Here is a 113870-nt window from a genome sequence, read left to right as displayed (position 1 = left end):
CGACCAGGATGTCGCCACGTGGCTGGTCGTAGCGGTCGATGGTGGTGCGGCGGTTCGCGGAGCTGGTGTTGAGACCGTCGGCCTCGAAGAGCTGGACACGGGCGGCGTTCGCCAGCAGGGCCAGGAGCAGGAGCAGGCAGAAACCGGCGGCACGCCGGATGTAGCGGGTCACCGTTCCTCCCCGGCCGGTGCGGTCCCGGTGGCGGGGACGGATCTGCGGGCCACGTCGCTGACACGGATGAGCAGCGCCACGATGATCCAGTTCGTGACCACGGACGAACCGCCCTGGGCCAGGAACGGCATCGCCATCCCGGTCAGCGGGATGAGTCCCGTCACCCCGCCCGCGATCACGAAGACCTGGAGCGCCAGGATCGAGGAGAGCCCGACCGACAGCAGCCGCCCGAACGGGTCCCGCAGGGCCAGACCCGCACGGAAGCCGCGGGCCACCAGCAGGGCGTACAGCAGGAAGACCGCGGTGAGCCCGGCCAGACCGAGTTCCTCGCCCGCGGTCGCCAGGATGAAGTCCGACTTGGCGGCGAAGCCGATCAGGACGGAGTGGCCGAGTCCGAGCCCCGTGCCGAGCATGCCTCCCGCGGCGAACGCGAAGAGGGACTGGGCGAGCTGGCTGGGGCCCCGGCCCGCGTCGATCGTGGCGTAGGGGTCCAGCCAGTCCTCCACCCTGCTGTGCACATGGGGTTCCAGCGAGCCGACCGCGAAGGCGCCCGCGGCGGCGAGGAGCAGTCCGACAGCGATCCACCCGGTCCTGCCGGTGGCCACGTAGAGCAGGATCACGAAGAGGCCGAAGAAGAGCAGCGAGGTGCCGAGGTCCCGTTCGAGGACGAGGACACCGACGCTGAGCAGCCAGATCGCGACGATGGGACCCAGCACCCGCCCGGTGGGGAACTGGAGCTTCCAGATCCTGCGGCCGGTGTACGCGAGTGCGTTGCGGTTCGCGGCGAGGTACGCGGCGAAGAAGACCGCGAGCAGGATTTTGGCGAACTCGCCCGGCTGGAAGGAGAACCCGCCGACCCTGATCCAGATCTTGGCCCCGTTCACCGCGGGGAAGAAGATCGGCACGACCAGCAGGACCAGTGCCGTGGCGACCGAGAGGTACGCGTAGCGCTGGAGCACCCGGTGGTCACGCAGCAGGACGACGACGGTGATGAAGAAGGCGGCCCCTAGCGTGGACCAGATCAGCTGGGTCGTCGCCGCCCGGTCGCTCGGGGTCTCCAGATCGAGCCGGTAGATCAGCACCAGGCCCAGCCCGTTGAGCAGGACGGCGATGGGCAGCATCAGCGGGTCGGCGAACGGGGCGCGGAAGCGGACCGCGAGGTGGGCGAGCAGGGCGAGCAGGCCGAGACCGGCGCCGTACCCGGCGACGTCGGGGGGTACGGCGTCGTTCCGGGCGAGGCCGACGGCGGCGTAACCGCAGACGGAGATGAGCACGGCCCCGATCAGGAGCGAGAGCTCGACCCCGCGCCGCTTGGGCAGGCGTAGCGCGGGCGGGCGTGCGTCCGCCGTCGTTGCGGTCATGCTCCGCAACGTAGCAAGAGGCGGGTGTTATTTCCCTTATGCCAGCTTCGTGGCACCCCTGGTCGGGCGCGGCCCGAGCGGCTCAGTGCTGGTACGGGTTGCCGCCTCCGGGAGGCGCGTAGCCGGGCTGCTGCTGCGCCGTACCGTACGGATGGCCGTCCTGCCCGCCCTGGGCCTGCGCCAGCAGCTGGTCGGCCTGCTCCTTCGGTATCTGCCGCTCCCCGCCGCAGAACGTGCACTGCGTCGCGTACTTCGTGGAGAACGGGAACAGCGGGACGAAGAACAGCGTGAACTTGGTGACCCGCTTGCGCAGGGTGTGCGCCGCGGGGTTCCCGCACCAGCCGCACACCATCGTCAGGACCGCCAGCTGATGGAGATAACCCCGCGTACCAAAAATGATCATGATGTGGTTCCTTTCCCCGTGTTTCCCGTAAGTGCCCGCCGGCAGAGTGCCAGCAGTTTCTCGTCCTCATAAGTGTCGTGACTGCCGTATCCGCCGTCCAGCGCGTTGTGGCGGCGGACGGAGAGGAGCTCGGCCCGCAGCACCCGCGCCGCGTCCGGCCCTGCCCGGTCGATGCCCATCCGCGCCAGGCAGTCCGCGACCCGGACCCTGACGTGACGATTCCTCTCCCACGCGGCGAGAAGCACCGGCACGGCCTCGCCGGTCCGCCCCGAGACCTCCCAGAGGGCGACGGCGGAATCGACGCGGAGCCACAGCTCCTCGTGCGCCAGCAGGGCCCGCAGCCTCGGCGCCACCGCCGCGGCCCGTCCGCCCAGCCCGCCCAGCGCGCTCACCGCCGCCCGGCAGTCGTGCACCTGCTCAGACCGCAGCCCCTCGGTCAGCACCGGCAGCACGGTCTCGGCGTCACCCGTGACCGCCCACAGGGCCTCCGCCGCCTCCGTCGCCGCCGTCCCGGACCGCAGGACCAGCCGCCGCAGCTCCGGGACGGCACAGCGCGCGGCCGGCCCGAACGCCCCCAGCGCCCGCAGGGCCGCCGTGCGCAGCCACTCGCCCCGGTACTCGGGCGCCCCCCGCAGCACCCGCAGCACCTCCGGCGCGGCCTCGCCCGCGCGCAGCGCCGTCAGTCCGGCGAGCAGCGGGCTCGCCCGGTCGTACGCTCCCTCGTCCAGGCCGACCTCGCCGAGCCGGCGCCGCAGCGTCCCGGCGAGCGGGGCCGCCGCGTCACCGAGGCAGCGGATCGCGAACCCCACGTCGTGCGGGACCTCCGGCCGCTCCAGAGCCGCCGCCAGCGCGGGCAGTGCCCGGGCGTCGCCCAGCCTGGCCAGCGCCTTCACCGCCGAGCCCAGGCCGGGCGGACCGCTCTCCCACTCCCGCACCCACGCCCCGGGCTCCGCCGCCACCCGCCCGGCCAGGGCGTCGGCCGCCGGCGCCGCGAGACCGAACAGCTCCTCCAGCACGTGCGAGGCGGCCTCGGCGAGCCGCGGTTCCGGATCCGAGAGCTGTACGCCGATCAGCCGCACCAGGCCCTCGTACGAACCGCGCCAGGCCCGGATCAGCCCGCCACTCATCCGTACGGCGTCGATCCGCTGCCAGGGATCCGGGCTGCGCAGCTGGTCCGACAGCAGCGCCGTACGGTCCTCCACGCGGTCGTCGAGACCGCAGTGCAGCGTCCGCAGCAGGTCCGCGGCCCACGGGGTGCTGCGGCCCGCGGACTCCCCGGCCGACAGCTCCCGCAGCCGGCCCGCCCGCACCGGCGCGGTGGACGGCTCCGCTGCGGGGGCGTCGCCGCCCGGCACCTTCGCGGCGGGTGCCTCCGGCCGGGACGGCCGTGACCGCAGCTCCCGCAGCAGCCCCGAGACCACCCGCACGACATCGCCGGGCAGCGCGTCCGGGGCGCACCTGGCCAGCTGGGCGAGGGCGGCGAGCCGCAGCCCGGGCGGGTACGCCTGTGCGGCGAGCCGGCTCAGCCAGCCGGCCGCCTGCTTCGCCGGCGGCCGGTGGCGCAGGGCGATCCGGCCGGCGGCCTCGACGAGGGCGAGCCGCACCTCGTCGTCCGTCTCCACCGGCAGCCGTTCCCGCAGCAGGGCGAGCACCCTGTCCGGCCGGCCGTGCAGAGTGGCCAGCGCCAGCGGTGCGGCGAGCCGCACTCCCGGGTCCTCGTCGGCGACCAGTTCGAAGAACACCGAGGATCCGGCGGACACGGCGGTCGCGGCCATCGCGTAGTTCGCCACGCCCTCGATCTCGTCCTCGTCCAGCTCGTCCAGTTCGCTCTCGTCGTCCTCGTCCAGATCGATGCCGCCGATGCTGGTGAGCAGCTCGACGATGCCGCCCCGGTCCGGTATGCCCGGATCCACGGCCAGCTCGAAGAGGAAGGGGATGCACGCGAGCGTGCACGCGTACACATCGCCCTGGTGGTGCACCGCTCCGTACATCCCGTCGAGCGCGCTCTCCCGCTCCGCCGGATCGGCGGAAGCGAGTCCGTACAGGAGCCCCGGCACATCGTCGGCCGGGCCGTAGGCATGCTCCATCGAGGCCCAGTCGACCTCGTCGATCCCCGTGAACACGCCGCGCCCTCCCCGTTTCTTCCTCCGCCTCCCGGGCGCGGTGGAGAACCGTGCCCGCGAAGCAGCGTCTGCGCAGAGTGTGCACCACGGCCAGGACAATCCACCCTCCACTTGCGGCCTTTCCCCCACCGGGCCCGTCCGGTGCGGTGAAGGTGCTGTGCGGGACCTGCCCTCCCGGCTCCTCGAGCCTCTTCTCCCCGTTCCCGGGCAGGGGCGCGCCCCTGCCCGGGAACGGGCGGCGGAGCGAGCGGATCCCGGGCCGCTCCAGCCGCGCGGCCGTGTCATGCGTGAGGAGGGGGCCCAGGGCACCGCGGCTCACTTCCGCACGCCGAACCGGCGGCAGCCCGCGCCCCGCCCTGGCGCCGCGGGGTGCCCCGGCACCAGGACGGGCCGGTCGCGCGGTGGACCGGTCCTGTGGCCGATGCCGCTCGTACAGGTGAGGAAACGGCCGTTCCCGAGGCCGGGGACGAAGTGAGGACCATGATGGACGCCTGTCCGGCGCCAGGTCTCCCCTGGTCCCACCGGACCGCCCCGGAACGCCGGGGGTCCGACTCCGCGCGCCCGCTCTGCGCCCTGTGCGGGGGCCCGGCCGCCGTACAGGCTGGGGGACCGAGGATGCCGGAGAAGTGAACAGAGGGGGCACGATGCAGGATCTCAAGGTCACGTCATGGCAGCTCTTCGGGCACGACCGGCTCTATGTGAACCTGCCGGACGGGACCGCGATCGGATGGGCGGACCGGGGCAGCGGCACGATCACGGTCCTGCACCCGCGTTACCGCGACGCCGTGGCCGACGCGCTCGCGCGCCAGGTCCCGGACCTGCCGGCGCTCGTCGGGGAGGAGGCCCCGGCCGGGCCGCCCACGCCGCGTATCCCGCCGCCGGTCCCGAGGATCCCGCCGATGCGCGGGATGCGGAAGCGGAAGGCCGTGCCGGAGGCGGCACCCGTACCGCAGGCGCAGCCCGAGGAGCCGCCGCCCGGATCCGTACAGGAGCCGGTGCCCGGCCCCGCGGGGGAGGCGGTGACCGTGCCGCGGCCGGTCGCCGCGCCGAAGCCGGAGAAGCGGACGGAGAGGCGCAGGCGGCCGGACGTCCTGCCCGCTCTGACACCCGCGAGCGACCTCGCGTCGCGGCGGCCGGGGGCCGGGCTCCGTGAGCAGCTCGGTGAGACAGGGGCGGGGGCGCTCGTACGGGCGGCCACCGGGGCGCTGCGGCGGCACAAGGACGTGGACCCGCGGCGTGGCGCCCTCGCGGGGGAGCGGCGGGTCGGGGCCGAGCTCAGACGCCTGACCCGGCACGGCTGGCGGGTCCTGCACTCCGTGCCCCTGCCGGACGGCACGGAGATCGGGCACCTGCTCATCGGGCCCGGCGGGGTGTTCACCGTGAACACCGAACACCGTCCCGGTGTATCGGTGCGCATCGGGGACGGCACCCTGTGCGTCGACGACGGCGCCCCGCAGCCGTACGAGCCCGACGGGCGGCCCGGCACCAGGCGGGCCCGGGCGGCGCTCGAGGCGTACTGCGCCTTCGGCGTCCCCGTGGAGACGGTGCTGGTGTTCACCGGTGTCACCGCGCTGGAGGTGGTCGCCACCCCGGTCGGCGTCCGTGTCTACGGGGAGCGTCAGGTGTCCGCGCTCGCACCGCTGACGGGCGTGTTCACCGCCACCCAGGTGGAGCGCGTCTACGACGTGGCACGGAACGGGGAGGCCTGGCTGGACGCGTGAGCGCGGGACGCGAGCGGTAGATCTCCCGGGCGGTGGCAGCACAGGACCCGGGCCGCTGCCGGACGTGCCGTCGCCGTGCCGCAGTCGTGCCGCCGAAGGGGAAGAGCCATGAAACTCCGCTGTGCCGTGCTCGACGACGACCGGTCCGCGGCGGCCACCGCTGCCGACTGGTCGCCCGTCGCCGGCGGCATCGACGTGGTCAGCTTCGCCGGGCACCGTGCGACCGAGGACGAACTGGCCGCACGACTGGCTGAGTTCGGTCTGGTCGTCACCCTCCGGGAGCGCGTGCCGTTCCCGCGTTCCCTCGCGGGGCCCGGTTCACCGGTGGTCGATCGCGGAGCGAAGTAACCTGTGTGCGGGGGCACTTCGTCCCTCCGGACCGGGGAGGCCCCACGTGAGCACGCTCGACGACGAGACGGCCGCCGGTATGGTCCCGATCCCCGCCGGCACGGTCGGCCTCCGCGACGACCGCCGCGGAGCACACTGGCAGGAGGCCGTCGAGCCCTTCCTGCTCGCCCGCCTCCCCGTCACCGTCGGACAGTACGGGGCCCTCATGGGTGAGACCCCCGACCCCTCCGTGTCCCATGCACTGCCTGTGACGAACGTCAGCTGGCTCGACGCCGTCGACGTGTGCAACCGTTTCTCGGCCCGCGTCGGACTGGCCCCGGTCTACTCGCGCGACGCACGAAGCGGCGAGGTGATCCGCGACCCGGCCGCCGACGGCTACCGTCTGCCCACGGAGGCGGAGTGGCAGTACGCGTGCAAGGCGGGCACCACCGGCTACCGCTACGGCGAACTCGACCGCATCGCCTGGTACGAAGGGAACTCGGACGGCCGGGCCCACGACGTCGGCGGCAGGTCCCCGAACGCCTGGGGGCTGTACGACATGCTGGGCAACGTCTGGGAGTGGTGCTGGGACCTCTACGACGCGGAGGTCTACGGCTCCTACCGCACCTTCCGCGGCGGCGGCTGGGCCGAGCCGGAGCGCGGCTGCGGCGCCACCGTACGCCGCCGCAGCCACCCCACCTTCGCGATCGACGACCTCGGCCTCCGGCTGGCCCGCAGCGTGCGCTGACCGGCGTGGAGCCGCTGCGGTGCCGCGTGCGGCTCAGGGGCGGCGGGGTGCATCATGGCAGGGTGGGTGAGATCTGGACGATCGGGCACTGGACGTGTCCGGAGGAGGCGTTCATCGGCTTCCTGGACGCCCGGCGCATCGACGTACTGGCCGACGTCCGGGCCCACCCTGGCTCACGCCGCAGCCCGCAGTACTCCGCCGGGGCGATGCGCGGATGGCTGGAGCGGGCCGGGATCGAGTACGTCCGTCTGGACGAGCTCGGCGGCCGGCGGCGCAAGCAGGACGTGGACCCCGCCGTCAACGCGGGCTGGCGGAACACGAGCTTCAAGAACTACGCCGACCACACCCTCCTCCCCGCGTACGAGCACGGCATCACCCGCCTGACCTCCCTCGCGGAGCGCGGCCGTGTCGCCGTCATGTGCGGTGAGCCGATGCCGTGGCGCTGCCACCGCCTGCTGATCGCGAACACCCTCACCGCCCGCGGCTGGACGGTCCGGCACATCATGGGCGCCGACGGGACGCGCACCCACGAGCTGGGCGCCTGGGGCGCGGAGCCACGGGTCGACGGGCACGGCCGGGTGACGTACCCGGCGCCGTAGCCCGGGCCCCGGCGAAAACCGTACGGGTGATCGAGTGCTGGTGAGGTACGTTCCTGCCGCTCGAAGGGGGCGAAGTGACGAAGCTCAACCAGATCATCGCCGTGGAGAAGGGTGTCAAGAGCAAGTCGCTCCAGGACGTCACCGCGGCCCACCACGCGGTGCAGAAGCCGGCGTTGCTGGCAGGCATCTCGCGTACGTACCAGCCGAAGGACGAAGAGGGCGAGCAACTGCCGCCCGAGTCCGCAGCGGGGACGAGGAGATGGACCTCGTGGTCGATCAGCTCCGCGCCTGGCACGACGTGCCCCGCGAGTCGACGGCGATCCGCGTCCCCGCCGGCGGCATGGCCACCCAGCTCGCAGACCGTCTCGCCCGGCCCGGCATCACCCCGACGGGGATCGCACAGGACGGACCGCGGAACGACCGGGGCCGCGGAAACCGCAGGTGCTCAGGAGAAGCTGGCTCGCTGGTACCGGTGTGGAGTGTTCGGCGAGCTGTACGGAGGTACAACCGAGACCCGGTTCCCTCTCGACCTCCCCGGCGTCGCCGACTGGATTCACGGATCCACGCACGAACCTCGTACGGTCACACAGGCGCAGTTCGCGGCGAGCCGCCTGATGACCCTGCGGACCCGGCAGAGCGCCGCGTACAAGTGCATCTGCGCGCTGCTGCTCAAGGCGGGCGCCGCAGACCGGCGTACAGGGGAAAAGGCGGAGGTGGGCGTGTACTTCGACGAGGCGATGGACATCCGTCACATCGTTCCGCAGGCCTGGTGTCAGAAGGACGGTGATGAGCGCTCCGTCTGCAACTCCATTGTCAACAAGGCTCCGCTGCCAGCACGCACCGACCGCATCATCGGCGGTCACGCGCCGTCCGAGTATCTGCAGAGGCTCGCCAAGGCGGCCGAGACCAGCCCGGAGGGCGTCGAGCAGCGCGTCAGGACACACCTGGCAGATCCCCGGCTGATGCGAACCGACGACTTCGACGCCTTCTCCGCGGAACGGCGGAAGGTGCTGCGGGAACACAGTGCCAGGGCGAGGGGCAAGCCGGCGGTGGACGACCGCGTTCCGGGGCAGCGCCCTGCGGAGGCGATCCGGGCAGCGGAAAACGGTCTGCCAGCGGGCCCCCCGGTTCCCCCGGGGTCGCGACACCCGGTCCGTGGCCGAACACCAAGCACGTGCGTGGCCGTCCGTCATCAGCCGTTGTTGTCACCGCGGTCCGGTCGTCGCCGGCATGTCTGCCCCGGGAGCCGGACTCCAGCTCCCGGGGCAGAAGAAAGACCCCGCACTCAGCGTTTCCGCTGGTCACGGGGTCTTTTTCGGCACTTCCTGCGAAGTGCCCCCGGCAGGATTCGAACCTGCGCACCCGGCTCCGGAGGCCGATGCTCTATCCCCTGAGCTACGGGGGCGGTGTCGCTGCGCTCGGCGGCGACGAGTGAAACCCTACCAGCTCCGAGTGGGTGTCCGGGAACAGGTATTTCCGCGTCGTCGGCACCCGGGAGAGGCCGTCCCCGGGTGGGCGCCCGCCGTCCCTCCAGGGGCGGAAGTGGGCAAAACCCGGACGCAGCTCCTCCCCCGGACCTACCCTCGAAGGGTGCCAGGGGCGTACGGCCGCGTGCTTGTTGTCGACGACAACAAGGTCATCCGGCAGCTGATCAGGGTCAACCTCGAGCTGGAGGGCTTCGAGGTCGTGACCGCGGCCGACGGCGTCGAGTGTCTGGACCTGGTGCACGAGGTCCGCCCGGATGTGATCACTCTCGACGTCGTGATGCCCAGGCTCGACGGAATACAGACCGCGGCCCGGCTGCGCGCAGATCCCCGGACCGGGCATCTGCCGGTCGCCGTCATCAGCGCGTGCACGCCCCACGAGGTGGAGCCCGGGGTCGACGCGTTCCTGGCGAAGCCCTTCGAGCCGAGCGAGCTGGTGCGCATGGTGCGCAGGCTCGCACACCGGGACGGCTCCGCGCGGCCGGAGGGCCGGCACGGCGCCGGGACGGCCGGGAGCACCGCCGGCTGACCGCGTGGCCGAGGGGCCCGCCGGCGGGATCACTGCCCGCATGGCGAAACCGGTTGGCGAAGTGCCCCCCTTCCTCCCATACGCTTGTCCCGTGACCCCCGCAGATCTCTCCCGGACCGTGCTGCACGCTGTGCGCCGCGCGGTCGACGAGGACGCCCTGCGCGCGCCCGTGCCGGCGCGTGTGCGGGTGGAGCGGACACGCCCCGGCGGCAGCGGCGACTACGCCTGCGCCGTCGCCCTCCAGCTGGCCGGCCCCGCCGCGCTCCCGGCCCGGGAGGTCGCCGCGCTGCTGCGCGACCGGGTCGTCGGCGTGCCAGGGATCGGGCGGGTCGAGATCACCGGAGCGGGCTTCCTGAATTTCACGCTCGACGCCTCCGCCGGCGCCCAGACCCGCGCCGCCCGTGTGCGTGAGGTGCTCGCGCTGGGCCGCCGGTACGGGCGGGTGGCCACGGAGGCCGGGCGCCTCCACCGCCTCCACCACCCCCGCGAGGTCCGGGCGGCCGTCCTCGCCCGGAGCGTCGGGCGCCTGCTGCGCACCCAGGGCGGCCAGGTGCTCGTCTGCTGCACCGAGGAGCCCGACCCCGGCTGGCAGCGACTGCGCGTCGACGTCGGCCCGCGCTTCGCAACCGAGGGGAGCACCGAGATCCGTCCCGTCCCCGCGGGCACCACCGCAGAGGCGCTGGCGGACCGCCTCGGACGCGACGCCGCCCTCTGGGGGCTGCAGCGGCCCGCCGCCCACGATGGCGCGCCCCTGGGTGACGACCTCCTCGTACAAGGGGAGGGCAACCCCTTCTTCCTGGTCCGCTATGCCCACGCCCGTGCCCGTGCGCTCACCCGCGAGGCGGCGCGGCTCGGCTTCACCGCCGGATACGACGCCGACGTCGACGCCCCGGCGCTGCACGCCGCGCTCGCCGACTACCCCGGCGCACTCGCCTCGGCCGCGCGCCATCACGCGCCCGACCGGGTGGCCCGGTACCTCGAAGCCGTGGCGGACGCCTTCCTCGGCTTCCTCGCCACGACGCCGCCGCTCCCCGTCGGTGACGAGAAACCCTCGGCCGCCCACCGCTCCCGGCTGGCCCTTGCCGAGGCCGCCGGGAAGGTGCTGGCAGGCGGCCTGTTCGTGCTCGGCATCAGCGCGCCCGAACACCTCTGAGAACCGAGAGAGCAGAGCAGAACGATGAGCCGATCCGCACACCCCGCCGGACCCCGTCACGCAGACGTCCTCCCTGAGGGCCACTACACCGCCCCGGCCACCGATCTCAACGAGCTGGACGCGAAGGTCTGGTCCCGCACCGTCACCCGTGACGCGGACGGTGCGCTCACCGTCGGCGGGATCGAGGTCGCCCGTCTGGCCGAGGAGTTCGGCACGCCGGCGTACTTCCTGGACGAGTCCGACTTCCGGGCGCGCTGCCGCGCCTGGGCGGACGCCTTCGGGGCGGACGCGGATGTGTTCTACGCCGGGAAGGCCTTCCTCTCGCGCGCCGTGGTGCGCTGGCTCCAGGAGGAAGGGCTGAACCTGGACGTGTGCTCCGGTGGTGAGCTGGCCACCGCGCTGGACGCCGGGATGCCCGCCGAGCGCATCGCCTTCCACGGCAACAACAAGACGGTCGCCGAGATCGAGCGGGCCGTCGAAGCAGGTGTCGGGCGGATCGTGCTCGACTCCTTCCAGGAGATCGTCCGGGTCGCACACATCGCCCAGCGGCTCGGCACCCGCCAGCGCGTACAGATCCGCGTCACGGTCGGCGTCGAGGCCCACACCCACGAGTTCATCGCCACCGCGCACGAGGACCAGAAGTTCGGCATCGCGCTGGCGGACGGCCAGGCGGCCGAGGCGGTCCGCAGGGCGCTCGCCCTGGACGGCCTGGAACTCATCGGCATCCACTCGCACATCGGCTCGCAGATCTTCGACATGGCCGGCTTCGAGGTCTCCGCCCGGCGCGTCGTGCAGCTGCTCGCCGAGGTCCGGGACGAGCACGGCGTCGAACTCCCCGAGATCGACCTCGGCGGCGGTCTCGGGATCGCGTACACCTCCGAGGACGACCCCCGTGAGCCGCACGAGATCGCCAAGGCGCTCTCCGGCATCGTGACCCGGGAGTGCGAGTCGGCGGGCCTGCGGACCCCGCGCATCTCCGTCGAGCCCGGCCGCGCGATCGTCGGCCCCACCGCCTTCACGCTGTACGAGGTCGGCACCATCAAGCCCCTCGAAGGCCTGCGGACGTACGTGAGCGTCGACGGCGGCATGTCGGACAACATCCGCACCGCGCTGTACGACGCCGAGTACAGCGTCGCGCTCGTCTCGCGCAGCTCCGAGGCCGAGCCCATGCTCGTACGCGTCGTCGGCAAGCACTGCGAGAGCGGTGACATCGTGGTCAAGGACGCCTTCCTGCCCGCCGACCTCGCCCCGGGCGACCTGATCGCCGTGCCCGCCACCGGCGCGTACTGCCGCTCCATGGCGAGCAACTACAACCACGCCCTGCGCCCGCCCGTCGTCGCCGTGCGCGACGGACAGGCGCGGGTCATCGTCCGGCGTGAGACGGAGGAGGACCTCCTGCGTCTCGATGTCGGATGATGAAATTCACATCTCAGAATCCGGACGGCCGACAGGATCCCCCGTCCGGTGAGTGAGACTGGTCCACACATCAGAAGTATGAGAAACGAGGTCGGATGATGCGTACGCGTCCGCTGAAGGTGGCGCTGCTGGGCTGTGGAGTGGTCGGCTCAGAGGTGGCGCGCATCATGACGACGCACGCCGACGACCTCGCCGCACGCATCGGCGCGCCGGTCGAGCTCGCCGGCGTCGCCGTCCGCCGGCCCTCCAAGGTGCGGGAGGGCGTCGACCCCGCCCTGGTCACCACCGACGCCACCGCCCTGGTCGAACGGGGCGACATCGACGTCGTCGTCGAGGTCATCGGGGGCATCGAGCCCGCCCGCACGCTCATCACGACCGCCTTCGAGCACGGGGCGGGCGTCGTCTCGGCCAACAAGGCGCTGCTCGCCGAGGACGGTTCGGCGCTCCACGCCGCCGCCGAGAAACACGGCAGGGACCTGTACTACGAGGCGGCCGTGGCCGGCGCCATCCCGCTCGTACGGCCGCTGCGTGAATCCCTCGCGGGGGACAAGGTCAACCGGGTGCTCGGCATCGTCAACGGCACGACCAACTTCATCCTCGACAGGATGGACACGAGCGGCGCCGGATACTCCGAGGCGCTCGACGAGGCCACCGCCCTCGGGTACGCCGAGGCCGACCCGACCGCCGACGTCGAGGGCTTCGACGCCGCCGCGAAGGCCGCCATCCTCGCCGGTATCGCCTTCCACACCCGGGTGAGGATCGGGGAGGTGCACCGCGAGGGCATCACGGAGGTCACCGCCGCCGACATCGCCTCCGCCCGGCGCATGGGCTGCACCGTGAAACTCCTCGCCATCTGCGAGCGTGCCGCCGACGGCAGGTCCGTCACCGCCCGTGTGCATCCCGCGATGATCCCGCTCAGTCACCCGCTGGCCTCCGTGCGTGAGGCGTACAACGCGGTCTTCGTCGAGGCGGAGGCGGCCGGGCAGCTGATGTTCTACGGCCCCGGTGCCGGCGGCGCCCCGACCGCGTCCGCGGTGCTCGGTGACCTGGTCGCCGTGTGCCGCAACATCGTCGGAGGGACCACCGGTCCCGGTGAGTCCGCGTACACGCGTCTGCCGGTCAGCCCCATGGGCGATGTCGTCACGCGCTACCACATCAGTCTCGACGTGGCCGACAAGCCTGGCGTACTCGCCCAGGTCGCGACGGTCTTCGCCGAACAGGGCGTATCCATCGATACGGTCCGACAGCAGAGCCGACAATCGGGCAGCGGCGACGGAGTTGCCATCGAGCAGGGTGGCGGCGGGCGACGGGCGGGCGGAGACGGCGAGGCATCCCTCGTCGTCGTCACCCACCGCGCGCACGACGCCGCCCTCTCCGGGACCGTCGAAGCGCTGCGCAAGCTGGACACCGTGCGCGGTGTCGCCAGCATCATGCGTGTTGAAGGGGAGTAAGGACCCATGACCAGCAAGGGCACCCACCAATGGCGCGGCATCATCGAGGAGTACCGGGACCGGCTTCCGGTCACGAGCTCGACGCCGGTCGTCACACTCCGTGAGGGCGGTACGCCGCTCGTCCCGGCACAGGTCCTCTCCGAACGCACGGGCTGCGAGGTGCACCTCAAGGTCGAGGGCGCCAACCCCACCGGGTCGTTCAAGGACCGCGGTATGACCATGGCGATCACCCGGGCCAAGGAGGAGGGGGCGCAGGCCGTCATCTGCGCCTCCACCGGCAACACCTCCGCCTCCGCCGCCGCCTACGCCGTGCGCGCGGGCATGGTCTGCGCCGTCCTCGTGCCGCAGGGCAAGATCGCGCTCGGCAAGATGGGGCAGGCTCTCGTCCACGGCGCGAAGATCCTCCAGGTCGACGGCAACTTCGACGACTGCCTGACCCTGGCCTGCGGCCTCTCGGACAACTACCCGGTGGCATTGGTGAATTCGGTCAACCCGGTCCGTATCGAGGGCCAGAAGACCGCCGCGTTCGAGATCGTCGACGCGCTCGGCGACGCCCCCGACATCCATGTCCTGCCGGTGGGCAACGCGGGCAACATCACCGCTTACTGGAAGGGTTACAAGGAGTACGCGGGCGACGGTGTCTCCACGCGCGCTCCGCGCATGTGGGGCTTCCAGGCGTCCGGTTCCGCGCCGATCGTGCGCGGCGAGATCGTCAAGGACCCGGCGACGATCGCCACCGCGATCCGCATCGGCAACCCGGCGTCCTGGCAGTTCGCCCTGGACGCGCGGGACGAATCGGGCGGCTTCATCGACGATGTGACGGACCGTCAGATTCTGTCGGCGTACCGTCTGCTGGCCTCCCAGGAGGGCGTCTTCGTCGAGCCCGCGTCGGCGGCGTCCGTGGCAGGCCTGCTCAAGGCCGCCGAGGAGGGCAAGGTCGACCCCGGCCAGAAGATCGTCTGCACCGTCACCGGCAACGGCCTCAAGGACCCCGACTGGGCCGTCGCGGGAGCCCCGCAGCCGGTCACCGTCCCGGTCGACGCGGTGGCCGCCGCCGAGAAGCTGGGTCTCGCGTAACCGGCCCTCGCCGCAGCCCGGCCGCTCTTCCGGGGCAAAGAGCGCATGGGAGGTGCGCGACACGCATCGTGCGCCTCCCGTGCGCCCTGTGTCGCCGCGGAACCTTCCTTCGATAAGCTGTGACCGACCCGCTCCGCCGCATCCGCCGCGGCGCAGCGGCTGTCGTGAATGCCGGGCCCCCGGTCCCCCCGCACAACGGCATCCCGCGCACGTCGAAGTATCCTGCACAACATCCCCGCCGCCGTACAGGAAGAGTCGTCCAACCGATGGCCGGTCCCGCGTTCCGAGCCGCCGCCGTCCGGGTGCGCGTCCCCGCAACCAGCGCCAACCTGGGCCCGGGTTTCGACGCCCTCGGCCTCTCGCTGGGGCTCTACGACGACGTCGTCGTCCGGGTCGCCGATTCCGGGCTGCACATCGACATCGCGGGCGAGGGTGCCGAGACGCTGCCCCGTGACGAGAACCACCTGCTCGTACGCTCCCTGCGCACGGCCTTCGACCTGCTCGGCGGGCAGCCCCGCGGTCTGGAGATCGTCTGCGCCAACCGCATCCCGCACGGCCGCGGCCTCGGTTCCTCGTCCGCCGCCATCTGCGCCGGCATCGTCGCCGCCCGCGCCGTGACGACGGGCGGCGAGGCCCGTCTCGACGACGCCGCGCTGCTGGAGCTCGCGACCGAGATCGAGGGACACCCCGACAACGTCGCCGCCTGCCTCCTCGGCGGATTCACCCTCGCCTGGACGGACGGCGGATCCGCCAGGGCGATCCGGATGGATCCCGCCGGATCCGTCGTGCCGGTGGTCTTCGTCCCGGCCACCCCGGTGCTCACCGAGACCGCCCGGGGCCTGTTGCCGCGCACCGTCCCCCATGTGGACGCCGCGGCCAACGCCGGCCGTGCGGCGCTGCTCGTCGAGGCCCTGACCAGGCGTCCCGAGCTGCTCCTCGCCGCCACGGAGGACCGGATCCACCAGGAATACCGGGGACCCGCGATGCCGCAGAGCGTGGAGCTGGTGAACCGGTTGCGCGCCGACGGTGTTCCCGCCGTCATCTCCGGCGCGGGACCCACGGTGCTCGCGCTGACGGAGGAGGGTGCGGCGGACAAGGTCGCCCGGCTGGCGGGTGAGGGCTGGGCCGCGAACAGGCTCGCTCTCGACGCCACGGGCGCGAGCGTGCTGCCGCTCGCCGCGTAGTCCCACGTGATTGCCGGTGCATGAGAGGGGGAATGTTTGTTGGAGCCGGTAGTGTTAACCTCAAGTCAGCAATCGACGTCTTCGTGGCGCGTTGCTTCGTGTCCCCCTCCGGGACCACCACTCTTCCGGGAGCCTCCCCGACTGCCTGAGCAGCCTGCCTGAGCTTTCGAGCACGCTCCGGAACCGGCACGACACCCTCTTGCTCGTCCAGGAGTGGGCCGAGCAGGGGATCTCGCGCCGGAACCCCGCACATTCGTCTCTCCGCCGTACCCGGCGGACCACCGCCCCGGCAAGGTCCGCGATCGACACGATCAACAGACCGCAGTCGGACAGCACAACCGGTCGCCGAGCCAGAAGGCCGACGTCCGCTCCAGGGAAGGACCCTTCGTGAGCGACACCACCGATCTGATGGGCGTGACTGCCGACAAGAGCGTCGACAGCTCCGTGCCCGCCGAAGGTGCTGCCACTGGCACCACCGCACGGCGCCGCCGCTCCGGCACCGGCCTCGAGGGCATGGTCCTGGCCGAGCTGCAGCAGGTCGCGTCCGGCCTCGGCATCAGGGGGACTGCGCGGATGCGCAAGAGCCAGCTGATCGAGGTCATCAAGGAGGCGCAGGCCGGGGCATCCTCCGCGCCCGCCCCCAAGGCTGCCGCCTCCGCCGGCACGGATGCCGGGAGCAAGCCGAAGCGGCGTGCCACGTCCAAGACACGCACCGGTGACGAGACCGCCGCCGCGCCGGCCGCCGACAAGGACGCCGCCCAGCAGCAGATCGACATCCCGGGGCAGCCGGCCAGCGACGACCAGCCCACGGGCGAGCGTCGCCGCCGCCGGGCGACCGCGCAGGCGGGCAGCCCCGACACCAAGGCCGAGCCCAAGGCCGGGTCCAAGGCGGAGGCCGAGCCGAAGGCCGAGGGCCGCCAGGACCGCGCCGACGAGCGCGGCGAGGCGAAGACCGACGCGAAGGCCGAGTCCGCCGCGGACACCGCCGAGGGCCGCCGGGGCGACCGTCAGGACGGCCGTCGCGGCGACCGCCAGGACCGCGACCGGGGCGACCGCCAGGACCGCGACCGCGGTGACCGCCGGGACCGCCAGCGCGACCGCCGCGGCAAGGGCGACGACCAGGGCCAGCAGGGCGGCGGGCGCCGTCAGGGCCAGCAGGGCGGCGGCCAGGGCCAGAGCCAGGGCCAGCAGGGCGGCGGCCAGCAGGACGACGGCTACGACGACGAGGGCGGCCGGCGTGGCCGTCGGGGCCGTTACCGCGACCGCCGTGGCCGCCGGGGCCGCGAGGACTTCGCGACCGACGTCCAGGTGGCCGACGACGACGTCCTGATCCCCGTCGCGGGCATCCTCGACATCCTCGACAACTACGCGTTCATCCGGACCTCCGGCTATCTGCCCGGCCCGAACGACGTGTACGTCTCGCTCGCCCAGGTCCGCAAGAACGGCCTGCGCAAGGGCGACCACGTCACCGGCGCGGTGCGCCAGCCCAAGGACGGCGAGCGCCGCGAGAAGTTCAACGCGCTGGTCCGTCTCGACTCCGTCAACGGCATGGCGCCGGAGAGCGGCCGCGGCCGTCCCGAGTTCCAGAAGCTGACCCCGCTGTACCCGCAGGACAGGCTCCGTCTGGAGACCGACTCCAACGTCCTGACCACCCGGATCATCGACCTGGTCGCACCGATCGGCAAGGGCCAGCGAGGCCTGATCGTGGCGCCGCCGAAGACCGGTAAGACCATGATCCTGCAGGCCATCGCCAACGCGATCACGGTCAACAGTCCCGAGTGCCACCTGATGGTCGTCCTCGTGGACGAGCGTCCGGAAGAGGTCACCGACATGCAGCGGTCGGTGAAGGGCGAGGTCATCTCCTCGACCTTCGACCGGCCCGCCGAGGACCACACCACGGTCGCCGAGCTCGCCATCGAGCGTGCCAAGCGTCTCGTGGAGCTGGGGCACGACGTGGTGGTCCTGCTGGACTCGATCACCCGTCTGGGCCGCGCCTACAACCTGGCGGCACCGGCCTCCGGCCGCATCCTGTCCGGTGGTGTCGACTCGACCGCGCTCTACCCGCCGAAGCGCTTCTTCGGCGCCGCGCGCAACATCGAGGACGGCGGCTCGCTGACCATCCTGGCCACCGCGCTCGTCGAGACCGGCTCGCGCATGGACGAGGTGATCTTCGAGGAGTTCAAGGGCACCGGCAACATGGAGCTCAAGCTCGACCGGAAGCTCTCGGACAAGCGCATCTTCCCGGCGGTGGACGTCGACGCGTCCAGCACCCGTAAGGAAGAGATCCTTCTCGGCACCGACGAACTGGCCGTCGTCTGGAAGCTGCGCCGGGTGCTGCACGCCCTCGACCAGCAGCAGGCCATCGAGCTTCTGCTGGACCGCATGAAGAAGACGCAGTCCAACGCGGAGTTCCTGCTCCAGATCCAGAAGACGACGCCGGGCAACGGTAACGGCAACGACTGACGTCGCATCAGGAGTCACACGAAACTGCCCTCGTCACACCGGTGACGAGGGCAGTTTCGCGTTGTAGTATCAGCAGGCTGTATGTGGGGGGGAACGTATTTTCTATACGCCCACTGTGTTGTGTTCCAGTGGGAGTTTCTCTCCCTTCGACACCAACTACCCGGCGCCGTAATCGTGTTGCGCCGTGTCGATCGAAGGGTTTTCTTGCGTGACATCTGGCAGACGGAAGGGCTCCATCGCCTTCTCCGCGGCAGTCACCGCGCTCGCTCTGGGTACCGCGGCCCTGGCCGCCGTACCCGCGCAGGCCGACACACCCCGGCCGTCAGGGAAGCAGAGCGTCCAGCAGCGCTCCACGGCCTCCCAGGCCGATCTCCTCGGTACCGTGGAGCGCTCCACCGCCGACCTGCTGAGCGGTGAGACCGCCGCACCCGCGGGGAAGCCGGACAGCGGTACGGACGCGGAAGCAAGTGGCGAGTCCGCACCGGACACCTCCAGGCCGTCCACCGATCCGAAGATCATCGGCGGCACCGCAGCCACGCTCGGCGAAGCCCCGTGGATGGTGCAGCTGCACTACTACGACGACAAGGGCACCGCCGACGACGCCGACGACGAGGGCTACTTCTGCGGTGGCACGCTCGTGGCTCCCGCGAAGGTCCTGACCGCCGCGCACTGCGTGGACGGGCTCGACTGGGAGACGAACGGAGCCGTCCTCGGCGGTACCACCCAGCTTCCGGAGGGCGATGACCTCCACGGGGGCACGGCGGCCGGCGTCTGGCGGCAGTGGATCCACCCCGACTACGACGACGCCGGATACGCCCACGACGTCGCCGTGCTGACGCTCGGCACCACCCTTCCGTACCAGACGCTGCAGCCCGCGGCGTCCGGCGACACCGCGCGCTACAGGACCGGAACCCCGGCGACCGTCTACGGCTGGGGCCGCACCAGCTCCACCAGTGACGACATCTCGCCGGTCCTGCTCAAGGCCTCCGTGCCGGTGCAGGCCGACTCCGCGTGCTCCGGATACTTCGGCAGCGACTACGTCCCGGGAGGGATGGTCTGCGCCGGCGAAGCGGCCAGCGGCCAGGACACCGGCACGGTCTCGCCCTGCAACGGCGACTCGGGCGGACCCCTCGTGGTCAACGGCCGGATCGCCGGTGTCGTCTCCTGGGGCGTCGCCGACTGTGTGGCGTCGGGGGCGTACAGCGTGTTCGCCAAGACCGCCACGTACGCGGGTCAGGTGAACCCGCGCATCGACGACGCCAACCTCAACTTCGACGACAAGGCGGACCTCTTCGCCCGCGCGTCGACGGGCGAGGGCTTCAACTACTACTCGCGGGGCACCTCGGTCGGTGACCGTGAGTCGGTGGGCGACTGGCAGGGCGTCGACCTGGTCCGTCAGGCCGACGTCAACCGCGACGACTACCAGGACTACGTCTACCGGAACTCGGCCGGCGAGCTGTACTGGTGGGGTTACGACAGTGCTGCCGAGGCGTACACGGACCACAGGATCGGGCCCGGCTGGGGCAGCCTGCGCAACATCACCCTCACGGGTGATGTGACGGGCGACGGCCTGGTGGATCTGACGGCGAACGACTCGGCGGGCACGCTGTGGATGTGGGCGGGCCGGGGCAACGGCACGTTCGCGGCCAAGGCGCAGATCGGCGTCGGCTGGAGCACCTACCAGGTGTACGGCAAGGGTGACTACAGCGGGGACGGCAAGCCGGACCTGATCGCCCGTGACGCGAGCGCGGTGCTCTGGATGTACAAGGGCACCGGCTCCGCCTCCGCGCCGTTCTCCGGACGGGTCAAGGTGGGCAGTGGCTGGAACTTCACCGCGTACGCCACCACCGGCGACGTGACGGGCGACGGCCGCGCCGACTTCATCGTCCGCGACACCGCGGGCGTGCTGTGGGCCTACAAGAGCACGGGCTCCGAGACGGTGCCCTTCGCCACCGCGGCGAGGATCAAGCTCGGTGTGGGCTGGGGGTCGTACAGCCTGCTCGGCTGATCCGGCTCGATGCCGCACCCGTGACCGGCCCCGGACCCTCGTGGTCCGGGGCCGGTCGCGGTCCCGGTGTCCCGTACGTCCCACGCGGCCGGCCGGCAACGGCCCCGGGGAGACCTTGCCCACAGTGGCAGGCCGGGACGAGCAGGAACACGCGACGTGACGGTGGCTCGCGAATCCGCAGGTGAGACGCATGATGTGCGCCTGGGCCCGGTGGGCTGCGCCCGCCCGCGCCCGCCGGGTGGCTCGTGTCGGGGGGTTTTCCGGTTGTGCCACTCTTTTCCCTGCTCCGGCTCCGGCGCAACGCCGGCCGGCCACGTACTGAATCTCCTGGCAGGGGACCGGGGAGCACCGCCGACCGAGGGAGCCGCATGAGCGAGCAGAGCAGGAGCACGGGCCGGATACGCGGCACCGGCACCCGCCGGAGGAAGCCGTCCCGCGCCCGCCGGGTGAAGAGGGCCGCCCTGTGGGGCGCCGCCGCCCTGGTGGCCGTCGGGGGATCCGGGCTCGGTTACGCCTACTTCACGCTCGACGGGAACCTGAAGGGCGTCGACATCGACGCCGCGCTGGGTGCCGGGCGCCCCGACGACGTGGACAACGGGTCGCAGGACATCCTGGTGCTGGGATCGGACTCCCGGTCCGGCGCCAACTCCGGATACGGGGCCGACGAGGGATCCGCGCGGGCGGACACCGCGATGGTCGTCCACGTCGACGAGGGGCACACCTCGGCGAGCGTGGTCTCGATCCCGCGCGACACCCTCGTGGACCGCCCCGCCTGCACGAGCGACACGACCGGGGAGCAGGTCGGCGGGGAACACGAGGCGATGTTCAACACCGCCTACGAGGTCGGTGGGCCGGCCTGCGCCGTGAAGACGGTCGAATCGATGTCGGGCATCCGCATGGACCATTACGTCGAGGTCGATTTCACCGGCTTCAAGAAGCTGATCGACGAGCTGGGCGGCGTCGGGATCACCACCTCGAAGACGATCGACGACCCCGACAGCCACCTCACGCTGAAGCCCGGCGCCCACACCCTGAGCGGTGAGCAGTCGCTCGGCCTCGTCCGCACGCGCCACAGCGTCGGTGACGGCAGCGACCTGGGCCGCATCCAGCTCCAGCAGGCGTTCGTGAAGGCGCTGATGGACCAGGCGAAGAACGCCGGGGTGTTCTCCGACCCGAAGACCCTCTTCGGCCTCGCCGACACCGCCACCAAGGCCGTCACCACCGACTCGCAGCTGGCCTCCGTCAAGGAACTCACCGGTTTCGCGAACGGGCTCAAGGGCCTCGACTCGAAGAACGTCGACATGGTCACCCTGCCCGTGGAGTACGACCCCGAGGACCCGAACCGGGTACTCCCCCAGGAGAAGGCCGGGCAGCGGGTGTGGGCGGCTCTCAAGCAGGACGAACCGATCCCGGCGTCCGCCACGGCGAAGTCGGCCGGTGACAAGGGAGCGGCGGGGGGCGTCGTGCGGTAGCGGCACCTTCCGTCACCGTCCGGTCGCGGAACGTTCCCCGTACGCACGGGAATACACACGGCCGGGTCCTCGTTTTGGGAGATACGGCCGGTCCTGGCAGACTGGTACGTCGGCCCCGGTTCACGGACGCGCAATCCGCGCGAACGACCCGGAGCCCTCCAGAACCTAGGAGACACCTTGAAGCGCGACATTCACCCCGAGTACGTCGAGACGCAGGTCAGCTGCACCTGCGGTGCCTCGTTCACCACCCGGAGCACCCTTGAGGGCGGCGCCATCCGCGCCGACGTCTGCTCCGAGTGCCACCCGTTCTACACGGGCAAGCAGAAGATCCTCGACACCGGCGGCCGTGTGGCCCGCTTCGAGGCCCGCTTCGGCAAGGCTGCCGCCGGCTCCGCCAGCAAGTAGCGAGCCACTGCGCCGGTTCCCGACGCCCTTCAGCGGGGCGCCGGGACCGGCGTTTTTCCGGCTGTGCGGCCGGTTCCGCACCGGGGGTGCGGCACCGGCGGCACACCGTCCAGCAGGCCCGCAGACGTATGACGCAGAAACCAGGAGCCCGAAGATGTTCGAGGCGGTCGAGGAACTGATCGGCGAACAGGCCGATCTCGAGAAGAAGCTCGCCGACCCGTCGGTCCACGCCGACCAGGCCAACGCGCGCAAGCTCAACAAGCGCTACGCGGAGCTGACCCCGATCGTCTCCACCTACCGGTCCTGGAAGCAGACCGGCGACGACATCGAGACCGCCCGCGAATTCGCCGCCGACGACCCGGACTTCGCCGCCGAGGTCAAGGTCCTGGAGAAGCAGCGCGAAGAGATCACCGAGAGGCTCCGCCTCCTCCTGGTCCCGCGCGACCCCAGTGACGACAAGGACGTGCTCCTGGAGATCAAGGCGGGTGCGGGCGGCGACGAGTCGGCCCTCTTCGCCGGTGACCTGCTCCGCATGTACCTGCGCTACGCCGAGCGCGTCGGCTGGAAGACCGAGATCATCGACTCCACGGAGTCCGAGCTCGGCGGCTACAAGGACGTCCAGGTCGCGGTGAAGACCAAGGGCGGCAACGGCGCGACCGAGCCCGGCCAGGGCGTCTGGGCGCGGATGAAGTACGAGGGCGGTGTGCACCGCGTGCAGCGCGTGCCCTCCACCGAGTCGCAGGGCCGCATCCACACCTCGGCCGCCGGTGTGCTCGTCACGCCCGAGGCGGAGGAGGTCGACGTCGAGATCCACGCCAACGACCTGCGCATCGACGTCTACCGCTCCTCGGGCCCCGGCGGCCAGTCCGTCAACACCACCGACTCCGCCGTGCGCATCACGCACCTGCCCACCGGCGTCGTCGCCTCCTGCCAGAACGAGAAGAGCCAGCTCCAGAACAAGGAGCAGGCCATGCGCATCCTGCGGTCCCGGCTGCTGGCCGCCGCCCAGGAAGCGGCCGAGCAGGAAGCCTCCGACGTACGCCGCAGCCAGGTGCGCACCGTGGACCGCTCCGAGAAGATCCGGACGTACAACTTCCCGGAGAACCGGATCTCGGACCACCGCGTCGGCTTCAAGGCGTACAACTTGGACCAGGTGCTCGACGGAGACCTCGACGCCGTGATCCAGGCCTGCGTGGACGCCGACTCCGCCGCCAAGCTCGCCGCCGCATAAGGCGTACGATCCGCCCCGTCCCGCTTGTGAACCCGTACGGAGAACCGCGATGAACCTGCTGCTCGCCGAGGTGGCCCAGGCCACCCAGCGGCTGGCCGACGCCGGTGTCCCCTCACCGCGATTCGACGCCGAGGAACTCGCCGCGTTCGTGCACGGAGTCAAGCGGGGCGAGCTGCACCATGTGGCGGACGCCGACTTCGACGCCCGTTACTGGGAGACGATCGCCCGCCGTGAGGCCCGTGAGCCGCTCCAGCACATCACCGGCCGCGCCTTCTTCCGCTACCTGGAGCTCCAGGTCGGCCCCGGTGTCTTCGTGCCCCGCCCGGAGACCGAGTCGGTCGTCGGCTGGGCGATAGACGCGGTCCGCGCGATGGACGTCGTCGAACCGCTGATCGTCGACCTCTGCACCGGATCGGGCGCGATCGCGCTCGCCATGGCGCAGGAGGTGCCGCGCTCGCGGGTGCACGCCGTGGAGCTGTCCGAGGACGCCCTGAGGTGGACCCGGAAGAACGCCGAGGGGTCCAGGGTCACGGTCCACCGGGGCGACGCCCTGAGCGCCCTCCCCGACCTCGACGGCCAGGTCGACCTGGTGATCTCCAACCCGCCCTACATCCCGCTCACCGAGTGGGAGTACGTGGCGCCGGAGGCCCGCGACCACGACCCGCAGATGGCGCTCTTCTCCGGCGAGGACGGGCTGGACACCATCCGCGGCATCGAACGCACCGCGCACCGTCTGCTCCGCCCCGGCGGGCTCGTCGTCATCGAGCACGCGGACACGCAGGGCGGCCAGGTGCCGTGGATCTTCACCGAGGAGCGGGGCTGGGCCGACGCGGCCGACCACCCCGACCTGAACAACCGGCCCCGGTTCGCGACGGCCCGCAAGGCCATGCCGTGAGCACCGGGACACCGGCGCCGCACGATCCCCGCCCGACAGACCCGTACATGCCCGAGGAGGCCGGCTGATGGCACGGCGATACGACTGCAACGACGCGACCGACCGTACGACCGGCCTGCGTGAGGCCGCGTCCGCCGTCCGCCGCGGCGAACTGGTCGTGCTGCCCACCGACACCGTGTACGGGATCGGTGCGGACGCCTTCAGCGCGGAGGGCGTCGCCGACCTGCTCGACGCCAAGGGCCGCGGCCGCAACATGCCGACCCCTGTCCTGATCGGCTCCCCGAACACCCTGCACGGCCTGGTCACCGACTTCTCCGAGCAGGCCTGGGAGCTCGTCGACGCGTTCTGGCCCGGCGCCCTCACACTCGTCGCCAGGCACCAGCCGTCGCTGCAGTGGGACCTCGGCGACACCCGCGGCACCGTCGCCGTCCGGATGCCCCTGCACCCGGTCGCCATCGAACTGCTCACGGAGGTCGGCCCGATGGCCGTCTCCAGCGCCAACCTCACCGGACACCCCTCGCCCGAGGACTGCGACGCGGCCCAGGGGATGCTCGGCGACAGCGTCTCCGTCTACCTCGACGGCGGTCCCACCCCGGGGATCGTCCCGTCCTCGATCGTCGACGTCACCGGCAAGGTCCCGGTGCTCCTGCGGGCAGGAGCGCTCTCGGTCGAGGAACTCCGCAAGGTGGTACCCGACCTCGAGGTGGCCAATTGACCGCCCCTGAGGGGCGTGGCATAGCGGGCCGGCACGACACCTTCCGCATCCTCCACGTCAGCACCGGCAACGTCTGCCGCTCGCCCATCACCGAGCGGCTGACCCGCCACGCCCTCGTGGACCGCCTCGGGGACCCGCTCAGCGGCGGCCTCATCGTGGAGAGTGCGGGCACCTGGGGGCATGAGGGCGCGCCCATGGAGGCCAACGCCGAGGTCGTCCTCGCCGACTTCGGCGCCGACGCCACCGGCTTCGTGGGCCGCGAGCTCCTCGACGAGCACGTGATCCGCGCCGACCTGGTGCTCACCGCCACCCGCGACCACCGCGCCCAGGTGATCTCCATGGGCCACTCGGCGGGCCTGCGGACCTTCACGCTCAAGGAGTTCACCCGGCTGGTGAGGGCCATAGACCCCGCCACCCTGCCCGACGCCCGGGAGGAAGGCGTCGTCGAGCGCGCCCGTGCCCTGGTGCGCGCGGCGGCGGCCCTGCGCGGCTGGCTGCTGGCCCCCACCGCCGAGGCGGACGAGGTCTACGACCCGTACGGCGCCCCGATCACGTTCTTCCGTTCGATCGGTGACGAGATCAGCCAGGCGCTCGATCCCGTCATGACGGCACTGACCGGAGTGCGCGCCCCGCACTGAGCCACTGACCGCTCACGCACCGGCGCCCGGGTGCGCCGACCGGCGTAGAGGCGCGCCCGGCAGCGGGCAGGCCGGCCGCGGCGGGCCTACATTGGATCTGTCGCCACCGCCTCCCTCCTCCAGGCCCGGAGCCCCCGATGCCGGTCACCACTCCAGCCGCCCGCGCGGCCGCGCCACCGCAGTCCCCGTCCACCGCCGCCGTGCCGCAGGACTTCGGTGCCCTGGCCCGCCAGGACCCGGAGATCGGCGGCATCCTGCTGGCCGAGGCCGGGCGGCAGTCGAGCACCCTCCAGCTCGTCGCCGCCGAGAACTTCACCTCACCCGCGGTCCTCGCCGCCCTCGGCTCGCCGCTCGCCAACAAGTACGCCGAGGGCTACCCCGGAGCCCGCCACCACGGCGGCTGCGAACAGGCCGACGCCGTGGAACGCGTCGCGGTCCGGCGGGCCATGTCGCTGTTCGGCGCCGAGCACGCCAACGTCCAGCCTCACTCCGGCTCGTCGGCCGTCCTCGCGGCCTACGCCGCACTGCTGCGGCCCGGCGACACGGTGCTGGCCATGGGGCTCCCGTACGGCGGACACCTCACCCACGGCGCCCCGGGGAACTTCTCCGGCCGCTGGTTCGAGTTCGTCGGTTACGGTGTCGACCCCGGCAGCGGGCTCGTCGACTACGCGCAGGTGCGTGCCCTGGCCAGGGCACGGCGCCCCAAGGCGATCGTCTGCGGGTCGATCTCGTACCCCCGGCATCTCGACTACGAGGAGTTCCGGGACATCGCCGACGAGGCCGGCGCCTATCTGATCGCGGACGCCGCCCACCCCATGGGGCTGATCGCCGGGGGAGCGGCACCCAGCCCGGTGCCGTACGCGGACGTGGTGTGCGCGACGACCCACAAGGTGCTGCGCGGGCCGCGCGGCGGCATGATCCTGTGCGGCGTCGAGCTGTCGGAGCGGATCGACCGCGCCGTGTTCCCCTTCACCCAGGGCGGCGCCCAGATGCACACCGTCGCGGCGAAGGCCGTCGCGTTCGGAGAGGCGGCGACCCCGGCCTACGCGGTCTACGCCCACCGGGTGGTCGCCCGTGCCCGCGCCCTCGCCACCGCCCTGGAGGACGAGGGCTTCGAGATCACCACGGGCGGTACGGACACCCACATCGTCGTCGCGGACCCCGGCCCGCTGGGTGTCGACGGCCGCACCGCCCGCGAGCGGCTCATGGCGGCCGGGATGGTCCTGGACACCTGTGCCCTGCCGTACGGGGACGCGCGTGGGATCAGGCTCGGCACCGCGGCGGTCACCACCCAGGGCATGGACGAGGACGACATGGCGCGGATCGCCGCCCTGTTCGGCGCGGCCGTGCGGGAGGAACGCGACCCGGCCGTGCTGCGCGCCGAGGTGCGCGGACTGGCGGAGCGCAATCCGCCGTATCCCGGGTAGGCGGTGTGGAGCAGGTATGTGGAACCGAACACCGGTGGCTCGGTGTCCTTGCCCAGGAGACTAGGGTGTGGGGCTGAGATGGCCGGCGAATTCTGTGGGGCAGCCCGTGCGTGATTACCTGCTGACGCTCTGTGTCACGGCAGCGGTTACCTATCTGCTGACCGGACCGGTGCGGAAGTTCGCCATCGCGATCGGGGCGATGCCCGCGATCCGTGCGCGTGACGTGCACCGGGAACCGACACCTCGGCTCGGTGGCATCGCCATGTTCGGCGGACTGTGCGCGGGGCTCATCGTCGCGGACCACCTGTTCAACCTGAACAGCGTCTTCGAACTCTCGAACGAGCCCAGGGCGCTGCTCTCCGGCGCCGCCCTGATCTGGCTGATCGGAGTCCTGGACGACAAGTTCGAGATCGACGCGCTGATCAAGCTCGGCGGCCAGATGATCGCCGCCGCGGTCATGGTCATCCAGGGGCTGACGATCCTGTGGCTCCCCATCCCCGGGGTGGGCACCGTCGCGCTCACCCAGTGGCAGGGCACGCTGCTCACGGTCGCGCTGGTCGTGATCACCATCAACGCGGTCAACTTCGTCGACGGCCTGGACGGCCTGGCGGCCGGCATGGTCTGCATCGCGTCCGCGGCGTTCTTCCTCTACACCTACCGGCTCTGGTACGGGTACGGGATCGAGGCGGCCGCGCCCGCGACCCTCTTCGCCGCGATCCTGATGGGCATGTGCCTGGGCTTCCTGCCGCACAACATGCACCCCGCCCGGATCTTCATGGGTGACTCGGGATCGATGCTGATCGGTCTGGTGCTGGCCGCCGGCGCGATCTCCGTCACCGGCCAGGTCGACCCGGACGCGATGAAGCTCTTCGAAGGCAGCGAGCGGCAGGCGACCCACGCGATGCTGCCGGTCTTCATCCCGCTGCTGCTGCCGCTGACGATCATCGCGATCCCGGCCGCCGACCTGGTGCTGGCCATCGTCCGCCGCACCTGGAACGGCCAGTCGCCGTTCGCCGCCGACCGCGGCCACCTGCACCACCGGCTGCTGGAGATCGGGCACTCGCACAGCAGGTCCGTGCTGATCATGTACTTCTGGTCCGCGTTGATCGCGTTCGGCGCCGTCGGCTACTCCGTGCACTCCGCGTCGCTCTGGATCGTGCTGGTGATCGTGGGACTCAGCGCCGTGGGTCTCGTCCTGCTGCTCATGCCGCGCTTCACCCCGCGCGCCCCGCGGTGGGCCGAGTCCTTCGTGCCGCCGCGCTACCGGCGGCGCCGGCACGTGGGCGACGAGGGGCACGCGGACGACGAGGAAGGGGCTCCAGGAGCCCCGTACGGCCAACACGGCCCCGAGGGCTCGCAGATGACCTCACCGGTGGCGGACCGGGCCCCTGTGTCCGTGGGTGTCTCCGGCGTCAACGGAGCGACGGCGATCGGCCCCCGTTCGCGCTTCACGGATCGGGACCACGCCGACTCACCGCGTTAGCGATGCAGGCGCAGAAACTCCTATACCAGACAATATGGCGTGAAGTTCTGCACACACGCGCGGGTTAACCCTCATGTGTGACAGCTGGCACACTTTCTGAGTAAAGACCTCATCAAATAGTTTGTGATACCGTTCACGAACCCGGTGACAGAGTCGAAGGACCTGAGTAGCACGGTCCCTCGGCCCGAGGCATCGACTCCGACCGGGCCTACGCTCGTCCCTGACGACCACTGACCACCCCCTGCAACGCGGAGTAACCGCCATGCCGTCCAACGACGCCCGGACTCTCCTCCACACCGCCGTGCCCACTGCTGCCGCCGGTGTCGTCACCGTGGCCGTCAGCGCTGTGCTCGCCGGCGGCAAGGGAGCGATCGGTGCAGCCGCCGGGACGCTGGTGGTGATCCTCTTCATGGGGATCGGACTCGGCGTTCTGCAGCGCACGGCCAAGTCCCTGCCGCACCTGTTCCAGGCCATGGGGCTGGTGCTCTACACGACCGAACTGCTGCTGCTCTTCGTCTTCGTGGCTGCGTTCAAGAACACGACGCTGTTCAATCCGAGGGCCTTCGCCGCCGCGGTGATGGTCGCGACGCTCGTGTGGGTCGCCGCGCAGATCCGTGTACACATGAAGACCAAGATCCTTTACGTCGAGCCGGACTCGTCCGCGGGTAAGAAGCCCGAGAACATGGGGTCTTCGACGTGAGGGGTAGGGCCGGGATAAGCGCGCGTTCGAGACCCTGCTATCGTCCGGTGCCAACTGCGGCACTGCGGGCGCGGGCATCAGATACGGCGCCTGCTTCATCGCGAGGCGTAATGCCTGAGCCGCCCCCCATCCGTAACACCAGTCCAGTGCCGACCAGCGGCTGCTTGCCGCGCCGACACAACGAGGTTGCCGTACCTATGCGCCACGCTGAAGGAGCCCGCGGTGAGTGCTGACCCGACGACGGTGCTCGCCTTCGAGACCGACTGCCACATCTTCGACGGATGCGGCTTCCCGGCTCCTGGCCTGCACTCCTTTGTTTTCGAGCCGATGTTCACCCTCGGCGGCATCGAGATCAACAAGCCGATGCTGCTGGCGGTCCTGAGCACCGTTGTCGTCGTCGGCTTCTTCTGGGCGGCTTTCAACAAGCCGAAGCTGGTGCCCGGAAAGCTCCAGATGGTCGCCGAGGCGGGTTACGACTTCATCCGCACCGGTGTGGTGTACGAGACGCTCGGCAAGCGCGAGGGCAAGAAGTACGTGCCCCTCATGGTCTCGCTGTTCTTCTTCATCTGGATCATGAACCTCTGGGCGATCATTCCCTTCGCCCAGTTCCCGGTGGTCTCGGTCATCGGGTTCCCGGTGGCGCTGGCCGCGATCGTGTACGTGCTCTGGGTCGGCGTGACCTTCAAGCGGCACGGGTTCGTCGGCGGCTGGAAGAACATCTCCGGCTACGACCCGTCGATCGGCCCGGCCCTCCCGTTCGTCATGGTCATCGAGATCATGTCGAACCTGCTGATCCGGCCCTTCACCCACGCCGTGCGACTCTTCGCCAACATGTTCGCCGGTCACGTGCTGCTGCTGATCTTCACGATCGCCAGCTGGTACCTGCTGAACGGCATCGGCATCGCCTACGCCGGTGTCTCCTTCGTGATGGTCATCCTGATGACCGCCTTCGAACTGTTCATCCAGGCGCTGCAGGCCTACGTGTTCGTCCTCCTGGCCTGCAACTACCTCCAGGGCGCTCTCGCCGAGCACCACTGAGCAGCCCAGCCCCACCCCGATAGTCGTCCGGTGGCCAACCCCCACCGGTTCTGAAAGAGAAGGAAGAAACGGCATGTCCGCTCTTGAGACCCTCGCCGCCGTCAACATCACGGGCAACCTCGGTTCCATCGGCTACGGCCTCGCCGCGATCGGCCCCGGCGTCGGCGTCGGCATCATCTTCGGTAACGGCACCCAGGCGCTGGCCCGTCAGCCCGAGGCTGCCGGCCTGATCCGCTCGAACCAGATCCTCGGCTTCGTGCTCTGTGAGGCGCTCGCCCTGATCGGTCTCGTCATGCCCTTCGTCTACCCGGTCGACTAAGTCGCGGCATTCCGACTGCCCGATGCGACGAAAGGCATTGATGTGAACGCCCTACAGCTGGCGGCCGAGGAAGAGATCCAGAACCCGCTGCTTCCGGCGATCCCCGAGATCGTCATCGGCCTTATCGCCTTCGCCATCGTCTTCGGCTTCCTCGCCAAGAAGCTCCTCCCGAACATCGAGAAGGTTCTGGAAGAGCGCCGCGAGGCGATCGAAGGCGGAATCGAGAAGGCCGACGCGGCCCAGACCGAGGCCCAGAGCGTTCTTGAGCAGTACAAGGCTCAGCTCGCCGAGGCCCGGCACGAGGCCGCCCGCCTGCGCCAGGAGGCGCAGGAGCAGGGTGCCGTCATCATCCAGGAGATGAGGGCGGAAGGTCAGCGGCAGCGCGAGGAGATCATCGCGGCCGGCCACGCCCAGATCGAGGCCGACCGCAAGGCCGCGGCGTCCGCGCTGCGTCAGGACGTGGGTACCCTCGCCACCGCCCTGGCCGGCAAGCTCGTCGGCGAGTCCCTCGAGGACCACGCCCGGCAGAGCGGCACCGTCGACCGATTCCTCGACCAGCTCGAGGCGAAGGCCGAGGCCGTCCGATGAATGGAGCGAGCCGCGAGGCGCTGGCCGCCGCACGCGAGCGCCTCGACGCACTGACCGACTCCACGTCGGTCGACGCGGCGAAGCTCGCCGAGGAGCTGGCAGCCGTCACCGCGCTGCTCCACCGCGAGGTGTCGCTGCGCCGGGTCCTCACCGACCCGTCGCAGGGAAGCGAGGCCAAGGCCGAGCTGGCCGGACGGCTGCTGCGCGGTCAGGTGGGCGGCGAAGCCGTGGACCTGGTCTCCGGCATGGTCCGCTCCCGCTGGTCGCAGTCGCGTGACCTGGTCGACTCGGTCGAGGAGCTGGCGAACACCGCGGACCTCACCGCGGCCCAGCGCTCCGGCGCGCTCGACGACGTCGAGGACGAGCTGTTCCGGTTCGGCCGGATCGTCGGCTCCGACGTCGCGCTGCGCTCCGCCCTGACCGACCGGAAGGCCACGGCCTCCGCCAAGGGCGAGCTGCTCCGCAGCCTGCTCGGCGGAAAGGCCCAGCCCGTCACCGAGCGCGTGGTCACGCGTCTCGTGACGCAGCCCCGGGGACGTAGCCTGGAAGCGGGACTCGACTCCCTGTCCAGGCTCGCCGCGGAGCGCCGGAACCGGATGGTCGCCGTCGTCACCTCGGCGGTGCCGCTGTCCGATCGCCAGAAGCAGCGCCTCGGTGCAGCCCTGGCGAAGATCTACGGCCGGCAGATGCACCTGAACCTGGATGTGGACCCCGAGGTCCTCGGCGGGATCTCGGTGCGCGTCGGTGACGAGGTCATCAACGGCACGATCGCGGAGCGCCTCGAAGAGGTCACCCGCAGGATGGCCGGCTGACAGCGCGCAGCGCCACACCGCACCAACTGAACGAGCAAGAACAGCGGCCCGGTTGGGCCGTGCAGAAATTGCAGAAGATTCCTGGGGGTCGCCCCCAGACCCCTTTGAGAAACTTCGGGCCCAACAAGGAGAGCAGGGAACCCCAGATGGCGGAGCTTACGATCCGGCCGGAGGAGATCCGGGACGCACTGGATAGCTTTGTCCAGTCGTACCAGCCGGACGCGGCCTCGCGCGAGGAGGTCGGGACGGTCAGCGTTGCCGGCGACGGCATCGCGAAGGTGGAGGGTCTGCCCTCCGCCATGGCGAACGAGCTGCTGAAGTTCGAGGACGGCACCCTCGGTCTCGCCCTCAACCTCGAGGAGCGCGAGATCGGTGCGATCGTCCTCGGCGAGTTCAGCGGAATCGAGGAGGGCCAGCCGGTGCAGCGCACCGGTGAGGTGCTCTCCGTCGGCGTCGGCGAGGGTTACCTCGGCCGCGTCGTCGACCCGCTCGGCAACCCGATCGACGGTCTCGGCGAGATCGCGACCGAAGGCCGTCGCGCCCTCGAGCTGCAGGCCCCTGGCGTCATGGTCCGCAAGTCGGTGCACGAGCCGATGCAGACCGGCTACAAGGCCGTCGACGCCATGGTGCCGATCGGCCGCGGCCAGCGTCAGCTGATCATCGGCGACCGTCAGACGGGTAAGACCGCTCTGGCCGTCGACACGATCATCAACCAGCGCGACAACTGGCGCTCGGGCGACGTGAACAAGCAGGTGCGCTGCATCTACGTCGCCATCGGTCAGAAGGGCTCCACCATCGCCTCCGTGCGCGGTGCCCTCGAAGAGGCCGGCGCGCTCGAGTACACGACCATCGTCGCCGCCCCGGCGTCCGACCCGGCCGGCTTCAAGTACCTGGCGCCGTACACCGGCTCGGCCATCGGCCAGCACTGGATGTACGACGGCAAGCACGTCCTCATCATCTTCGACGACCTCTCGAAGCAGGCCGACGCCTACCGCGCCGTGTCGCTTCTGCTGCGCCGTCCGCCGGGCCGCGAGGCCTACCCGGGCGACGTCTTCTACCTGCACTCGCGTCTGCTGGAGCGCTGCGCCAAGCTCTCCGACGACCTGGGCGCCGGTTCGATGACGGGTCTTCCGATCGTCGAGACCAAGGCGAACGACGTGTCGGCGTTCATCCCGACCAACGTCATCTCCATCACCGACGGTCAGTGCTTCCTGGAGTCCGACCTGTTCAACGCGGGTCAGCGTCCGGCGCTCAACGTCGGTATCTCGGTCTCCCGAGTCGGTGGCTCCGCCCAGCACAAGGCCATGAAGCAGGTCTCCGGCCGTCTGCGCGTGGACCTCGCCCAGTACCGCGAGCTGGAGGCGTTCGCCGCCTTCGGTTCCGACCTGGACGCGGCCTCCAAGGCGTCGCTGGAGCGCGGTAAGCGCATGGTCGAGCTGCTGAAGCAGCCGCAGTACGCGCCGTTCCCGATGGAGGAGCAGGTCGTCTCCGTCTGGGCCGGCACCACGGGCAAGATGGACGACGTCCCGGTCGAGGACATCCGTCGCTTCGAGAGCGAGCTGCTGGAGTTCCTGCGCCGTGAGCGCAAGGACCTCCTGACCAGCATCGCCGAGGGCGGCAAGATGTCCGACGACACGCTGCAGTCGATCGCCGACGCGATCGCCTCCTTCAAGCAGCAGTTCGAGACCTCGGACGGCAAGCTCCTGGGCGAGGGCTGATCGATGGGCGCTCAGCTTCGCGTTTACAAGCGCCGCATCCAAGCCGTCACCGCGACCAAGAAGATCACCAAGGCGATGGAGATGATCGCCGCCTCGCGCATCGTCAAGGCGCAGCGTAAGGTGGCGGCGTCGATGCCGTACGCGACCGAGCTCACCCGTGCGGTGACCGCGGTGGCGACCGGCTCGAACACCAACCATCCGCTCACCACCGAGGCCGAGTCCCCGGCCCGGGCGGCGGTCCTGCTCCTCACGAGCGACCGCGGTCTGGCCGGCGGCTACTCCTCCAACGCCATCAAGGCGGCGGAGAAGCTGAGGGAGCGGCTGGCAGCCGAGGGCAAGGAGGTCGACACGTACATCGTCGGCCGCAAGGGTGTCGCGTACTACGGCTTCCGTGAGCGCAAGGTCTCGGAGTCGTGGACCGGCTTCACCGACAGCCCTGAGTACTCGGACGCCAAGAAGATCGCCGAGCCCCTCATCGCGTCCATCCAGAAGGACACGGCCGAGGGCGGCGTCGACGAGCTGCACATCGTCTTCACGGAGTTCGTGTCGATGATGACGCAGAACGCGGTCGACGGCCGGATGCTGCCGCTGTCGCTCGACCAGGTCGCGGAGGAGGACACGAAGAAGGACGAGATCCTTCCGCTGTTCGACTTCGAGCCGTCGGCGGAGGACGTCCTCGACGCCCTGCTGCCGCGCTACGTCGAGAGCCGTATCTACAACGCACTGCTGCAGGCCGCCGCTTCCGAGCACGCCGCCCGCCGTCGTGCGATGAAGTCGGCGACCGACAACGCCGGGGATCTGATCAAGAGCCTCTCCCGGCTTGCCAACGCGGCCCGCCAGGCCGAAATCACCCAGGAAATCAGCGAGATCGTCGGCGGTGCAGGTGCGCTGGCCGACGCGTCCGCGGGGAGTGACAAGTAATGACGACGACAGTTGAGACGGCCGCTGCCACGGGCCGCGTCGCCCGGGTCATCGGCCCGGTCGTCGACGTGGAGTTCCCCGTCGACGCGATGCCGGAGATCTACAACGCCCTGCACATCGAGGTCGACGACCCGGCCGAGGCCGGCGCTCGTAAGACGCTGACCCTGGAAGTCGCCCAGCACCTGGGTGACGGCATGGTCCGCGCGATCTCGATGCAGCCCACCGACGGTGTGGTCCGCCAGGCCCCGGTGATCAACACGGGTGAGGGCATCACCGTCCCGGTCGGTGACATCACCAAGGGCAAGGTGTTCAACACCCTCGGTCAGATCCTGAACGAGCCGGAGGCCGAGGCGCAGATCACCGAGCGCTGGCCCATCCACCGCAAGGCCCCGGCCTTCGACCAGCTCGAGTCCAAGACCGAGATGTTCGAGACCGGCCTGAAGGTCGTCGACCTGCTGACCCCGTACGTCAAGGGCGGCAAGATCGGTCTGTTCGGTGGTGCGGGCGTCGGCAAGACGGTCCTCATCCAGGAAATGATCATGCGTGTGGCGAAGCTGCACGACGGTGTGTCGGTGTTCGCCGGTGTCGGCGAGCGCACCCGTGAGGGCAACGACCTCATCGACGAGATGACCGACTCGGGCGTCCTGGAGAAGACCGCGCTGGTCTTCGGCCAGATGGACGAGCCGCCGGGCACCCGTCTGCGGGTCGCGCTGTCCGCCCTGACCATGGCGGAGTACTTCCGCGATGTGCAGAAGCAGGACGTGCTGCTCTTCATCGACAACATCTTCCGCTTCACGCAGGCCGGCTCCGAGGTCTCCACGCTGCTCGGCCGCATGCCGTCCGCAGTGGGTTACCAGCCGACCCTGGCCGACGAGATGGGTGTGCTCCAGGAGCGCATCACCTCGACGCGTGGTCACTCGATCACCTCGATGCAGGCGATCTACGTCCCCGCGGACGACCTGACCGACCCGGCCCCGGCCACCACGTTCGCCCACCTCGACGCGACGACGGTTCTCTCCCGTCCGATCTCCGAGAAGGGCATCTACCCGGCCGTGGACCCGCTGGACTCCACGTCCCGCATCCTGGACCCGCGCTACATCACGCAGGAGCACTACGACGCGGCCAGCCGTGTCAAGGGGATCCTGCAGAAGTACAAGGACCTCCAGGACATCATCGCGATCCTCGGTATCGACGAGCTGGGCGAGGAGGACAAGCTCGTCGTCCACCGTGCCCGTCGCGTCGAGCGCTTCCTGTCGCAGAACACCCACGCCGCCAAGCAGTTCACCGGCCTGGACGGTTCGGACGTCCCGCTCGACGAGTCGATCGCCGCGTTCAACGCGATCTGTGACGGTGAGTACGACCACTTCCCCGAGCAGGCGTTCTTCATGTGCGGTGGCATCGAGGACCTCAAGGCCAACGCCAAGGAGCTCGGCGTCTCCTGAGCCTCCGGCTCACCGAGGGGGGCGGGTGTGTCCCGCCCCCCTCACCACGCCCCGTAGAATTGAACCGACACCCGGCACGACCGCCGGGTGGTGACCCGAGGAGCCACCCTTGGCTGCTGAGCTGCATGTCGAGCTGGTCGCCGCGGACCGCAGTGTCTGGTCCGGCGAGGCCACCCTCGTTGTCGCACGTACCACGTCCGGCGACATCGGCGTCATGCCCGGTCACCAGCCGCTCCTGGGTGTGCTGGAATCGGGCCCCGTGACGATCCGTACGAGCGACGGCGGGACTGTTGTCGCCGCTGTGCACGGCGGTTTCATCTCGTTCGCGGACAACAAGCTCTCGCTGCTGGCGGAGATCGCCGAGCTTGCTGACGAGATCGACGTCCAGCGCGCCGAGCGTGCGCTGGAGCGCGCGAAGTCGGAGACGGATGCGGGCGCCGAGCGCCGTGCGGACGTACGACTGCGTGCGGTGGCGGCGCACTGAGCGTCCCCACGAGGAGTTTTTGACTCAGCCGCGGCCCGAGCTGGAGAGATCCAGACCGTGTCGCGGCTGAGGCGATGCAGGTGCAGTCCGGTTCGGCTCGGTGCGGTATCCGTTACTCGACGATGCGAGGAGGTCGGTGGAGATGGTCCTCGCGTTGTGGGTGGGCGGCCTGGTCGTCGTACTGGTCGCGGTGGGTCTGTTCGTCTTCGGCCTCCGCCGGCGGCTGATCCAGCGCTCCGGTGGAACCTTCGACTGCAGCCTGCGCTGGGACGTGTCCGAGGAGCCGGATCCGTCCGGCAAGGGCTGGGTGTACGGGGTCGCCCGCTACAGCGGTGACCGTGTCGACTGGTTCCGGGTCTTCTCCTACTCGCCCCGTCCGCGCCGCGGTCTGGAGCGCTCCGCCATCGAGGTGGTCGCGCGCCGGCTGCCCGAGGGCGAGGAGGAGCTCGCGCTCCTGTCCGATTCCGTCGTGCTCGGCTGTCTCCACCGGGAGACGCGCCTGGAGCTGGCGATGAGCGAGGACGCCCTGACCGGCTTCCTCGCCTGGCTGGAGGCAGCACCGCCCGGCCAGCGGGTCAACGTGGCTTGAGGCCTCTCCCCCGGACTCCGTCCGGGGGAGAGGCGATGGGGCCTGATGCCGTGCGGGCGTGCGAAGACCGGGGAGACAGGGGGCGGACCTGTCTCCCCGGCGTTTTTCCGGAGTGCGACTGCCTCGCAGGGGTTAGTTGAGGCCGCTGTCCATCGCACTCACGAGCTCACCGTTCGCGGTGTCGCCGCTGAACTCCCAGAAGAACGCCCCGCCCAGACCCTGGCTGTTCGCCCAGGCCATCTTGGACTTGATCGTCGCCGGGGTGTCGTAGCTCCACCAGTTGGTGCCGCAGTGCGCGTAGGCCGTGCCCGCGACGGTGCCGGTGGCGGGGCACGTGTTCTTGAGGACCTTGTAGTCCTCGTTGCCCGGCTCGTAGGTGCCCGGAGCCGCGCCGGTCGCCGTTCCGCCCGGGGCGGACTGGGTGACACCGGTCCAGCCGCGGCCGTAGAAGCCGATGCCGAGGAGCAGCTTCGAGGCCGGGACGCCCTGGGCCTTCAGCTTGGCGATGGCCGCGGCGGAGTTGAAGCCTTCCTGCGGGATGCCGGGGTACGAGGTCAGCGGCGAGTGAGGGGCCGTCGGGCCCTTCGGGGCGAAGGCGCCGAAGAAGTCGTACGTCATCACGTTGTACCAGTCCATGGACCGGGCGGCGCCCGCGTAGTCGGCGGCGTCGATCTTGCCGCCCGCCGAGGCGTCCGCGGTGATCGCCGCGGTGACCAGGTTGCCGGTGCCGAACTTCGTCCGCAGGGCGGAGGCGACGTTCTTCAGTGCCGCCGGGCCGCTGGTGTCACAGGTGAGACCGCAGGCGTTGGGGTACTCCCAGTCGATGTCGATGCCGTCGAAGACGTCGGCCCAGCGGGGGTCCTCGACCAGGTCGTAGCAGGACTGGGCGAATGCGGCCGGGTTCTGGGCGGCCTGCGGGAAGCCACCGGACCAGGTCCAGCCGCCGAAGGACCAGAGGACCTTGATGTGGGGGTACTTGGCCTTCAGCTTGCGGAGCTGGTTGAAGTTGCCGCGCAGCGGCTGGTCCCAGGTGTCGGCGACGCCGTCGACCGACTGGTCGGCGGTGTAGGCCTTGTCGTAGTCGGCGTAGCTGTCACCGATGGTGCACTTGCCGTTCTGGACGTTGCCGAAGGCGTAGTTGATGTGCGTGATCTTCTCGGCGGACCCGGAGGTCACGAGGTTCTTCACGTGGTAGTTGCGCCCGTAGACGCCCCACTCGGTGAAGTAGCCCAGGTTGATCTTGTCGCCGGTGCCGGGGTTGCCCGGGTCGGTGGTGCCGGTGGTGCGGACGGCGACCGGGGCGCTGACCGGACCGGTCTGGTCAGCGGTGTCGCGGGCCTGCACCGTGTAGGAGTAGTCCGTGCCCTTGGTGAGGGCGGTGTCGGTGTACGTCGTCGTGGTGACCGTCGCGACCTTGGCGCCGTCGCGCAGGACGTCGTAGTTCTTGACGCCCTTGTCGTCGGTGGCGGCGCTCCAGCTGAGCTTCGCCGAGGTGTCCGTCACGTTGCTCGCGGTCGGCGTGCCGGGCTTGGACGGCGGGTTGTCGCCGGGGACGCTGCCGCCGTCGCAGGAGGCGCCGTTCAGCTTGCAGCCGGTGGGGGAGCCGGAACCGGTGCCGTTGAAGCCGAAGCTGATGCTGGCACCAGGGGCGACCGTGCCGTTCCAGCCGAGGTTCTTGGCGGTCCAGTGGGTTCCGGAGTTCGTGACGGTGGCGTCCCAGGCGGAGCCGACCGTGGTGCCGGAGGGGAAGTCCCACTCGATCGTCCAGGAGGAGAGGGCGGTCGTGCCGGTGTTCTTGACCGTCCATCCGCCCTCGAACCCGGTGCCCCAGTCGGACTTCTTGACGTAGGTGGCGGTCGCGGAGGTGGCGGCCTCGGCGGGGGAGGCCAGGCCGACCATCGCGGCGAGGGGGAGCAGCAGCGCGGTGAGGCCCGCGACCGCTTTGGACCTGGTGGATGTGCCGGCTGCGCGTCTCCATCTGAGTCGGGAGAGGCGTACGGGGTTGTCAGTGCTCAACGGTGCTCCTCGGGTGAGGTCCGGCAGACGGGGATGATCCGTAACCTGCAAACCCTGCGTCGCCCTGAGCCCGCTTCTTCCTCGCGTACTCACCGCAGCGTGTCCGGTGAGATTAGGAAGGTCTGGACCAATCGTCAAGAGGTCCAGACCAAAGATCCATGTCTCAGATCAAAGGCCCAACTCCTGTGCGAGTACGGCAGCTTGCACCCTGCTCCGCAGCTCCAGCTTGCCGAGCAGCCTGCTGACGTGCGTCTTCACCGTCGCCTCCGCCATCGAGAGCCGTCCCGCGATCTCCGCGTTGGACAGCCCCTCGCCGAGACAGCCCAGCACCTCCCGCTCACGGCGCGTCAGGGTGTCGAGGGACTCCGGGACCGGGCCGCCCGGCCGGCGCGCGGAGGAGACCCCGGCGAACTCCTCGATCAGCCGCCGCGTCACGGCCGGGGCGATCATGCCCTCACCGCGGGCCACCGTGCGCACGGCGTCGAGCAGGTCGTGCGCGTCGGTGTTCTTCAGCAGGAAGCCCGACGCCCCCGCGCGCAGCGCGCCGAAGACGTATTCGTCCAGGTCGAACGTCGTCAGCACCAGCACGTCCGCCAGCCGCTCCGCCACGACCTGCCGCGTCGCGGACACCCCGTCGAGCCTGGGCATCTGTATGTCCATCAGCACCAGATCCGGACGGAGCTCGCGGGCCAGGCGCACGGCGGCCTCGCCGTCGGCCGCCTCGCCCACGACCTCGATGTCCGGCGCGCTGCCCAGGATCAGCACCAGTCCCGCGCGCACGGCCGACTGGTCCTCAGCGACCAGTACCCGGATCGTCATCTCCACTGCGTCCTCTCCTCGACGGGCAGTTCGGCCCGCACCAGCCAGATCCCGGCGCCGTCGCCCCGGGTCTCCGGCCCCACCTCGATCGTCCCGCCCAGCAGCGCCACCCGTTCCCGCACCCCCACCAGGCCGGCCCCCGAACCAGGTGCACGCGGCCCCGCCCGGTCGCCGAGCACGCTGCTCACCTCGACGGTGAGGACCCCGCGCGTCCGTCCCAGCCGGACCGACACCGGGCCGGGCGCCGCGTGCTTGAGCGCGTTCGTCAGTGATTCCTGGATGATCCGGTACGCCGCGAGCTCCACCGGCGCGGGCAGCGGGCCGGACTCCTCCCGGCCGTCGTCCAGGGTGACGGTGAGTCCGCTGGACGCGGAGTTCGCGCCGGCCTGTTCCACGAGAGCGTCCAGGGAGGCGAGGGTCGGAGCCGCACTCGGCGGGCCGGCGGCGCCGTTCTCCCGCAGCAGCCCGATCAGCCGCCGCATCTCGGCCAGCCCGTCGACGCTGTTCCGCCGGATCACCCCGAGGGCCTCCCGGGAGGTGCCCGGATCGTCGAGGGAGAGCGCGGCGGTGGAGTGGACGGCGATCGCGGAGAGATGGTTGGCGATCACGTCGTGCAGTTCGCGGGCCATCCGGGAACGCTCGGCGGTCACCGCCTGCACGCGGTCCGTCTCCGCCAGCAGCGCGGTCTGGTCCGCCCGGAGGCGCGCCGCCTCGGCGGCCTCCCGGTGATTGCGCACGCTGACACCGGTGAGGGACGGGGCGAACAGGACCAGCCCGGTCGCCACGGCGATCAGCAGGGCCTCGGGAACACGGACCCAGGCGAAGAACCCGATGGTGACGGCGACGGTGACCAGGAACGTGGCCACCGGGATCCGCCGGGCGGTGGCCGGAGACCCGTAGACCACCGCCGCGTACATGAGGTCGGTGTACATCAGGATCGTCACCAGGCTGCCCGTCGTGAACTGGTCGGCGAGCAGCGCGAGTGTTCCGAGGGCGACCGCGGTCCGCGGCAGGCTCCGGCGCAGCAGCTCCAGGCAGGCCGTCACCGTGAGCGGTACGAGCGCCACCCAGTGGGCGTCGAAGAGGCGCCCGGCCTGGGGGTGCAGCCCGGTGGCCCAGAGGGCCAGTCCGCCCGCCAGTCCGGTCACCGCGATCAGCAGGTCGTGGCGGTGCGGTCGCAGAGTGGTGGACACAGGTCCATCCAACACGCCGTGGACCCGCCCCACGTCCGTACGCGGGGTGAGGTGCGGCTACATCGAAGGATGCAGTCACCTCTCGTCACTGCCGACGACGATCCGGCTCCGCCCGGAGGGGATTCTTGAGGGGGACGGAAGGAGAAGCGCCGTGATCGTCACACTGATCGTGCTCTGCGAGGTCGGCTTCTGGGTCCTGCTGGCCGCCGGACTCGCGCTGCGGTACGTCGCGAGGAAACCCCGGCTGGGCGCGGCCGTGCTGCTGTGCGAGCCCCTGCTGGAGGTCGTCCTGCTGGTGGTGACGGCCATGGACCTGAAGAACGGCGCCGAGCCGGGCCTGAGGCACGGCATCGCCGCCGTCTACATCGGCTTCACGGTGGGACTCGGCCACTCCACCATCAAGTGGGTCGACGCCAGGGTCGCCCACCGCTTCGCGGGCGGTCCGCCGCCGGTGAAGCCCCCGAGGTACGGGATGGCGCGGGCCGCCCACGAGTGGCGCACCGCCGCCCGCTGGATCGTGGCCGCGGTGACGGCCACGGCCCTGCTCCAGGCGGCGATCTGGTACATCGGCGAGAGCGGTGACACCGGCTCGCTGCAGACGTGGCAGCAGAAGATGCTCTGGGTGATCGGGATCAACCTGGCCATCGCCGGCGGTTACACGGTGTTCCCCAAGCAGGAGCCCGGGGACCGGGCCGGGGCGGGCCGCTGATCAGCGGTCGCCGCCCGGTACCCACAGCACGTCGCCGACCTCCTTGTTCGCCGTCCTGGCCAGGATGAACAGGAGGTCGGAGAGGCGGTTGAGGTAGGTGGCCGCCAGTGCGTTCATCACGTCCCCGTGCACCTCCAGCGCCGCCCAGGTGGACCGCTCCGCCCGCCGGACGACCGTGCAGGCCTGGTGCAGCAGCGCCGCCCCCGGAGTGCCGCCCGGAAGGATGAAACTGCGGAGCTTCTCCAGCTCCTCCAGGAAGGTGTCGCAGTCCGCCTCCAGCTTGTCGACGTACGACTGCTCCACCCGCAGCGGCGGGTACTCCGGGTTCTCCACCACCGGCGTGGACAGGTCCGCGCCCACGTCGAACAGGTCGTTCTGCACGCGGACGAGTACTTTCACCACGTCCTCGGAGAGGTTGCCGAGCGCGATGGCCGTACCGATGACGGCATTGGCCTCGTTGGCGTCGGCGTAGGCCGCGATCCGCAGATCGGTTTTGGCGGTCCGGCTCATGTCGCCGAGGGCGGTGGTGCCCTTGTCGCCGGTACGGGTGTAGATGCGCGTCAGATTGACCATGGGCCCAGCGTAGTTACGCCCCGGCCCTGCGGAAGACGCGCGTGCCCACCGTCACAGCCAGAAGGGCGAACGTGAGCGCCACCAGGACTCCGTACAGCATGTGCGCCGTGGCGTACGAGCCGACGTACGCGTCCCGCACCGCGTCCACGAGGTAGCGGAACGGCGTGAAGTGCGACAGGACGTCCAGCCACGCGGGGCCGAGCGTCATCGGGAGCATCAGGCCGGAGAGCAGCACGGCCGGCGTGGTGAGCGAATTGATCACCGGCCCGAACTCCTGGGGCGTACGCACCTTCATCGCCAGCGCGTAGGACAGCGAGGCCAGCGACACGGTGAGCAGGCCGACGAACGCGAAGCCGATGAGGACCCCGGCCAGGGGCGCGCGCAGTCCCATGACCAGTGCGGCGAGGACCAGCAGGACGGCCTGGAACACGAACAGCAGGGCGTCACGCAGGACCCGCCCCAGCAGGAGGGCCAGGCGGCTGACGGGGGTCACCCGCATGCGCTCGATCACCCCCGTCGACTTCTCGATGATGATCGAGAAACCGGCGAACGAGGCTCCCAGAAGGCCCAGTTGGAGGAGCAGGCCGGGTACCAGGACCTGCCAGGAGTCACCGGAGGAGCCGAGCGGGAGGCTCGTGAGCAGCGGGCCGAAGAAGAGCAGGTGGAGCAGCGGCATCAGGATCCCGAAGAAGATCTGGAACCGGGAGCGCAGGGTCTGCCGGACGTACCGGCCGAAGATCAGCGAGGTGTCGTGGAGAAGCATGGCGGTCCTATACGGCGACGGGGGCGGCCTCGGCGGCGGCCGGGACCCGCCCGGTGATCGCGAGGAAGGTGTCGTGGAGCGAGGCGTCGGGCGACCCGGCGTGCTCGGTCTTGAGCGCGGCCGGCGCGCCCTCGGCGACGACCAGGCCGCCGTCGATGACGACCAGCCGGTCCGCGAGGGCGTCGGCCTCGTCGAGGTAGTGGGTGGTGAGCACCACCGTCGTGCCGGAGTCGTCCCGCAACCCCCGGACGAGGTCCCACAGGTCCTCCCGGCTGCCGGGGTCGAGTCCGGTGGTCGGCTCGTCGAGGAAGAGCACGGGCGGACGGTGGGTGAGGCCCATCGCGATGTCGAGACGACGGCGCTGGCCGCCGGAGAGCGCGGCCGTCTTCCGGTCGAGCAGGTCACCGAGGCCGAGTCGTCCGGCCAGCTCCGCCGCACGCGCGAGCGCGTCGGTCCTGCTCAGCCGGTACAGGCGCCCCTGGGTGACGAGCTCCTCCCGCACGGTGACGTGCGGGTCCACCCCGCCGGACTGGGCGACGTAACCGCACTTCTCGCGGACTCCCGCCGGATTCCCGGCGAGGTCGCAGCCCGCGACGGTGGCCGCACCGCCCGTGGGGGCGAGCAGCGTGGTGAGCATGCGCAGCGTGGTGGTCTTGCCCGCGCCGTTGGGGCCGAGGAGACCGACGATCTCGCCCGGCATGACGGTCAGGTCGACCGAACGCACGGCGTGTACCGGCCCCGCCTTGGCCGTGAAGGTCCGGGCCAGCCCGGAGGTGCTGATGATCGGCATGGGGAACAGGAAAACAGAATGACTTAAAAAATGCAATGTCCCCAAAATTTAAACGGCACCATGGGATCCGTAGGATGGGGCCATGGCTGAGGGACTGAGGGAGCGGAAGAAGCGCCGGACGAGACAGCACCTCTCGGACGTGGCCACCGGGCTCTTCGTGGAGCGGGGGTTCGACGCGGTCACGATCGCCGAGATCGCCCAGGCCGCCGACGTCTCGGTGAACACGGTGTACAACTACTTCCCGGCCAAGGAGGACCTCTTCCTGGACCGCAGCCGTGGCATCGTCGACCGGCTCTCGCGCTATGTCCGTGGCCGGGGCGAGGGGGAGTCCGCCGCCGAGGCCGTTCTGGGTGAGCTGCGGATCCAGGTGGAGGGCGTCTCGCCGACGGTCGGCCTCATGGACGGGTACGCGAGCTTCATGCGGGTCATCGAGGGCGCCGACAGCCTCAAGGCCCGCCTCTGGCACATCGGTCAGGAGGCGCAGCTGCACCTGGAGGAGACCCTGCGGGAGGAGTCCGGGGCGGACCGGGGTGACCGGACCCCGGTCCTGGTGGCCGGTCAGCTCTCCTGGGTCCACAGCACGCTCATGGCGTACATCGGCGGCGAGATGGTCGCGGGGCGCGGAACCGGCGAGGTCTCACGCGACGCGCTCGTCCTGCTCGACGACATGGAGGACCTCCTCGGTGAGAAGGTGCTCAACTACGCACGACGCGCCGTCGCGTGACACCGGCCGGTGTGATGTCCGTCATGTGAGACGTGACGCGCATCTCTTCGCGGCCTCCTGGCCCCTCACGGGTACTAATCTCCGCCGGAGAGCATGCGGACAACCGACAGGTATTGGGGTGCGAAACGTGGCCAGGAAGCTCGCCGTCATCGGCGCCGGACTCATGGGGTCCGGTATCGCGCAGGTCTCCGCCCAGGCGGGCTGGGACGTCGTGCTGCGTGATGTCACCGACGAGGCCCTGGCCCGTGGGCGCGGCGGCATCGAGGCCAGTTACGGCAAGTTCGTCGCCAAGGGCAAGCTGGAGGCGGCCGACGCCGAGGCCGCGCTCGCCCGGATCACCACGACCACCGACCTCGACGCGGTGGCCGACGCGGACGTCGTCGTCGAGGCCGTCTTCGAGAAGCTCGAGGTCAAGCACGAGATCTTCCGTACGCTCGACAAGCTCGTACGGCAGGACGCCGTCCTCGCCTCCAACACCTCCGCCATCCCGATCACCAAGATCGCGGCCGTGACGGAGCACCCGGAGCGGGTCGTCGGTGTGCACTTCTTCTCGCCGGTCCCGATGATGCAGCTCTGCGAGCTGGTGCGCGGATACAAGACCAGCGACGAAACCCTCGCCGCCGCACGGGAGTTCGCCGAGTCCGTGGGCAAGACCTGCATCGTCGTCAACCGCGACGTCGCGGGCTTCGTCACCACCCGGCTGATCTCGGCGCTGGTCGTCGAGGCGGCCAAGCTGTACGAGTCGGGCGTCGCCTCGGCCGAGGACATCGACACCGCCTGCAAGCTGGGCTTCGGCCACGCGATGGGTCCGCTCGCCACGGCCGACATGACCGGCGTGGACATCCTCCTGCACGCCACGGGCAACATCTACACCGAGTCCCAGGACGAGAAGTTCGCCGCTCCCGAACTGATGCGCCGGATGGTCGACGCGGGTGACATCGGGCGCAAGAGCGGGCAAGGCTTCTACACCTACTGATCACGACCGGGGCCCCGGGCCGTCTGATGTGCCGTCAATCAGGCCCGGGGAGCCGGGATCCGGTGCCGCCCGGCGCCCGGATCCAGTGGGGGGCCACCGGACCTGCTTCACTCCTCGGGGTGAATTCGGTATCGGTTCGCTCACAGACGGCAACTTCCCTGTCGCTGCGGCCGTCAGTTGTGGCAGAGACAGAGGGAAAACGAGACAGACCGACCACGCGGAGTACTTCCGGGGAGCGCATATGCACATCAGGGGCGACCACGCCGAGCTGGTCGTCGGGGGCCGCCTCGACGTCCGAAGCGCGGCGGACGCCCGTACGGTTCTGCACTCGGCCGTCGACGACGGGGCCGGCGACCTCGTGCTGAACCTGACCGAGCTGGACTCGTGGGACGCCACCGGACTCGGCGTCATCATGGGCGCGCACCGCAGAGCCGGCCGGGCCGGCCGGCGGCTGGTGCTGCGCGGTGTCCCGCCGCAGATGCAGCGTCTGCTGGTGGCGACGAGGCTGCACAGGATCCTGGCCATCGAGGGCGGGCTCGCCGCGGACTCCCTGCCGCGCGTCTGAACGCGGTGGCGGCCTACGCACAATCCTCACGAGAACGTGACGTGAGGGACGGCGCGGCCCCCCGCCGGTTCGTGGATACTGTGCGAAGGTTTAGGGTTCGGCCGTCCGCCGACCGACGAGGACCCGCTGGCGGACACCGGACCGGGAGCGGCATCGGGCGTGCGAGGCCGGAGGGACTACCGCGCGCTGCGCGTCTGGGGGACTTTGACGATGGACCCGACCAATCGGGGACCGGAAGAGCACGGTCACGGCAACGGTCCTTCCGGTGAGGACGGCGGGCGGCGACGGCAGTCCCGCGATCCGCTGACGCCCGACTTCGGGCACCAGACACCCCAGCAGTCCCGCACGGTACAGCTGACGACGGGCGACTTCCTGCTCACCGTCAATCCGGTCGACGGCAGCGAGATCGAGCCCTGCCGGCCGGGGGAGCGGCCCGGCACGCCCGTACGCCACACCGCCGCCCAGCGTGCGGAGCGTGAGCGCGCCGCCGCGCCGCCCGTGCCTCCCGGGCCGCCCGCACCGCAGATGCCCCTCCTCGAACGCCAGGAGGAGCGCGAGCGGTTGGTACGCCTGCTCGCCCGGGGGCGCTCGGTGTGCCTCACCGGCCAGGCCGGGTCCGGCCGCACGGCCCTCCTGGACGCCGTGGCCGCCGACTGCGCGGACCTGGCACCTGACGGGGTCGTGCGGCTCTCCGGGTACAAGCGGAGCGCTCCCGAACTGCTCCACGCGCTGTTCGAGGCCGTCTACCGGGCTCCGCTGCACCGGCCCGACCGCGAAGGGCTCCTCGCGCTCGTCAGCGCCATCGGTGCCGTCGTCGTCGTCGACGACCTGGAGCTCGGTGGTGCCGCGCTCCAGGAGCTGCTCGACGCCACCCCGGAGTGCGCCTTCCTCTTCGCCACCGCCCCCGACGCGTCCGCGCCCGCGGCCGACGCGAACCTCGAGGAGGTCCTCCTCGCCGGCCTCGGCCGCAGTGCCTCGATCGAGCTGATGGAACACGTCGTGGAGCGCCCCCTCACCGAGGAGGAGGCGAACTGGGCGGGAGACCTCTGGTTCGAGTCCGAGGGGCTGCCGCTGCGCTTCGTCCAGGCCGGTGCCCTGCTGCGCCAGCGCGACGACCTGCGCCCCGGCCAGGAGGCGTTCGAGGGTTACGGCGACGACCCGGCCGACGCGCCCTTCGGCCGGGTCGAGCCGGCTCGCCTCCCGCTGCCCAGCCTCGGCGAGGGCGCGGCGCCCGCCGCCCTGCTCGCCTCCCGGCTGAGCGAGGCCGCCCGTGAGACCCTGCGCTTCGCCGTCGCGCTCGGTGGCGAGGTGCCCCACCAGGCGCATCTGCCCGCCCTCGTGGGGGACACCCACGCGGATGCCGCACTGGGCGAGCTGGCTCTCGTCGGTCTCCTCTCCCCGGCGGGCCCCCGTTACCGGCTGGCCGCCGGCGTCCTGGCCCAGCTGGAGGCGAGCGGATACGGCGAGAGCGCGGACGCACACGCCCGCAGCGCCGCCCAGCACTACACCTGGTGGGCAGGACACCCCTCCGTCACCCCGGAACGCGCGGTCGCCGAGGCGGATGCCCTCCTCGCCTCGATGACCCGCCTCGTCCCCGGCGAGGCGCCGGGACAGGCGAGTGTGGCCGTCCTGCTCGCCCGCAGCGCCGCTCCCGCCTTCGCGGCCGGGATGCAGTGGGGCGCCTGGGAGAAGGCGCTCCGGGCCGGCCAGGAGGCCGCACGGCTCGCCGGTGAGGTGGCCGAAGAGGCGTATTTCCACCATGAGCTGGGTGTCCTCGCGCTCTGCACCGGTCATCTGGACCGGGCCAGAGCCGAGCTCGAGGCGTCCATCGGCATGCGCGGGGCGCTCGCCGACAAGGCGGGCGCGGTGGCGGGACGCCGGGCGCTCGCGCTCGTCGCGGACCGCTCGGGCGAACCGCTGCACAGCACCCCGGCGGGCGAGGAGACGACGGCCCCGCGTCACGCCGCGCCGGTGGCCTCACCCCCCGCCGGCGTCCCGGCGGCCACGCCCCTCTTCCCCCGGCAGACCGAGACGGCCGCGACCCTGGTCGCCCGCCGGAGCCCGCCGCCCGCCGGCGCGGCCGACGGGCGCACGGGGGTGCTCAGGGGCGCCCGGCGCAACCTCGTCGCGGTGGGCGCGGGCGCGCTGCTGGCGGCCGTGCTCGGCACGGTGGTGACACTGGGCGCCACCTCGGGAGGCGAGGAACCGGAGGGGCAGAACGTCACGACGGAGCAGTCGGCGAGCGAGGACGACGGCGGGAACGGCTTCTCCGCGGACGAGCCGGCCGACGACCCGGCCACGGGCGAGGGCACGGCCGGTGGCGGCTCCGAGTCCCCCGCCGCCCCGTCCGGCACCGCCGCCCCCTCCGCGAGCGCCACCCCGTCCCCGGGTACCTCGGGGCCCGTGACGAGCCCGGGCACGGGCACCCCGTCGAGCGGCAGCCCCAGCGGCTCGCCGTCACAGGGCAGTCCTTCGCCGACGAGGACGAAGCCGACGCCCCCGACTCCCAGCGAGTCCGAGTCCGGGACCCCGACCGGGACCCCGACCGACACGCCCACCGAGGAGCCGACCCCGACGGACACTCCGACGGAGCCGGAGACCTCCGGCTCGGCGAGCGGACCGGTCGAGACCGTCACGGCTTCGGCGACGGAGAGCGGTACCGCCTCACCGGCCATGGCCTGAAAAAGAAATCGCCGTACGGGTCCGGAGAACGGGCCCGTACGGCGTCACAAGGGGGCGACAGCCCCGGGTCAGAACAGCCGCAGCTTGTCGTCCTCGATGCCGCGCATCGCGTCGTAGTCGAGGACCAGGCACCCGATCCCACGGTCCGTCGCCAGCACCCGCGCCTGCGGCTTGATCTCCTGTGCCGCGAACACGCCCCGCACCGGCGCCAGATGCGGATCGCGGTTCAGCAGTTCCAGATAGCGCGTCAGCTGCTCCACGCCGTCGATGTCGCCCCGCCGCTTCAGCTCCACGGCCACCGTCGCGCCGTCCGCGTCCCGGCACAGGATGTCGACCGGGCCGATCGCGGTCGGGTACTCGCGGCGGATCAGGGTGTAGCCCTCGCCGATCGTCTCGATGCGGTCGGCGAGCAGCTCCTGGAGGTGCGCCTCCACACCGTCCTTGATGAGCCCCGGGTCGACACCCAGCTCATGGGACGAGTCGTGAAGGATCTCCTCCATCGTGATGATCAGTTTCTCGCCCGCTTTGTTCACCACGGTCCAGACGCCCTCGCTGTCGTCGGCGCCCTCCTTCAGGGTGCACGGCGGGGACATCCAGTTGAGAGGTTTGTATGCCCGGTCGTCGGCGTGGATCGAGACGCTGCCGTCCGCCTTCACCAGGATCAGACGGGGGGCGGAGGGCAGGTGGGCGGTGAGCCGGCCCGCGTAGTCGACGGAGCAACGGGCGATGACGAGACGCATGGTCGGCAACGCTACTCGACCACCCGGGCTCCACGCGATTCCCGCACGTCCCCCGTGCACCACTTCACGGGTGCCGATCTGGCTTGCCCCTCTTTGCGACCGTTCGATACTGGCCGGTTGTGTTCCCAATCTCCTGGTGCGGCCCGGACTGCGCCCTTACCGTGGAAGCAGGAGGTCGCCGTCTGTGTACGCAGCGTCGCCATCCTGTCTTGCCCGTAAGGCCCCGGCCACCTGTCGGGGTCGCGAGAGGAGAACCCATGTCGCTCGACGTCTCACCGGCGCTGTTGGAACAGGCCGAGCGAGGCGAGGTCGACGAAGCCGACTTCGTCGACTGCGTCCGGACCTCCCTGCCCTACGCGTGGGAGATGATCAGCTCCCTGGTGGCCCAGCTGAAGGTCGACGGCGGAGAGTTCGCCGACAACCAGACGCCCCCGCCGGACGAGCAGGCACGCGGTCAGCTGCTGCGTGCGCTCGCGAGTGATGCGATACGCGGCGCGCTGCAGCGCCACTTCGGAGTGCGCCTGGCATTCCAGAACTGCCACCGCGTGGCGGTGTTCCCACTGGACACCTCGGTCGACGAGAGGCTGGCCCGGTTCACATCGGTGAGAGGCCAGCTGCTCAACCAGTCGCCCGAACTACGGGACTGCTGAACGCTTCTGCTGCCGCTTCGGGCCGCAGGAGGTGCAACTGGCTCCGGGGCGGCAGCTCCCGCACCACCGCACCACCGGCGTGAACGGGTCACTCCAGCAACGGCAGCACTTCCGTGCCCAGCCGCTGCACATTCGTCTCCGTCGCCGCGAGATCGCCCGACCCCTCGGCCATGAGGGCGAAGCGGGTGATGCCCGTACGCTCCGCCGTGGCCGCCAGCCGGTCCGCGGCGAGACGGGGCGGGCCGATCGGATGCAGGCCGCAGAGGAACTCCGTGTACGCCACGGGGTCGCGCATCACCCGGTGACGGCCGTCGACCGTCACATGGGCGTCGAGTCCCTGCCGCAGCCAGCCGGGCATCGCCTTCACGAGCGTCTCCACGGCGTCCGCGGGGCGGTCGGCGATCTGCGCCACCCCTGCGGACACATGTGCTACTCGCTCCACGACCTCCGCCGGCTGACCGGCCTCCCGGGCGGCCGAGCGCCACAGAGCGACCATGCCGGCCTTCTCCTCGTCACCGCAATGCATCCCGAGGAGCATCGGCAAACCCTTTTCGGCGGCGAGTTCCACGCTTTTCGGCGACGTGCACGCGACGATCACCTCGGGCCCCGGCGGCCCGTCCCCGAGGAGCTCGTCGGCCCGGGGCACGACGGCCACCTCACGGAAGCCGAAACGCTCCCCGCGGCCCGCCACCCGGGGCTTGCCGAGCCAGTCGAGCAACAGCTCCAGTGCCTCGGGGAAGCCCGTCTCGTACGCTTCGAGACCTCCGCCGAACACCTCCAGGTCGACCCACGGGCCACCACGCCCCACCCCGAGGGAGAAGCGCCCCTCACTCGTCAGATGCAGCAGCGCGGCCTGTTCGCCGAGCATGACCGGATGCTGGTTCGGCAGTACGCTCACCGCTGTGCCCACGCGGATCCTGCGGGTGCGGCCGAGCAGCAGGGCAGCCAGTGTCGTGGCGGACGGACACACCCCGTACGGCACGAAGTGGTGTTCTGCCAGCCAGACGGAATCGAGACCCGACTCCTCCGCGACCTCTGCGGATCTGACGGCCCGGTGCAGGGCCTCACCCTGTCCCTGGCCCGGGAACTGGGCTGCCAGTACGAACGTTCCTACGCGCATCGCCTACTGCCTCCTTACGGCCACGCGGCTGTCCCCCTCCACCGGCAACAACGTCCGACACGTGCCAAAGGCACGGTCCACGGCGAAGCTGTTGCGATTTTCCGGTAACCCACTCACTCCTCCCCGCTCACGCGTCACACCCGGCGCCTGCCCCCGGACGATGCCTCTAGGCTGGACGGAACGATCTGCCCGTACCGCCACCCCGTGAGGTGTCCCGTGTCCCCGCGCCGCAACCGCCCCCGAGGCGGAGAGAGCCCCTTCGGCAACGCACGAGAGCAGACCGGGCGGTACGGCGGGGGAGGCGCCACCGAGAGCTGGCAGGGCGAGGAGTGGTCGGTGCGCCCGGTGAGCGGCGCGAGCGCGGCGGGCAAGCGCTACCGCTGCCCCGGCTGCGACCAGGAGATCCCGTCCGGGGTCCCGCACCTCGTCACCTGGCCCGAGTTCGGGGGGATCGACGACCGCAGGCACTGGCACAAGGCCTGCTGGAACGCGAAGGACCGCCGCACCACACGGGTGCAGCGGTCCAGGAACGCTCCGCGCTACTGAGTGTCAGACGTCCCGCCGGTCCAGCGACACGAAGGCCCCGGCCATGGCCACCGCGGTCACGCCGAGGAGGATCCACAGCGGCTCCCAGCCCGACGACCCCGAGATGGTCACCGAGGCGTCGTACATCGCTCCGAGCTGGGCGGGGATCGAGTACTGGAAGAACGCCTCCTGCACACCGGACAGCGACGGCGAGAACATGAACATCGCCAGCACGAGCGGGAGCAGCACCACCGCGATCATGATCGTGATCGCCCCCGCCGAATGCCGGACGATCGCACCGAGCGCCAGCGAGAGCAGCCCGAGCGTGGCCACGTAGAGGCCCACCCCGACCGTGGAGCGCACCCAGAAGCCGGTGTCGGGAGTGGCACCGTCCAGCATGGCCGTCTGCAGGACACCGACGATCCCGGTGGTCACCGTGGTGATCGTGAAGGCGAGCAGGAAGAAGACCACCGACTTCGCGATCAGCATCCGGGCCCGGCTCGGGCACGCGGTCAGCGTCGTACGGATCATCCCGGTGCTGTACTCGGACGCGATGGTCAGCACGCCGAGAGTGATCACGCAGATCGACCCGAGCAGCACCCCGAAGAACCCGAGGCTGAGTACGGGGGTCCTGCCCATGGAGGCGTCCGACAGGCTCACGACGAAGGCGGTGAGCAGTCCGATACCGATCAGCAGCACGATCATCACCCCGAGGGTCCACACCGTGGAGCGCACGGAGCGGATCTTCGTCCACTCGGAGGCGATCGCGTCACCGAGGCCGGGGGTGCGTACGGGGATCGGTGAGGCGTACAGGCCGGACGGGCCGGACGGCCCCTGCTGCGGGTGCCGGGGGGCCTGGTGCGCCTGCGGGGGAGTCGCCGGCATCGTCATCGGGGGTCCTCGCTGGTCTTGCGTTCGGTCGTGCCCGCGGTGGCTGCGGATGCCGGGGCCGGGGCGCCGGCGTACGGGTTCTGTCCCGGGGGCGGCGGGGCGTACCAGCCCTGCTGCGGGACCTCCGGCGGGGGCTGGGGCGTCCAGCCGGGCTGTGCGTACCCCCCCTGCCCGGGCTGTCCGTAGCCGGGCGGCGGCTGGAGCCCTTCCTTGGCGTCCACCGTCGAGCGGTAGTCCACGGCGCCCTGTGTCATCCGCATGTACGCCTCCTCGAGCGACGCCCGGTGCGGGGAGAGTTCCCACAGCCGGACGTCCGACGCATGCGCCAGATCGCTGATCCGGGGCAGTTCGAGCCCGGTGATCCGCAGGGCACCGTCCGGCTCGGGCATGACCTGGCCGCCCGCCTCCGTGAGCGAGGCGGTCAGCTTCTCCCGGTACTCGGGCCGGTCCGCCGGGAGGCGTACCCGGGCGAAGTCCGCGGAGTTGGCCGAGATGAAGTCGGTGACGCTCATGTCGGAAAGGAGCTGTCCGCGGCCGATGACGATCAGATGATCGGCGGTGAGGGCCATCTCGCTCATCAGGTGGCTGGAGACGAAGACCGTACGGCCCTCGGCCGCCAGCTGCTTCATCAGGTTGCGCACCCAGAGGATGCCCTCGGGGTCCAGTCCGTTGACCGGCTCGTCGAAGAGCAGCACCTGCGGGTCGCCGAGCAGCGCCGCCGCGATCCCGAGCCGCTGGCCCATGCCGAGGGAGAAGCCCTTGGACCGCTTCTTCGCGACGTCCTGCAGCCCGACGACACCGAGGACCTCGTCCACCCGGGCCGCCGGGATACCCGCCAGCTGGGCCAGGCACAGCAGGTGGTTACGGGCGCTGCGCCCGCCGTGCACGGCCTTGGCGTCGAGCAGCGCCCCGACCTGGCGCGGCGCGTTGGGAAGGCTGCGGAAGGCGTGGCCGCCGATCGTCACATGTCCGGACGTCGGCCGGTCCAGGCCGAGCATCATGCGCATGGTGGTGGACTTGCCCGACCCGTTGGGACCGAGGAACCCCGTGACGGCCCCTGGCCGCACCTGGAAGGAAAGGTTGTGCACGGCCGTCTTCGCGCCGTAGCGCTTCGTCAGGCCGACTGCCTCGATCATTCTCCAGCCCCATCGACTTATCTGTCGTCGGGGCCCAGGCTCGCGGCCGCACGCCCCCGTAAGAGTTAGGAGGATAACCAGCCGCGGGCGGTTCCGGCCAAGCCGTTCCGTGGAGCGCCGGCGTTCCGTACGCCGCTCAGGCGTCCCGCTTCTTCAGCACCAGGTAGCCGCCGGCCAGCGCCGCCACCACCCACAGCGCCATGATCCCGAGCCCGGCCCACGGCCCGTACGGCGCCGGGTCGCTGTTCATGGCGTCCGGGACCACCTGCATGATCTTGGAGCCGGCCTGGTCGGGGAAGTAGCGGGCCACGCTCCTGGCACCGGGGACCGCCGAGAGGATCTGCGAGACGAGGAAGAAGAACGGCATCAGGATGCCCAGCGACAGCATGGAACTGCGCAGCATCGCGGCCACGCCCATCGAGAAGACCGCGATCAGGCCCATGTAGAGGCCGCCGCCGAAGACCGCGCGCAGTACGTTCTCCGCGCCGATGCCGGTGCCGCGGTCGCCGAGCACGGCCTGGCTGAGGAAGAAGGTCGCGAAGCTGGTGGCGAGGCCGACCAGCAGGGCCAGGAGACCCGCCACCGTGATCTTGCTGAAGAGGAACGGGCCGCGCTGAGGCACGGCCGCGAGCGAGGTGCGGATCATGCCCGAGCTGTACTCCGTACCCACTACCAGGACACCGAAGACGACCATGGCCAGCTGCCCCAGGACCATGCCGGAGAAGCTCACGAAGGTCGGGTCGAAGGTGGCCTGTTCGGCAGCCGGGAGATCATCGAACTGGCTGTTCAGCAGGGCGCTCAAGGCCGCGCCCACGGCGACGGTGACGACGAACGCGGAGATCAGCGTCCAGGTGGTCGACGAGACCGTACGGATCTTGGTCCACTCGGAATTCAGGACCGCGGGTACCGATGCCATCGCCGTCACAGTCCCTTCGTGCCGTCGCCGGCGACGCCACCGGTCTGCTGCTGGTTCCACTGATCGCCCCAGTGGGGGCCCACCTGCGGTGGGTGGTCACCGTCGCGTTCGGAGTGGGCGTGGTATTCCACGGAGCCCGCGGTCATCTGCATGAACGCCTCCTCCAAGGAGGCCCGCTGGGCACTGAGCTCGTGCAGTACGATGCCGTGCCGGCCGGCCAGCTCACCGAGCCGTTCCGGGGTCTCGTCGTCGATCTCCAGCGCGCCGTCGCCCGGCTCGACGGCGACGACGCCCTCCGCGTGCAGCAGATCGCGCAGGCGCTCCTGCTCAGGGGAGCGCATCCGCACGAAACTGCGGGAGTTCTCCCGGATGAAGTCGGCCATCGAGGTGTCCGCGAGCAGCTTTCCCTGCCCGATGACGATCAGATGATCGGCCGTCAGGGCCATCTCGCTCATCAGGTGTGAGGAGACGAAGATCGTCCGGCCCTCCGCCGCGAGGGCCTTCATCAGATTCCTGATCCAGTGGATCCCCTCCGGGTCCAGACCGTTGACGGGCTCGTCGAACATCAGGATCTCGGGGTCGCCGAGCAGGGCCGCCGCGATGCCCAGCCGCTGGCCCATGCCGAGGGAGAAGCCCTTGGACTTCTTCTTCGCCACCGCGCTCAGACCGACCGTGTCCAGCACGTGCGAGACCCGGCTCGCCGGGATGCGGTTGCTCTGGGCGAGACACAGGAGGTTGTTGTACGCGCTGCGCCCGCCGTGCATCGACTTGGCGTCCAGAAGCGCCCCGATGTGCTTGAGCGGCTCCTGGAGGTCGCGGTAGTGACGGCCGTCGATCCGCACCGTGCCGCTGGTCGGGTTGTCGAGGTCGAGCATCATCCGCATGGTCGTGGACTTGCCCGCCCCGTTCGGTCCGAGGAAGCCCGTCACCATGCCCGGTCTGACCCGGCATGACAGGTGGTCGACGGCAACCTTGCTGCCGAAGCGTTTGGTGAGGCCGTCGAGCTCGATCATGCGGCCACGCTAGAACGGCCGCGCGCCCGGCGCCACCACAAGGGCGGAACCGGGCACGCGAAAGGGTACAGCTGATGTACGCGCCTCGGATCAGCGGGTCTGCTGGGCGGGGACCCCGCGGGTGGCGGAGTCGTCCTCCGAGGGGGAGCCGGCGGCGGCGACCGCGGCACCCGTCAGCGTCGCCAGCATCTCGCGGACGTTGGTCAGCTGGGCGTTGATCGAGTCGCGGCGGTTGGTGAGCGCCGCCAGCTCGCGCTCCGATTCGCTGCGGATCCGGTCGGCCTTGGCGTTCGCGTCCGCCACGATGTCCTCGGCCTGGCGCTGCGCCGTCTCCACCGTCTGGCGGGCCCGGCGCTCGGCGTCCGTACGCAGCTTCTCCGCCTCCAGGCGGAGCTGCTCGGCGCGGTGCTCGATCTCGGCGAGGCGCTTCTCGGCCTTCGCCTGACGGGACGCGAGGTCGCGCTCCGACTGATCACGGCGCTTGGCGAGGTTCGTCTCGAAGTCCGCGGCGGCCTGGGCGGCCTTGGCGCGGGTCTCCTCGAAGAGGGCGTCGGCCTCCTCACGCTTCTGCTGGGCGTCCTTCTGGGCGTCGGTGCGCAGCGTGCTCGCCTCGCCCTTGGCCTTCTCGACGATACGAACGCCTTCGTCCTCGGCCTTCGCCTTGCGCTCCGCGGCGAACGTCTCGGCGTCGTTGCGCACCTGCTGGGCGGCCGACTCGGCCAGCTCACGGTGCTGCTCGGCCGCGCGGCGGGCCTCCTCACGCAGGTCCTTCGCCTCCTCCTCGGCGAGGCGGAGGATCTTCTCCACGCGGGCACCGAGGCCGGCGTACGACGGCTCGGCTTCGTTGACCTGGGCCTGGGCGTTCTGCGTTTCGAGGTGGAGCTCCTCGATGCGCTTTTCCAGAGAGGTGATGCGGGTGAGGGCACTGTCACGGTCGGCGACGAGCTTGGTAATGCGGTCGTCCACCTGACCGCGGTCGTATCCACGTCGCACGAGCTCGAAGCCGAAGGGGGAGGAAGGGTCGCTCATGGGGTTCCTGTCGAATGAGACCGGTGAGGTGTTAGAGGGAATCCTAGGGGCCGGAGCGGCGTGTCAACGTGAAGATGCCGCTTTGATATGGAGAATGACACCCCTTTTGAGTGGCTGACCCCCGGAGGGCTTGTGACCCGAAGGGCCGAACGTTCATGGTGAATTCCGTGAGCGGCTACCCGTCCGAGGCCTTGTTCCCGGCCCGGTTGCCCGCCGCGGCCCCGGCCTTGACGCCCCCCGCGCCGCCCGCCGCCTTGCCCGCGCCGCCCGGAGCCTCGAAGGACTCCAACGCCTCCAGGACATCCTGGACCCGGGAGATCTCGGTGTTGATGTCCTCGCGCCTGCGGACCAGCAGGTCCAGCTCCCGACGGCCTTCGTCGACCATCTGCTTCGCCTCGGCCTCTGCGTCGGCGCGCAGCTTCTCGGCCACCCGGGTCAGCTCGGCCTTCTTGGTCTCGGCCTCCTTGAGGAGCGACTCGGCGCGCTTCACGGCAGCGATACGGACCTTGCTCGCCTCCGAATTCGCCTCCGAGAGGAGCTCCTTGGCCTTGGCCTCGGCCTCCGCCCGCTGTTCCGTCGCCGCCTTCATCAGCTTGTCGACACGCTCGCCCGCCGTCTTCATCTGCTCGGAGGTCTCACGCCGGGCGCGCTCGTGCAGTTCCTCGACCTCGCTCTCGACCCGGGCCCTGAGTTCCTCCGCCCGCTCCCGGGTGGCGGTGGCGTCCCTGCGGGCGCCGACGAGCAGTTCGTCCGCGTCCGTACGGGCCCGCTCCACCAGGGTGTTGCCCTCGACCGTCGCCTCCGAGGTGATCCGGACGGCCTCGTTACGAGCGGCCCCGACCATCCTGTCGGCCTGCTCCTCGGCCTCGGTGGCGGCCCGCAGCGCCTCCTCCTGAGCCTTGTTGACGAGCTGGTCGGCCTGCTCGGCGGCATCGGTACGGCGCTTCGCCGCGGCTTCGCGTGCCTCGTCCAGCAGCCGGTCCGCCTTCTGACGGGCCTCCGCCCGCAGCTGTTCCGCGGCGGACTCGGCGTCGGCGCGCAACCGCTTCGCGGCGGACTCGGCGTCGGCGCGCAGCCGCTCCGACTCCTCGCGGGCGCGGGCCGCGTGTTCCTGGGCCGAACCGACGGTCTGCGCCGCCTCCGCGCGCAGCCGTTCCGCCTCGTCGGTCGCCTCCCGTACGAAGCGTTCCGACTGCTCGGTGGCCTCGGTGCGGATCCGCTCGCTCTCGGTCGTCGCCTCGGCCATGAGCCGGTCGGCCTGCGCCGCCGCCTCGGACCGGATCCGGTTGGCGTCCTCGCGGGCCTCGGCACGGGCGCGCGAGGCGTCCTGCTCCGCCGACGCGAGGGCGTCGGACGCCTCGGTACGGACCCGCTGGCTGTACTCCGAGGTGTCCGAACGCAGCTTCTCCGACTCGGCGATGGCCTCGGAGACGGTCCGCTCGGCCAAAGCCTTAGCGGCCTCCGCCTCCTCGTGCGCGACCTGACGGACGCGGCCGGCGTCCTCGGTGGCCCGCTCACGCTCGGCGTAGGCGTCGAACCTGACCCGGTCGGCCTCCTCCTGCGCCTCGGTCCTCGTCCGCTCCGCCGCGTGCTCGGCGGCTGAGCGGAGCCCGGTGATCTCCTCCTCGGCCTGCTCCTGCAGTCCGGCGACGGAGTCCCGCACCTGCTGGGCGGTCCGCTCGGCGGCGGAGACGAGCTCGGCGGCCCGGCTCTCCGCCTCCTCGACCAGCCGCTGGGCCTCGGCCTGCGCCTCCTCGACCCTCTTACGGGCGGAGGCCAGGAGCTCCTCGCTCTGCTCGCGGGCACGCTCGCGCTCCTGCTCCGCCTCGGCGCGCGCGGAGCCGAGCGCCTCCTCGGCGGCCCGGCGGCGGCGGTCGGCCTCCTCCTGAGCGGCGGCCAGGGCCTCGGCGGCCTCCGCGCCGACCCGCTCGGCGGCGGCGGCAGCCTCGGAACGCACCCGGTCGGCGCTCTCCTGCGCCTCGGTCTTCAGCCGCTCCGCCTCGGCCGCGGCCTCGCTGCGCAGCCGTACGGCGACGGACTCACCCTCGGCGCGGGACTGCGCGGCGTCGGCGGCGGCCTCGTTGCGCAGGCCCTCGGCCTCCGTGGCGGCCTGCTCCTGCAGCGTCCGGATCCGCTCGGCCGCCTCCGTGCGCAGCCGCTCGGACTCCTCGCTCGTCTCGCGGCGGATCCGCTCCGCCTCCGCGCGAGCCTCGCCGAGCGCCTCCTCCGCCGCCGCCATCCGGGATCCGGCCTCGGTGTGCAGCCGGGCCAGCTCCTCGGCCGCCTCGGTCCTGCGGGCCTCGATCCCCCGCTCGGTCTCCTCGCGCAGCTCCTCGGCCGCCTTCTCCGCCGCGGCGGTCAGGGCGGCGGCCTGCTCCTCGGCCTCGGCGCGCAGCTTCTCCGCCTCGGCGCGGCTGCGTTCCAGCGCTTCCTCGGCCTGCTTGCGCAGGGTGGCCGCGCGCTCGGCCGCCTCGGTCCTGACGCGCTCGCTCTCGGCGCTCGCGGAGGTCCGCAGCTCCTCGGCGTCGGCCTTGGCCTTGGTGAGCAGCTCCTCGGCGGTGCGGGCCCCCTCCTCGAGCTGCTGGACCGCCTCCCGGCGGGCCTCGCCACGGATCCGCTCACCCTCGGCCACGGCCTCGGAGCGCAGCTGCTCGGCCTCGCCACGGAGCCGGCGCGCCTCCTCCTGCAGCTCGACGGTCTTGGCCCGGTACTCCTTGGTGTCGTCCTTGGCCGCGCCCTTGAGCTGGTCGGCCTGCTCGGCGGCCTCGCCGCGCAGGCGGTCCGCCTCGGCCTCGGCCTCACGGCGGATCCGGTCGGCCTCCTCGCCGGCCGCCCTGGTGGTGGACCTGGCGTCCTCGGAGGCCTTGGTCAGGACCTCCTCGGCGCTCCGGGCCGCCTTCGCGAGCTGGGCCGCGGATTCCTCGGCGGCCAGGGTGCGGGCCTTCTCCGCGGCCTCGGCGACCACCCGCTCGGCCTCCGCCCGGGCGTCGACGAGCGCCTGCCCGGCCTCTTCCTTGAGCGCCTCGGCCTGTTTCGTGGCCTCGCCGACCAGCCGGGCGATCTCGGACCTGGCCGTACGGGTGCGCTGTTCGTTCTGCGACTCGGCGCCGGCCAGCCGCTTGGCCGCGGCCTCCTTCGCCTCGGCGAGGACCTTCTCGGCCTCCAGCCGGGCCTCGCGCAGGCGGGTCTCCGCCTCCTGCACGCGCTGCTCCGCGGCACGGTTCAGCTCCGCGGTCTGCTGCCGGGTCTGCTCGGTCTCGGCGGTGGCCGTCGAGCGCAGCCGCTCGGCGTGGCTGGTGGCCTCCTGCGCCTGCGTGGAGGCGGCGTCGAGCAGCCGCTCGGCGTCCCTGCGGGCCCGCAGCAGCGTGGCCTCGGCCTCGGCACGAGCCGCCTCCGCCTCGGAGTTGAGGCGCCGGCGGGTCTCGTCGGCGAGCCGGGCCGCCTCGGCGCGCGCGGCGGCCAGCGACTGCTCGGCCTCCGTGCGCGACTCGTCCAGGAGACGGCGGGCCTGGGACTCGGTCCTGGCCCGCAACTGCTCGGCCCAGGCGACGTTCTCGTTGACGTGGGACTCGACGGTCTGCCGGCGTTCCGCCAGCTCCTGGTCGAGCCGCTGACGCCGCTGCACCGCCTCGGCGTGCAACTCGGCCTGGAGCCGGGCCTGGTGCTCCGCGTGCTCCTGCAGGATGCGCTGCGTCTGCGCCCTGGCCTCACGCAGCTCGCGCTCGGCGTCGGTGCGCATCTGTTCGGCCTGGATCTGGGCGTTGCGGAGCATCTGTTCGGCCTGGTAGCCGATGTCCGCGCTGTCGTGTGCGGGACGGTTCGCCAGATTGCGCCGTGCCTCGTGCAGCTTGGCGCGCAAGACCTCGACCTGGTAACCGAGGTCCTCGGCGTGCTGGACGGCCTTCTCCCGGTCGGTCTTCAGCCGGTCCATCTCGGCTTCGAACCGCGAAAGGTGGTCGTCGTCAGCTCGGTGGCTCTGCTGGCTCTCGTAGCCCCGCACTGCGCGGTCCCATCCGTCCCCTGGTCGCAACTCTCCATACGAGTACCGCTCGCCGGCGAGCGGTCCCCCGGGGAATGGTGACAGATCAACGGCGAGGACGCGGCACGGCCCCGACCCGGCCCCGGCCCGGAACCGCCCACTCTACCGGCCCTGTCGGCGGCCGGGTCAGTGCTCCGTCGCCGAGGTGACCAGTTCGGTCAGCACACCGTGGCAGTCCTTGGGGTGGAGGAAGGTGATCCGGGAACCCATCGACCCGGTCCTGGGCTCGTCGTAGAGCACCCGGACACCCTTCCCGCCGATGTCCGCCGCGTCCCCGTCGACGTCCGCGGTCCCGAAGGCGATGTGGTGCACGCCCTCACCGTTCTTCGCCAGCCACTTGCCGACGGCGGAGTCCTCACGGGTCGGTTCGAGCAGCTGGAGGTAGGAGGACCCGCCGTCCGAGGTGTCGTTGATCTTCAGCATGGCCTCCCGCACTCCCTGCTCCTCGTTGATCTCGGTGTGGTGCACCTCGAAGCCGTAGGTCGCGCGGTAGAACTCCACCGTCTCGTCGAGGTCGAAACAGGCGATTCCGATGTGGTCGATTCGCGTCAGCATGGAACCAGTGCAGCGCCCCGGGGATGGTTACGCAACGTGCGCGCGATCACACCCACTGCCGGATGACGGGCGCGGTACCGCTCAGTACATTCAGGTAAACCCTCGTTCACAACCGATCCCAAGGGGCTGCGCCTCATGTCTGGAACGACCGGAACCACCTCAGTGATCGTCGCGGGCGCGCGGACGCCCATGGGCCGTCTGCTCGGCTCGCTGAAGAGCTTCTCCGGAGCCGACCTCGGAGGCTTCGCCATCAAGGCGGCGCTGGACCGGGCCGGGATCGGCGGGGAGCAGGTCGAGTATGTGATCATGGGCCAGGTGCTCCAGGCGGGGGCAGGGCAGATCCCCGCGCGCCAGGCGGCGGTCAAGGCCGGGATCCCGCTGGACGTCCCCGCGCTCACCGTCAACAAGGTGTGTCTGTCGGGGCTCGACGCGATCGCTCTCGCGGACCAGCTGATCCGCGCCGGCGAGTTCGACGTCGTGGTGGCCGGTGGCCAGGAGTCCATGACCAACGCCCCGCACCTGCTCCCGAAGTCCCGTGAGGGACACAAGTACGGTGCGATCGAGATGCTCGACTCGATGGCCTACGACGGCCTGACGGACGCCTACGAGAACATCCCGATGGGCGAGTCCACCGAGAAGCACAACACCCGCCTGGGCCTGGCCCGCGCCGAGCAGGACGAGATCGGCGCGCTGTCCCACCAGCGCGCCGCCGCCGCCCGGAGGAACGGCATCTTCGAGGCCGAGATCACCCCGGTCGAGATCCCGCAGCGCAAGGGCGACCCGGTCCTCTTCGCCGAGGACGAGGGCATCCGCCCCGAGACGACCGCCGAGTCGCTCGGGAAGCTGCGCCCCGCCTTCGCCAAGGACGGCACGATCACGGCGGGAACCTCCTCGCAGATCTCCGACGGCGCCGCCGCCGTCGTCGTCATGAGCAAGGCCAAGGCCGAGGAGCTGGGCCTGGACTGGATCGCCGAGATCGGTGCCCACGGCAACGTGGCGGGCCCGGACAACTCGCTCCAGTCGCAGCCGTCCAACGCGATCCGGCACGCCCTGAAGAAGGAGGGCATCGGTGTCGAGGACCTCGACCTCATCGAGATCAACGAGGCCTTCGCGGCCGTCGCGGTCCAGTCGATGAAGGACCTCGGCGTCACCTCCGACAAGGTCAACGTCAACGGCGGCGCGATCGCGCTCGGCCACCCCATCGGCATGTCCGGCGCCCGTGTGGTGCTGCACCTGGCGCTGGAGCTGAAGCGGCGCGGCGGCGGCACCGGGGCGGCGGCGCTGTGCGGCGGCGGCGGTCAGGGCGACGCGTTGATCATCCGCGTACCGGGCAAGTAGCCGGTACGGGCGAGCGAGGAGGCCGAGCGTGAAGGTGGACGTCCCCACCCTGGTCGAGCAGGCACGGGAGGGCAGGCCGCGTGCGGTGGCCCGGCTCATCTCCCTGGTGGAGGGTGCCTCGCCGCAGCTGCGTGAGGTGATGGCGGCCCTGGCACCGCTCGCGGGCCACGCCTACGTCGTCGGCCTGACCGGGGCGCCCGGCGTCGGCAAGTCCACGTCGACCTCGGCGCTGGTCTCCGCCTACCGCAAGGCGGGCAAGCGCGTCGCGGTTCTGGCCGTCGACCCGTCGTCGCCGTTCTCCGGGGGCGCGCTCCTCGGAGACCGGGTCCGGATGTCGGAGCACGCCTCCGACCCGGGCGTCTACATCCGCTCGATGGCCACCCGGGGACACCTGGGCGGTCTCGCCTGGTCGGCACCGCAGGCGATCCGGGTGCTGGACGCGGCGGGCTGCGACGTGATCCTCGTGGAGACGGTGGGCGTCGGGCAGTCGGAGGTGGAGATCGCCTCCCAGGCCGACACCTCCGTCGTCCTGCTCGCCCCGGGCATGGGCGACGGCATCCAGGCGGCCAAGGCCGGAATCCTGGAGATCGGCGACGTGTACGTCGTCAACAAGGCCGACCGTGACGGGGCGGACGCCACCGCCCGCGAGCTCAACCACATGCTGGGCCTGGGGGAGTCCCGGGGCCCCGGCGACTGGCGGCCGCCCATCGTGAAGACGGTCGCCGCCCGGGGCCAGGGCCTCGACGAGGTGGTCGAGGCCCTGGAGAAGCACCGGGCGTGGATGGAGGAGCACGGCGTCCTGGCCGAGCGGCGCACGGCGCGTGCGGCCCGCGAGGTCGAGACGATCGCCGTCACCGCGCTCCGCGAGCGGATCGCCGATCTGCACGGCGACCGCCGGCTGGGCGCCCTCGCGGAGCGGATCGTGGCCGGAGGCCTCGACCCCTACGCGGCGGCGGACGAGCTGGTCGCGGGACTCACCGGCGGGAACTGACGGTTCCCGGGCGGCGTGCGGGCCGCCCGGAGACCGCGCGCCGCGCCGGGCCACGGCGTGGGGATCAGTCGTCGTCGCCGGCACCGTCGTTGTCGTCGTCCTGGTCCGCGGTGACCTTGCCGCTCTTCGCGTCGACGTGCAGTTCGTGGTCCTTGCCGTCCTTGCCCGTGACATCGACGTCCCAGCGCGGCGCACCGCCCTTGTCGCCGCCGTCGTCCCCGTCGTCGTCCAGGTCCACGGCCGTCACCGAGCCGGGCTGTGCGCCCAGCGCCGCCTTCACCGCCGCGTCCAGGGACACGGACGCCGAACGGGGCGCGTGGCGGTCGCGGTCGTCGTTGCCGTCGTCCTCGTGGTCGGACAGCACCTTGCCGCTGCGCGCGTCCACGTCCACGTCGTGCCAGACCTTGTCGGAGCCGTGGACGTCGAGTTCCCAGACGGTACGCGCACTGTCGTCGTCATCATCCAGTTCGGCCCCGGTGACCGTGCCGGGGACCGCCTTCAGTGCGGCGCCGACGGCCTCGTCGACGGTGATCCGCGGGCTCGTCCCCGTCTTCCCCGCGGTGACCGCGTCCCCGGCGCTCGAGGCGGCCCCGTCCGCCCGCTCGGAGGCGGCCGTCCGGCCGTCCTTCCCGCTGCCGTCGGAGTCCGCGAAGGCGGCGGTCGTGACGAGCCCGCCGCCGACGAGCACGGCCGCGGTGACGGCGGCGATGGCGATGTTGCGCTTCATGGTGTGTTCCTCCCGGATGGCATGTGCCGTGCGACGGGAACCACACTGGCCCGGCGATGCTGAACGCAGCCTGAAGCCGCCTGAAGGCTTCTTCAGGTTCGGTTTGCGAAGCTGTCCTCATGCGCCTGTTGATCGTGGAGGACGAGAAGCGTCTCGCGACGTCCCTCGCGAGGGGACTCACCGCCGAGGGCTTCGCCGTCGATGTCGTGCACGACGGCCTCGAGGGCCTGCACCTGGCCGGCCAGGGCGTGCACGACCTCGTGGTCCTCGACATCATGCTGCCCGGGATGAACGGCTACCGGATCTGCGCCGCCCTGCGCGCCGCGGGGCACGAGATGCCGATCCTGATGCTCACCGCCAAGGACGGGGAGTACGACGAGGCGGAGGGCCTCGACACGGGCGCCGACGACTATCTGACCAAGCCGTTCTCGTACGTCGTGCTCGTCGCCCGGGTCCGGGCGCTGCTGCGCCGCCGCGGCGGGTCCGCCTCCCCGGTCCTCGCCGCCGGCACGCTGCGGATGGACACCGCCGCCCGCCGGGTCCACCGCGGTGAGGACGAAGTCACCCTCACCGCCAAGGAGTTCTCCGTACTGGAACAGCTCGTGCGGCGGGCGGGCGAGGTGGTCAGCAAGGCGGACATCCTGGAACACGTCTGGGACTTCGCCTACGACGGGGACCCGAACATCGTCGAGGTCTACATCAGCACCCTGCGCCGCAAACTCGGCGCCGCCTCGATCCGTACGGTACGGGGCGCGGGTTACCGGCTGGAGACGCTGTGAGGTCCGTACGGGCCAGGGCCGCCCTGGGAGCCACCCTGGTGGTCGCCGTCGCCCTGACCGTCGCGGGGCTGGCCGTCCTGACGGTGCTGCGCGGCAACCTGACGGACCGCGCGGGCCTGGAGGCCGAGGTGGCCGCACGGGAGGTGGCCGGGCAGCTGGCCCTGGGCGTGACGTACGCGGAGCTGGAGCTGGGTGACGAGGGCACCCATCCCGTCCAGGTGACCGACGAGGCGGGACGGGTGGTGGCCGTCTCCGAGGACCTCGACGCGATCTCGGGGACGGGCACGGCCGAGGTCACCCCGGCCCCCTCGGCGCCGGCTCCGAGTCCGGGCGGCGGCGGGGAGGAGGGCGACGGGGACGACGAAGGGAACGACCCCGCCCGCGGTGAGGTCTCCTCCGAGGCGCCGGACTTCGCGAACGGTACCGCCACCGTCGACGGCGAGACGGCGGACTACCGCTTCGCCACCGTCGAGGCGACCACGAGGCAGGACGTCACCCTGGCCGTCCACGCCGGCTCCCCGCTCGCGGCCGAACAGGAGGCCGTGGACACCGTACGCACCTCCATGCTGGCCGGGCTGCCCCTCGTGCTGCTCGTCGTGGCCGGGGTGACCTGGCTGGTCACACGGCGCGCGCTGCGCCCGGTCGAGGGCATCAGGCGGGAACTGGCCGCGATCACCGCGTCGGAGGACCTGGGCCGCCGGGTGCCCGAGCCGGACTCGCGGGACGAGATCGCGCGGCTGGCCCGCACGACCAACGAGACCCTGACCGTGCTGGAGGCCTCGGTCGACCGGCAGCGGCGCTTCGTCGCCGACGCCTCGCACGAGCTGCGCAGCCCGATCGCCTCGCTCCGCACCCAGCTGGAGGTGGGGGAGGCCCACCCGGAACTGCTGGACGTCCCCGGTGCGGTCGCCGACACCGTACGGCTCCAGGCGCTGGCGGCCGACCTGCTGCTGCTGGCCCGGCTGGACGCGGGGGAGCGGCCCGGGCGCGCACCCGTCGACCTGGGCGCGCTGGTCCGCGAGGAGGTCTCCCAGCGCGCGGCGGACCGGATCCCGCCAGAGGTCTCCGTGGCGCACGGAGCGTCGCTCGAAGTCAGCGGCTCACGCGGGCAGCTGGCCCGGGTGGTCGGCAATCTCCTGGACAACGCCGAGCGTCACGCGGAGCGTTCCGTCGCCGTCTCGGTGAGGACGGACCGGGGCGGAGTGCTCGTGGAGGTCACCGACGACGGAGCGGGTGTGCCCGAGGCCGAACGGGACCGCGTCTTCGAGCGCTTCGTACGTCTCGACGACGCCCGCAGCCGTGACGACGGCGGGGCCGGGCTCGGCCTGGCCATCGCCCGTGATGTGGCCTCCAGGCACGGAGGCACCCTCACGGTGGGCACGGCACCGGACGGCGGCGCGCTCTTCACCCTGCGGCTGCCCCGTCAGGCCGGGACCGGCGGGGAGCCGGCGGCCGGCGACGGCTGAACGCGGTTCCCTACGGCTTGCCGCGCCTGCCGCGCAGGTGCTCCGCGATCGGGGTCAGCGCCGCGTGCAGTGCGGTGAGCTCCTCGGGGGAGAGCAGATCCATGAAGTGCCTGCGCACCGAATCGACATGGTGCGGCGCGACCTTCCGCATCGTCTCGCCGCCCAGCTCCGTGAGAACCGCGAACAGCCCGCGCCGGTCCGACTCGCAGTGCTCACGCCGGACCAGGCCGGCGTTCTCCATGCGGGTGATCTGGTGCGAGAGCCTGCTCTTGGACTGCAGCGTCGCGGAGGCGAGGTCGCTCATCCGCATGCGCTGGTCCTCCGACTCCGAGAGGTTGACCAGGATCTCGTAGTCGTTCATGGTCAGGCCGAACGGCTGGAGGTCCTTCTCCAGCTGATGGGTCAGCAGCCTGCTGACGTCCAGGTGGGTGCGCCAGGCGCACTGCTCCGCATCGGTCAGCCAGCGGGTGGCCGTCTCGGTCTCCATGTATGGATTCTACCTAAGATGTTGAAAGCCGGACGAAGTCTGGAAGTGTGACCCCGCGCACGCGCCTGCCCGGCGTCACACTCCGCAGACTACCGCTCACAGTCCGAAGCGGCGCTGGAGGTCCCCCAGCTGACCGGGCATGCGGGGTGTGGAGCCGTGTTGACCGCCGCCGCCGGGCCCGCCCCCCGGCACACCCGGCTCGTGCGGGACGGCTCCCGTCGCCTGCTCGGGCATCAGCGACTCGGTCGACTGGAGCAGGACGGTACCCGCCCCGACGAACTCGAACTGATGCTCCTCGCCCGAGGTCCCGCCGATCCCGGTCAGCGAGCGCAGCCCGCCCATCACGCCCGTCATGTAGCCGTGGTCGTAATGGTGGCACGGCGAGGGGCAGTCGGCCCACCCGACCAGCGCCTGCGGGTCCACCCGCAGCGGCGGCTCCATGAAGACCACCGGGCCGTTGGACGCGGCGACGAACTTCCCCGTCCCGATCAGGGTCAGGAAGCCCGGCACGATCGACTGCTTCAGGGCCAGCGTCGGCTGGTAGGCCAGCAGATTGCCGGACCTGATCGTCAGGTTGCCGTCCTCCAGGTCGAAGGAGTTCACATCGAAGGCCCGGTCCGCGAGCAGCATCTTGCCACTGCCCTCGGCCACCACCCAGTCGCTCGCGTGCAGCGGGGAGTGGAAGCTCGTACGGATCAGCCGCTCGAAGCGGCCGTGCCCGATGCCGTTGAAGTCGATCTGCCCGTAGTAGGCGATCATCTTGCCCTTCTGCAGGAACCACTGGCTCCCCTTGAGTTCCACGCAGAAGGTGTACGCGTTGACGTTGTCGTCCGACGGCAGCGTCATCGGGTCAAAAGTCCCCTCGGGCCTGGCGGCCCCGGGGAGGCCCCGCTCCGGCGTGCTCACAGCTTCTCCTCCGACGCCTGGACGTACACCGCTCCGTTGCCGCTGAGCTCCAGCTGGAACGCCTCACCGGAGCCGCGTCCCACCATGTCGCGCCAGCCGAGCGCGGTGGACAGTTTGTTGGTCACGTCCCCGTGGTGGGCGACGTACGCCTGCGGGTCCACATGGACCGGCCTCCCCGGGGTGATCGGCAGCTCGATCACCCCGCCGTGCGCCATCACGGCGACCGCGCCGTGGCCCTTGAGCGTCGTCGTGAACAGGCCCTGTCCGGTCACCTGGCCGCGCACCATACCCATCACCCCGCCCTGGGAGCCCAGGAACAAGGTGCCCTGCTGGAGCGTCCCGTCGAAGGCGAGCAGCCGGTCGGCCTCCACGCAGAGGGTGTCGCCGGCCAGGTCGACCACCTGGATGTGGTGGCCGCCGTGGCCGAACATCACCGTGCCACTGCCTTCGACCGTCATCAGCGGTGTCGCCTCGCCGGCCACCCGCCGGCCGATCATCGACCCCAGGCCGCCCTGTCCGCCCTGGATGTTCGGGGTGAACGAGACGTCGCCCCGGTACGCGAGCATCGCGCCGCGCTGGCTGTACATCTTCTGGCCGGGCCCCACGACGGCCTCGACCATCTTCGAGTTGATCTCACGGAACGGCATCAGACATCGCCCCCGACGGTGTTCCGCTCGCTCGGCTGTACGTAGACGAGGCCGTCGCCCTCGAAGCGGATCTGGAAGGACTCGCCGGAGCCCTCGCCCATGACGGTCCGGAAGTTCACCCCGGACTGGAAGTGCTGCTGGAGCCTGCCCTGGTGGGCGATGTAGGCGCCGGGGTCGACGTTCAGCGGGTACCGGGGTGTCACCCGCAGCACCACGGCCGAGCCGTCCGACAGGATCGCCGCCTGACCGGTGCCCTCGACGGTCGTGGTGAACAGCCCGTTGCCGCTCGCACCGCCGCGCAGGCCCGTGAAGGAGGTGCCGGTGCGCAGTCCGGCGTCGGTGGCCAGCAGATTGCTCGCCTCGACGTACAACGTGTCGCTGTGCAGCGAGACGAGGTTGATCTCACTCGCCCGGTCCGCGAAATAGCAGGTGCCCTGCCCCTTCACCTCCATCATCACCATCTGCTCGCCGGTCAGCCGGCGGGTCACCATGCCACGGAGACCCTCACCGCCGCCCGACATCTTCTTGAAAGCCATCCGGCCGTCGTACGCGACCATCGAGCCGTTCTTCGCCTTGACCGCATCGCCCGTCAGGTCGACGGCGAGCGTCTTGCTGCCTTGGAGTCGGAACATCGCCACGGTGCGACGTTAGCCGCAGTGCGCTCTGCCGGACAGGGACCGGGGGCCGGTGCCGGCCCCGGCCCGACCCTGATATGCACTGACACGCGCAGCGGCGGCCGGACGGCGACCCCCCGCCCGGAGGGCCCGGGAACGATGCCACAATGGCTCTGCTTGTGCCTGCGTTCACAAGCCGACACGCCCCTCCCACCGAAGGTGCCCTCGTGGACATCAAGACCGCTTCCGCCCTGCACCGGCTGCGCCTCATCTCGCTTCCCGAGGCGCTGTCCTTCCCGGCGCTGCTCATCTTCGGCTCGCTGCTCATGCGGGTCTCGGACATCGACTTCCTGATGCCGCCCCTCGGCGCGCTGCACGGCCTCCTCTTCACGATCTACGTGGTGTTCCTGCTGGACGTGTGGGTCAAGGCCAAGTGGCCCCTCAAGCGCGTCGCCCTGTTCTTCCTCCTCGCGGTGGTGCCCTTCGGCGGCCTCTACGGCGAGAAGCTGCTCAAGAAGTACGAGGCCGACGGCGTGATCGCCGCCCGTGCCCGCGCCGAGGGGACGGTCAGCGCATGATCGTCGCCTTCTCCGTCAGTCCCCTGGGCGTCGGCGAGGACGTCGGCGAGTACGTCGCCGACGCCGTCCGGGTCGTCCGTGAGTCCGGGCTGCCCAACCGCACGGACGCGATGTTCACCTCGATCGAGGGCGAGTGGGACGAGGTCATGGACGTCGTCAAGCGCGCGGTCGCCGCCGTCGAGGCTCGTGCGGGCCGTGTCTCCCTGGTGCTGAAGGCCGACATCCGGCCGGGCGTCACCGACGGCCTGACCTCCAAGGTCGAGACGGTGGAGCGGCACCTGGCGGGCTGACACCCCCCGCCCGCGCGCCTCCTCCGCGCGCACGACGAGCCCTCACGCCGTCCGGCGCCGGGGGCTCGTCCCGTTCGGGCGAAGGAATCCGCTCGGTCGGACCTGCCGGGTCGCCACCTCGCCGGATCTCCCCTTCTGTGGGGACACCGGCATACCCGACCGTTGGAGGAGCGATGCCGTCGGAAAGACAGGACCACGACTGCCGCGGCCGGCTCACCGGCCCCACCGGACGGCGCCGAATACGAGCGGTCCGCCCGCTGACGCTCGCCCCGGTCGTCGCCGGACTGCTGCTGCTCCTCCTGGTCCTGCCCGCACACCGGGCCGGACGCGGGAACGGCCGGGCGTGGTCCGCCCCCGCCGACTCCGTGGTGCTGGTGTCCCTCGGCCTGCTCGCCGTGTGCGCCGCGGCCGGCCTCGCCCTGGCCGTGCACGCCGGGACGGTGGCCCGGGACCCGGCCCCGCTGCCGCCCCGACCCGGCACCCGGGTCGCCTTCCTCGCGACGTACGCGCCCGGCCGGAAGCCGCTCTCCTCGGTACGGGCCGTCCTGGAGGGCGCCGTACGGATGCGGCACCCCGGACCGCTGGACGTCTGGTTGCTCGACGAGGGCGACGACCCGGAGGCCAGGATGCTCTGCGCCGAGCTGGGCGTGCACCACTTCACCCGCCTCGGAGTGCCCGAGTGGAACCAGGCGGAGGGGCCGCACCAGGCCGGGACGAGGCACGGCAACAGCAACGCCTGGCTGGCCAAGCACGGTGACGCCTACGACCTCCTCGCCTCCGTGGACACCGATCACGTCCCGCTGCCGGGCTTCCTGGAGCGGATGACGGGTTACTTCCGCGATCCGGACACGGCGTTCGTCGTCGGCCCGGGGCCCTCCGGCGGTCCTGACGTCCACGCGCGGGCGCGGCGGGTGGGCAACCGCTACGGAGCGGCCGTGTTCGCCGGTCCCGCCGGCGTCGTACGCGTCGAGGCGCTGCGCCAGGCCGGCGGCTTCCACACCACGGTCGCCGGGGACGACACGGTCACCGGGCTCGAGATCCACCGTCGCCGCAACCCGCGGACCGGACGGTACTGGCGCTCGGCCCGCACCTCGGACGTGACGGTCTCCTGCCAAGGGCACGCGGCCTCGGCGGGGCTGCCCCGGGCGGCGCTGCTGAGGCAGTACGGGAAGGTGCTGCTCCGGATGCCGCCCGGCCGGCTCCTCGGCTGCACGCTGCCGCTCGTCCACCACCCCATGGCCGTCCTCACCTCGCTGTTCGGTGTGCTGAGCTGTCTGGCGTCCCTCGCCCACCCGGCGGCGCGTGGCTGGGCGGTACTCGCTCTGGTGGTCGCTCTCGCACCGGCGGTGGCGTGGTTCTTCACGCTCCTGCGCGAGCGCGCGAGCGGGCCGGCCCTGTTCAGGGCTCCTGCGCCGCCAGAGCGATGCCCAGCGGTGTGCGCTCGTACAGCACCTGATGCCCGTAGCGCCGCGAGGTGAGCAGCCCTGCCGCGCGCAGCACCGACAGATGCGCGGACACGGAGGACGGGGCGAGCGCGAGCCGGTGGGCCAGCGCGCTCGTCCCGGCCGGTTCGCCGAGGGCGCACAGCACGTCGGCGCGGGCCCTCCCCAGCAGCCGGGCGAGCGCGTCCGGCGTCCGGTCGGCGGACTCCGTCCACAGCCCGCCGACGCCCCGCGCGGGGTAGATCACGGCGGGCTGCCAGGGCGGTTCGTGGCCGCCGACGACATCCGGCCACACGAAGACGCTGGGCATCAGGACGAGGCCCCGGCCGCCCAGGACCCGGCTGTGGTCCCCGTTGGTGCCGACCACCGTCAGGGTCGAGTCCGTCCAGCGCAGCTGCGGGCTGATCTCGCCGAGCAGCCGCTCGAAACCGACCTCGGCGAGGCGGCGCGAGTGGTAGGAGACGTCCGCCTCCAGCAGGGCGCGCAGGCGGGGCCAGTGCGGCTCGACCATCACCTGCCAGGCCCGCTCCAGGAGGTCGGCCAGCTCCTGGACCGCGCGTGCGGGGTCGGCCAGCATTCGCTGCCCGGCGGGGGAGCGCAGGCCGCCCGGGGTGTCGGCGAGCGCGAGCGCCATGTCCTCGCGGGCGGTGGCCGGATCCGTCGCGCGCACGGCCGCCACCTCCTCGGCGAAGGTGGCGAGCGGCCCGAGCGGCGGCGGGCAGATGAAGTCCGGATTGTGGCCACGCCGTGGCATCAGCAGCCACAGCGGCGTGAGGTCCAGCCCGGCGGCGGCCTCCTCGACCCGCCGGAGCCAGGGCAGGTGGTAGCCGTGCCGGCCGGGCCGGGAGAGGGTCCGGACGGCCTCCTGAGTCTCCCAGAGAGGTGACAGCGCGAAGCGGCAGCGCAGCAGGTCGCTCTCGTCGAAGTACAGATGGAAAGGCATGGGGCCCCGTTCAGGTTTCGGCCTGAGCCGAAAGTCTACGGAGAGGCCGGGGCGGTCCTCCACGCTGCCTCCATGCCGACCGACACCACCACCCCGGCGGGCACACCCCCCGAAGAGCCCGCCGGGGAGGGGCCGGTTCCGGCCCTGCCCCCGGAGCACACCTCCTCGCCCGGCCCGGGTTCCGCTCCGGGGGCAGCCTCCACACCAGGGGGGTACGGCGCCGTCTTCGCCGTGCGGGAGTTCCGGGCGGTCTTCGCCGCCCACCTGCTCTCGCTCCTCGGCGTCGTGGTCAGCGAGCTGGCGCTCACGGTGCTCGTCTACGACCTCACCGGCTCACCCCTGCTCTCCGCCCTCACCCTCGCCCTCGGCTTCCTCCCGTACGTCGTCGGCGGCACGCTCTTCGCCGGGGTCGCCGACCGCTACCCCGCCCGCCGGGTCCTCGTCGTCTGCGACCTGATCTGCGCCGGCTGCGTCGCCGTGATGGTGCTCCCCGGTACCCCCGTCGGCGGACTCCTCGCGCTGCGCTGCCTGGTGGCCGCCGTGGCCCCCGTCTTCACCGGGACGCGGACCGCGGCCCTCGCCGACATCCTCGGCGAGGGCGATCTCTACGTCCTCGGGCGCTCACTGCTGCGCCTCGTCTCGCAGAGCGCCCTGCTCGCCGGCTTCGGGGCAGGCGGGGCGCTGCTCACGGCGGTGTCCCCGCGCGGGGCGATCACGATCACCCTCTGCACGTTCCTCTGCTCGGCCGTCCTGCTCCGTCTGGGCACCCGGGACCGGCCCGCCCGCACGGGCGGGGGCGCCGGGGGCGCGCTGCTGGAGGAGTCACTTGCCGGGGCCCGTGCCGTTCTCGGTGACCGGCGGGTGGGCGGGCTGCTGCTCCTCTTCTGGGTGCCGGCCTTCTTCGTGGTGGCCCCGGAGGCCCTCGCGGCTCCGTACGCGGACGCGATCGGTGCCGGCCCCGCCGCCCTCGGGCTGCTGATGTGCGCCATGGCCGTGGGCCACATCGGGGCCGAGCTGTACGTGGGCACCGTCCTCGGCCCACGGGCCCGCTCCCGGATCGTGCTGCCGGTCGCCGCGCTCGGTCTGCTGCCCCTGGTGCTCTACGCGTTCCGCCCGGGCGCGGCCCTGGCCGTGGGCGCTCTCGTGCTGGCCGGGGCCGGGGCGGCGTACGTGATCGGGCTCGACCAGTGGTTCGTCGAGGCGGTACCCGAGCACCTGCGGGGCCGGGCCATGACGCTTCTCACCGCCGGTCTGATGACGGCCCAGGGGCTCGGAATGGCGTTCGCGGGGCTGGCCGCGGAGTTCTTCCCGGTGCACCAGGTGGTCGCCGGCTCGGGTGTGGCGGGTACCGCCTGCACACTTCTGCTGGCCGCAGAGGTCCGTGGAACGCGTGCCCGGTACCGAAGTGCGAGACAGGGCTGACCGCCATATGACCAGTGGGTAAGGTCGTGCCGTGCCGAAGCCGCTCAGCCTCCCCTTCGATCCCATCGCCCGCGCCGAGGAACTCTGGCACCGGCGCTGGGGCCCGGTGCCCTCCATGGGGGCGATCACCTCGATCATGCGCGCGCAGCAGATCCTGCTGGCCGAGGTGGACGCGGTGGTCAAACCGTACGGGCTGACCTTCGCCCGGTACGAGGCGCTGGTCCTGCTCACCTTCTCCCAGGCCGGTGAGCTGCCGATGTCCAAGATCGGTGAGCGCCTGATGGTGCACCCGACCTCCGTGACGAACACCGTCGACCGCCTGGTGCGCTCGGGGCTGGTCGACAAGCGCCCCAACCCCAACGACGGGCGCGGCACCCTGGCCTCCATCACGGACAAGGGCCGTGAGGTCGTCGAGGCGGCCAGCCAGGACCTGATGGCGATGGACTTCGGGCTCGGCGTGTACGACGAGGAGGAGTGCGCCGAGATCTTCGCGATGCTCCGGCCGCTGCGGGTGGCTGCGCGGGACTTCGAGGACGAGTGACCTCCGGGGCGGGGTGCTGCAAGATCGCCCCGGCCGTCCGGATACGCTCGATGGCATGAAACGCAGCGTGCTGACCCGCTATCGGGTGATGGCCTACGTCACCGCCGTCATGTTGATGATCCTGTGCGTGTGCATGGTCTTCAAGTACGGATTCGACACCGGTGAGAGCCTGACCTTCGCGGTCTCGCAGCTCCACGGCGTCCTGTTCATCATCTATCTGATCTTCGCCTTCGACCTCGGTTCCAAGGCGAAGTGGCCGATCGGCAAGCTGCTCTGGGTGCTGGTCTCCGGCACGATCCCGACGGCCGCGTTCTTCGTCGAGCGCAAGGTCGTCCGCGAGGTCGAGCCGCTGATCACCGACGGCTCCGCGCGGGCCGTCGGGGTCTGACCGCACGCACCCGAACCGCCCCGCGCGAAGCGCCGGGCGGTTTGCCGTCGACATTTACTAGGACGTCCTAGTAAATTTGAATGATGGACGCACATGCGATCGAGGAAGGCCGCCGCCGCTGGCAGGCCCGTTACGACAAGGCCCGCAAGCGCGACGCGGACTTCACCACCCTCTCCGGGGACCCGGTGGAGCCCGTCTACGGCCCCCGCCCCGGCGACACGTACGAGGGGTTCGAACGGATCGGCTGGCCCGGGGAGTACCCCTTCACCCGGGGACTCCACCCCACCGGCTACCGGGGCCGCACCTGGACCATCCGCCAGTTCGCCGGCTTCGGCAACGCCGAGCAGACCAACGAGCGGTACAAGACCATCCTGGCCAACGGCGGCGGCGGGCTCAGTGTCGCCTTCGACATGCCGACCCTGATGGGCCGCGACTCCGACGACCCCCGCTCGCTCGGTGAGGTCGGCCACTGCGGTGTCGCCATCGACTCCGCCGCCGACATGGAGGTCCTGTTCCGGGACATCCCGCTCGGCGACGTCACCACCTCGATGACCATCAGCGGTCCCGCCGTCCCCGTCTTCTGCATGTACCTCGTCGCCGCGGAGCGCCAGGGCGTCGATCCGGCGGTGCTCAACGGCACGCTGCAGACCGACATCTTCAAGGAGTACATCGCGCAGAAGGAGTGGCTCTTCCAGCCCGAGCCCCACCTGCGCCTCATCGGTGACCTGATGGAGCACTGCGCCCGCGACATCCCCGCCTACAAGCCGCTCTCGGTCTCCGGCTACCACATCCGTGAGGCCGGGGCCACGGCCGCGCAGGAGCTCGCCTACACCCTGGCCGACGGCTTCGGATACGTGGAGCTCGGTCTCTCCCGCGGTCTGGACGTCGACACCTTCGCGCCCGGACTGTCCTTCTTCTTCGACGCGCACCTCGACTTCTTCGAGGAGATCGCCAAATTCCGCGCCGCCCGACGGATCTGGGCCCGCTGGATGAAGGAGACCTACGGCGCGAGGACCGACAAGGCGCAGTGGCTCCGCTTCCACACCCAGACCGCCGGAGTCTCGCTCACCGCCCAGCAGCCGTACAACAACGTGGTGCGCACCGCCGTGGAGGCACTGTCCGCCGTCCTCGGCGGCACCAACTCCCTGCACACCAACGCCCTGGACGAGACGCTCGCCCTCCCCTCCGAGCAGGCCGCCGAGATCGCGCTGCGCACCCAGCAGGTGCTCATGGAGGAGACCGGCGTCGCCAACGTCGCCGACCCGCTGGGCGGTTCGTGGTACGTCGAGCAGCTCACCGACCGCATCGAGGCCGACGCCGAGAAGATCTTCGAACAGATCAAGGAGCGCGGCACCCGGGCGCACCCGGACGGCAAGCACCCCATCGGGCCGATGACCTCCGGCATCCTGCGCGGCATCGAGGACGGCTGGTTCACCGGCGAGACCGCCGAATCCGCCTTCCGGTACCAGCAGTCCCTGGAGAAGGGCGAGAAGAAGGTCGTCGGTGTCAACGTCCACCACGGGTCCGTCACCGGCGACCTGGAGATCCTGCGCGTCAGCCACGAGGTCGAGCGCGAGCAGGTGCGCGAACTCGCGGGGCGCAGGGAAGGCCGCGAGGAGGGGGCGGTCCGGGGCGCGCTGGACGCGATGCTGGCCGCCGCCCGCGACGGCTCGAACATGATCGGGCCGATGCTGGAGGCCGTACGGGCGGAAGCGACCCTCGGCGAGATCTGCGGGGTGCTGCGCGACGAGTGGGGCGTCTACACGGAGCCGCCGGGCTTCTGAGGGGCGCCCGGCCACGCCGCCGGACCGGGGCCGGCGGGGCTTCCGCCCCGGGTCCCTCAGGCCCCGCTCCGCCGCTCCGCCGCGGCGCCCAGCCCGCAGAGCAGCAGCACCGTGAAGCGCCGGGCCCAGTCGGTGTCGACGGGCTCGGCGCTCACCAGCGTCCGGTGCACCACGGCCCCCGCGATCACGTCGAAGATCAGGTCGGCGGTGCGGGCCGCCCTCACCGCGTCCGGTTCGGTGGGCAGTTCACCACGGCGCTGCGCGCGCTCGCGCCCCTGCAGGACGAGGTGTTTCTGCCGGGCCACGATCGAATCGCGTATGCGGTCCCGCAGCGCCTCGTCCCGTGTCGCCTCGGCGACCACGGCCATCAGCGCCGTCTTGGTCTCCGGCCGTTCCAGCAGGTCCGCGAACTGGAGGACCACGGCCTCCACGTCGGCCGCGAGACTGCCCAGGTCGGGAAGCTCCAGCTCGTCGAAGAGGACGGCGACCGCATCGACCACCAGTTCGTTCTTGCCTGCCCAGCGGCGGTAGAGGGTCGTCTTGGCGACCCCCGCCCGCGTCGCCACATCACCCATCGTCAGCTTCGACCAGCCGAGGTCGACGAGCGACGCGCGGGTCGCCTCCAGGATCGCGGCATCGGCCTCGGCACTGCGGGGACGCCCGGGTCGGGCGGGTTCGATGGGGCTGCGGCTCAGCATGCGGCGACCATACCGGCCGGTAAGTAGTGCTGACCGGGACGGGAGCCCGTGAGACAGATCACCGCGGGCCCTTGCCCGGCAGGGGGGTCGGGCAGTTACGCTACGGGGCGTAGCGTAAGGAGCGACGGTTCGTCCGTCGTGGCGCGACGACCGATCGACAGCCACAGGCGCCGGGTGGGGACCCGGCTCCGAGCACGGGGTTTTCAGGGCCTCGCAACCGTTTCCGTCCGCGCGCCGCGCACACCGGCGTGGCCGTGGACGGAGGCGGTTCGCGGATCGCTTTCCGGATCAGTGCGCACAGGGGGGAGGATGTACGTATGCAGCCTAGGAACATGTCCATGAGCGGTGTCGTCGACCTCGCCGCTGTGAAGGCGGCCGGCGACGCGAAGGCGAAGGCGGAGCAGGCCCGCGCGGAGTCTGCCCGGCAGGGGGGATCCGGTGCCGTGGCGCCCGCCTCCCTGGTGATCGACGTCGATGAGGCCGGCTTCGAGACCGACGTCCTCCAGCGCTCCACCGAAGTCCCCGTCGTCATCGATTTCTGGGCCGAGTGGTGTGAGCCGTGCAAGCAGCTCGGCCCGCTCCTGGAGCGTCTCGCCACCGAGTACAACGGCCGCTTCGTACTGGCCAAGGTCGATGTCGACGCCAACCAGATGCTGATGCAGCAGTTCGGGATCCAGGGCATCCCCGCGGTCTTCGCGGTGGTGGCCGGACAGGCCCTCCCGCTCTTCCAGGGAGCGGCCCCCGAGAGCCAGATCCGTCAGACACTGGACCAGCTGATCCAGGTCGGTGAGGAGCGTTTCGGCCTCACCGGGATCACCGTCGCCCCGGACGCCGGAGCCGGAGACGGGGAGAGCGCCCCCGCCGAGGTGCCCGCCGGGCCGTACGACGCGCAGCTGGAAGCAGCCGCGCAGGCGCTGGACGCCAACGATTTCGCCGGCGCGGTCGCGGCGTACCGGAGCGTCCTGTCCGACGACCCGGTCAACACCGAGGCGAAGCTGGGCCTGGCCCAGGCCGAACTGCTGGGCCGTGTCGCGGGGATGGACCCGCAGCAGGTACGCAAGGAGGCCGCGGAGAATCCGGCCCAGCCGGCGGCGCAGATGGCGGCCGCCGACCTGGACCTCGTGGGCGGTCACGTGGAGGACGCCTTCGGGCGGCTCGTCGAGACGGTCCGCCGCAATTTCGGTGACGACCGCGACGCCGTGCGGGTGCGGCTCCTCGAACTCTTCGAGGTGATCGGCCCCGACGACCCCCGGGTCACCGCCGCCCGTACGGCGCTGGCGCGCGTCTTGTTCTGATGTGACAACACGGCCGTGGGGCCCTTCCGGCACCACGGCCGTTTTCGCGGGCGTGGAACAAGGAATGCGTCCGCTTTACCAAAACTTGATAAAAGTGCGTAGTGTTACTCGCAGTAAATCCTCTCCACGGGTCTGTCCGTTTTCGGGCTGTAATCCCGCCATTCGCACGCCCTGGGGGCGCCACCCTGTGTGGCCGGTCGGTGCCACCCTGTCGTGTGCCGGTTATCGGGTCGTTACTAGTCGGTAACGACCCCCCTTGTGTCCCGGCCGTGAATGCACCACGATCGGCCACGCTCGGTCCAATACCCGCCGGTCCGACGGCCAGTCGGCACAGGCGGGACCGTTGGGTCCCCACCGGGTGGTCGGCGGCAGTGGCGCCGATCGCGGACAGGGGGGTTCCTGCTCCTGGGCAGGGCCTGTCCGAACCGGCTGCGCAGACGCGCGGTCAGTGGTTGTCGCTCGGGGGTGATCGCCGGTGATTCGGATGCGGTACGCGCCTCCGGTCGGGGCGCTCTCCTTCCCGAGGACGTAGCACTTCTCCCCTCCCAGGGCGGGCATGACGCCCGTACCGGAGATGTACGTCCGAGAAGGAGGAAATGTATGAGTTCGCAGGTTCGCGGTGGTACCAGATGGAAGCGTTTCGCTCTGGTCATGGTGCCGAGCGTCGCGGCGACTGCCGCAGTGGGCATCGGCCTGGCACAGGGCGCCCTCGCGGCGTCATTCAGCGTGTCCGGACAGGAGTTCAAGGTCAAGGCCACCGAACTCGAGGGCTGGGACTTCGTCCAGTACGGCAGTGTGGCCTCGGGCAAGACGCTCGACGGTAAGGCCATGCACGCCCCGGTGGCGGTGTCAGGTTTCAGCAAGGCCTACATCACCAACATGTGCCAGTCGGTCGTCACGCCCAAGGTGCCGGGCATCGGTAACGTGACGCTGAGGCTGGAGGCGGGCGGAGGCGGCAAGCCCGTCTTCGCCAAGAGCCTCTACCTCGACGTGTCGGAGCTCGACACCGATGCCGAGTTCAAGAACATCGACATCGGCGTGGCCGCGGGTTCCCTGCCGAAGTCGGAGAACAAGCCGGGTATTCAGCCGAACACCCAGGCCAATCCCAACGGCTTCGCCCAGCGCGCCGAGAAGGCCAAGCTGAAGAACGTCAGGCAGAAGGCGTGGGCCACGACGGCCGGCACCTTCAACCTCAGCGGCCTGAAGCTGCGGCTTTCCACGGATCCCGACCAGGAGTGCTACTAAGCACCCGTCCGGGTGGCCGGAGCGCACACCGTGGGTCCCGGCCACCCACCCTTTCTCTTCTCACAGCAGTACCGGTTCCAGGGAGCTGTTTTCCATGAGCCCCGAGTCCACAGGGCAGAACGAGCACCACCTCACCGTCTACCGGCGGGGATTCCGCACCTGGCGGGGTAACCGGCCGTTCTGGGCGGGTCTGTTCACCATGGTGGGTGGTCTTCCCATCGCCTACTTCCCGTACGCCAACATGCACCTCGGCAACGTCACACTGGCGATGTCCACGACGGCCGGTGCGGGTTCACTGATCATCGGGGTCCTGCTGGTCACCCTGGGCCTCACCATGTGGTTCCACAGCATCGTCCGGGTGTTCGCCGGTGTCGCCGCGATCCTGCTCGCCCTCATCTCCATCCCCATCGCCAACATAGGCGGCTTCATCATCGGCTTCCTGTTCGCGCTCCTCGGCGGAGCCCTCTCCATCGCCTGGGCTCCGGGTGAGGTGAAGGACGCTCCGGCGCACGAGGGCGCACACGCGCCCCGGGCCGACGCCCGGGAGGCCTACGACACGACTGAGGCCCCACGGAAGCCGAAGCTCTTCGAGGTGGCGACGGAGGCCGACGGCGGGAGGCATCGTGCGGGGTGACGACAGCAGGACCGGCGACTTCGGGCCGGAGGGCCTTCCGGGCCTTCCGGAGCGAAGAGGTCCCCGCCACGCGGCACCCAGGAGGTCACTCCTGACGAAGCTGCACATTCCGACGGGCAAGAAGGCCTTCGCGCTCGCCGCGATGCCGACGGCCGTCTTCGTGGGCATGGGGCTCACCCCCAGGCTCGCCATGGCCGACGACAGCACGGACATCCCCTTCGCGCCGGGCCCCTGCGTGACCCGTTCCGACGAGCCGTCCGAGTCGAAGGAACCAGAGGCGGAGCCCACCCCGAGTGCCACGCCGTCCGACGCGGGCAAGGACGACGCGGGTAAGGACGACGCGGGCAAGGACGACGCCGGCAAGGACGACGCGGGGGAGGGTGGCGGGGCCGCGGCACCGAAACCGTCCGCGAGTGCGAGTGCGAGTACCTCCGAGGAGGCCACGTCCACGGAAGCCTCCGGGGGCAAGGCCGCCGCGTCGCCCGCTCCCTCGCCCACCGAGTCGAAGAACCCCCTCGACCCGCTGGGTGTCGGTGACGCCCTCAGGGACCTCTTCGACGGACCGGACAAGGAGACGGCCGAGCCGTCCCCCGGCCCCACTGCCGGGAGCCCGGAGCCGCCCCCCAGTGCCACCGCCACCGAGCCGGTGGAGAAGGCGACGGAGGCGGCGAAGGACACGGTCGACGAGACCGCCGACGCCATCCGTGAGGCGGCCGGGAAGGCGGGCAAGGACGTCGAGGAGCTCGAGGACGACGTCAAGGGCCTCGACCCCGTGAAGGACGAGGACATCCCGGACGGCGCCAAGGAACGCTTCCCCTGCCCGACCGCCGACCCCGAGGCACTCGCCGCGGCCGAACTGGAGCCGGGCGTCCCACTGCTCCCGGACGACCCGTGGACGCTGGAGAGCTCGAAGCTCACGCTCAACGACCTCGACTACGCGGGCATCGTCGAGGTGAAGACGTACGGCGGCGACGTCAAGAAGGTCCTGAAGTTCACGGCCGGCTCCATCGACATCAGGGACCTGCACCAGCTGACGAAGGGCCCGGCCGGAACGACCGGCCACGTCAAGGCGAGCGCCGGCTCCACGTCGACGATCCGCGACGGCGAAGTGACGATGTACACGGAGAAGCTCGAGGGCAACCTCTTCGGGCTCATCCCGATCACCTTCAGCCCGGAGACCCCGCCGCCGCTGAACGTCCCCTTCGCCTTCTTCACCGACGTGACGGTGACCCAGGCCGGCCAGTTCGGCGGCACGCTCACGGTCCCCGGCCTGTCGAACTACTTCACCGGCGGTAACGGCTGACCGGTGGTCCGGGCCCGTCCGGCAGCCGTACGAAGACCGTGGCCCGCACCCCCGTACGAGCGGGGATGCGGGCCACAGCCGTGCGGGCGGGGGAGCGTCAGGCGCGCTCGCCGCTCAGGTGGTGCACCCGGACCATGTTGGTGGTGCCGGGGACTCCGGGGGGCGAACCGGCCGTGATGACCATCGTGTCGCCGTCGCTGTAGCGGTTCAGCTTCAGCAGCTCCGCGTCCACCAGGTCCACCATGGCGTCCGTGTTGTCCACGTGCGGCACGACGTAGGACTCCACGCCCCAGCTCAGCGCGAGCTGGTTGCGGGTGGCCTCCTCGGTGGTGAAGGCCAGGATCGGCTGCGCGGCGCGGTAGCGGGAGAGGCGGCGGGCCGTGTCGCCGGACTTGGTGAACGCGACCAGTGCCTTGCCGTCCAGGAAGTCCGCGATCTCGGCGGCGGCGCGGGCGACCGAACCGCCCTGCGTGCGGGGCTTCTTGCCCGGCACCAGCGGCTGGAGGCCCTTGGACAGGAGCTCCTCCTCGGCGGCGACGACGATCTTGGACATCGTCTTGACCGTCTCGACCGGGTACGCGCCGACGGAGGACTCCGCCGACAGCATGACCGCGTCCGCGCCGTCCAGGATCGCGTTGGCGACGTCGGACGCCTCGGCGCGGGTCGGCCGCGAGTTGGTGATCATCGACTCCATCATCTGGGTCGCCACGATCACCGGCTTGGCGTTGCGGCGGCACAGCTCGATGAGGCGCTTCTGCACCATCGGGACCTTCTCGAGCGGATACTCGACGGCGAGGTCACCGCGGGCGACCATCACACCGTCGAAGGCGGCGACGACGCCCTCCATGTGCTCGACGGCCTGCGGCTTCTCCACCTTGGCGATGACGGGGACCCGGCGGCCCTCCTCGTCCATCACCTTGTGCACGTCCTTGACGTCCTCGGCGTCGCGCACGAAGGACAGCGCGACCAGGTCGCAGCCCATCCGCAGGGCGAACCTGAGGTCCTCGACGTCCTTCTCGGACAGCGCGGGGACGTTGACCGCCGCACCGGGGAGGTTGATCCCCTTGTGGTCGGAGATGACACCGCCCTCGATGACGATGCTGGTGACGCGCGGGCCGTCGACCGAGACGACCTTCAGCTCGACGTTGCCGTCGTTGATGAGGATCGGGTCGCCCTTGGTGACGTCACCGGGCAGCCCCTTGTAGGTGGTGCCGCAGATCGACTTGTCGCCGGGAACGTCCTCGGAGGTGATGACGAACTCGTCCCCGCGGACCAGCTCGACAGGACCCTCGGAGAACTTCCCGAGACGGATCTTCGGGCCCTGGAGGTCCGCGAGCACGCCGACCGCGCGGCCGGTCTCGGCAGCGGCCTTGCGGACCCGGTCGTAACGGCCTTGGTGCTCCTCGTGGGTACCGTGGCTGAAGTTGAAACGGGCCACGCTCATGCCGGCCTCGATCAGAGCGACGAGCTGCTCATGGGAGTCGACGGCGGGACCGAGGGTGCAGACGATTTTGGAACGGCGCATGAGGCGGATCCTATCGGTTTGTTTCACTGCGGAATATTCCGTCTGGTGGAAGATACAAAGGGGCGGGGGGCCGCTCAGTTGTTGACCAGATCGAAGGTCTGGCCGGCGATCTCCAGCTCTTCGTCCGTGGGTACGACGGCGACCGCCACCCGTGTGCCGTCGGGCGAGATCAGCCGCGGTTCGCCGGACCGTACGGCGTTGCGGCCCGGATCCACGGCCAGGCCGAAACCCTCCAGCCCCGCGAGCGCAGCCTCCCGTACCGGGGCCGAGTTCTCCCCGACCCCCGCCGTGAACACCACGGCGTCCACCCGGCCGAGGACCGCCGAATAGGCGCCGACGTATTTCTTCAGCCGGTGGATGTAGATGTCGAACGCGAGCGCGGCCCGCTCGTCGCCCCCGTCCACCCTGCGCCGGATCTCCCGCATGTCGTTGTCGCCGCAGAGGCCGACCAGGCCGCTCCTCTTGTTCAGCAGGACGTCGATCTCGTCCGTCGACATCCCCGCCACCCGCTTCAGGTGGAAGGTGACGGCCGGATCGATGTCTCCCGAACGCGTACCCATGACCAGCCCCTCCAAGGGGGTCAGCCCCATGGAGGTCTCGACGCACCGGCCACCCGCCACCGCGGAGGCCGAGGCGCCGTTGCCCAGGTGCAGAACGATCACGTTCACGTCGGCCACCGGCCGGCCCAGCAGCTCGGCCGTCCTGCGCGACACGTACGCGTGCGAGGTGCCGTGGAAGCCGTAACGGCGGATGCGGTGCGCGTCGGCGGTCTCGACGTCGATCGCGTACCGCGCCGCGTACTCCGGCATCGTCGTGTGGAACGCGGTGTCGAAGACCGCGACCTGCGGCAGGTCCGGCCGCAGCGTCTGCGCCGTGCGGATCCCGGTGATGTTCGCCGGGTTGTGCAGCGGGGCCACCGGGACCAGCCGCTCGATCTCCTTCAGTACCTCGTCGGTGACCACGGTGGGCTCGCTGAACTTCAGCCCGCCGTGCACCACCCGGTGCCCGATCGCCGCCAGCTCGGGGGAGTCCAGCCCGAGCCCGTCGGCCGCCAGCTCGTCGGCCGCGGCCTTCAGTGCCTGCCCGTGGTCGGTGATCCTGCCCGTGCGCTCACGGGGCTCCCCGCCCTTCAGGGGGGTGTGCACCAGCCGGGAGGAGGACTCGCCGATCCGCTCGACCAGACCGGTCGCCAGCCTCGAGCGGTCGCGCATGTCCAGCAGCTGGTACTTCACCGACGAGGAGCCGGAATTGAGCACGAGTACGCGGTGGGCGTCATTCATGGAGCGGAAACCTTCACTGGTCGGGCCGGTGGTCATCGCGGTCATCCCTCGCCCTGTGCCTGGATCGCCGTGATGGCCACCGTGTTGACGATGTCCTGGACCAGCGCGCCGCGGGACAGGTCGTTGACCGGTTTCCTCAGCCCCTGCAGGACCGGGCCGACCGCGACCGCGCCCGCCGAACGCTGGACCGCCTTGTAGGTGTTGTTGCCGGTGTTGAGGTCCGGGAAGACCAGCACCGTCGCCCGGCCCGCCACCTCCGACGTCGGCAGCTTGGTCGCGGCGACGGACGGCTCCACCGCCGCGTCGTACTGGATCGGTCCCTCGATCCTCAGGTCCGGCCGTGAGGCGCGTACCCGCTCCGTGGCCTCCCGCACCTTGTCGACGTCGGCGCCGCTGCCGGAGGTGCCCGTCGAGTACGAGAGCATCGCGATCCGGGGGTCCACACCGAAGCGGGACGCGGTGACCGCCGACTGCACCGCGATGTCCGCGAGCTGCTCCGCGTCCGGATCGGGGTTCACCGCGCAGTCGCCGTAGACCAGGACCTTGTCGGCGAGGCACATGAAGAACACCGAGGAGACGATCGAGGCGTCCGGTTTCGTCTTGATGATCTCGAACGCCGGGCGGATCGTGGCCGCCGTGGAGTGCACCGAGCCGGAGACCATGCCGTCGGCCAGACCCTCCTGGACCATCAGGGTGCCGAAGTAGTTCACGTCCGAGACGACGTCGTACGCCAGCTCCACCGTCACTCCGCGGTGCGCGCGCAACGCGGCGTACCGCTCGGCGAAGCCCTGGCGCAGCTCCGAGGTCTGCGGGTCGACGATCTGGGTCTCGGCGAGGTCGATACCCAGGTCGGCGGCCTTCTTGCGGATGACGTCACTGTCCCCGAGGAGGGTCAGGTCGCAGACGTCGCGGCGCAGCAGCACATCGGCGGCGCGCAGGACCCGCTCCTCGGTGCCCTCGGGCAGGACGACCCGGCGCCGGTCGGAACGGGCCTGTTCCAGCAGCTCGTGTTCGAACATCATCGGGGTGACCCGGCCGCTGCGGGCCACCGAGATCCGCTCCAGCAGGGCGCCGGTGTCCACGTGGCGCTCGAAGAGGCCGAGTGCGGTCTCCGCCTTGCGCGGTGTCGCCGCGTTCAACTTCCCTTCCAGCGCGAAGAGTTCTCCTGCGGTGGGGAAGGATCCGCCGGCCACCGCGATGACCGGGGTGCCCGGCGCGAGACGGGCCGCCAGCCGGAGTATCTCCTCGCCGGGGCGCTCGTCGAGGGTCAGCAGGACGCCCGCGATGGGCGGTGTGCCGGCGCTGTGCGCGGCGAGCGAACCGACGACGAGGTCCGCGCGGTCGCCGGGGGTGACGACCATGCAGCCCGGCGTCAGGGCCTTCAGGAGGTTCGGCAGCATGGCGCCGCCGAACACGAAGCCCAGGGCGTCCCTGGCCAGGCCCGAGTCGTCGCCGAGCAGAACCGTTCCGCCCAGGGCGGTGGTGATCTGGGCGACGGTGGGCGCGGAGAGCGCGGGGTCGTCCGGCAGGACGGAACAGGGGACCGGGAGCTGCGCCCTCAGCCGGTCGGCGATGTCCGCGCGGTCCCCGGACGCCACCCGGTTCACGATCATCGCCAGGACGTCGCACCCGAGACCGGCGTACGCCCGGTAGGCGTTGCGGGTCTCGGCCCGTACGGACCCGGCGTCCTGGTCCTTGCCCCCGACCACCGCGATCACGGAGGCCCCGAACTCGTTGGCGAGCCTCGCGTTCAGGGCCAGCTCGTCGGGGAGCTGGGTGGCGGCGAAGTCGCTGCCGAGGACCAGCACCACCTCGTAGTCACGGGCCACCCGGTGGAAACGCTCGACCAGCAGGGAGACCAGTTCGTCGGTCCCCTTCTCCGCCTGGACCGCGGCGGCCTCCTGGTAGCCGAGGCCGAAGACCGTCTCCGGGTTCTGCGAGAGCCGGTAGCGGGCCCGCAGCAGCTCGAACAGCCGGTCGGGCCCGTCGTGGAGCAGTGGCCGGAAGACGCCGACCCGGTCCACCTGACGCGTCAGTAGCTCCATGACTCCCAGATCGACGACCTGGCGGCCGTCTCCCCGGTCGATCCCGGTCACGTACACGCTGCGCGCCACGCGTGGTCTCCCGTCCTGTTTGGCTGGCATTGCCCCTTTGACGATACCTACCGGGGCAGGTGAGCCGCCCGCCGGGCACCGTGTCCGGGGGCGGGTCCTCCCGGCTCCCGCCGGCCCCGCCGGTGCGGCCGAAAGCGCGGGGGCCCGGCTCGACGTGGGACAATCGTCGTGGCTCACGGTACGGGGACCTGTCGACGGGGCCCCCGGAACGCATGGCACTAGCGAGCAGGAGACAGAGCAGGATGCGCATCGGAATTCTCACCGCAGGCGGCGACTGTCCAGGCCTGAACGCTGTGATCCGTTCGGTCGTGCACCGCGCCGTGGTGGGGCACGGAGATGAGGTCATCGGCTTCGAGGACGGTTTCAAGGGGCTGCTCGACGGCCACTTCCGGCCTCTCGACCTGAACGCCGTCAGCGGCATCCTGGCCCGCGGCGGCACGATCCTCGGCTCGGCGCGGCTCGAGCGCGACCGGCTCCGCGAGGCCGCCGAGAACTGCGCGGAACTCTCCCTCCGTTACGGCATCGACGCGCTGATCCCGATCGGCGGCGAGGGCACGCTCACCGCGGCCCGCATGCTGTCCGACGCCGGGATGCCCGTCGTCGGCGTCCCGAAGACCATCGACAACGACATCTCCGCCACCGACCGGACCTTCGGCTTCGACACCGCCGTGGGTGTCGCGACCGAGGCCATAGACCGTCTCAAGACCACCGCCGAATCCCACCAGCGGGTCATGGTCGTCGAGGTCATGGGCCGCCACGCGGGCTGGATCGCGCTGGAGTCCGGCATGGCCGGCGGGGCCCACGGCATCTGCCTGCCGGAGCGGCCCTTCCAGGTCGACGACCTGGTCAAGATGGTCGAGGAACGCTTCGCGCGCGGCAAGAAGTTCGCCGTCATCTGCGTCGCCGAGGGAGCGCACCCGGCCGAGGGCTCGATGACGTACGCCAAGGGTGAGATCGACCAGTTCGGCCACGAGCGCTTCCAGGGCATCGGCAACCGGCTGGCGGCCGAGCTGGAACGGCGGCTCGGCAAGGAGGCGCGGCCGGTCATCCTCGGACACGTGCAGCGCGGCGGCACGCCGACCGCGTACGACCGGGTGCTCGCGACCCGCTTCGGGTGGAACGCCGTCGAGGCCGTGCACCGCGGTGACTTCGGGAGGATGACGGCGCTGCGCGGGACCGAGATAGTGATGGCCCCGATCGCGGACGCCGTGGCCCGGCTCAAGACGGTGCCCGGTGACCGGATGTACGAGGCGGAGTCGGTCTTCTAGCCCCGGCCGCCCCCGAGGGCGGCCGGACCCGCCGGTGGTCCCCGTGTCCGTGCCTCGGTCCGCTCCTGAGCAGGCGGCCCTGGCCGGGGCCCGGCGGCCGTCGTTCCGGGGCCCGGGCGGACCGGCCGGCCCCGCGGGGCGCAGCCGCACGGCGGGTGCCCCGGCCGGGAGCCGAGGACCGCTCCAGGCGCCGTGCCGGCTCAGATCCCCGCCGTCCGCCAGAACTCCTCCACCACGCGGTCCAGGAATTCCCGCCCGGCGTCCCCCGCCGTCCCGGCCCGGTCCCGGACCGCGGTGTCCCAGCCCGAGGACGACACCATCAGCCCCTGGTAGTCGGTGTGCAACTGCTCCAGTACGTCCTGGACCAGGACGCGGTCCAGCGGTACGAGCTTGCCGACCGGCCGTACGTATGCCTGCCAACGGGTCGTGACCGCCCTGGTCAGCAGGTCGGCCAGCTCGTCGTTCCGGCCGGTCGCCGTCAGGAACTGCGCCGCCGACATGTCCAGTGCGTCGCAGAGTGCCACGGCCTGACGCTCGCTGCCGCGCCAGCGGCCCGAGTCCTCGGTCCGCCGGTACGCGGCGGCCGTCATCCCGAGCGTCCGCGCCAGGTCCTCCACCGCCACGTCCCGCGCCAGCCGGTGCTCACGCAAGGTGCCCGCGGCGGCCAGCAGTTCACCCGGGGCGCACCACAGGACCCCGGCCAGTGCCATCAGTTCGCGCTCACCGGGCCGTGCGGTACCGCGCTCCCAGGCCATCACGGTCTCGGCCGTGATCCGCAGTCCGTACTGGGCGCCGAGCCCGTACGCAACGTGTCCGGGAGCCATTCCCAGTGCCTCGCGGAGGCGGCGCGCGGCGGGGGCGTCGAAGGACGGGGCGGGGTGCACGGCCCCACCGTAGAAGCCCGGGAACAGCCTGGCTACAAGGCTGTCCCCATCAGTTCATCGTTCATATGATCCTCCTAGGCGGCCGTGGGGGGGCTCCGGATCATCAGCGGGTTTCAGCCACCCAGTGATAGTGCAGCTCCGGCCGGCCGACCTGACCGTAGCTCGGCCGCCGTACGGCCCGGCCCGCCGTCACCAGATGCTCCAGATAGCGGCGGGCGGTGATCCGGGAGATCCCCAGCCCCTCCCCGGCGCCCGCCGCGGTCACCCCGTCCGGGGCCGCCCGCAGGGCCCGGGTCACGGCCTCCAGCGTCGGGCCGCTCAGGCCCTTGGGCAGTGCGGCCGGGTCGGCGACCCGCAGCGCGCCCAGGGCCCGGTCCACCTCCTCTTGGCCGCTCGCCTCACCGGCCGCCGCCCGGAACTCGGCGTAGCGCACGAGCCGGTCCCGGAGCGTGGGGTACGTGAACGGCTTCAGCACGTACTGCACGACGCCGAGCGACACGCCCTCCCGCACCACCGTCAGGTCGCGCGCCGACGTCACCGCGATGACGTCCGCGCCGTGCCCCGCCGCCCGCAGCGAGCGCAGCAGCTGCAGTCCGTGCCCGTCGGGCAGATAGAGGTCGAGCAGCAGCAGGTCCACCTCCGTGCGGTCCAGCGCCCGCACGGCCTCGGCCCGGGAGTGCGCGACGGCCGCGACCTCGAAACCCGGCACCCGGCCCACGTAGAGCTGATGGGCGTCCGCGGCCACCGGATCGTCCTCCACCACCAGCACGCGGATCACGGCGCGGCCACCTCCGTCCCGGCCGTACGGCCGGCGAGCGGCAGCCGCACGGTGAACTCCGCGCCGCCGCCCGCCGCCCGGTCCAGCGTCACGGTCCCGCCGTTGCGGTGGGCCGCCTGCCGTACGAGAGCCAGGCCCAGACCACGGCCCGTGCCGCGGGTCGTCCAGCCACGCCGGAACACCTCGTCCGCGTCGTCCGGGCCGATCCCGGCGCCGGTGTCCGCCACCCGCAGCAGGAGCTCGCCCGGCTCGGTACGCGCGGTCACGGTGACCAGAGCGCGCGTCGCGGTGCGCCGGGCGGGGGCCGGCACACCGCCCGTGGCCGTCTCCGACGCGGCGTCCACCGCGTTGTCGATCAGATTTCCGAGGACCGTCACCAGGTCCCGCGGCGCGAGTGAACACGGCAGAGCCCCGTCGTCGATCAGGCTGTCCTCGGTGAGCACCAGCTCCACACCCCGCTCGTTGGCCTGCGCCGCCTTGCCGAGCAGCAGAGCGGCGAGCACCGGCTCGGCGACCGCGCCCACGACCCGGTCGGTGAGGACCTGGGCCAGCTCCAGCTCCGCCGTCGCGAAGTCCACCGCCTCCTCGACCCGGCCGAGCTCGATCAGCGACACCACGGTGTGCAGCCGGTTGGCCGCCTCGTGCGCCTGGGAGCGCAGTGCCTGGGTGAAGCCGCGCTCCGAGTCGAGCTCGCCGGACAGCGCCTGCAGCTCCGTGTGGTCCCGCAGTGTCACGACCGTCCCACGCCGCTCGCCGCCGACCACGGGGCTCGTGTTGACGACGATCACCCGCTCCGCCGTCAGGTGGACCTCGTCCACCCGCGGCTCCGACGCCAGGAGCGCCCCGGTCAGCGACGCGGGCAGCGCCAGCTCGTCGACCCCGCGCCCGACCGACCCCGGTTCCAGCCCCAGCAGCTCCCGGCCGGCGTCGTTGATCAGGGCGACCCGGCGCTGCCCGTCCAGCATGAGCAGCCCTTCGCGCACCGCGTGCAGCGTGGCCTCGTGGTAGGTGTGCATCCGGCTCAGCTCCCGGGCGTTCATCCCGTGCGTGTGCCGCCGCAGCCTGGCGTTGATCACGTACGTGCCGAGCGCCCCGAGCGCCAGCGCGGCGCCGGCCGCCGTCCCCAGGGCGCCGAGCTGCTCGCGTACCTGGGTGGACACCCGCTCGACGGTGATGCCCGCGCTGACCAGGCCGACGATCCTGCCCCGGTCGTACACCGGGGTGACGACCCGTATCGAGGGGCCGAGCGTGCCGGTGTAGGTCTCCTCGAAGGTCTCGCCGAGCAGCGCGCGCTCGGTGTGGCCGATGAAGCTCCTGCCGATCTGGGAGGGGTCGGGGTGGGTCCAGCGGACCCCCTCCGGGTTCATGATCGTGACGAAGGTGATCCCGGTGTCCTCACGCACCTGCTCCGCGTACGGCTGGAGTACGGCGGACGGGTCCGGGGTACGGATCGCCTCCCGGACGGACGGTGATCCGGCCATGGCGAGGGCGGCGGCCCGCACCTGGCGGGCCGCGGTCTCCTCCGCCCGGTCCCGGCCGGAGGCGTACGCGAAGAAGGCGCACCCCGCCACGACCGCGGCCACGAGCAGGGCCTGCATCGCGAACAGCTGGCCGGCCAGGCTGCGGGGGAGGGTTCGGGGCAGGCGCATGGCTCCCAGTCTGCCTGGCGGGGAGACCCGGCCCAAGATGGCTCGAAAGCATCTGTGAACGATATGAACGCAAGGGTGACGGCCGTCACAGGGAAGTGAATAGTCACCGGGGCCCCCAGGGACGGGGAGCAGCCGCATACCCGAGGAGACCCCCGTGGCAGAGAAAGCCGCACGACGGGACCGCACCCACTACCTCTACATCGCCGTGATCGCCGCCGTGGTGCTGGGCGTCACGGTGGGTCTGGTGGTCCCGGACTTCGCCGTCGAGCTCAAGCCGATCGGCACAGGCTTCGTCAACCTCATCAAGATGATGATCTCCCCGATCATCTTCTGCACGATCGTGCTGGGCGTCGGCTCCGTACGGAAGGCCGCCAAGGTCGGCGCCGTCGGCGGCCTGGCCCTCGGCTACTTCCTGGTGATGTCGACCGTCGCCCTGGCCATCGGCCTGGTCGTCGGCAACCTCCTGGAGCCCGGATCCAGCCTCCACCTCACCGAGGCGGCCCGTGCGGCGGGCGAGAAGCAGGCCTCGGGGGCCAGCGAGTCCACCGTGGACTTCCTGCTCGGCATCATCCCCACCACCATGGTCTCGGCCTTCACCGAGGGCGAGGTCCTGCAGACCCTGCTCATCGCCCTGCTCGCGGGCTTCGCGCTCCAGGCGATGGGGTCGGCCGGTGAGCCCATCCTGCGCGGCATCGGCCACATCCAGCGCCTCGTCTTCCGCATCCTCGCCATGATCATGTGGGTGGCCCCGGTCGGCGCGTTCGGCGCGATGGCGGCGGTGGTCGGCGAGACCGGTGTGGACGCGCTGAAGTCGCTCGCGATCATCATGATCGGCTTCTACGTCACCTGCGCGCTCTTCGTGTTCCTCATCCTGGGCGCGATCCTGCGCCTGGTGGCCGGGGTCAACATCTTCACCCTGCTGAAGTACCTGGGCCGTGAGTTCCTGCTGATCCTCTCGACCTCCTCCTCCGAGTCGGCCCTGCCCAGGCTGATCGCGAAGATGGAGCACATGGGCGTCAGCAAGCCCGTCGTCGGCATCACCGTGCCGACCGGCTACTCCTTCAACCTCGACGGCACCGCTATCTACCTCACGATGGCCTCGCTCTTCATCGCCAACGCGACGGGCGACCCGCTCACCATCGGCGAGCAGATCTCCCTGCTGATCTTCATGGTGATCGCCTCGAAGGGCGCGGCAGGCGTCACCGGTGCCGGACTGGCCACCCTCGCGGGCGGCCTCCAGTCGCACCGCCCCGAGCTGGTCGACGGCGTCGGCCTGATCGTCGGCATCGACCGCTTCATGAGCGAGGCCCGCGCCCTGACGAACTTCGCGGGCAACGCGGTGGCCACGGTGCTCGTCGGCACCTGGACCAAGGAGATCGACCGGGAGCGGGTGGACCAGGTCCTCTCCGGCGCCCTCCCGTTCGACGAGAAGACGATGACGGACGACGCCCACGGCGGCGAGCCGCACGTCCCTGAGTCGCGGGACGGCGACGTGGACGCCGACGGGAAGCGGTCGTTGGCGAAGGCGTAGGAAGGCGTCGGACGCGGGCAGGCGGGTGCGGCCGGTACGGGAACTCCGTACCGGCCGCACCCGTCGTGGCAGACTGCTGCTCCACCGGACGGGTGCCGGCACGTGCCCGTGGCGGAGGAGGAGCGGTATGCATAGGAATCTGGCGGAGGCCGCGCGGGCCGCTCTGACGGTCGCGTACGGGCCGGACACCGACGGGCGTGCGGCCGTACCGGCGCCCCGCCTGGCGGGCACCGTGACCACCGTCGTCGCCGACACGTGCGCACGGGGCGGCCTCGGTTTCGTCCTGCTCCTCCACCGGCGGAAGGACGGTCTCGTCGCCGAGGAGCTCTTCTTCTCGACCCGTGAGGCCACGGGGGCCTGGGGGGCCGCCGAGCACCTCTCGGGCAGCGGGGGAATCCCTGACCTGACCAGCCCGGAGGAAGCGGCGGCCGTTCTGCGCGGCCGGCCCGTGGCGGTGCTCGGCGCCTCCTGGACGCTTCTTCACACCGGACGCCCTCAGGCCGACGACGGCTGTGAACCGATGCGGTTCCATGTGCTCCTGGTGGACGGGAACGTCGGTCACCTCGACATCGAGGACAGCCCTGCCGGAGCGTCCCCGGCATCCCACCGCCTCCGTAAGCCGCTCACGTCCCAGGTCGCTCTCCTCGCCCTCTTTCCCGGGGAATGCGTCACCGTGCGCACGAGGGCGGAGGCGGTGGCCGGTGTCCGGTCCATGGACGGGCTGGTGGAACTGACCGGCAGCGAGGCCGTGACCGGCGCCCCCTGGGCGTAGGACCTGGAGCGGGTGGGGCCGTACAGGACCCACGTACCGGCCGGTCACCCATGTGTCCCGCCCCGCCGATGTGCGGACAGCGTGATCATCCCGTGCTGGTGCCGTGCGGCGGATCCGGGCAACATCACTGTCCTGATCAGGCGCAGGAAGCGCCCTGACCAGGTACAAGGGGTGGGGAAGCTGAAGACCGCACGACACCGGGGAGCCGCAGCCGTACTGCTGCTGCCGGCCCTCATCGGCACTGCCGGATGCGCCGCCGGGGACCGGCCCGACGCGGGGGAGGCGGTCTACGGGCAGCCGCTCGCGGAGCAGTTCCAGGCGGCGACGGACGCCACCCGTGACGCGGGCACCGCCGCCTTCCTGTCGACGCTGACCTACGGGGCGGCGGGCGGGGACGCCGTGCACCGGGCGAAAGGGCGCCAGGACCACGGGAAGGGGACGTCCCTCGCGGAGCTCGGCTTCAGCGCCCACCGCAACTTCCCGCGGGAGACCCTGGAGTTCCTCCAGGCATCGGCTCCGAAGGGCGGACAGGCCGTTGCCACCGCCGGGGACGACGTCTACGTCCGGCACGGCGATTCCGCCTGGCTCAAGTACACCCCCGAGGCCGTCAACGAACTCGGCGAGGCCACCGGTGTGATCGCGGCGCACGCGGCCGGTGACGTGGCACCGTACAGCGGGACCCTCGCCGATCTCGTCCCGCGGGTGATCCCCCGGGAGAAGCCCGAGCGCCGGGCGGACGGCAGCCGGGTCTACCGGGTGACGGTGCTTCCCGAGGTCGCGGCGGACGTGCTTCCCCGTGACCTCCGGAACCTGCAGGGCGACTGGGGGACGGACCCCGTGCAGCTGACGGTGCGTCTGGACGCCGAAGGCCGTCTGGCCTCGGCCGCCGCCGACCTCGGACCCGTCCTGGCCCGTCTGCACGAGCGGGGGGCCCTCGTCGACGTGAAGCGGCTGCGCGCGGCGTACGAGCTCAGCGACTTCGGCGAGCCGGTCAAGGGCAAGGGCCCGGACAGCAGCGGCGAGCCGGTCGTGGACGCCCGCACGACACTGGCCCCCGTGGCCACGCTCAAGAAGGGCCGGTGCGCCACCACCAGTGATACCGGGCTCGGCAGCGCGGTGGTCGTACGGCCCGTCGACTGTGCGGGCCGGCACGAACTGCGGGTGCTGGCCCAGGTGAAGGTGGACCGGACCTTCCCGGGGAAGCAGGAGGACAGGAGTGCTGAGGGGTACGGCAGGACGCAGTGCGAGCGGGCGTCGGTCACCGCACCGGAGGACTGGCGGCGTGGCGGCCGATACGCGGAGGGCTTCGGCTTCGTCGGGGCCTCCAGCCTGGAACTCAGTGCCGGTGGAGGAGTGACGGAGACGACGGTGACGGGCGCCTACACCTGTTATCTCAGGACACCTTGATCCGGCCTCAGCCGTGCGAACGGGTCATCCGGCCGGACCTCGGTCAGGTGCCGTCGTCCGTAGTTGTGCAACCCATCTGTATACAAGGCTCGTTGGGTACCTCCCGTACATCTCCTGATGCCTTGCCTTGACGTGGGCGTCAAGGATTACGGTCGCGGTATGCGAATCGGGGAACTGGCCGAACGCGCCGGAACGACGACACGGACGCTGCGGTACTACGAGTCACGGGGCCTGCTGCACGCACACCGCGCGGAGAACGGCTACCGCACGTACGAGGAGAGCGACCTGCGGCTGATCCAGCAGATCCGGACCCTTCAGGACTTCGGGTTCGACCTGGAGGAGACGCGCCCCTTCGTCGACTGCCTGCGTGCCGGCCACCCGGCGGGCGACTCCTGCCCGGGCTCGCTGGCCGTCTACCGGCGCAAGCTCGGCGAGCTGGACGCGCTCATCGGCCAGCTGCGGTCGGTCCGTACGGAGGTGGGTGCCCAGCTGGCCCGCGCCGAACTGGAGGCATCCGCCGAGCTGCCGGGCGGCCCCGAACCACGATGCGAACTCAACTGGGAGGACGGCAGATGATCCACGCGGAAGGTGTCGCGGAGGTCACCGACACGACGTTCGACGCCGAGGTACTGGGAGCCGGCCTGCCGGTCCTGGTCGAATTCACCGCGGACTGGTGCGGCCCCTGCCGCCAGCTCGCCCCCGTACTCGGTGCGATCGCCAGGGAGGAGGCCGGCCGCGTCAAGGTGGTGGCGATCGACGTGGACCACAACCCGGGTATCGCGAGCCGTTACGCGGTGCTGTCGATGCCGACCCTCATGGTCTTCCGGGACGGCGCACCGGTGAAGTCGATGGTGGGGGCCCGTCCGAAGCGCCGCCTGCTCCAGGAGCTGGAGGAGGTGCTTCCGGCAGCGGTGTGACGGCCGGGCGCGCTCACAGGCCCCCGGCCACCGCCCCCGCGAAGACCCGGACCAGGCTCACGCCTCCTCGTCCGCGCTGCGGTGGTGCGCGTACGGACGCTTTCGGACGCCCGCCCGGAGGGCCGGGTCCTGCACCGGCGCCCCGGCCGGTCAGGCTTTACGCGCGAGCAGTTGAACCTCCTGGAACTGCCGGTGGTCGGTGGGCTGAGGTGCACGGACCATCCGGGCCACTTCGGTCAGCCCGGACGTGCGCAGCATCGTGGCGAGGTGATCGGGCGACCAGCGGTAGGCCAGAGCCACGGCGTGATCGAAGGCCTGTGTCAGGTGAGAGGGGTCATCGGTTGCCGAGAAGCAGATCAGGAGATGGCCGCCAGGTGCCAGCACGCGGTGGAACTCCCCGAAGATGACGGGAATTTCTTGCGGCGGGGTGTGGATGACGGACCAACGGGACAGTACGCCGCCCAGCACGCCGTCAGCGATGTCCAACGCGGCCATCGAGCCCACGTCGAACCGCAGACCCGGATGGTCCTGCCGGGCCAGCTCGATCATCGCGGGAGAGGCGTCGACACCGAACGCCGCCAGCCCCAGACCGTCCAGATGAGCGGTGACATGGCCGGGTCCGCAGCCCAGGTCCGCAACCTGATCATTCCCGCTCACGCCTACGACTTCGGCGAAGACATCCAGGATCGCGCGGTCCAGGGGGCTGTCACGCAAGGAGTCACGGAACAGGTGCGCGTAGGCGGGGGCAGCGGCGTCGTACGCCTCGCGGGCGGCACTGAAGGCATCGTGTTCGACCATGCCCGTGACCGTAGCCACCTCCGGGGAGGCTCCCCGCGCCAGGCCGGCAACGCCGACCGATCCGGCGGCCCCCGGGCGCGGGGCCGGTCGGTCCCTGCGTCCCGTGCCGGCGACGGTGACGTCCAGGACGATCATCGCGAGGCCGCCGGCCCCTCCCCTCAGGGAGAGCCGCCGGGCTGAGCGGGCGAACCAGTCCCGGGAGGAACATCTGCACGACGTCGCCGAAGGACTTGTAGGCCGCATGTTGGGCGGCGGAACGGCGTCTGCCATCGAGCTTGCGGCAGTCACGCCCGTGCTTCACGCGGCTCTCCGAGACGTTCCCGCCGTGGCAGCACACGAGTAGTCCTCGGCGGGCGGGCCCGGACGAGGCGCTCTGCCGTGGGAGGGCGGGGCGCCTCATCCACGACTGATCGAGGGGGAGGGCTCAGCTGCATCGACGGGGGGCAACGGCGTACTACGCGCTGTTGTCGCCCCGCACGCCGCGATAACCTTCTGCCGCATCAGGACGGTGACGCGCGAGGGGGATCGTGGAGCAGCGCGATGTGCAGGGGCACCACGAACAACTTGCCGTCGAGTACGGCGAGCACCGGGTGTACGGGCCGGACCGCATCCCCTGGATGGCTGCCCGGATCGCCGAAGCGTTGCGGCTCACGGCTGGTGACCGTATGGCCGGCATCGGTGGTGGCACGGGGCTGTCCGCGCGGGAGGCGGCGAACCAGATCCGGCCCGGCCGTCCTGTCCTGTGCGCCGACCCGTCGGAAGCCCTCGGGTCCTCCATCGTTCAGGACGACGAGGACCAGCGGTACTACGGCTTCGATTGCCGGCAGATCGTCACCGAGGGATTCCGGACCATCCGTACAGGAGAACGCGTCCGTTTCCATGTCTCGGGTGTCCGTCCCGACCGGGCGGAGTCCGTCATCCGTCTCGACCAGCCCGACCCGTCCGAGTACTACGGATGACCGCACCGCCCCTGCCGCTCGAAACGGTCACCGGCGCCCGCCAGGAGCTGACGGTCGTCGTGTCCGTGTGCCTGCTGCGGCTTCCGGACTGGGAGCAGGGACCGTTTCCGTTCGAGCTGGGCAGGCGGCGCACCGATACCGAGACGAGGGCGACGTACTTCGCTCCCGCTTCCGCCCGCGTCCTGTACGGCACACCTGACAGGCCCCGCCGTTGGCACCGGCCGGCCTCGGTCGTCCATGACGGTCTGCATCTCATCGGCATGGAGCTCCTCCGCACCGCCACCGCCCGCCACCCCGAACACGCTCTCGCCGTTCTGCACTTCACGGTGATCAGGCCCCTCCTGCCTGTGGTGCGTGCGATAGCCGGCCGGGAGGTCTTCCACGGTGAGGACACGGTGCTCACAGGGCCGTTGGATCCTGGAGCGCTCCTCGCGGGCCTGGCCGAAGTCACCAGCGGTACGGGGACGTTCGCGCTCTCCCGCCCTTACACCGTCGCTTTCTTCACGCCTGAGGCCGGTCATGGTCCCGCGCTTCGTGCGAGCCATGAAGGAACACTGCCGGGCAGTGCCGACCGCTGGCTCTGGCAGCTGGCGTCGCGTTCGACCCCGGCCGACTTCCCCCTCGCTCCGGAGACCGCCGCCGTGGAGCTCAGTAATGCCGTACGCATCTCGGCGGACTGGAGTGCCCTGGTGCTGCGGCAGGGGGCTGCCTTCCTCGGACACCGTGCCGACACGGGGGAGGAGGACTTCTACGCGTTCGGCGCCCTGCACTCGCGCACCGTCTACCTGGACGCGCTGCTGCTCGGGTCGCTGCAGCGCGACCATATCGACGAGCTCACCGACGAACTCTCGGACGTCTTCGACGCCGGACGACTGGCGCGGAGAGTGGCCACGCTGGAGCGCAACATCGCGGCCTTCCGAAGTACCTACTGGCGCCAGCACCTGACCGCCCACGGCCCGGCCAACGAACTGCTTCTCGCCTTCCAGAACCAGCACCGGCTCCCCGAACGCTTCGGGGAGATCCTGGCGGAGGCCGCTGACTACAGCCGTCTGGTGCAGACGCAGGAGAGCCAGCAGATCAGCGGTGCGCTGGGAACGCTCACGATCCTCGGCCTGCCGCTCGGGACCTCGCTCGGTGTGCTTCAGGTTCTCGGCGACGAATCCGTCAGTCATCTACTCGTCGCGCTCGGGCTTTCCGTGGTCGTGACAGCCGGTGCTCTCGCGACGCGTTACGGGCGGCTGGTGCTCTCCTCGCTGCGCGGGGGCGGCAGGCCGTAGTCCACCCCGAAGCTCAAGTCCCGGAACCCAGTTCTCGGGAGTCAGGGTTCGAGCGTCGGATGCGGTCAGGTCACTCTGCCGAGGGTGCGGACGAGGCTCCCGGTCCGACGCTTGAGTTTCGGGATCCGAGGGCCGGGATCCGGGTGCCGGGATTCGAGCGATGTTGTTCATCCGGCGGGAAAGGAAAGGGGTTTGGGGAAACCTGCTCCTGCCCCGGAGCCGCCCGCACACGCGGCCCGCCCGCTCCTGGCCGAGTGCGCGGAATGCGGCCGCCCCGGCCCGGCCGACGCGCTCCCCGACGGCCTGTGCCGCCCCTGCCGTGGCACTGTCCAGGCGGGGGCCGGAGCCGTCGATGCCCCAGCGGCCGGACTGCCCGGCGGGCGCGACGTCAAGGCGCTGGTGGGCAGTATGCGCACCTTGATGCGGGCGCCCTGAGGTTTCCGGGCGAGTGGCGGTCCCACCGCCGGCCGAGGCCGTCGGAGGGACTGCCGGTGCGGCTGACTAGGCTCTTCCGGGACCCGGGGCGGCCGAGCGCGCCGGGGAAACCGATCATGGGGGAAGCATGCGCAAGACACTCACCGCGACGGCCTTCGTTCTGGCGGCCGCTCTGCTGACGGGCTGCGGTGGTGGCGAGGAGGAGCCGGCCGAGGCGGGCAAGGCCGGCAGCCCCGCCGCTCAGAAGTCCGCGAAGCCGGAGGAGGCCGGCGGAGAAGCCGTGGAGGGAGGTGCCTCGCACGAGGTGACGATCACGGTCAAGGGGACGGGCAGGAGCAACGTCATGTACACCCTCGACGACTCGGACTTCACGGAGGTGGACCTGCCGTGGACGAAGACGGCCACCATCGCTCCGCGGGGCGCGGAGCGCGAGGTCGGCCGACTGGTGATCGTCACGCCCGGCAACATGACTGCCGCAGACGGCATGCTCGTCGCGGCAGGATGCTCGATCACCGTCGACGGCAAGACGGTCGTCGAGAACGAGGGCGGCAAGACGGGCAAGCCCTGCTCGTACAAGCTCAAGTAGGGAACATCGGCCGAGACCTTGCGATCTGCCCTGCGTGACCTCAGTCAGCTGTTCGCCGACCGGTGGCCGGGGCGACTCAGGAGCGGTGCACCCGGGGCCCGGGTGCACCGCCCCTGCCCCGCCGTCAGGCCGGCCGCAGCCAGACCGTCGCCAGCGGCGGGAGCGTCAGCGTGATGCTGGCGTCCCTGCCGTGCGCCGGTACGGCCTCCGGCTTCAGCGGCTCCGTGTTGCGCACGTCGCTGCCGCCGTAACGGGCGGCGTCCGTGTTGATGACCTCCACCCAGGCCTCGGGGCCGTCCGGTACGCCGATGCGGTAGTCGTTCCGCACCACCGGTGAGAAGTGCGAGACGGCGATCAGCGGGGAGCCGTCCGCGTCGTACCGCACGAACGCGAACGCGTTGTCCTCCGCGGCGCCGCCGTCGATCCAGCTGAAGCCCTCGGGGGACGTGTCGCGCTGCCAGAGCGCGGGCAGCGCGGTGTACACCGCGTTGAGGTCCGTGACCAGGTTCCGTACGCCGCGGTGGTCACCGGAGGCCTCGTACGTCTCGTCGAGCAGCCACCAGTCCGGGCCGTGGCCCTCGGACCACTCGGCGCCCTGGGCGAACTCCTGCCCCATGAACAGGAGTTGCTTACCCGGGTGGGCCCACATGTAGCCGAGGTACGCGCGGTGGTCGGCCCGCCGCTGCCACCAGTCACCGGGCATCTTGCTGACCAGGGCCTGCTTGCCGTGCACCACCTCGTCGTGCGAGATCGGCAGCACGTAGTTCTCGCTGTACGCGTACACCATCGAGAACGTCATCTCGTTGTGGTGGTACTTGCGGTGGACGGGCTCCTTGGACATGTAGACCAGGGAGTCGTGCATCCACCCCATGTTCCACTTCAGGCCGAAACCCAGGCCGCCGTGGTCCGTGGCGCGGGTGACGCCGTCCCAGGCGGTGGACTCCTCGGCCATCGTGACGACGCCGGGATTGCGCCGGTAGACCGTGGCGTTCATCTCCTGGAGGAAGGAGACCGCGTCCAGGTTCTCCCGGCCACCGAATTCGTTCGGCGACCACTGACCGTCCTCGCGCGAGTAGTCGAGGTAGAGCATGGAGGCGACCGCGTCGACCCGCAGGCCGTCGATGTGGAACTCCTCGCACCAGTAAGTGGCGTTGGAGACGAGGAAGTTACGCACCTCCTTGCGACCGTAGTCGAACTCCAGGGTGCCCCAGTCCGGGTGCGCGGCCCGGTTCGGGTCCGAGTGCTCGTACAGCGGGCGGCCGTCGAACTCCGCGAGCGCCCAGTCGTCGCGGGGGAAGTGCGCCGGCACCCAGTCCATGAGGACGCCGATGCCCGCCGCGTGCAGCGCGTCGACCAGGAAGCGGAAGTCGTCCGGCGTGCCCATGCGGGAGGTCGGAGCGAAGAAACCGGTGACCTGATAGCCCCAGGAACCGCCGAACGGATGCTCCGAGACCGGCATCAACTCCACGTGTGTGAAACCGAGTTCCTGTACATAGGGCGGGAGCTGGGCGGCCAGCTGGCGGTAGGTGAGGCCCGGCCGCCAGGAGGGCAGGTGGACCTCGTAGACGGAGAACGGCGATTCGTGGACCGGGCGGTCGCCCCGGTGCGCCATCCAGTCGGCGTCCTGCCACTCGTGGTGCGAGACCGCGACCACCGAGGCGGTGGCGGGCGGTACCTCGGTGTGGCGGGCCATCGGGTCGGCCCGCTGGGTGTGCGACCCGTCGGGCCGGCAGATGTCGTACTTGTAGACGGCGCCCTCGCCGACGCCGGGGAGGAACAGTTCCCAGACGCCGGTGGAGCCGAGCGAACGCATCGGGAAGGCGGTGCCGTCCCAGTAGTTGAAGTCGCCCGTGACGCGGACCCCGCGCGCGTTCGGCGCCCAGACCGTGAAGCGGGTGCCGGCCACGCCCTGGTGTTCCATCGGCTGCGCCCCGAGCGCTTTCCAGAGCTCCTCGTGGCGGCCCTCACCGATCAGGTGCAGATCGAGCTCGCCGACGGCGGGCAGGAAGCGGTACGGGTCGTCCACCTCGATCGTGTTGTCGGCGTAGGCGATCTGCAGGCGGTACCTGTCCTCGGGCACCGCGGGCAACGGCAGGACGCCCGAGAAGAAGCCGTCACCGTCGCTCTGCAGTTCGGCCCGCCTGCCCCCGGCCAGCACGGTCACCGAGCGCGCGAAGGGGCGCAGCGCACGGAAGAGGACTCCGCCCGAGGCCGGATGCGCGCCCAGGACACCGTGCGGATCGTGGTGCTCACCGGCGAGCAGCCGCCCCCGGTCCGCGTCCTCCAAGGCGGGGGCGGGCAGCACGCTCCTGCTGCCCCCGCCCCGGCGCGGGCGGGGCGGGGTACCGGTGGCCGAGGCCGCCCGCCTGGCCCGGGTGCGCTTGGCCGGGGGTGGTGCGGAGGGTTCGGCCGCCGGGGCGGCAGCGGAGGGCTCGGCCGGGGCGGCCGCCGTGACCTCGGCGGTCACCGGCTTCGCCGTGGGCGGGACCTCGATGGGCTCGGACGTCTTGCGGGACGGCTTGCGGGCGGTCACAGGGACTGCCTCCTCGGAAGGCTCGAAGGGGTCGAAGGACGGGTGCGGGGGTGATGGGGCTCATGAGGGTGCGGAGGCCAGGCGCTGGATGGCGGCCATGGGGACCGGCAGCCAGTCGGGGCGGTGCCGGGCCTCGTACAGCACCTCGTACACCGCCTTGTCGGTCTCGTGGGCGCGCAACAACTCCGGTTCGGCACGTGGATCGGAGCCCGCCGCGCGGGCGTAGCCCTCGCAGTAGGCGGTGCGGCAGCGGGCCGCCCATCCGGGGTTCCACGGGTGGTGCGAGCGGGCCGCGTAGTCGAAGGAGCGGAGCATCCCCGCGACATCGCGCACCGTCGGCTGCGGACTGCGCCGCTCGGGCAGGGGCTTGGCCGGCTCGCCCTCGAAGTCGATCAGCGACCAGAAGCCGTCCTCCGCCCGCAGGGTCTGTCCGAGGTGCAGATCACCGTGGACCCGCTGTGCCGCCCAGCCGCGCCCCGTGCCGCCGAGCTCCGCGACGGCGTCGAAGGCGGTGCGCAGCCCCGGTACGTACGGGACGAGTGCCGGTACCGCCTGGGCGGCGGCCTCCAGACGCTCCACCATCCCGGCCACCAGGTGTCTGGTCCGGTCGTGGGCCAGGGGAGGCGTCGGCAGTGCGGCGGCGAGCGCCGTGTGCACCTCCGCGGTGGCGCGGCCGAGCGCGTGTGCCTCGGGCAGGAAGTCCCGCCCGGCGGCCAGGGCGGCGAGCGCGAGCTGCCAGCCGTCCTGAGCCCCGCGCAGGAAGGGCTGCAGCACGCCGAGCGTGAGCGGCTCCGGGCTCGTCGTCGCCTCGAACCAGGCCACCGGGGCGGGCACCCGTCCGCAGCCCTCGCGGCCGAGCGCGAGCGGCAGCTCGAGATCCGGGTTGGTCCCCGGGAAGACCCGGCGGAAGATCTTCAGGATGAGGGTGTCCCCGTAGACGAGCGAGGAGTTGGACTGCTCGGTGTCCAGGAAGCGAGGGGTGAGCCCCGGCGGGATGGGCCCGGCCCTCTCGAAGCGGAGCGGGCCGAGGGAACCGGGATCACGGAATCGTTCCAGCAGGAGGTCGGCGACGCGGGGATCGTGCAGCCCTTCGTAGAGGGTGCGGCCGGCCAGCGGACCTTCCGTGACCTGGCCGATCATCGCACCGGCCGGCAGCGGGGGCAGTGTGGTGCGGATGCCGAGCAGGAGCTGGTAGCAGTCCCCCGGGGGGTGCGGGGAGCGGCCGCCCGACTGGTGGACCCGGACGAGCAGATGCAGCAGTCCGGGGCCCGTGCCCGCGGTGTCCAGGGGCAGTACCTCGGTGGCGGCGACGAGGGAGAAACCGGTGACGGGCTGCCCCTTGCCCGCGAACCAGCGTTGACGGGGCACCCATGCGTGGAGCAGCGGGGCGAGCGACGGCAGCAGCGCCGTGGGCCCCGTGGAGCTCGTCGTATGTCTTCTTGCCGTCTTTCTCGATGTTGTGCTCTTCGCCAGGGCGACTCGAGTGGATGCAGCCTCCGACATGGCATCGCGTCCTTTCCCCGGGCACACCACAGGATGCGAAGAGTGTCCCGGATTGCGGCAATGGCTGTCCGGCTGTGCGGGACGTGTCGGGTGAGGAAAAGTCCGTATGGGCTCGATCGGTGCTCGATCAATGAGCCGTAAAGGCCCGGAAGAGACAGGAAATGCTCGATATGGGGGAGAGTGCCCCGTGCGGGGCGGTGGAAACCGCCCCGCGGGTGGCCCCCGGAGGTGAGGCGCCGTCAGCCGGCTGTCACCGGCGGTCAGCCGAGCGGAGCGTCCTTCCGCAGCCGGAACCAGTAGAAACCGTGCCCCGCCAGTGTCAGCAGGTAGGGCCATTGGCCGACGGCGGGGAAGCGCACCCCGCCGATCAGCTCCACCGGATGGCGTCCGTTGAAGGCGCGAAGATCGAGCTCCGTCGGCTGCGCGAACCGCGAGAAGTTGTGGACGCACAGCACGAGGTCGTCCTTGTACTCACGGGTGAACGCGATCACCGCGGGGTTCGAGGACGGCAGCTCGCTGTACGACCCGAGTCCGAACGCCGGATTCTGCTTGCGGATCTCGATCATCCGCCGCGTCCAGTGCAGCAGTGACGACGGCGAGGCCATGGACGCCTCGACGTTGGTGACCTGGTAGCCGTAGACCGGGTCCATGATCGTGGGGAGGTAGAGCCGTCCCGGATCGCTGGAGGAGAAGCCGGCGTTGCGGTCGGGAGTCCACTGCATCGGGGTGCGTACGGCGTCACGGTCGCCCAGCCAGATGTTGTCGCCCATCCCGATCTCGTCCCCGTAGTAGAGGATCGGGGAGCCGGGCAGGGACAGCAGCAGCGCCGTGAACAGCTCGATCTGGTTGCGGTCGTTGTCCAGGAGCGGCGCGAGACGCCGGCGGATACCGATGTTGGCCCGCATCCGCGGATCCTTGGCGTACTCGGCGTACATGTAGTCGCGCTCTTCGTCCGTGACCATTTCGAGCGTGAGCTCGTCGTGGTTGCGCAGGAAGATGCCCCACTGGCAGCCCGAGGGGATCGCCGGGGTCTTCGCCAGGATTTCCGAGACCGGGTAGCGGCTCTCGCGGCGCACGGCCATGAAGATCCGGGGCATCACCGGGAAGTGGAACGCCATGTGGCACTCGTCGCCGCCGGACGGGAAGTCGCCGAAGTAGTCGACGACGTCCTCCGGCCACTGGTTGGCCTCGGCCAGCAGCACGGTGTCCGGGTAGTTGGCGTCGATCTCCTTGCGGACCCGTTTGAGGAAGTCGTGGGTCTCGGGGAGGTTCTCGCAGTTGGTGCCCTCGCGCTGGTACAGGTAGGGCACGGCGTCCACACGGAAGCCGTCGATGCCGAGGTCCAGCCAGAAGCGCAGCGCCGAGACGATCTCCTCCTGCACCGCCGGGTTCTCGTAGTTGAGATCGGGCTGGTGCGAGAAGAACCGGTGCCAGTAGTACTGCTTGCGGACCGGGTCGAAGGTCCAGTTGGACGTTTCCGTGTCGACGAAGATGATCCGCGCGTCCGGGAACTGCTTGTCGTCGTCCGCCCAGACGTAGTAGTCGCCGTACGGGCCGTCCGGGTCCGTGCGGGACTGCTGGAACCAGTCGTGCTGGTCGCTCGTGTGGTTCATGACGAAGTCGATGATCACGCGCATGCCGCGCTGGTGCGCGGCGTCGACGAACTCCACGAAGTCGGCGAGGTCGCCGAACTCCGGGAGCACGGCGGTGTAATCCGATACGTCGTAACCACCGTCGCGCAGAGGGGACTTGAAGAACGGCGGCAGCCACAGGCAGTCGACGCCCAGCCACTGCAGGTAGTCCAGCTTGGCGGTGAGGCCTTTGAGGTCACCGACGCCGTCCCCGTTCGAGTCCTGGAAGGACCGCACGAGTACCTCGTAGAAGACGGCGCGCTTGAACCAGTCGGGATCGCGGTCCTTGGCGGGAGTGTCCTCGAACAGGTCGTGGACGGGCTCATTGACGATCATGGTGTGGGTGACCCTCCGGTCGGCGGGGACGGTCGCAGGACCGCGATGTGCGCGGGTGTCACGCCCGGCTCCAGACGCACATAGAAGGACCTGCCCCAGTGATAGGTGGCGCCGGTGAGCTCGTCGCGCACCGGCACGCTCTCGTGCCGTTCGAGGCCGAGACGCGGCATGTCCAACGAGACCGTGGCCTCCTGGGTGTGGTGAGGGTCGAGGTTGACGACCACCAGAACGAAGTCCGGGCCGGAGCGCTTGCTGTATGCGATCAGCGCCTCGTTGTCGACCGGGTGGAAGTGGACGTCGCGCAGTTGCTGGAGCGCCGGATGGCGACGTCGGATCCGGTTGAGGGAGGTGATCAGGGGTGCGAGCGAGCGGCCCTCACGTTCCGCCGATTCCCAGTCCCTGGGCCTGAGTTGGTACTTCTCGGAATTCCGGTACTCCTCGCTCCCGGGATGCACCGGGGTGTTCTCGCACAGCTCGAAGCCCGCGTACACGCCCCAGGAGGGGGAGAGTGTCGCGGCCAGCACGGCCCGGGCCTCGAAGGCGGGGCGGCCGCCCTCCTGGAGGTACCCGGGAAGGATGTCGGGCGTGTTCACGAAGAAGTTGGGCCGCATGTACGAGGCACTCTCGCCCGAAAGCTCGGTGACGTACTCGGTGAGTTCCTGCTTCGTGTTACGCCAGGTGAAGTACGTGTACGACTGCTGGAAGCCGACCGAGGCCAGCGTCCGCATCATCGCGGGGCGGGTGAAGGCCTCCGCCAGGAAGATCACGTCCGGGTCGGTGCGGTTGATGTCGGCGATCACCTTCTCCCAGAAGACCACCGGCTTGGTGTGCGGGTTGTCGACACGGAAGATCCGTACGCCGTGTTCCATCCAGAACCGCAGGATGCGCACGGTCTCCGTGACGATCCCGGGCAGGTCCTCGTCGAACGCGATCGGGTAGATGTCCTGGTACTTCTTGGGCGGGTTCTCGGCGTAGGCGATGCTTCCGTCCGGGCGGTGGCGGAACCACTCCGGGTGTTCCGTCACCCAGGGGTGGTCGGGGGAGCACTGGAGGGCGAAGTCCAGCGCGATCTCCATCCGCAGCGTCCGGGCCGTCGCGACGAAGTGGTCGAAGTCCTCCAGCGTGCCGAGATCAGGGTGGACGGCGTCGTGGCCGCCCTCGGCCGAACCGACAGCCCAGGGCACACCCGGGTCCCCGGCCCCGGGGGAGAGGCTGTTGTCGGGGCCCTTGCGGTGGGTGGTGCCGATGGGGTGGACCGGCGGGAGGTAGACGACGTCGAACCCCATCGCGGCGACGGCGGGAAGCCGCTCGGCGGCGGTCCGGAAGGTGCCGCTGATCATCCTGGGGGCGGGCGCCGGGAGCTCCACCGCGGCCGCGGGGGCCTTCTTCCGCGTCGCGACGGTGGTCTTCGAGGCCTTCGCGGCCCGCGGCTTCCGGGCCGGCTCCGGGGGTGCCACCGGCTCAGGCCGCGCGCCCTCGGAGCGCGGGAACAGCTCGTACCAGGAGCCGTACAGGGCACGCCGGCGCTCGACGGTGAGCGGCAGCGGCCGGGACGCGGTCACCAGTTCGCGCAGGGGGTGGCGGCCGAGCGCCTCGTCCACCTCGGCGGCCAGCGCGGCCGCGAGCCGGGAGGCCGCCGGGCGGCTCGTGTCGCGCAGGGCGTCGACGGCGGCGAGTACGGCTTCACGCCCGTCCTTCTTGGGCACGCCCCCGGCGGCGCGGGCGTACAGCTCGGCGCCCTCCTCGAAGACCAGTTCGGTGTCGATGTCCGCCGGGATCTTGATCCGTGCGTGTGCGCGCCAGGTGGTGACCGGATCGCTCCACGCCTCGACGGTGTACGTCCAGCGCCCCTCCGACTCCGGGGTGACGTCGGCGCCCCACCGGTCCGTGCCCGGAGCGAGTTCGCGCATCGGCGTCCAGGGACCCGGCCGTCCGTTCGGGTCGCACAGGACGACGTTGGCGGCCACCGCGTCGTGGCCTTCGCGGAACACGGTGGCGCTGACCTCGAAGGTCTCGCCGGCGACGGCTTTGGCGGGGCGTCTGCCGCAGTCGACGAGCGGACGGACGTCCAGGACGGGGATGCGACCGATCATGGGATCACCTGGGGGTCGGAGCTCGGCATGCACGGCGTGGGACGTGGGGGTGAAGGGCTGACCGCGCGCGCCGCGATGGTGGGATTGTGTCCTTTGTAGCTGCTCGGTCGTCCGCTGGCGGGCTGTGGGCATGGCCGCTCCTGTCCGCGTTCACTCCAATGGCAGTCGAATGGCAGGTGCGCGGGTGGTTCGTGCTCGGACCGGGACACCTGGGACGTGCAGCGCGGGGGTGCTGCCGGGGAAGCCTTCCCACCGCTTCGGGCGGCCGACCCGGCGGTGTGCGAACTCCTCGGTGCAACCGGTGCACGCGCTCTGGGCCGCGCGCCGGTCCCCCGGCCGTCACGCGGGCACCCCCGAAGCCTTCCCCGTGGTGCGGGGTGTCACAAGTCCGCGTGAGGAGGGGAAATCAGCCATATCGCCCGTGACGGACAGATGCGTAACTGACGCATCTGGCCCATGGGGCGACAGGGGGCGGCCGTACGGGTGAGGCCGTGGTGAACGACGTGGTCCAGGAGCCGGCGGAGGGAGGGCGCATTCGGTGCGGGGCCGGGGAGGGGACGGGCGGACCGCGCCGGGCCGGGCGCGCCGGGCCGGCCGCGCGCCGTGGCCGCGTACGGCGGCACACCACTACCGTCGAGGGTGACGGAGCGGGCGCCCACCGTCGTGCGTCCCCTCGGATCGGTACGTCCCCTGTAAAGGTGGGATTCGTGAAGGCCATTCGTCGATTCACCGTGCGCCCTGTCCTCCCCGAACCCCTGCGACCGCTCAGTGACCTCGCCCGCAACCTGCGCTGGTCCTGGCACACCGAGACCCGGCAGCTCTTCGAGGCAATCGACCCGGAGGGCTGGCGTCCCGCGGACGCCGACCCCGTGCGTCTGCTCGGTGCCGTCTCCGCGGCACGCCTCACCGAGCTGGCCGGGGACCAGCACTTCATGGACCGGCTCACCGAGGTGTCCGAGGACCTCCGGGAGTACCTCGGCGGCCCGAGGTGGTACCAGAACCAGCTCTCCCAGGGGGTGGAGCTCCCCGCCGCCCTCGCCTACTTCTCACCCGAGTTCGGGGTCACCGCCGCCCTGCCCCAGTACTCGGGCGGGCTGGGCATCCTGGCAGGTGACCACCTGAAGGCGGCCAGCGACCTCGGCGTGCCGCTCATCGGGGTCGGCCTGCTCTACCGGCACGGCTACTTCCGCCAGAGCCTGTCCCGCGACGGCTGGCAGCAGGAGCACTACCCCGTCCTGGACCCCAACGAGCTGCCGCTCACCCTCCTGCGGGAGCCCGACGGCACCCCCAGCAAGGTGGTGCTCGCCCTCCCCGGCGGCCGCTCGCTGTACGCCTCCGTCTGGCAGGCCCAGGTCGGGCGCGTCCCCCTGCTGCTCCTCGACTCCGGCGTCGAGGAGAACGCACCGGGCGAGCGTGACGTCACCGACCGGCTCTACGGTGGCGGCAGCGACCACCGGCTGCTGCAGGAGATGCTGCTCGGCATCGGCGGTGTGCGCGCCGTGCGCACCTACTGCCGGCTGACCGGCCACGCGGCCCCCGAGGTGTTCCACACCAACGAGGGACACGCCGGATTCCTCGGCCTCGAGCGCATCCGGGAGCTCTCCGAGAAGGGCCTGGACTTCGACGCCGCCCTGGAGGTCGTCAGGGCCGGCACGGTCTTCACCACGCACACCCCGGTGCCCGCCGGCATAGACCGGTTCGAACGCCAGCTCGTGGCCCGCCATTTCGGTGACGACGGCGAGCTGCCCGGGGTCGGCGTGGACCGGATCCTGCGCCTCGGGACGGAGACCTACCCCGGCGGCGCGCCCGACCTCTTCAACATGGCGGTGATGGGGCTGCGGCTCGCCCAGCGCGCCAACGGGGTCTCCACCCTGCACGGAGCCGTCAGCCGGGAGATGTTCTCCGGGCTGTGGCCGGGATTCGACCCTTTTGAGGTGCCGATCACCTCGGTGACCAACGGGGTGCACGCCCCGACCTGGGTCGCACCCGAGGTCCTCCGGCTCGGCGCCCGTGCCTTCGGCTCCGAACACACCGGGGACGCCCTCGCCGGAGCCGGCCGGGAGACCGGCGCCGACGACGGGACCGCGGGCACCCCCGGGCGCTGGGACGCCGTGACCGCCGTCTCCGACCGGGAGATCTGGGAGCTGCGCCGGGGTCTGCGCGAACAGCTCGTCACCGAGGTGCGCAGACGGCTCTACGCCTCCTGGCGCAGGCGCGGCGCGGGCACCGCCGAACTGGGCTGGACCGACGGTGTGCTCGACCCGGACGTGCTGACCATCGGCTTCGCCCGCCGCGTGCCCTCGTACAAGCGCCTCACGCTCATGCTGCACGACCGCGACCGGCTGCGGGAGCTGCTGCTCCACCCGGTGCACCCGATCCAGATCGTCGTCGCCGGCAAGGCCCACCCCGCCGACGACGGCGGCAAGCGGCTGATCCAGGAACTGGTGCGCTTCGCGGACGACCCCCGGGTGCGCCACCGCATCGTCTTCCTGCCGGACTACGGCATGGGGATGGCGCAGAAGCTCTACCCGGGCTGCGACGTCTGGCTCAACAACCCGCTGCGTCCCCTGGAGGCCTGCGGGACCAGTGGCATGAAGGCGGCGCTCAACGGCTGCCTCAACCTCTCCGTGCGTGACGGCTGGTGGGACGAGTGGTTCGAGCCCGACTTCGGCTGGGCGATCCCCACCGCCGACGGCTCGGCCACCGACGAGGAACGGCGCGACGAGCTGGAGGCGGGCGCCCTCTACGCACTGATCGAGGACCGGGTGGCCCCCCGCTTCTACGACCGCAACGCCGACGGCCTGCCCGAGCGGTGGATCGAGATGGTCCGCCGCACCCTGGCCACCCTGGGCCCCAGGGTCCTCGCGGGCCGCATGGTGCGTGAGTACGTCGAAAGGCTCTACGCCCCCGCCGCGCTGTCCCGCAGGGCGCTGGATCCCGCGGCCGCCCGTGAGCTCGCCTCCTGGAAGACCAGGATCCGTGCGGCCTGGCCGAAGGTGGCGGTCGACCACGTGGAGGCCTCTGCCGACACGGTCGTCGGCGGTTCCGCCGAGCTGGGGTCCACTCTGGCGCTGCGGGTCCGGATCACCCTGGGCGGCCTCGACCCGGAGGACGTGGAGGTGCAGGTGGTCGCCGGGCGGGTCGACTCCGGTGACGCGATCGCGGAGGCCCGGACGTTTCCGCTGAAGCCGGCCGGCGGTCACGACCTGGAGGACCGCTGGCTCTACGAGGGCCCGCTCGCCCTGGACCGTACGGGCCCCTACGGCTACACCGTGCGTGTCCTGCCCTCGCACCCGCTGCTCGCCTCCGGTGCGGAACTCGGCCTGGTCGCGGTGCCGAACGGGTCCACGGGAGACGGCGGCGGGATGCTCCTGCGCTGACCCCCGCACACGGCGCGGCGCTGCGCCGGGCCCGCTCCCGTCTCCGTCCGGCCGCCGGAGACGGGCAGGGGTGTTTTCGCCGGAGCCTCGCTAACATGACAGCCCTGCCGAGGTGGCCCGTAGCCACCGGTGTGACAGCGAGGCGCCCCACAGGGCGCGAGTGGAGGTCAGCACGGTGAACGGGGGCGGAGGCCGAGCGAGACGTCTGACCCGCCGGCTGGCCACGCAGAACGGCACCTCCCGGCAGCTGCACATCCGCCGGCCGGTCCCCGCCGGCCCGCCGCGGGGTGACCGCTTCACCCCCGAGGCCCGGATGCGCTGGCTCAGCGAGGCGGGCACCCGGATCGGCACGACGCTGGACCTGGAGCGGACGGCCCAGGAGCTGGCCGGATTCATTGTCCCGCGGCTGGCCGACGGCGCTGCCGTCGATCTGCTGGAGTCCGTGCTGCGCGGTGAGGAGGGCGAACGCGTCACGGGCGCGGCGGTGCCCGTCACCCGTGCCATGGCGGTGCGGGCCATCGAAGCGCTGGAGGGACTCGAACCCTCCCCGGTGGGTGAGGTGGTCGACCACCGGGAGCGCCGGGAGACGCTGCTGACCACCGAGTGCCTGCGCAACGGCCGGTCCGTGCTGGTCAGCCGCATGCTTCTGGAGGACTACGAACGCGTCGCGCCGACACCGAGCGCGGCGGTGGCGATGCGCCGCCAGGGCGTCCACAGCTACATGGCCGTACCGCTGATCGCCCGTGGTGTCCTGCTGGGCTCCGCCGACTTCGTACGCGCCGGCGACAGCCCTCCCTTCAACCGTGCCGACCTGGGTCTGGCGATCCAACTCGCTTCCATGGCAGCAGTGTTCATGGACAATGCCCGGCTCTACGGGCGCGAGCGTGAGCACGTCGTCTCGCTCCAGCGCTCCCTGCTCCCGCGTGCCACACCGCACACCCCCGGCCTGCGGGTCCACGCCCACTACGCGCCGGCCGTCGACGCGCACGGGGTGGGCGGTGACTGGTACGACGTGGTGGCGCTCCCCAGCGGGCGTACGGCCCTGGTCGTCGGCGACGTCACCGGCCACGGGCTGCCCGCGGCCGCCACGATGGGCCGGCTGCGGGCCGTCGCCCGTACGCTCATGATGCTGGACATCGCCCCCGACCGGCTGCTCGCCCGGCTCGACCTGGCCACCCGCGACCTGGAGGACGACCAGGTCGCCACCTGTCTGTGCGCGGTCTACGACCCGGCGGACTCCAGCTACACGATCGCCAGCGCCGGCCATCCGCCGCCCCTGCTGGTGGACGCGGGCGGTACCGCCCGCTACCTCGACGTGCCGGCCGGGGCGCCGCTGGGCGCGGGGGTCATCCCCTACGACCCGCTGCGGGTGCGTGGCCCGGTGGGCGGACGGCTCGTCCTCTACACGGACGGCCTGATCAAGACACGCACCGACGACGTGGACGTCCAGCTGGAAGGGCTGCGCGCGTCCGTGGCCGCGATGGCGCCCGAACAGCTCGACGCCGGTGGTCCGCTCGCCTCCCCACGGGCGGACGACGGCCGGTTCGACGAAGCGGTGCTGCTGGTCGCGGGGGGCCACGAGCTTTCCCCCCGGGTGCGGTTGCGGGAGTGGGACCTGCCCACGGACGGCAACCCCGCCTCCACCGCACGCAAGCTGGTCACCGAGCAGCTCGCGCTCTGGGACCTGGCCGAACTGGCCGACGTGACGGAGCTGGTGGTCAGTGAACTGGTGGGCAACGCCCTGCGTTACGGCGGAGGCCCCGGCCGGCTCCGGCTGCTGTGCGACGAGCGGCTCCAGGTGGAGCTCGCCGACACCGGGCCCGACCTGCCGCAGATCCAGCACGTCGGCGCCAGTGACGAGGGCGGCCGGGGGCTCCAGCTCATCAACCTGCTGTGCCGCAGGTGGGGTTCGTGCCGCACGGAGACCGGCAAGATCGTCTGGGCCGAGCAGAACGTTCCCGGCCGGGACGCCGGCTCCCCCCGCTGACGAGGCGGAAGGCCCCGGGGAGCACGCTCCCCGGGGCCTTCCCACTGACCGGCAGATGTCCCGTGCGACGCCTGCTCAGCGTTCCCGTACGGTGCTCAGAAGGTCAGCTTGACGCTGTTGAAGGTGCCGGTGTCGCCCGAGTAGGCGTCCTGGATCCTCAGGTTCCACGTGCCGTTGGCCACCTCGGAG

At 71.1% G+C, this 113870-nt stretch carries 100 protein-coding genes, 1 tRNA gene and 2 pseudogenes (2 of these 103 cut by a window edge); 64 read left to right on the top strand and 39 right to left on the bottom strand.

Translation table 11 applies throughout. The annotated features are described in order from the left end of the window. The 4 genes from ACF1FZ_RS23120 to ACF1FZ_RS23105 all read right to left on the bottom strand — a co-directional run. Positions 1-172, bottom strand: the beginning of a protein-coding gene (locus ACF1FZ_RS23120) for a peptidoglycan D,D-transpeptidase FtsI family protein (RefSeq protein ID WP_391775284.1). It extends 1286 nt beyond the left edge of the window; the window shows 172 of its 1458 coding nt (coding positions 1-172); the start codon lies at positions 170-172; the stop codon falls past the left edge of the window. Continuing rightward, a complete protein-coding gene (locus tag ACF1FZ_RS23115) occupies positions 169-1533 on the bottom strand; it encodes an FtsW/RodA/SpoVE family cell cycle protein (protein WP_391775283.1) in 1365 nt (454 codons plus the stop codon). Before ACF1FZ_RS23115 ends, ACF1FZ_RS23120 begins: the two co-directional genes overlap by 4 nt. A gap of 82 nt (positions 1534-1615) precedes the next feature. After that, a complete protein-coding gene (locus tag ACF1FZ_RS23110) occupies positions 1616-1936 on the bottom strand; it encodes a zinc-ribbon domain-containing protein (RefSeq protein ID WP_391775282.1) in 321 nt (106 codons plus the stop codon). Next, positions 1933-4059: a HEAT repeat domain-containing protein gene (locus ACF1FZ_RS23105; RefSeq protein WP_391775281.1), complete on the bottom strand. Its 2127-nt coding sequence runs from the start codon at positions 4057-4059 to the stop codon at positions 1933-1935. Before ACF1FZ_RS23105 ends, ACF1FZ_RS23110 begins: the two co-directional genes overlap by 4 nt. A gap of 644 nt (positions 4060-4703) precedes the next feature. Here ACF1FZ_RS23105 and ACF1FZ_RS23100 point away from each other — a divergent pair. The 4 genes and pseudogenes from ACF1FZ_RS23100 (at position 4704) to ACF1FZ_RS23085 (ending at position 7454) form a co-directional block, all read left to right on the top strand. Next, positions 4704-5780: a nuclease-related domain-containing protein gene (locus tag ACF1FZ_RS23100; protein ID WP_391775280.1), complete on the top strand. Its 1077-nt coding sequence runs from the start codon at positions 4704-4706 to the stop codon at positions 5778-5780. A gap of 108 nt (positions 5781-5888) precedes the next feature. Next, a pseudogene (locus ACF1FZ_RS23095) lies at positions 5889-6086 on the top strand (D-2-hydroxyacid dehydrogenase family protein); the annotation flags it as partial. 88 nt (positions 6087-6174) lie between these two features. After that, complete coding sequence (locus tag ACF1FZ_RS23090; RefSeq protein WP_391775279.1) at positions 6175-6855, top strand: formylglycine-generating enzyme family protein; 681 nt, start codon at positions 6175-6177, stop codon at positions 6853-6855. Between the two features lie 62 nt (positions 6856-6917). Then, positions 6918-7454 (top strand): DUF488 family protein, encoded by a 537-nt coding sequence (locus ACF1FZ_RS23085; protein WP_391775278.1) that lies wholly within the window; start codon positions 6918-6920, stop codon positions 7452-7454. Between the two features lie 1333 nt (positions 7455-8787). On the opposite strand, the gene ACF1FZ_RS23080 is transcribed toward ACF1FZ_RS23085, so the two are convergent. Beyond that, a tRNA-Arg gene (locus tag ACF1FZ_RS23080) sits at positions 8788-8859 on the bottom strand. Positions 8860-8996: 137 nt separating this feature from the next. Between ACF1FZ_RS23080 and ACF1FZ_RS23075 the strand changes: the two genes are divergently transcribed. From ACF1FZ_RS23075 to ACF1FZ_RS22950, 26 genes are all read left to right on the top strand, one after another. Next, positions 8997-9467, top strand: coding sequence for a response regulator (locus tag ACF1FZ_RS23075; protein ID WP_391775277.1), 471 nt, complete (start codon positions 8997-8999; stop codon positions 9465-9467). Between the two features lie 91 nt (positions 9468-9558). Beyond that, positions 9559-10620 carry an ArgS-related anticodon-binding protein NrtL gene (nrtL, locus tag ACF1FZ_RS23070; RefSeq protein WP_391775276.1) on the top strand — a complete coding sequence of 354 codons (1062 nt, stop codon included), beginning with the start codon at positions 9559-9561 and terminating at the stop codon, positions 10618-10620. A 24-nt stretch (positions 10621-10644) separates the two neighbouring features. Further along, positions 10645-12036, top strand: coding sequence for a diaminopimelate decarboxylase (gene lysA / locus ACF1FZ_RS23065; protein WP_391775275.1), 1392 nt, complete (start codon positions 10645-10647; stop codon positions 12034-12036). Positions 12037-12131: 95 nt separating this feature from the next. Next, a complete protein-coding gene (locus ACF1FZ_RS23060; RefSeq protein ID WP_391775274.1) occupies positions 12132-13487 on the top strand; it encodes a homoserine dehydrogenase in 1356 nt (451 codons plus the stop codon). 6 nt (positions 13488-13493) lie between these two features. Beyond that, entirely contained in the window at positions 13494-14564 is a 1071-nt protein-coding gene (gene thrC / locus ACF1FZ_RS23055) for a threonine synthase (RefSeq protein WP_391775273.1), read from the top strand. A 266-nt stretch (positions 14565-14830) separates the two neighbouring features. Further along, positions 14831-15748, top strand: a complete 918-nt coding sequence (gene thrB / locus ACF1FZ_RS23050) for a homoserine kinase (protein ID WP_391775272.1) — start codon at positions 14831-14833, stop codon at positions 15746-15748. A 387-nt stretch (positions 15749-16135) separates the two neighbouring features. After that, positions 16136-18211: a transcription termination factor Rho gene (rho, locus tag ACF1FZ_RS23045; protein WP_391775271.1), complete on the top strand. Its 2076-nt coding sequence runs from the start codon at positions 16136-16138 to the stop codon at positions 18209-18211. A gap of 208 nt (positions 18212-18419) precedes the next feature. Next, positions 18420-20219, top strand: coding sequence for a trypsin-like serine protease (locus tag ACF1FZ_RS23040; protein WP_391775270.1), 1800 nt, complete (start codon positions 18420-18422; stop codon positions 20217-20219). A 368-nt stretch (positions 20220-20587) separates the two neighbouring features. Further along, on the top strand, positions 20588-21691 hold the full coding sequence (locus ACF1FZ_RS23035) for an LCP family protein (protein WP_391775269.1): 1104 nt from the start codon (positions 20588-20590) through the stop codon (positions 21689-21691). A 177-nt stretch (positions 21692-21868) separates the two neighbouring features. Then, positions 21869-22096, top strand: coding sequence for a 50S ribosomal protein L31 (gene rpmE, locus ACF1FZ_RS23030; RefSeq protein ID WP_391775268.1), 228 nt, complete (start codon positions 21869-21871; stop codon positions 22094-22096). A gap of 154 nt (positions 22097-22250) precedes the next feature. Further along, complete coding sequence (prfA, locus tag ACF1FZ_RS23025) at positions 22251-23327, top strand: peptide chain release factor 1 (RefSeq protein WP_391775267.1); 1077 nt, start codon at positions 22251-22253, stop codon at positions 23325-23327. Between the two features lie 49 nt (positions 23328-23376). Further along, positions 23377-24222: a peptide chain release factor N(5)-glutamine methyltransferase gene (gene prmC / locus ACF1FZ_RS23020; protein ID WP_391775266.1), complete on the top strand. Its 846-nt coding sequence runs from the start codon at positions 23377-23379 to the stop codon at positions 24220-24222. A 67-nt stretch (positions 24223-24289) separates the two neighbouring features. Further along, positions 24290-24937 carry an L-threonylcarbamoyladenylate synthase gene (locus ACF1FZ_RS23015; RefSeq protein ID WP_391775265.1) on the top strand — a complete coding sequence of 216 codons (648 nt, stop codon included), beginning with the start codon at positions 24290-24292 and terminating at the stop codon, positions 24935-24937. Beyond that, positions 24934-25575 (top strand): low molecular weight phosphatase family protein, encoded by a 642-nt coding sequence (locus tag ACF1FZ_RS23010; RefSeq protein WP_033298366.1) that lies wholly within the window; start codon positions 24934-24936, stop codon positions 25573-25575. Before ACF1FZ_RS23015 ends, ACF1FZ_RS23010 begins: the two co-directional genes overlap by 4 nt. 137 nt (positions 25576-25712) lie before the next feature. Then, positions 25713-27002, top strand: coding sequence for a serine hydroxymethyltransferase (gene glyA, locus ACF1FZ_RS23005; protein WP_391775264.1), 1290 nt, complete (start codon positions 25713-25715; stop codon positions 27000-27002). A gap of 94 nt (positions 27003-27096) precedes the next feature. Then, a complete protein-coding gene (locus tag ACF1FZ_RS23000; RefSeq protein WP_391775294.1) occupies positions 27097-28485 on the top strand; it encodes an MraY family glycosyltransferase in 1389 nt (462 codons plus the stop codon). Between the two features lie 262 nt (positions 28486-28747). Then, positions 28748-29185: a hypothetical protein gene (locus ACF1FZ_RS22995; protein ID WP_391775263.1), complete on the top strand. Its 438-nt coding sequence runs from the start codon at positions 28748-28750 to the stop codon at positions 29183-29185. Between the two features lie 222 nt (positions 29186-29407). Then, the gene (gene atpB / locus ACF1FZ_RS22990) at positions 29408-30223 is read left to right on the top strand and encodes a F0F1 ATP synthase subunit A (protein WP_391775262.1); all 816 of its coding nucleotides are present in this window, start codon (positions 29408-29410) and stop codon (positions 30221-30223) included. Positions 30224-30296: 73 nt separating this feature from the next. After that, on the top strand, positions 30297-30542 hold the full coding sequence (atpE, locus tag ACF1FZ_RS22985; RefSeq protein ID WP_014048348.1) for an ATP synthase F0 subunit C: 246 nt from the start codon (positions 30297-30299) through the stop codon (positions 30540-30542). Positions 30543-30584: 42 nt separating this feature from the next. After that, positions 30585-31130: a F0F1 ATP synthase subunit B gene (locus ACF1FZ_RS22980; protein ID WP_391775261.1), complete on the top strand. Its 546-nt coding sequence runs from the start codon at positions 30585-30587 to the stop codon at positions 31128-31130. Then, entirely contained in the window at positions 31127-31942 is an 816-nt protein-coding gene (locus ACF1FZ_RS22975) for a F0F1 ATP synthase subunit delta (protein ID WP_391775260.1), read from the top strand. The genes ACF1FZ_RS22980 and ACF1FZ_RS22975 overlap by 4 nt, the downstream gene beginning before the upstream one ends. A 146-nt stretch (positions 31943-32088) precedes the next feature. Continuing rightward, positions 32089-33660, top strand: coding sequence for a F0F1 ATP synthase subunit alpha (gene atpA, locus ACF1FZ_RS22970; protein WP_391775259.1), 1572 nt, complete (start codon positions 32089-32091; stop codon positions 33658-33660). A gap of 3 nt (positions 33661-33663) precedes the next feature. Further along, positions 33664-34581 (top strand): F0F1 ATP synthase subunit gamma, encoded by a 918-nt coding sequence (locus tag ACF1FZ_RS22965; protein WP_391775258.1) that lies wholly within the window; start codon positions 33664-33666, stop codon positions 34579-34581. Beyond that, positions 34581-36023, top strand: coding sequence for a F0F1 ATP synthase subunit beta (atpD, locus tag ACF1FZ_RS22960; protein ID WP_391775257.1), 1443 nt, complete (start codon positions 34581-34583; stop codon positions 36021-36023). Before ACF1FZ_RS22965 ends, atpD begins: the two co-directional genes overlap by 1 nt. A 109-nt stretch (positions 36024-36132) precedes the next feature. Next, positions 36133-36507 (top strand): F0F1 ATP synthase subunit epsilon, encoded by a 375-nt coding sequence (locus ACF1FZ_RS22955; protein ID WP_325747706.1) that lies wholly within the window; start codon positions 36133-36135, stop codon positions 36505-36507. A gap of 142 nt (positions 36508-36649) precedes the next feature. Continuing rightward, complete coding sequence (locus ACF1FZ_RS22950; RefSeq protein WP_389724809.1) at positions 36650-37096, top strand: DUF2550 domain-containing protein; 447 nt, start codon at positions 36650-36652, stop codon at positions 37094-37096. Positions 37097-37228: 132 nt separating this feature from the next. On the opposite strand, the gene ACF1FZ_RS22945 is transcribed toward ACF1FZ_RS22950, so the two are convergent. From ACF1FZ_RS22945 to ACF1FZ_RS22935, 3 genes are all read right to left on the bottom strand, one after another. Then, entirely contained in the window at positions 37229-39112 is a 1884-nt protein-coding gene (locus ACF1FZ_RS22945; protein ID WP_391775256.1) for a glycosyl hydrolase family 18 protein, read from the bottom strand. A 168-nt stretch (positions 39113-39280) separates the two neighbouring features. Beyond that, positions 39281-39931, bottom strand: coding sequence for a response regulator (locus ACF1FZ_RS22940; protein WP_391775293.1), 651 nt, complete (start codon positions 39929-39931; stop codon positions 39281-39283). Beyond that, entirely contained in the window at positions 39928-41124 is a 1197-nt protein-coding gene (locus tag ACF1FZ_RS22935; RefSeq protein WP_391775255.1) for a sensor histidine kinase, read from the bottom strand. Before ACF1FZ_RS22935 ends, ACF1FZ_RS22940 begins: the two co-directional genes overlap by 4 nt. Positions 41125-41275: 151 nt before the next feature. Between ACF1FZ_RS22935 and ACF1FZ_RS22930 the strand changes: the two genes are divergently transcribed. After that, positions 41276-41833, top strand: coding sequence for a hypothetical protein (locus tag ACF1FZ_RS22930; protein WP_391775254.1), 558 nt, complete (start codon positions 41276-41278; stop codon positions 41831-41833). On the opposite strand, the gene ACF1FZ_RS22925 is transcribed toward ACF1FZ_RS22930, so the two are convergent. From ACF1FZ_RS22925 to ACF1FZ_RS22915, 3 genes are read right to left on the bottom strand one after another with little or no spacing between them, the layout of a single operon-like run. Beyond that, positions 41834-42406: a cob(I)yrinic acid a,c-diamide adenosyltransferase gene (locus ACF1FZ_RS22925; RefSeq protein ID WP_391775253.1), complete on the bottom strand. Its 573-nt coding sequence runs from the start codon at positions 42404-42406 to the stop codon at positions 41834-41836. It abuts the gene before it with no gap. 13 nt (positions 42407-42419) lie between these two features. Continuing rightward, a complete protein-coding gene (locus ACF1FZ_RS22920) occupies positions 42420-43169 on the bottom strand; it encodes an ABC transporter permease (RefSeq protein WP_391775252.1) in 750 nt (249 codons plus the stop codon). 7 nt (positions 43170-43176) lie between these two features. Beyond that, complete coding sequence (locus tag ACF1FZ_RS22915) at positions 43177-43959, bottom strand: ABC transporter ATP-binding protein (protein ID WP_391775251.1); 783 nt, start codon at positions 43957-43959, stop codon at positions 43177-43179. Between the two features lie 82 nt (positions 43960-44041). Here ACF1FZ_RS22915 and ACF1FZ_RS22910 point away from each other — a divergent pair, with 82 nt between their 5' ends. The 4 genes from ACF1FZ_RS22910 to ACF1FZ_RS22895 all read left to right on the top strand — a co-directional run bounded on the left by ACF1FZ_RS22910 (position 44042) and on the right by ACF1FZ_RS22895 (position 48906). Then, entirely contained in the window at positions 44042-44683 is a 642-nt protein-coding gene (locus ACF1FZ_RS22910) for a TetR/AcrR family transcriptional regulator (protein WP_391775250.1), read from the top strand. Between the two features lie 127 nt (positions 44684-44810). Beyond that, a complete protein-coding gene (locus tag ACF1FZ_RS22905) occupies positions 44811-45659 on the top strand; it encodes a 3-hydroxyacyl-CoA dehydrogenase family protein (protein ID WP_391775249.1) in 849 nt (282 codons plus the stop codon). A 241-nt stretch (positions 45660-45900) separates the two neighbouring features. Further along, positions 45901-46224: an STAS domain-containing protein gene (locus ACF1FZ_RS22900; RefSeq protein ID WP_014154038.1), complete on the top strand. Its 324-nt coding sequence runs from the start codon at positions 45901-45903 to the stop codon at positions 46222-46224. 210 nt (positions 46225-46434) lie between these two features. Beyond that, complete coding sequence (locus tag ACF1FZ_RS22895; RefSeq protein ID WP_391775248.1) at positions 46435-48906, top strand: ATP-binding protein; 2472 nt, start codon at positions 46435-46437, stop codon at positions 48904-48906. Positions 48907-48974: 68 nt separating this feature from the next. Here the strand turns inward: ACF1FZ_RS22895 and nucS are convergent, their stop codons facing one another. Then, entirely contained in the window at positions 48975-49646 is a 672-nt protein-coding gene (gene nucS / locus ACF1FZ_RS22890; RefSeq protein ID WP_104789156.1) for an endonuclease NucS, read from the bottom strand. A gap of 257 nt (positions 49647-49903) precedes the next feature. On the opposite strand from nucS, the gene ACF1FZ_RS22885 reads away from it, so the two are divergent. Further along, the gene (locus ACF1FZ_RS22885) at positions 49904-50296 is read left to right on the top strand and encodes an SCO5389 family protein (RefSeq protein WP_203182494.1); all 393 of its coding nucleotides are present in this window, start codon (positions 49904-49906) and stop codon (positions 50294-50296) included. Between the two features lie 88 nt (positions 50297-50384). On the opposite strand, the gene ACF1FZ_RS22880 is transcribed toward ACF1FZ_RS22885, so the two are convergent. After that, entirely contained in the window at positions 50385-51416 is a 1032-nt protein-coding gene (locus ACF1FZ_RS22880) for an LLM class flavin-dependent oxidoreductase (protein WP_391775247.1), read from the bottom strand. A 216-nt stretch (positions 51417-51632) separates the two neighbouring features. Here ACF1FZ_RS22880 and ACF1FZ_RS22875 point away from each other — a divergent pair, with 216 nt between their 5' ends. Continuing rightward, positions 51633-51962: an ATP/GTP-binding protein gene (locus tag ACF1FZ_RS22875; RefSeq protein ID WP_391775246.1), complete on the top strand. Its 330-nt coding sequence runs from the start codon at positions 51633-51635 to the stop codon at positions 51960-51962. 3 nt (positions 51963-51965) lie between these two features. On the opposite strand, the gene ACF1FZ_RS22870 is transcribed toward ACF1FZ_RS22875, so the two are convergent. From ACF1FZ_RS22870 to mce, 7 genes are all read right to left on the bottom strand, one after another. Further along, entirely contained in the window at positions 51966-52832 is an 867-nt protein-coding gene (locus tag ACF1FZ_RS22870) for an ABC transporter permease subunit (RefSeq protein ID WP_391775245.1), read from the bottom strand. After that, positions 52829-53968, bottom strand: coding sequence for an ABC transporter ATP-binding protein (locus tag ACF1FZ_RS22865; RefSeq protein WP_391775244.1), 1140 nt, complete (start codon positions 53966-53968; stop codon positions 52829-52831). The genes ACF1FZ_RS22870 and ACF1FZ_RS22865 overlap by 4 nt, the downstream gene beginning before the upstream one ends. Before the next feature lie 136 nt (positions 53969-54104). Further along, a complete protein-coding gene (locus ACF1FZ_RS22860; RefSeq protein ID WP_391775243.1) occupies positions 54105-54884 on the bottom strand; it encodes an ABC transporter permease subunit in 780 nt (259 codons plus the stop codon). 5 nt (positions 54885-54889) lie between these two features. Next, the gene (locus tag ACF1FZ_RS22855; RefSeq protein ID WP_391775242.1) at positions 54890-55897 is read right to left on the bottom strand and encodes an ATP-binding cassette domain-containing protein; all 1008 of its coding nucleotides are present in this window, start codon (positions 55895-55897) and stop codon (positions 54890-54892) included. Between the two features lie 90 nt (positions 55898-55987). Then, on the bottom strand, positions 55988-56926 hold the full coding sequence (locus ACF1FZ_RS22850) for a cellulose-binding protein (protein ID WP_391775241.1): 939 nt from the start codon (positions 56924-56926) through the stop codon (positions 55988-55990). A gap of 175 nt (positions 56927-57101) precedes the next feature. After that, on the bottom strand, positions 57102-60926 hold the full coding sequence (scy, locus tag ACF1FZ_RS22845; RefSeq protein WP_391775240.1) for a polarized growth protein Scy: 3825 nt from the start codon (positions 60924-60926) through the stop codon (positions 57102-57104). A gap of 165 nt (positions 60927-61091) precedes the next feature. Beyond that, entirely contained in the window at positions 61092-61520 is a 429-nt protein-coding gene (gene mce, locus ACF1FZ_RS22840; RefSeq protein ID WP_391775239.1) for a methylmalonyl-CoA epimerase, read from the bottom strand. Positions 61521-61655: 135 nt separating this feature from the next. Here mce and ACF1FZ_RS22835 point away from each other — a divergent pair, with 135 nt between their 5' ends. Beyond that, entirely contained in the window at positions 61656-62858 is a 1203-nt protein-coding gene (locus ACF1FZ_RS22835; protein ID WP_391775238.1) for an acetyl-CoA C-acetyltransferase, read from the top strand. Between the two features lie 28 nt (positions 62859-62886). Then, positions 62887-63849, top strand: a complete 963-nt coding sequence (gene meaB, locus ACF1FZ_RS22830) for a methylmalonyl Co-A mutase-associated GTPase MeaB (RefSeq protein ID WP_391775237.1) — start codon at positions 62887-62889, stop codon at positions 63847-63849. Between the two features lie 64 nt (positions 63850-63913). On the opposite strand, the gene ACF1FZ_RS22825 is transcribed toward meaB, so the two are convergent. Further along, positions 63914-64576, bottom strand: a complete 663-nt coding sequence (locus ACF1FZ_RS22825) for a PepSY domain-containing protein (protein WP_391775236.1) — start codon at positions 64574-64576, stop codon at positions 63914-63916. A gap of 119 nt (positions 64577-64695) precedes the next feature. Between ACF1FZ_RS22825 and ACF1FZ_RS22820 the strand changes: the two genes are divergently transcribed. Together ACF1FZ_RS22820 and ACF1FZ_RS22815 are read left to right on the top strand one after the other, a co-directional pair. Further along, complete coding sequence (locus ACF1FZ_RS22820) at positions 64696-65355, top strand: response regulator transcription factor (protein WP_391775235.1); 660 nt, start codon at positions 64696-64698, stop codon at positions 65353-65355. Beyond that, positions 65352-66821 (top strand): ATP-binding protein, encoded by a 1470-nt coding sequence (locus tag ACF1FZ_RS22815; RefSeq protein WP_391775234.1) that lies wholly within the window; start codon positions 65352-65354, stop codon positions 66819-66821. The genes ACF1FZ_RS22820 and ACF1FZ_RS22815 overlap by 4 nt, the downstream gene beginning before the upstream one ends. A 10-nt stretch (positions 66822-66831) precedes the next feature. On the opposite strand, the gene ACF1FZ_RS22810 is transcribed toward ACF1FZ_RS22815, so the two are convergent. From ACF1FZ_RS22810 to ACF1FZ_RS22795, 4 genes are all read right to left on the bottom strand, one after another. After that, complete coding sequence (locus tag ACF1FZ_RS22810; protein WP_391775233.1) at positions 66832-67308, bottom strand: MarR family winged helix-turn-helix transcriptional regulator; 477 nt, start codon at positions 67306-67308, stop codon at positions 66832-66834. A gap of 96 nt (positions 67309-67404) precedes the next feature. Continuing rightward, positions 67405-68154, bottom strand: a complete 750-nt coding sequence (locus ACF1FZ_RS22805; RefSeq protein WP_391775292.1) for an AIM24 family protein — start codon at positions 68152-68154, stop codon at positions 67405-67407. 56 nt (positions 68155-68210) lie between these two features. Continuing rightward, positions 68211-68861: an AIM24 family protein gene (locus tag ACF1FZ_RS22800; protein WP_391775232.1), complete on the bottom strand. Its 651-nt coding sequence runs from the start codon at positions 68859-68861 to the stop codon at positions 68211-68213. Further along, a complete protein-coding gene (locus ACF1FZ_RS22795) occupies positions 68861-69493 on the bottom strand; it encodes an AIM24 family protein (RefSeq protein WP_391775291.1) in 633 nt (210 codons plus the stop codon). Before ACF1FZ_RS22795 ends, ACF1FZ_RS22800 begins: the two co-directional genes overlap by 1 nt. A gap of 209 nt (positions 69494-69702) precedes the next feature. On the opposite strand from ACF1FZ_RS22795, the gene ACF1FZ_RS22790 reads away from it, so the two are divergent. The 3 genes from ACF1FZ_RS22790 to ACF1FZ_RS22780 all read left to right on the top strand — a co-directional run bounded on the left by ACF1FZ_RS22790 (position 69703) and on the right by ACF1FZ_RS22780 (position 71821). Then, the gene (locus ACF1FZ_RS22790; protein WP_203182514.1) at positions 69703-70053 is read left to right on the top strand and encodes a DUF3817 domain-containing protein; all 351 of its coding nucleotides are present in this window, start codon (positions 69703-69705) and stop codon (positions 70051-70053) included. Next, a complete protein-coding gene (locus tag ACF1FZ_RS22785) occupies positions 70050-70343 on the top strand; it encodes an MTH1187 family thiamine-binding protein (protein WP_015578763.1) in 294 nt (97 codons plus the stop codon). The genes ACF1FZ_RS22790 and ACF1FZ_RS22785 overlap by 4 nt, the downstream gene beginning before the upstream one ends. A gap of 173 nt (positions 70344-70516) precedes the next feature. Continuing rightward, positions 70517-71821, top strand: coding sequence for a glycosyl transferase (locus ACF1FZ_RS22780; protein WP_391775231.1), 1305 nt, complete (start codon positions 70517-70519; stop codon positions 71819-71821). Here the strand turns inward: ACF1FZ_RS22780 and ACF1FZ_RS22775 are convergent. Then, entirely contained in the window at positions 71742-72728 is a 987-nt protein-coding gene (locus ACF1FZ_RS22775) for a DUF5937 family protein (protein WP_391775230.1), read from the bottom strand. The genes ACF1FZ_RS22780 and ACF1FZ_RS22775 overlap by 80 nt on opposite strands. A 72-nt stretch (positions 72729-72800) precedes the next feature. On the opposite strand from ACF1FZ_RS22775, the pseudogene ACF1FZ_RS22770 reads away from it, so the two are divergent. The 4 genes and pseudogenes from ACF1FZ_RS22770 to ACF1FZ_RS22755 all read left to right on the top strand — a co-directional run bounded on the left by ACF1FZ_RS22770 (position 72801) and on the right by ACF1FZ_RS22755 (position 76863). After that, positions 72801-74172 (top strand): annotated as a pseudogene (locus ACF1FZ_RS22770) (MFS transporter). 9 nt (positions 74173-74181) lie between these two features. Further along, the gene (locus tag ACF1FZ_RS22765) at positions 74182-74691 is read left to right on the top strand and encodes a MarR family winged helix-turn-helix transcriptional regulator (protein WP_391775229.1); all 510 of its coding nucleotides are present in this window, start codon (positions 74182-74184) and stop codon (positions 74689-74691) included. Positions 74692-74746: 55 nt separating this feature from the next. Next, positions 74747-75079, top strand: a complete 333-nt coding sequence (locus ACF1FZ_RS22760) for a DUF3817 domain-containing protein (protein WP_391775228.1) — start codon at positions 74747-74749, stop codon at positions 75077-75079. Positions 75080-75162: 83 nt separating this feature from the next. Further along, complete coding sequence (locus ACF1FZ_RS22755) at positions 75163-76863, top strand: methylmalonyl-CoA mutase (RefSeq protein ID WP_391775290.1); 1701 nt, start codon at positions 75163-75165, stop codon at positions 76861-76863. 56 nt (positions 76864-76919) lie between these two features. Here the strand turns inward: ACF1FZ_RS22755 and ACF1FZ_RS22750 are convergent, their stop codons facing one another. Next, positions 76920-77561 carry a TetR/AcrR family transcriptional regulator gene (locus tag ACF1FZ_RS22750; RefSeq protein WP_391775227.1) on the bottom strand — a complete coding sequence of 214 codons (642 nt, stop codon included), beginning with the start codon at positions 77559-77561 and terminating at the stop codon, positions 76920-76922. A 338-nt stretch (positions 77562-77899) separates the two neighbouring features. Between ACF1FZ_RS22750 and ACF1FZ_RS22745 the strand changes: the two genes are divergently transcribed. The 4 genes from ACF1FZ_RS22745 (at position 77900) to ACF1FZ_RS22730 (ending at position 82038) form a co-directional block, all read left to right on the top strand. Next, complete coding sequence (locus tag ACF1FZ_RS22745; RefSeq protein ID WP_391775226.1) at positions 77900-78856, top strand: tetratricopeptide repeat protein; 957 nt, start codon at positions 77900-77902, stop codon at positions 78854-78856. A gap of 600 nt (positions 78857-79456) precedes the next feature. Continuing rightward, entirely contained in the window at positions 79457-80101 is a 645-nt protein-coding gene (locus ACF1FZ_RS22740; protein WP_391775225.1) for a DUF6230 family protein, read from the top strand. Between the two features lie 94 nt (positions 80102-80195). Beyond that, positions 80196-80735, top strand: a complete 540-nt coding sequence (locus tag ACF1FZ_RS22735) for a DUF6114 domain-containing protein (RefSeq protein ID WP_391775224.1) — start codon at positions 80196-80198, stop codon at positions 80733-80735. After that, complete coding sequence (locus tag ACF1FZ_RS22730) at positions 80725-82038, top strand: hypothetical protein (protein ID WP_391775223.1); 1314 nt, start codon at positions 80725-80727, stop codon at positions 82036-82038. The genes ACF1FZ_RS22735 and ACF1FZ_RS22730 overlap by 11 nt, the downstream gene beginning before the upstream one ends. 97 nt (positions 82039-82135) lie before the next feature. Here ACF1FZ_RS22730 and pyk read toward each other — a convergent pair whose 3' ends face one another. The 3 genes from pyk to pta all read right to left on the bottom strand — a co-directional run bounded on the left by pyk (position 82136) and on the right by pta (position 86957). After that, positions 82136-83563 carry a pyruvate kinase gene (gene pyk / locus ACF1FZ_RS22725; RefSeq protein WP_391775222.1) on the bottom strand — a complete coding sequence of 476 codons (1428 nt, stop codon included), beginning with the start codon at positions 83561-83563 and terminating at the stop codon, positions 82136-82138. A 74-nt stretch (positions 83564-83637) separates the two neighbouring features. Beyond that, entirely contained in the window at positions 83638-84843 is a 1206-nt protein-coding gene (locus ACF1FZ_RS22720; protein WP_391775221.1) for an acetate kinase, read from the bottom strand. A gap of 41 nt (positions 84844-84884) precedes the next feature. Next, complete coding sequence (gene pta / locus ACF1FZ_RS22715; protein ID WP_391775220.1) at positions 84885-86957, bottom strand: phosphate acetyltransferase; 2073 nt, start codon at positions 86955-86957, stop codon at positions 84885-84887. A 242-nt stretch (positions 86958-87199) separates the two neighbouring features. Here pta and ACF1FZ_RS22710 point away from each other — a divergent pair, with 242 nt between their 5' ends. Beyond that, positions 87200-88225, top strand: coding sequence for an ATP-dependent 6-phosphofructokinase (locus ACF1FZ_RS22710; RefSeq protein WP_391775219.1), 1026 nt, complete (start codon positions 87200-87202; stop codon positions 88223-88225). Positions 88226-88425: 200 nt separating this feature from the next. Here ACF1FZ_RS22710 and ACF1FZ_RS22705 read toward each other — a convergent pair whose 3' ends face one another. The 3 genes from ACF1FZ_RS22705 to ACF1FZ_RS22695 all read right to left on the bottom strand — a co-directional run bounded on the left by ACF1FZ_RS22705 (position 88426) and on the right by ACF1FZ_RS22695 (position 91536). Further along, on the bottom strand, positions 88426-89049 hold the full coding sequence (locus ACF1FZ_RS22705; protein ID WP_391775289.1) for a helix-turn-helix domain-containing protein: 624 nt from the start codon (positions 89047-89049) through the stop codon (positions 88426-88428). A gap of 163 nt (positions 89050-89212) precedes the next feature. Beyond that, positions 89213-89887 carry a response regulator gene (locus ACF1FZ_RS22700; protein ID WP_391775218.1) on the bottom strand — a complete coding sequence of 225 codons (675 nt, stop codon included), beginning with the start codon at positions 89885-89887 and terminating at the stop codon, positions 89213-89215. After that, the gene (locus tag ACF1FZ_RS22695; protein ID WP_391775217.1) at positions 89884-91536 is read right to left on the bottom strand and encodes an ATP-binding protein; all 1653 of its coding nucleotides are present in this window, start codon (positions 91534-91536) and stop codon (positions 89884-89886) included. The genes ACF1FZ_RS22700 and ACF1FZ_RS22695 overlap by 4 nt, the downstream gene beginning before the upstream one ends. A gap of 154 nt (positions 91537-91690) precedes the next feature. Between ACF1FZ_RS22695 and ACF1FZ_RS22690 the strand changes: the two genes are divergently transcribed. The 5 genes from ACF1FZ_RS22690 (at position 91691) to trxA (ending at position 96163) form a co-directional block, all read left to right on the top strand. After that, positions 91691-93067: a cation:dicarboxylate symporter family transporter gene (locus ACF1FZ_RS22690; RefSeq protein WP_391775216.1), complete on the top strand. Its 1377-nt coding sequence runs from the start codon at positions 91691-91693 to the stop codon at positions 93065-93067. A 127-nt stretch (positions 93068-93194) separates the two neighbouring features. Further along, positions 93195-93839 (top strand): hypothetical protein, encoded by a 645-nt coding sequence (locus tag ACF1FZ_RS22685; RefSeq protein ID WP_391775215.1) that lies wholly within the window; start codon positions 93195-93197, stop codon positions 93837-93839. 171 nt (positions 93840-94010) lie between these two features. Then, positions 94011-95246 (top strand): hypothetical protein, encoded by a 1236-nt coding sequence (locus ACF1FZ_RS22680; RefSeq protein ID WP_391775214.1) that lies wholly within the window; start codon positions 94011-94013, stop codon positions 95244-95246. 159 nt (positions 95247-95405) lie between these two features. After that, positions 95406-95822: a MerR family transcriptional regulator gene (locus tag ACF1FZ_RS22675; protein ID WP_391775213.1), complete on the top strand. Its 417-nt coding sequence runs from the start codon at positions 95406-95408 to the stop codon at positions 95820-95822. Continuing rightward, positions 95819-96163, top strand: a complete 345-nt coding sequence (trxA, locus tag ACF1FZ_RS22670) for a thioredoxin (RefSeq protein ID WP_391775212.1) — start codon at positions 95819-95821, stop codon at positions 96161-96163. The genes ACF1FZ_RS22675 and trxA overlap by 4 nt, the downstream gene beginning before the upstream one ends. Before the next feature lie 150 nt (positions 96164-96313). Here trxA and ACF1FZ_RS22665 read toward each other — a convergent pair whose 3' ends face one another. Further along, the gene (locus ACF1FZ_RS22665; RefSeq protein ID WP_391775211.1) at positions 96314-96961 is read right to left on the bottom strand and encodes a class I SAM-dependent methyltransferase; all 648 of its coding nucleotides are present in this window, start codon (positions 96959-96961) and stop codon (positions 96314-96316) included. 527 nt (positions 96962-97488) lie between these two features. On the opposite strand from ACF1FZ_RS22665, the gene ACF1FZ_RS22660 reads away from it, so the two are divergent. The 4 genes from ACF1FZ_RS22660 (at position 97489) to ACF1FZ_RS22645 (ending at position 100218) form a co-directional block, all read left to right on the top strand. Continuing rightward, positions 97489-97920, top strand: coding sequence for a hypothetical protein (locus tag ACF1FZ_RS22660; protein WP_391775210.1), 432 nt, complete (start codon positions 97489-97491; stop codon positions 97918-97920). Further along, positions 97917-99197 carry a hypothetical protein gene (locus ACF1FZ_RS22655; RefSeq protein WP_391775209.1) on the top strand — a complete coding sequence of 427 codons (1281 nt, stop codon included), beginning with the start codon at positions 97917-97919 and terminating at the stop codon, positions 99195-99197. The genes ACF1FZ_RS22660 and ACF1FZ_RS22655 overlap by 4 nt, the downstream gene beginning before the upstream one ends. A 192-nt stretch (positions 99198-99389) precedes the next feature. Further along, positions 99390-99632 (top strand): hypothetical protein, encoded by a 243-nt coding sequence (locus ACF1FZ_RS22650; RefSeq protein ID WP_391775208.1) that lies wholly within the window; start codon positions 99390-99392, stop codon positions 99630-99632. A gap of 127 nt (positions 99633-99759) precedes the next feature. Beyond that, positions 99760-100218 carry a hypothetical protein gene (locus tag ACF1FZ_RS22645; RefSeq protein WP_391775207.1) on the top strand — a complete coding sequence of 153 codons (459 nt, stop codon included), beginning with the start codon at positions 99760-99762 and terminating at the stop codon, positions 100216-100218. A 124-nt stretch (positions 100219-100342) separates the two neighbouring features. Here ACF1FZ_RS22645 and glgB read toward each other — a convergent pair whose 3' ends face one another. The 4 genes from glgB to ACF1FZ_RS22625 form a co-directional block, all read right to left on the bottom strand. Continuing rightward, entirely contained in the window at positions 100343-102751 is a 2409-nt protein-coding gene (gene glgB, locus ACF1FZ_RS22640; RefSeq protein WP_391775206.1) for a 1,4-alpha-glucan branching enzyme, read from the bottom strand. A 60-nt stretch (positions 102752-102811) separates the two neighbouring features. Then, complete coding sequence (locus ACF1FZ_RS22635; protein WP_391775205.1) at positions 102812-104254, bottom strand: maltokinase; 1443 nt, start codon at positions 104252-104254, stop codon at positions 102812-102814. A gap of 260 nt (positions 104255-104514) precedes the next feature. After that, positions 104515-106221: a maltose alpha-D-glucosyltransferase gene (gene treS, locus ACF1FZ_RS22630; protein ID WP_391775204.1), complete on the bottom strand. Its 1707-nt coding sequence runs from the start codon at positions 106219-106221 to the stop codon at positions 104515-104517. Beyond that, the gene (locus ACF1FZ_RS22625) at positions 106218-108314 is read right to left on the bottom strand and encodes an alpha-1,4-glucan--maltose-1-phosphate maltosyltransferase (protein WP_391775203.1); all 2097 of its coding nucleotides are present in this window, start codon (positions 108312-108314) and stop codon (positions 106218-106220) included. The genes treS and ACF1FZ_RS22625 overlap by 4 nt, the downstream gene beginning before the upstream one ends. Before the next feature lie 707 nt (positions 108315-109021). On the opposite strand from ACF1FZ_RS22625, the gene glgP reads away from it, so the two are divergent. Both glgP and ACF1FZ_RS22615 read left to right on the top strand, forming a co-directional pair. Continuing rightward, positions 109022-111694 carry an alpha-glucan family phosphorylase gene (glgP, locus tag ACF1FZ_RS22620; RefSeq protein WP_391775202.1) on the top strand — a complete coding sequence of 891 codons (2673 nt, stop codon included), beginning with the start codon at positions 109022-109024 and terminating at the stop codon, positions 111692-111694. A 175-nt stretch (positions 111695-111869) separates the two neighbouring features. Beyond that, positions 111870-113681 carry a SpoIIE family protein phosphatase gene (locus tag ACF1FZ_RS22615; RefSeq protein WP_391775201.1) on the top strand — a complete coding sequence of 604 codons (1812 nt, stop codon included), beginning with the start codon at positions 111870-111872 and terminating at the stop codon, positions 113679-113681. A gap of 95 nt (positions 113682-113776) precedes the next feature. Here the strand turns inward: ACF1FZ_RS22615 and ACF1FZ_RS22610 are convergent, their stop codons facing one another. Then, positions 113777-113870: the final stretch of a M4 family metallopeptidase gene (locus ACF1FZ_RS22610; RefSeq protein ID WP_391775200.1), read on the bottom strand. Its footprint extends 1952 nt past the window's final position; the window shows 94 of its 2046 coding nt (coding positions 1953-2046); the start codon falls outside the window, past its right edge — the gene reads right to left on this strand; its stop codon occupies positions 113777-113779.

Origin of the sequence: Streptomyces sp. NPDC014623, assembly GCF_043088245.1 — a bacterium.
Lineage (GTDB): Bacteria > Actinomycetota > Actinomycetes > Streptomycetales > Streptomycetaceae > Streptomyces.
The sequence above is the reverse complement of the archived record's forward strand: the minus strand, read 5'-3'. Positions and strand labels throughout refer to the sequence as shown.

Coding starts and splice junctions, on each gene's coding strand:
- pyk (WP_391775222.1), bottom strand. CDS start 83,563: ATGCGCCGTTCCAAAATCGTCTGCACCCTCGGTCCCGCCGTCGACTCC.
- ACF1FZ_RS22735 (WP_391775224.1), top strand. CDS start 80,196: ATGAGCCCCGAGTCCACAGGGCAGAACGAGCACCACCTCACCGTCTAC.
- ACF1FZ_RS22910 (WP_391775250.1), top strand. CDS start 44,042: ATGGCTGAGGGACTGAGGGAGCGGAAGAAGCGCCGGACGAGACAGCAC.
- ACF1FZ_RS22745 (WP_391775226.1), top strand. CDS start 77,900: ATGAGCGGTGTCGTCGACCTCGCCGCTGTGAAGGCGGCCGGCGACGCG.
- prfA (WP_391775267.1), top strand. CDS start 22,251: ATGTTCGAGGCGGTCGAGGAACTGATCGGCGAACAGGCCGATCTCGAG.
- ACF1FZ_RS22965 (WP_391775258.1), top strand. CDS start 33,664: ATGGGCGCTCAGCTTCGCGTTTACAAGCGCCGCATCCAAGCCGTCACC.
- ACF1FZ_RS22880 (WP_391775247.1), bottom strand. CDS start 51,416: ATGCGCGTAGGAACGTTCGTACTGGCAGCCCAGTTCCCGGGCCAGGGA.
- ACF1FZ_RS22780 (WP_391775231.1), top strand. CDS start 70,517: ATGCCGTCGGAAAGACAGGACCACGACTGCCGCGGCCGGCTCACCGGC.
- ACF1FZ_RS22720 (WP_391775221.1), bottom strand. CDS start 84,843: ATGAATGACGCCCACCGCGTACTCGTGCTCAATTCCGGCTCCTCGTCG.
- ACF1FZ_RS22625 (WP_391775203.1), bottom strand. CDS start 108,314: ATGATCGGTCGCATCCCCGTCCTGGACGTCCGTCCGCTCGTCGACTGC.
- ACF1FZ_RS22855 (WP_391775242.1), bottom strand. CDS start 55,897: ATGATCGAGCTCGACGGCCTCACCAAACGCTTCGGCAGCAAGGTTGCC.
- ACF1FZ_RS23015 (WP_391775265.1), top strand. CDS start 24,290: ATGGCACGGCGATACGACTGCAACGACGCGACCGACCGTACGACCGGC.
- ACF1FZ_RS22900 (WP_014154038.1), top strand. CDS start 45,901: ATGCACATCAGGGGCGACCACGCCGAGCTGGTCGTCGGGGGCCGCCTC.
- ACF1FZ_RS22995 (WP_391775263.1), top strand. CDS start 28,748: ATGCCGTCCAACGACGCCCGGACTCTCCTCCACACCGCCGTGCCCACT.
- atpA (WP_391775259.1), top strand. CDS start 32,089: ATGGCGGAGCTTACGATCCGGCCGGAGGAGATCCGGGACGCACTGGAT.
- ACF1FZ_RS22750 (WP_391775227.1), bottom strand. CDS start 77,561: ATGCTGAGCCGCAGCCCCATCGAACCCGCCCGACCCGGGCGTCCCCGC.
- thrB (WP_391775272.1), top strand. CDS start 14,831: ATGGCCGGTCCCGCGTTCCGAGCCGCCGCCGTCCGGGTGCGCGTCCCC.
- ACF1FZ_RS22865 (WP_391775244.1), bottom strand. CDS start 53,968: ATGATCGAGGCAGTCGGCCTGACGAAGCGCTACGGCGCGAAGACGGCC.
- ACF1FZ_RS22665 (WP_391775211.1), bottom strand. CDS start 96,961: ATGGTCGAACACGATGCCTTCAGTGCCGCCCGCGAGGCGTACGACGCC.
- ACF1FZ_RS22755 (WP_391775290.1), top strand. CDS start 75,163: ATGGACGCACATGCGATCGAGGAAGGCCGCCGCCGCTGGCAGGCCCGT.
- prmC (WP_391775266.1), top strand. CDS start 23,377: ATGAACCTGCTGCTCGCCGAGGTGGCCCAGGCCACCCAGCGGCTGGCC.
- lysA (WP_391775275.1), top strand. CDS start 10,645: ATGAGCCGATCCGCACACCCCGCCGGACCCCGTCACGCAGACGTCCTC.
- atpD (WP_391775257.1), top strand. CDS start 34,581: ATGACGACGACAGTTGAGACGGCCGCTGCCACGGGCCGCGTCGCCCGG.
- ACF1FZ_RS22760 (WP_391775228.1), top strand. CDS start 74,747: ATGAAACGCAGCGTGCTGACCCGCTATCGGGTGATGGCCTACGTCACC.
- ACF1FZ_RS22740 (WP_391775225.1), top strand. CDS start 79,457: ATGAGTTCGCAGGTTCGCGGTGGTACCAGATGGAAGCGTTTCGCTCTG.
- ACF1FZ_RS22645 (WP_391775207.1), top strand. CDS start 99,760: ATGCGCAAGACACTCACCGCGACGGCCTTCGTTCTGGCGGCCGCTCTG.
- ACF1FZ_RS23115 (WP_391775283.1), bottom strand. CDS start 1,533: ATGACCGCAACGACGGCGGACGCACGCCCGCCCGCGCTACGCCTGCCC.
- glyA (WP_391775264.1), top strand. CDS start 25,713: ATGCCGGTCACCACTCCAGCCGCCCGCGCGGCCGCGCCACCGCAGTCC.
- ACF1FZ_RS22885 (WP_203182494.1), top strand. CDS start 49,904: ATGTCGCTCGACGTCTCACCGGCGCTGTTGGAACAGGCCGAGCGAGGC.
- ACF1FZ_RS22795 (WP_391775291.1), bottom strand. CDS start 69,493: ATGTTCCGACTCCAAGGCAGCAAGACGCTCGCCGTCGACCTGACGGGC.
- atpE (WP_014048348.1), top strand. CDS start 30,297: ATGTCCGCTCTTGAGACCCTCGCCGCCGTCAACATCACGGGCAACCTC.
- ACF1FZ_RS22950 (WP_389724809.1), top strand. CDS start 36,650: ATGGTCCTCGCGTTGTGGGTGGGCGGCCTGGTCGTCGTACTGGTCGCG.
- ACF1FZ_RS22825 (WP_391775236.1), bottom strand. CDS start 64,576: ATGAAGCGCAACATCGCCATCGCCGCCGTCACCGCGGCCGTGCTCGTC.
- ACF1FZ_RS22775 (WP_391775230.1), bottom strand. CDS start 72,728: ATGCCTTTCCATCTGTACTTCGACGAGAGCGACCTGCTGCGCTGCCGC.
- nucS (WP_104789156.1), bottom strand. CDS start 49,646: ATGCGTCTCGTCATCGCCCGTTGCTCCGTCGACTACGCGGGCCGGCTC.
- ACF1FZ_RS22805 (WP_391775292.1), bottom strand. CDS start 68,154: ATGACGCTGCCGTCGGACGACAACGTCAACGCGTACACCTTCTGCGTG.
- ACF1FZ_RS22915 (WP_391775251.1), bottom strand. CDS start 43,959: ATGCCGATCATCAGCACCTCCGGGCTGGCCCGGACCTTCACGGCCAAG.
- ACF1FZ_RS22635 (WP_391775205.1), bottom strand. CDS start 104,254: ATGTCGGAGGCTGCATCCACTCGAGTCGCCCTGGCGAAGAGCACAACA.
- ACF1FZ_RS22925 (WP_391775253.1), bottom strand. CDS start 42,406: ATGGTCAATCTGACGCGCATCTACACCCGTACCGGCGACAAGGGCACC.
- ACF1FZ_RS22675 (WP_391775213.1), top strand. CDS start 95,406: ATGCGAATCGGGGAACTGGCCGAACGCGCCGGAACGACGACACGGACG.
- ACF1FZ_RS22785 (WP_015578763.1), top strand. CDS start 70,050: ATGATCGTCGCCTTCTCCGTCAGTCCCCTGGGCGTCGGCGAGGACGTC.
- ACF1FZ_RS22695 (WP_391775217.1), bottom strand. CDS start 91,536: ATGCGCCTGCCCCGAACCCTCCCCCGCAGCCTGGCCGGCCAGCTGTTC.
- ACF1FZ_RS22895 (WP_391775248.1), top strand. CDS start 46,435: ATGGACCCGACCAATCGGGGACCGGAAGAGCACGGTCACGGCAACGGT.
- ACF1FZ_RS23035 (WP_391775269.1), top strand. CDS start 20,588: ATGAGCGAGCAGAGCAGGAGCACGGGCCGGATACGCGGCACCGGCACC.
- ACF1FZ_RS22835 (WP_391775238.1), top strand. CDS start 61,656: ATGTCTGGAACGACCGGAACCACCTCAGTGATCGTCGCGGGCGCGCGG.
- ACF1FZ_RS22655 (WP_391775209.1), top strand. CDS start 97,917: ATGACCGCACCGCCCCTGCCGCTCGAAACGGTCACCGGCGCCCGCCAG.
- ACF1FZ_RS23060 (WP_391775274.1), top strand. CDS start 12,132: ATGATGCGTACGCGTCCGCTGAAGGTGGCGCTGCTGGGCTGTGGAGTG.
- trxA (WP_391775212.1), top strand. CDS start 95,819: ATGATCCACGCGGAAGGTGTCGCGGAGGTCACCGACACGACGTTCGAC.
- ACF1FZ_RS22710 (WP_391775219.1), top strand. CDS start 87,200: ATGCGCATCGGAATTCTCACCGCAGGCGGCGACTGTCCAGGCCTGAAC.
- treS (WP_391775204.1), bottom strand. CDS start 106,221: ATGATCGTCAATGAGCCCGTCCACGACCTGTTCGAGGACACTCCCGCC.
- mce (WP_391775239.1), bottom strand. CDS start 61,520: ATGCTGACGCGAATCGACCACATCGGAATCGCCTGTTTCGACCTCGAC.
- ACF1FZ_RS22870 (WP_391775245.1), bottom strand. CDS start 52,832: ATGACGATGCCGGCGACTCCCCCGCAGGCGCACCAGGCCCCCCGGCAC.
- ACF1FZ_RS22860 (WP_391775243.1), bottom strand. CDS start 54,884: ATGGCATCGGTACCCGCGGTCCTGAATTCCGAGTGGACCAAGATCCGT.
- ACF1FZ_RS22920 (WP_391775252.1), bottom strand. CDS start 43,169: ATGCTTCTCCACGACACCTCGCTGATCTTCGGCCGGTACGTCCGGCAG.
- ACF1FZ_RS22820 (WP_391775235.1), top strand. CDS start 64,696: ATGCGCCTGTTGATCGTGGAGGACGAGAAGCGTCTCGCGACGTCCCTC.
- ACF1FZ_RS22800 (WP_391775232.1), bottom strand. CDS start 68,861: ATGCCGTTCCGTGAGATCAACTCGAAGATGGTCGAGGCCGTCGTGGGG.
- ACF1FZ_RS22850 (WP_391775241.1), bottom strand. CDS start 56,926: ATGAGCGACCCTTCCTCCCCCTTCGGCTTCGAGCTCGTGCGACGTGGA.
- ACF1FZ_RS23100 (WP_391775280.1), top strand. CDS start 4,704: ATGCAGGATCTCAAGGTCACGTCATGGCAGCTCTTCGGGCACGACCGG.
- ACF1FZ_RS22685 (WP_391775215.1), top strand. CDS start 93,195: ATGCATAGGAATCTGGCGGAGGCCGCGCGGGCCGCTCTGACGGTCGCG.
- ACF1FZ_RS22810 (WP_391775233.1), bottom strand. CDS start 67,308: ATGGAGACCGAGACGGCCACCCGCTGGCTGACCGATGCGGAGCAGTGC.
- ACF1FZ_RS23110 (WP_391775282.1), bottom strand. CDS start 1,936: ATGATCATTTTTGGTACGCGGGGTTATCTCCATCAGCTGGCGGTCCTG.
- ACF1FZ_RS22975 (WP_391775260.1), top strand. CDS start 31,127: ATGAATGGAGCGAGCCGCGAGGCGCTGGCCGCCGCACGCGAGCGCCTC.
- thrC (WP_391775273.1), top strand. CDS start 13,494: ATGACCAGCAAGGGCACCCACCAATGGCGCGGCATCATCGAGGAGTAC.
- ACF1FZ_RS22705 (WP_391775289.1), bottom strand. CDS start 89,049: ATGGCTCCCGGACACGTTGCGTACGGGCTCGGCGCCCAGTACGGACTG.
- ACF1FZ_RS22940 (WP_391775293.1), bottom strand. CDS start 39,931: ATGACGATCCGGGTACTGGTCGCTGAGGACCAGTCGGCCGTGCGCGCG.